The sequence below is a fragment of the Nonomuraea sp. CX421 genome (assembly GCF_059358955.1).
This window is the reverse complement of record NZ_JCADBK010000017.1, coordinates 1-115,343: the sequence shown is the minus strand read 5'-3', so window position 1 is coordinate 115,343 and position 115,343 is coordinate 1. Positions and strand designations below refer to the sequence as shown.

Here is a 115,343-nt window from a genome sequence, read left to right as displayed (position 1 = left end):
GCCTGTCGTCGTCGATGCCAACCTCGGCCTCGGTGGTCACTCGGAGGCCTTGCTCGCCGCCATTCCGTCACTTCACGTGATCGGCATCGACCGCGACCCTTTCGCGGTCGACTTCGCCACGCGCAGGCTCGCTCCCTACGCGAGCCGCACCACCCTGCTCCACGCCTCCTCCGACGAGCTGGCGGGCCTGCTCGCCCGCGAAGGCCACGCCACGGTCGACGGTGTGCTGTTCGACCTGGGCGTCTCCTCGCCCCAGCTGGACGAGGCCGAGCGGGGTTTCGCCTATTCCTATGACGCTCCCCTCGACATGCGGATGGACACCGAGCAGGAGCTCACGGCGGAGAAGGTGGTCAATACCTACTCCGCTGCGGAGCTAACTCGCATCCTCCGCGATTACGGAGAGGAACGGTTCGCACCGCGTGTCGCGGGCCTAATCATCAAGGAAAGGGCCAAGGACGCCATAACGTCGACTAAGCGGCTCGCGGAGATCGTTCGTCAGGCGATTCCCGCCGCTACCCGGCGCACTGGGGGCAACCCCGCCAAGAGGACTTTCCAGGCGCTGCGCATCGAGGTCAACGCGGAGCTCGCCGCCCTGGAGGCGGCACTTCCCGCGGCCCTCGACGCGCTCGCACTCGGTGGGCGAGTCGTCGTGCTCTCCTACCACTCCCTGGAGGACCGGCTGACCAAGCAGGTCCTCACGGCGCGAACCAAGGACACCAGCCCGCCCGGGCTGCCCGTCCCCCTACCGGCACACCAGCCGAGGTTCCGCCTGCTGACGAGGGGAGCCGAGCTCCCGAGCGAAGAGGAGGTGGCCCGCAACCCGCGGGCGGCCTCGGCCCGGCTAAGGGCGGCAGAGAGGATCCGTGTTGACGACCAGGACTGAGCAGGAGACCAGGCGGGGCGCGCCCGCCCGCGGCGCCGTGCCCACGACTGGGCCGAGGACCCGGCGCAGGCCCGGTGTGCCGCAGCAGTCCAAGCCCATCCCGCGGCCACGCCCGGCGGCCGACACGCCCGTGCCCGAGGCGCGCCCGTCCCGGCCCGAGGCCGGCCGGCAGCCCTCGCGGCGGCGCCAGCGCGCCCCGTTCGTGCTGCTGGTCCTCGGCCTGCTCTGTGGCGGCCTGGTGAGCCTGCTGCTGCTCAACACCGTGCTCGCCCAGGACTCGATCACCGCGACCACGCTCCGCGAGGAGATCGCCACCGCGCGACTGCAGAACGAGGAGGTCGCGCAGCGGATCCAGAAGCTCACGCAACCCGGCGCCATCTCCGAAGGGGCCGAGAGGCAGAATCTCAGCCGCGACTGGAAGCACGTCAACCCGCTGCCCGGCGCCACCGACGACGCTGACCGGGTGGGCCAGACACGGTGAGGGAGACAGGCGGCAGGGGTCAGGGTCCCGGCCGCGGCGTCGGCGGCGCCGGCTCTCAGGGAGGGCCCGGCGCCGCTCGCCGTACGCCGGGCGGCCCCGGCCGGACCGGCCGCCAGGGCGGTGGGTCGGCCCGCTCGGAGGGGGCGGGCCGGCCGCCCTCCGATGGCCCGCACGACCCCAGGAAGCAGCCCGACCCTTTCGACCTCCCCTTCGGCAGCAGCCCGGCCGACCGCAACCGGCCGCCCCAGGATCCCGCCGACGACCGGCGTCCCCGGCCCGACGGCCCTCGCAGAGCGGCCCGCGACGGCTCCGACCGCGCCAGGGACCGCACCGCCCAGGGGCGCGACGACCGCCCTCAGGCACGCCCCGACCTCTCTGCGTCCCGCACCCGTGACAGCCGTGCTCAGGCACGCCCGGAAGCCCCCGCCTCCCGCACCCGTGACGGGCGCTCCCGCCCGGACGCCGCCGGCTCCGGGAGCCGGTCGCGTGCCAGGCAGGACACCGACGGCGCGCGGAGCCGTTCCGCCCAGGAGGGCTCAGGCGGAACGCGCGAGCGGGTCCCGGGCCCGGGGCGCATGCCGTGGCGCGGCGACGGCCCGCCACGTCCGCCGCGCCGCCCGCCCGCGCCGCCACGCCCGCCCAGGCCGCCGCTCATCCTGCGGCTGGGCAGCCCGCGCCGGAGGATCAACATCGGCCTGATCGGCATGACGTTCATCCTGTCGATCTTCGCGGGCCGGCTGATCCAGATGCAGGGCCTCGATGCCAAGGTCTACGAGGCGGCCGCGGCCCGCCAGCGGGTGCACGTCGAGGACATCCCGGCCAAGCGTGGCACGATCACCGACGTCAACGGTCATCCCCTGGCCGTCACCCTGGAGGCCAGGGAGATCGCCATCGACCCCACCAAGGTGCCGCCCGCCGCCCGGTCGGCCGTCGCCTCCGTCATCGCGTCCCACCTCGGGAAGCCGGTGCAGGAGATCACCGCCAAGCTGGCCCGCACCGACACCCGCTACCAACTGCTGGCCCGCGATGTCCCCCCGGTCACCGCGGCCGCCCTGCTGAAGGCGCGCGTGCCCACGTTGACCGCGAAGAAGACCTACCGCCGTGACTACCCCGCGGGCGACCTGGCGGGCAGCCTCATCGGCTTCGTCGGCGACGAGGAGAAGGGCCTGGCCGGTCTCGAGGGGGCCAACAACTCCCTGCTGGCCGGCCGTGACGGCAAGCAGCGCGTCGAGACGGGCCGAGACCAGCAGCGCATCCCGATGACCAGCAGCCAGCGCACCGCCCCCGTCGACGGGCGCGACCTGCGGCTGACCATCGACCGCGACATCCAGTGGGCGGCCCAGGAGGCCATCGCCGAGCAGACCAAGGAAGCGGGCGCGAGCAGCGGGACCGTCATCGTCATGGACGTGCGCACCGCCCAGATCATCGCCATGGCCAACTCGCCCGAGCTCGACCTCAACAACTGGCGCGCGGCCTCCTCGATCCAGTACATCAACAAGGCCGTGGCCGACGTGTTCGAGCCCGGCAGCACCAACAAGGTGATCACCGCGGCCGCCGCCCTGGAGGCGGGCAAGGTGCACCCCGACACGGTCTTCCAGGTCAAGGACAACATCAAGTGCGCCGACCGGGTGCTGCACGACGCCCACCCGCACCCGCCGCAGTCGATGACCTTCCGCGAGGCCATGGCCCAGTCCAGCAACGTCGCCACCATCATGGCGGCCCGCGAGGTCGGCAGTGAGCGCCTCCACCGGATGCTCAAGGCGTTCGGCTTCGGCGCGAAGCCGGGCGGCGGAGTGCCGGGCGAGGAGGCGGGCCTGCTGCCCGACTACCGCAAGTGGTCGGGCAGCCAGAGCTGCACGGTCGCCTACGGCCAGGGCGTCTCGGTGACCGCGCTGCAGATGGCCAGCGTCTACCAGACGATCGCCAACGGCGGCGTCAGGATCGAGCCGCGGATCGTCGCCGGCAGCACCGACGCCGCGGGCAGGTTCGTGGCCGCACCGCCCGGAAAGCAGACCAGGGTGGTGAGCGAGAAGACCGCCAAGGAGATCACGGCGATGCTCGAGCTCGCGGTGAGCGCCGAGGGCACCGGTGAGCTGGCGGCGATCCCCGGATACCGGGTGGCGGGCAAGACCGGCACCGCCGACCGCTACGATCAGCAGCTCGGCCGTTACGACGGCTACACGGCCTCCTTCGTGGGCTTCAGCCCGGCGGACGCGCCCCGGCTGGTGGTGCTCTCGGTGCTGCAGAACCCGAAGAACGGCCACTTCGGCGGGCAGCTGGCGGCCCCCGTGTTCAAGGATGTGATGACGTTCGCCATCAAGAGCAAGAAGATTCCTCCGACGGGCTCGGCCGCGCCTTCGGTGCGGACGCGCGCGGGACAGTGACCAGGAAAGGTACGCTGCCGCCGTGCGTCCCCCGTCGTCTATGCGTCCAACGACCAGTCCGCCCCGCCCGCTGACCGGGCTGGCGACCATGCTCGACGCCGATTCCGGTTCGTCGAGATCGCCCCATGCCGCGCTGACCGGTGTCACCATCGACTCCCGCGAGGTCAGGCGCGGAGACCTCTACGTCGCGCTGCGCGGCGGCCAGGTCCACGGCGCCCGCTTCTCCGCGCAGGCCATGGCCGCCGGCGCGGTCGCCGTGCTGACCGACCCCGAGGGGCGCGCCGAGGCCGTCGCGACCGGGCTGCCGGTGCTGGTCGTGCCCGATCCGCGCGCCGTGCTCGGCCAGGTCGCCTCCTGGGTCTACGGCCGGCCGGCACAGGAGATCCAGGTGCTCGGCGTGACCGGCACCAGCGGCAAGTCCACCACCACGTTCCTGATCGAGGCCGGGCTGCGCGCCGCGGGCCATGTCACGGGGCTGGTCGGCGGCGTCGAGATCCACGCGGGCGAGGTCCGCTTCGAGCCCCGGCTGACCACCCCGGAGGCGTCCGATCTGCACGGCCTGTTCGCCCTGATGCGCGAGCGGGGCGTCACCGCCGCCGCCATGGAGGTCTCCAGCCACGCGCTCGCGCTCGGCCGGGTCGACGGCGTCTTCTACGACGTGGCCCTGTTCACCAACCTGTCGCAGGACCACCTCGACTTCCACAAGGACTTCGACGACTACTATGCGGCGAAGGTGAGGCTGTTCCAGCCCGAGCTCTGCCGCACCGGGGTGACCAACCTCGACGACCCGCACGGCCGCGAGCTGCTGGGCCGGGCCAAGGTGCCGATGACCACCTTCTCCGCGCTGGGCGATCCCGGGGCCGCGTGGCGGGCGGTCGACACCCGGCTCGGCGCCGACGGCAGCACCTTCCGGGTGCTCGGTCCCGGCGGCGTCGAGGCCGACGCGCAGATCTCGCTGCCCGGCCCGTTCAACGTCGCCAACGCGCTCGGCGCGATCGTCACGCTGGTCGAGGCGGGAGTGCCGCTGCAGACGGCGGTCCACGGCGTCGGCACCCTCACCGGGGTGCCCGGCCGCATGGAGCGGGTGACGGCCGCCGGTGACGACTTCCAGGCCGTCGTCGACTACTCTCACAAACCGGGAGCGGTCGAGTCGGTGCTGCGCTCGCTGCGCGAGGTGACGGCCGGCACCCTCACGGTCGTCCTCGGCTGCGGCGGCGACCGGGACACCGGCAAGCGCCCGCTCATGGGCGAGGCGGCCGCGCGGCTGGCGGATGTGGCGATTTTCACGAGCGACAACCCTCGCTCCGAGGATCCTCTGGACATCCTGGCCGCGATGATGGAGGGAGCGCTCCGCGTTCCCCGGCACGACCGCGCCCATGTGATCATTGAGCCCGACCGCGCGGACGCGATCAGTCTGGCGATCGGCCGGGCCGGACGCGGCGACGTGATCGTCGTGGCAGGCAAGGGTCACGAGCAGGGCCAGTACGTTTCAGGCGAGGTGATCCCCTTCGACGATCGCGAAGTGGTCGCCGCAGCGATCGACGCACGCAAGGAAAGCAGGAAGCACGCATGATCCCGTTGCCTCTGGCCAGGATCGCCGAGATGACCTCGGGCGCCCTGTCGGGCATGGCCGACCCTCGCGCGGTGGTGCGCGGCCCCGTCGTGATCGACTCGCGTGACGTGCGACCGGGCTCGCTGTTCGTCGCGTTCAAGGGCGCGCGGGTCGACGGCCACGACTACGCGGCCCAGGCGGTCCGGGCGGGCGCCGTCGCGGTGCTGGCCTCCAGGCCGGTCGACGCGCCCGCGGTGATCGTGCACGACACCGCCACCGCGCTCGCCGCGCTCGCCACCGCGCAGGCCGCGTCGCTGCCCGAGGCGACGGTGATCGGGGTGACCGGCTCGGCCGGCAAGACCACCACCAAGGACCTGCTGGCCAGGCTGACCGCGCGGATCGGGCCGACGATCGCGCCGGTCGGCTCGTACAACAACGAGATCGGCCACCCGCTGACGGTGCTGAAGGCCGACCTCGACACCCGCTACATGGTGCTGGAGCTGAGCGCCCGCAACATCGGCCACATCACGGAGCTGACCCGCATCGCGCCGCCCCGCATCGGGGTCGTGCTCAACGTCGGCACCGCCCACCTCGGCGTGTTCGGCGGCAAGGAGGCCATCGCCCAGGCCAAGGGCGAGCTGGTCGAGGCGCTGCCGCAGACCGGTGTCGCGGTGCTCAACGCCGACGACCCGCTGGTGCGCGCGATGGCCTCCCGCACCCGCGCGCGCGTCACGCTGTTCGGGCGCGCTCCTGAGGCGGCCATCCGCGCCGAGGCCGTCACCGTCGACCAGCGCGGGCGCGCCTCCTTCACGCTCCGCACGCCGTCGGGCGCCGCGTCCGTCAACCTCAAGCTGTACGGCGAGCACGCCGTCGAGAACTCACTGGCCGCCGCCGCGGCGGCCTACGAGCTGGGCCTGCCCGTCGCCGTCATCGCCGAGGAGCTGTCGGAGGCCACACCGCGCAGCCGGTGGCGGATGGAGGTCACCGACCGGCCCGACGGCGTCACCGTCATCAACGACGCCTACAACGCCAACCCCGACTCGATGCGGGCCGCGTTCCAGGCGCTCGGCGTGCTCGGGGCGGGCCGTCGCCGGTTCGCCGTCATCGCCGCCCTGCGCGAGCTGGGTGACGACGGCCCCGAGCTCAACGCCGAGCTGGGCCGCCTGGCGGGCGGCGCGGGCCTGTCGGGCCTGATCGTCGCGGGCCCCGACGCGACCCCGGTGCTCGAGGGCGCCTTCGGGGCCGCGCGGGCGGCCCGGTCCAACGGCGGGCCGGTAGCCGAGGGCGAGATGCCGATCGCGCACGTCGAGGACGCGCGGGCGGCGGCGGCCGAGCTCTCGGGCTGGTTGCGCCCGGGCGACGTGGTGCTGATCAAGGGGCCCAGGGCGATGGGCCTGGAGACGACGGCCGAGCTGCTGCTCGGGGGTGCCCCCCAGTGACCAACATCATCATCGCCGGTGCGGTCGGGTTGATCCTGTCGATGCTCGGGACACCTCTGGCCATCCGGCTGTTCTCCCGGCGGGGTTACGGCCAGGAGATCCGCGAGGAGGGCCCGTCGGGCCACTACGACAAGCGCGGCACCCCCACCATGGGCGGCACGGTGATCGTGCTGGCCTCGCTGCTCGCCTACGGCGGCTCCCACCTCGCGACGCTGACGCCGCCGACGGTCTCGGGACTGCTCGTGCTGTTCCTGATGACGGGGCTCGGCGCGGTCGGCTTCCTCGACGACTTCATCAAGATCTACAAGCAGCGCAGTCTCGGCCTGCGCAGCGGCGCCAAGGCGCTCGGCCAGCTCGTCGTCGGCGCGATCTTCGCGGTGCTGGTGACCCGGCAGCCCAATGTCTACGGCATCACCCCGGCCGAGACCCGGCTGTCGTTCCTGCGTGACTTCGGGCCGTCGTCGATCGGCATCGTGGGCTTCACCATCTGGGTGCTCGTGATGATCGTCGGCTTCTCCAACGCGGTCAACCTCACCGACGGTCTCGACGGCCTGGCCAGCGGCGCGACCGGCGTGGTGCTGGCCGCCTACGTGCTGATCGGCAACTGGCAGCTCCGCAACAACTGCATCGACCAGCTCGGCCCCAACTGCTACTGGGTGCGAGATCCGCTCGACCTGGCCGTGGTGGCCGCCGCGGTGCTCGGGGCGCTGATCGGGTTCCTGTGGTGGAACGCGCCTCCGGCCAAGATCTTCATGGGCGACACCGGGTCGCTGGCGCTCGGCGGCGTGCTGGCGGGCCTGGCCATCGCCACCCGCACCCAGCTGCTGCTGATCATTCTCGCCGGGCTCTGCGTGATCATCACCCTGTCGGTGATCATCCAGGTCGGCTTCTTCAAGATGACCGGCAAACGGGTGTTCAGGATGGCGCCGCTGCAGCACCACTTCGAGCTGAAGGGCTGGGCGGAGACCACGATCGTGGTCCGCTTCTGGCTGATCGCCATGCTGTGCGCCGCCCTCGGTCTGGGCCTGTTCTACGTCGAGTGGATGCCCAAGGCATGAGTCTCACCTGCGTCGCCGGGCTCGGCGTCTCCGGCACCGCGGTGGCCAGGGTGCTGGCCGCACGAGGCGAGCCGGTCGTGGTGGTCGAGGCCGAGGAGGGCGAGCGGCAGCGCGTCGCCGCGGCCGAGCTCGCCCGGCGCGGCGTCGAGATCCGCTTCGGCCCGATGGAGCTGCCCGAGGGGGTCGGCCGCCTGGTCACCACCGGTTGGGCCCCGCACCACCCGCTGATCGCGGCCGCCCTGCAGGCGGGCGTCGAGGTGGTGGGCGAGGTCGAGCTGGCCTGGCGGCTGAGGCCCGCCCAAGCGGCTCCCTGGCTGGCGCTCACCGGCACCAACGGCAAGACCACCGTGGTTCGCATGCTCACCTCGATCCTGCTGGCCGCCGGCCGGCAGGCGGCCGCCGTGGGCAACGTGGGCGTGCCCGTCGTCGAGGCCGTGGGCGAGCCGTACGACGTGCTGGCGGTGGAGCTGTCGAGCTTCCAGCTCCACTGGTCGAGCACCCTGGCCCCGCACGCCGCCGCGATCCTGAACGTCGCGCCCGACCACCTCGACTGGCACGGCTCGATGGAGGCCTACGCCGCGGCCAAGGCCCGGATCTTCGAGCGCGCGGGCACCGTGGTCTACAACGCCGACGACCCCGAGGCGGCGCGGCTGGCCGGGCCGCGTCCCGGAGCCGTCGGCTTCACCCTGCTCGTGCCCCGGCCCGGCCAGCTCGGCGTGGTCGAGGACCTGCTGGTCGACCGGGCGTTCGTCGACGACCCGGTCGAGGAGGCCGAGGAGCTCGCCACACTGGGCGACGTGCACCCGTTCGCGCCGCACAACGTGGCCAACGCCCTGGCCGCCGCCGCGCTGGCCCGCACCGTGGGCGTGCCGGCCGCGGCCGTACGCCAGGGGCTGCGCGACTTCGTGCCCGACCCGCACCGCATGTCCCTCGTCGACCGGGTCGGCGAGGTCGACTACGTCGACGACTCCAAGGCCACCAATCCGCACGCCGCTGCCGCCGCCCTGTCGGCCTACCCGTCGATCGTGTGGATCGCGGGCGGCCAGCTCAAGGGCGCCGACGTCGACGAGCTGGTGCGCCGGGCCGCCCCCCGGCTGCGCGGCGCGGTGCTGCTGGGCGTCGACCGCGGCCGGATCGCCGAAGCTCTCGCGCGACACGCCGCGAATATCCCCGTCGTGGACATCTCGGGCCAAGACACTGGGGTGATGAACCACGTCGTCTCCGAAGCCGCCCGGCTGGCCTCGCCGGGTGACACCGTGCTGCTCTCCCCGGCGGGCGCGTCGCTCGACATGTTCGCCAACTACCCGGCGCGGGGGGAGGCCTTCGCGAGAGCCGTACGCGAGCTGAAGGCCGCGACGTGAGCGCGACGACCGAGGAGGCGCCGCGGCGCAGCGCGGTCGAGGGGCCGGCCGGATGGCTGCGAGAGCAGCGCGGCGCGCTGAAGGAGCTGCTGGGCAAGCCGCTGACCACCTACTACCTCATCATCGGGTGCAGCGCGCTGCTGCTGGCGCTCGGGCTGATGATGGTGCTGTCCGCCTCCAGCATCGAGGCGCTGGCGAAGACCGGCAGCCCGTTCTCGTGGTTCATCAAGCAGTCGCTGTCGACGGCCATCGGCGTGCCCATCATGTGGGCGTGCTCCCGGCTGCCGCACCGGTTCTTCCGCTGGGCCGGCTATCCGCTGATGGCGCTGTCGATCATCGCGCTGGTCATGGTGCTGTTCATCGGCTCGTCCGAGCTGGGCGCGCAGCGGTGGATCTATGTGGGGCCGTTCACCATCCAGCCGTCGGAACCCGCCAAGCTCGGGCTCGCGCTGTGGGGCGCCGACCTGCTGGCCCGCCGTGCCCGCCAGGGCCGCATCGAGTGGCGGCAACTGCTGATCCCGCTCATGCCCGGCACCGCGATCCTGGCCGTCATGGTCATGCTCGGCCGCGACCTCGGCACCACCCTGGTGCTGCTCATGATCTTCCTGTCGCTGCTGTGGGTGGTGGGCGCGCCGATCAAGCTGTTCGGCGGCATCATGGCGCTGGCCGTGCTGGCGGCGGTCATCATGATCAGGGTCGAGCCGTACCGGATGGCCCGCATCAGCGCGTTCCTCGACCCCTGGGCCGACGCGCAGGGCGCCGGATACCAGGCCGTACAGGGGCAGATCGCGATGGGCTCAGGTGGTTGGTTCGGGCTCGGCCTGGGCAGCAGCAGGGCCAAGTGGAGCTGGCTGCCGCACGGCGAGAGCGACTTCATCTTCGCCATCCTCGGCGAGGAGCTGGGGCTGATGGGCACGCTGGTCGTGATCACGCTCTTCGGCCTGCTCGGCTACGCCGGGCTGCGGGTCGCCGGCCGGGTCAACGACCCCTTCATCCGGCTCGCCGCCGCCGCCGTCGTGGCCTGGATCGTCGGCCAGGGCATCGTCAACATCGGAGCCGTGCTCGGCGTGCTGCCCATCACGGGCATCCCGTTGCCGCTGGTGTCCTACGGCGGCTCGGCGCTGCTGCCCACGCTGGCCGCGCTGGGCATGCTGCTGTCGTTCGCCAAACGTGAGCCCGGGGCGCGGGAAGCTCTGGCCGCGCGTGGCCCCGGACCGGTCGTACGGGCCCTAAGCTGGCTTGGCCTGGGGGGCATGAACAAAGGCCGAGCGAGACGTTAGAGGGAGTCGACATGAGGGTGGTCCTCGCCGGTGGCGGGACGGCCGGGCACATCGAGCCCGCACTCGCCCTTGCTGACGCGCTGCGCCGGCTTGACCCGGGCATCGGCATCACCTGCGTCGGCACCGAGCGCGGGCTTGAGACGCGGCTCATCCCCCCGAGGGGCTACGACCTGGAGCTGGTGCCCGCGGTGCCGCTGCCCAGGGCGATGACGCCGCGGCTGCTGACCGTGCCGGGGCGGCTGGCGGGCGCGGTCAACGCGGTGGCCGCGATCCTCGACCGGGTGTCGGCCGACGTCCTCGTCGGGTTCGGCGGCTACGTGGCGACTCCCGCCTACCTCGCGGCCAAGCGCCGCGGCCTGCCGATCGTCGTCCACGAGGCCAATCCGCGTCCGGGCCTGGCCAACCGGCTGGGCGCGCGGCTCACCGAGCACGTCTTCACCGGCTTCCCCGACGCCGCGCTGGCGGGGTCGGCCTACATCGGCACCCCGCTGCGGCGTGAGATCGTCACGCTCGACCGGCTGTCCATGGGCGACAAGGCCCGTTCCTGGTTCGGGCTGGAGAACGACCGGCCGACGCTGCTGGTGTTCGGCGGCTCCCAGGGGGCGAGGTCGATCAACGAGGCCGCGCTCGCCGCCGCGCCCGCGCTGCGGGCAGCGGGGGTGCAGGTGCTCCACGTGATCGGTCCCAAGAACACCGTCGAGCACGAGCCGCCGCCCGGCGACCCGCAGTACGTCCTTCTGCCCTACGTCGACCGGATGGACCTCGCCTACGCGGCCGCCGACCTGGCACTGTGCCGCGGCGGTGCGCTCACCTGCGCCGAGCTGACCGCGGTGGGGCTGCCCGCCGCCTACGTGCCGCTGCCGCACGGCAACGGCGAGCAGCGCGTCAACTCCGAGCGCATCGCCGCGGGAGGCGGCGGCCTCATGGTCGACGATGCCAACTTGTCACCCGATTGGATCATTCAGAACGTGCTGCCCATCCTGCGCGACCCCGAACGGGTCGCCGTCATGTCCGAAGCCGCCGCGAAGCTGGGGCGCAAGGACGCCGATGTCATGCTCGCGCGGAAAGTGTTGGAGATAGCCCGATGAGCCTGGTCAAGCTGGTGGATCCCGTCGCCGCGGGCGATCTCGGAAACGTGCACTTCATCGGCATCGGCGGCGCCGGCATGTCAGGCATCGCCCGCATCCTGCTCAAACGCGGCGTGCGGGTGTCCGGCAGCGACTCCCGCAGTTCCGACCAGGTGGTCGAGCTGCGCGAGCTGGGCGCGACCGTGCACATCGGCCACGCGGCCTCGCACATCAAGAACGTCGACACCGTGGTGGTCTCCACCGCGATCCGCGACTCCAACCCTGAGCTGGGTGAGGCGCTCAAGCAGGGGCTGCGGGTCATCCCGCGGGCCGCCGCGCTCGCCTCCGTGATGGCCGGGCGCACCGCCGTCGCCATCGCGGGCACCCACGGCAAGACCACCACCACCTCGATGCTGACCGTGGCGCTGCAGAAGTGCGGGGCCGACCCGTCCTACTGCGTCGGCGGCCAGCTCGTGACCACCGGGCTCGGCGCCGACGAGGGTTCCGGCCAGGTCTTCGTCGCCGAGGCCGACGAGAGCGACGGCTCGTTCCTCATGCTGGCGCCCGACATCGCCGTGGTGACCAACGTGGAGGCCGACCACCTCGACAACTACGGCGACCCGCGGGCGGTGCACGCCGGCTTCGAGCGGTTCGCCGACCGGGTGGGGTCGCTGCTCATCGTCTGCGCCGACGACCCGGGGGCGGTGGAGCTGGCCGAGCACGCGCGGGCCCGGGGCGTACGCGTGCGCACCTACGGCGAGGCGGGCGAGGTCCGGGTGAGCGGCGTGCGGCCCGACGGGTTCGGCACCCTGTTCACCATCGAGGGCCGGGGCGACGTCCGGTTGCCCGTGCCAGGGGCTCACAACGCGCTCAACGCTACCGCGGTGATCGCCGTGGCCGAGGAGCTGGGGCTGCCGTTCGAGGAGATCAGAGACGGGCTGGCGACCTTCACGGGGGCCAAGCGGCGCTTCGAGGCCAAGGGCGAGGCGGGCGGCGTGGCCGTGTTCGACAGCTACGCCCATCACCCGACCGAGCTGGCCGCCGACCTGCGGGCCGCGCGTGACGTGGTGGCCTCCTACTCGGGCACCGGCCGGGTCATCGCGATCTTCCAGCCGCACCTCTACTCCCGCACCAGGTTCTTCGCCGACGAGTTCGGCTCCGCGCTGGGCCTGGCCGACGTGGCCATCGTGCTCGACGTCTACGGCGCCCGCGAGGATCCCGAGCCGGGGGTGTCGGGCGCTCTGGTGGCGGGCCGGGTCCGGTTGCCGGCCGAGCGGGTCGCCTATGCGCCCGACCGCGCCGCGGTGCCCGCGCTGGCGGCCTCCCACGCGCGGGCGGGCGACATCGTGCTGACGATGGGCGCGGGCGACGTGACCGAGCTCGGCCCGCAGATCCTGGCCGAGTTGTCCGCCCGCTGACTTGCCCGGTGCGCGACGTGTTCGCCGTCCTCGGGCGCGCCTCGGGAGCCACGGGGCGGTCGCGGCGTAGGTTCGGGGCCACGGCTACGGATCCAGGGGAGAGATGAAGGCGCGGACCGCGTTCCTGGTGCTGCTCACCGCCGGCGTGGTGGGCAGCGCCGCCTGGCTGGTGTTCTGGTCGCCGGTGCTCGGCGTCCGCTCGATCGAGATCGTGGGAAATCTCACAGTGCCCTCCGACCAGATCGAACGGCAGGCCGGGGTGCCCAAGCTGCACCCGCTGGCCACGGTCGACCTCGACGAGGTGGAGAGCCGCGTGATGACCATCCGGCAGCTGGCCACAGCGAAGATCGACAGGGTCTGGCCCGGCACGCTCAAGATCGAGGTGGTCGAGCGCGAGCCGGTCGCCGCCCTCTACGTCGGAGGCAAGGCCGCGGTCGTCGACGGGCACGGCGTCGTCATCGAGGTCAGAGACATGGCCCCGCCCCTGCTGCCCGTGCTCAAGGTCGAACGGCCGGCCGCCGGCGACCCGGCGACGATGGCGGCGCTCCAGGTCATCCGCGGCCTGCCCGGCTCCCTGGCGGGCAGGGTGCGGCAGGTGCGGGCCACGTCGGCGGAGGACGTGTCGTTCGATCTGTCCGACGGCCGCACCGTCATCTGGGGTGGCTCCGACAGGGGCGAGGACAAGGCGCGCATCCTGACCACCCTGTTGCGGCGCGAGGCGGGCGTCTACGACGTGAGCTCGCCGGACGTGGTGACCCTGAAATGAGGCCGCCCGGCCGACGCGTCGGTGATCCGGCGGCGATGGCGGGGCGTCTATGGGACATGACTCGCATTTCCCCGGCCATCGCGGTCTTCCGGTGTCGCGGCCCGGCGAATCCGGCGCGCGGCGGTCGCCGAGCCTGTCCACGGGGGAGGCCCCGGCGTGAGAGCCTGTAGCGCAGGAGTGCTCGGACCTGGCGTGACGGCAGAGCGAAACGGACAGCCCGCGACACGCCGGACGCGCTTGCGGCGCGGTTAGTTGACCCACCCAGAGCGTAACTCCTACTGTCCGTATCAATCCTCAGGTTGACATAAATCTGAATCTCAACTTGAGGTTGAGAGTTAACGAATGAAAGAACGCGGAGTCGATCCGCACCGAAATGGCAAGTCAACGAGCGGAAAGGCCCCTCGTCGTGGCAGCACCGCAGAACTACCTCGCGGTCATCAAGGTCGTCGGCATCGGCGGCGGCGGAGTCAACGCCGTCAACCGGATGATCGAGGAGGGACTCAAGGGCGTCGAGTTCATCGCGATAAACACCGACGCCCAGGCGCTGCTGATGAGTGACGCCGACGTCAAACTCGACGTGGGCCGCGAGCTCACGCGCGGACTGGGCGCTGGCGCCAACCCCGATGTGGGGCGCAAGGCGGCCGAAGACCACCGTGAGGAGATCGAGGAGGTCCTCAAGGGGGCCGACATGGTCTTCGTCACAGCCGGCGAGGGAGGCGGCACCGGCACCGGTGGCGCGCCCGTCGTCGCCAACATCGCCCGGTCGCTCGGCGCGCTGACGATAGGAGTCGTCACCCGGCCGTTCAGCTTCGAGGGCCGGCGCAGGGCCTCGCAGGCCGAGGCCGGCATCGAGACGCTGCGTGACGAGGTCGACACCCTCATCGTGATCCCCAACGACCGCCTGCTGTCGATCTCCGACCGGCAGGTCAGCGTCCTCGACGCGTTCAAGGCGGCCGACCAGGTGCTGCTGTCGGGTGTGCAGGGCATCACCGACCTGATCACCACGCCCGGCCTGATCAACCTCGACTTCGCTGACGTCAAGTCGGTCATGTCCGGGGCCGGCTCGGCGCTGATGGGCATCGGCCACGCGCGTGGCGACGACCGCTCGGTGGCGGCCGCGGAGATGGCCGTCTCCAGCCCGTTGCTCGAGGCCAGCATCGACGGCGCGCACGGCGTGCTGCTGTCGATCGCCGGCGGCTCCGACCTCGGCCTGTTCGAGATCAACGAGGCGGCCCAGCTCGTCTCGATGGCCGCGGCGCCCGACGCCAACATCATCTTCGGCACGGTCATCGACGACGCCCTGGGCGACGAGGTGCGGGTCACCGTCATCGCCGCGGGCTTCGACGACGTGCCGCCGCCAGTGGAGAAGCCGCTGCCGCGACCGCAGAGCCGTCCGGCGGCGCCGCCCGTGACACCGCCGCGTCCCGCCACGCCCACCGTGAAGGCCGAGCCGGCGCCGCGCCACGACCCGCGTCCCGAGCCCCGCCCGGAGGTCAGGCCCGACCCACGCCCGGAGCCTCGGATCGAGGTGCGGCCCGAGCCGGCGCGCCCCGTCGAGGGCGTTCCCGGCCCCGTCTCGGCGCCCGAGCCGGTCGCCGAGGAGCCGCCCGTCTCGATCCCGCGGCCCACGCCCGAGCCCGCCAATCCGCCCACCCCCATCACCTCCCGCATGTCGGAGCCCGGCAAACGTCGTCCGGTGGTCTTCGAGGAGCAGGAGGAGGAGCTGGACGTGCCCGACTTCCTCAAGTGACCCACCAGGCTCCTCGCCGCTCCGCCCCCCCTCTCAGAGGTACGGCGGAGCGGCGTCGCCGTGTGTGGGGGTCATCGCGTCCCCGGGGCCCATGGGCTCGCCGAGCCGTCCGCGCGGAACAATCATGTGCGGTCCGCGGGCGCGCGGGGCCGTCGTGCCGAACAATGGGGTAGGCCCATACAAAAGGGAGAAACGTGATGAGGCGGGATGAGATCGCGGCCGGACTGGCCGAGGTCGAACAGCGGATCGGGGAGGCGTGCCGGGCGGCGGGACGCGACCGCGGCGAGGTCACGCTGATCGCGGTCACCAAGACGCGCCCCGCCGAGGACGTGCGGATCCTGTGCGAGCTGGGTGTGCGCGACGTCGGCGAGAACCGCGACCAGGAGGCCGCACCCAAGGCGCGCGAGCTCGCCGGGCTGCCGCTGACCTGGCACTTCGTCGGGCAACTGCAGAGCAACAAGGTGCGTTCGGTGGTCGGTTACGCCGACGTGATCCACTCGGTCGACCGGCTCAGGCTGGCCGCGGCCGTCAGCAAGGAGGCGGGCCGCCAGGGGCGCGAGATCGGCTGCCTGGTGCAGGTCTCGCTCGACGACGACCCCGGCAGGGGTGGCGCCATGCCGGGCGACGTGCTCGACCTCGCCGACCAGATCGCCGCCTACGACAACGTCTGGCTGGGCGGGGTCATGGCGGTGGCCCCGCTGGGCGAGGAGCCGGCCAAGGCGTTCGCCCGGCTACAGGATGTGGCCCTCGCCGTACAGGAGCGACACCCGCGTGCCACGATGATTTCGGCGGGCATGAGCGAGGACCTCGCCGAGGCGGTCGGCTACGGCGCGACACACCTGCGGGTCGGTACGGCGTTGCTCGGCCGTCGCAAGCCCTTCGTCAGGTAATGTCCCGTCAAGTGGGCCTTCAGGCCCACCTATCCAGTAGAGGTCGATCAGCGGTGAGCTTCAAGGGGGTACGCCTACCGCCTCGGGCCCGGCGACTGGCCCGAGCGAGTGCGACCATGAGCAGGAGGACGACGTAGCGATGGCCGGCGCGATGCGCAAGATGGCGGTCTACCTCGGTCTCGTGGAGGACGACCGTTACGAGAGGTACGAAAGCTACCCCGACGAGTACGCCTACGACGACGACTCCCCGCGTGTCGGCGAGGACCGGCCCGTCGCGGTCCAGGACCGTGACGACGACGCCGACCCCGGATCCTCCGCGCCCAGGCCCACCACGACCGTCCTGGAGCGCCGCACGACCGATCTGGCCCGCATCACCACGCTGCACCCCCGCACGTACAACGAGGCGAGGACGATCGGCGAGCACTTCCGCGACGGCACGCCGGTGATCATGAACTTGACCGAGATGGTCGACAGCGACGCCAAGCGGCTCGTCGATTTCGCGGCAGGTCTCGTCTTTGGCCTACACGGCAGCATCGAACGTGTTACCAACAAGGTGTTCCTGTTGTCCCCAGCCAATGTCGAGGTGACCGCCGAGGACAAGGCCCGAATCGCGGAGCGCGGGTTCTTCAACCAGAGTTAGAGTCTCTGTATGTCTATCGCACCCAGCCTGGTCTCACCGAGGCCCGGGGGGCACATGAGAAGTGGAGGCGCGGCCAGACCGTGGGGATCGTAAGTCAGATCTTGGTCATCATCCTGGCGCTCTACCTGGTGCTGCTCATCGGCCGGATGATCTTTGAGACGGTCCAGGCGTTCGCCCGCCAATGGCGGCCCTCGGGGGTCGTTCTGGTGCTAGCCGAAGCCACATACACCGCAACAGACCCACCCCTTAAGTTCCTCCGCCGTTTCATTCCTCCGCTCCGGTTGGGTACGGTGGCCTTTGACCTAAGCTTCACAGTGCTCTTCATCGTCGTCCTGATCTTGCTGCAGATCGCGCAGTCGCTGGGCGGGTGAAGGGGGCTGCCGGGGCCCTGGTCAAGATCCAACTCGTGTCCGCGCTGAAGTGATTCGGGTTCTACCGTCCCTCCGGACAGACTCCAAGCGCGCCAAGGAGAGCAAAAGATGCCGCTGACGCCCGCTGATGTGCGGAACAAGCAATTCAGTACGACCCGGCTTCGGCCGGGCTACGACGAGGAAGAGGTCGATGCCTTCCTCGACGAAGTCGAGGCTGAGCTTGACCGCCTGATCCAAGAGAACGAGGAGCTTCGCGCCAAACTGGGCGAGTGCCTGCGTGGGAAGGTCCCGGGTGGCATGAACATGCCCATGGCCTCCGCGCCGGTCCAGGAAGGGCCGAAGCCCGAGATGATGATGCCGCCGCAGCCGGAGCCCATGAAGGCGCCCGAGCCGCAGCAGCAGCCGATGCCCGTGGCCATGAACATGCCGCCCGCCGAGGACAACATGGACACCGCGGCCCGCGTGCTGGCGCTTGCCCAGCAGACCGCCGACCAGGCGATCTCTGACGCCCGTCGTGAGGCCGACGAGACCGTCACCCGTGCCCGCCGTGAGGCCGACGAGATCCTCACCAAGGCCCGCCGTCAGGCCGAGCAGGTCATCGGCGACGCCCGGGCCCGTGCCGAGACGCTCGAGCGCGACGCGCAGGAGCGCCACCGTCAGGCCATGGGCTCCCTCGTCCAGACGCGTGACGAGCTCGAGCGCAAGGTCGAGGAGCTGCGCAGCTTCGAGCGCGAATACCGCAGCCGTCTCAAGCTCTACCTGGAGAACCAGCTCGCCGAGCTCAACGTCTCCGCCGAGGGCAGCGGTGGCTTTCCGGTGATGCCGGGCGGACCCGCGGGTGTGGCTCCGGCCATGTCGCACGCGGTGTCCCCGGGGGGGCAGCCGCCTCTTCCCGGTGGTCCCAACCCGTTCGGTGGCGAGGCTCCGCAGGGCGCTTTCCCCGGCGGCGACGGTCCCCACGGCGACCGCCGGTAAAGTAGCGGGTCAATGGGACCCGTCACTCGAAAGAGCCCTCTGTGATCCTTATCAGCGCTGGTTTGGTGCTCGCGGCGGTCGTGTTACTGATCGCGGGCTTCGTACTGGCCAAGGTCTACCTGATCATGTGGTCCATCGTGGCCAGCGTGCTGTCCGCGCTGTTCCTCGTGATCGGTGTGTTCCTGCGGCGTCATGAGTTGTTCCCCGGTGGTGGACGGGCCGCCGAGCCGGTCAGATCGCCGGCGGGCCTCGCGCCGCCCGGGATTCCGCACACCCAGGCCGGCCCGATGGGGGCGCCGCCGGTCGCGCGTCCGCAGCTGACGCAGCAGACGGTGACCATGCCCGCTCCGGCTCCCCGCCGCTCCGCGGCGAGGGGGATCTCCCCGGACTCGATCGTCCTGGTGATCCCCGGGCGCAAGCGCTACCACGTTCCGGGCTGCCGCCAGCTGGCCGGACGAGATCACGAAGAGCTCACGCACGAAGAGGCGCGCGAGGAGGGGTTCACCCCATGCACCACGTGCCTGCCGGACGCGGCGCTCGGCGGACGACAGTCGCCGCCCGAGGCCGACCCGGCCGTGTCCACCGAGAGCCGGGCTCACGCCGCTGAGCCCGCCCGTTCCGAGGCCGCCCGTTCCGAGTCCGCCGGTTCGGATCCCGTTCGTCCCGGGCCTGTCAACGAGTCGCGTGCCCCTCGCCCCCCGGGCACGGACAGGCAGCCGATGGCCCGGCCGAAGCCCGACGCCCGGGTTTCCACCCCCAGCCCGGAGCCCGCCCCCGCCGCCTCCCACGAGGACCGGTCGGCCGGGTGGTTCGGGCGTCCGTCGGATCCCGCGCAGGGCTCGTCCTCCAGCGGCCCCGCCGAGCGGCCTGCCTCCCGTACGGCCAAGCCCGGCGAGGAAGAATCCGGCCAGACGACTTTCGTGGCCTTCCGCCGGGGGCCTCACGACTCCCGAGCGGAGGTCGCCACATCCTCTTCCCCTGGTGACCGCTCCGCCCCCACAGAGCCTCCTGAGCGTCCGTCAGCCCGATCGGGCCGATCCGAAGGTTCGGAGAAACCCACTCGCGGCTCCGATGCCGAGGCCGACCTGACCGACCAGGGCCCGGAGACCCGGCCCCAGCGGGCGGTGTCCGCCACGGGAGAGCCGATCGAGGCTCCGCCCGCGCGTACGGGAGGGGCCGGGCGCGGTTCCCCGGCGGAGTCCCCACGGTCCCCGTCGTCCGGTGGCTCCGCTGCCGGCGGCCAGGGCAGGCCGCAACGCCCGGGAGCGTCACCGGGGTCCCAGGGAGCCCCAGGGCAGCGTTCCGGAGCCGGTTCGGCGGGAGCGTCCCAGCGGTCCACGTCCTCGCCCGGCCGGGGCGAGCCGGAGGGCGCCGGGTCCGAGCCCGAGCCGGAGGAGACCGCTCGTTTCCCCTCGCGGCCGGTCCGCTTGGAGCCGTCCGGCGAGGCCGCTGGACCACGGTCGGCGAGCGAGCCGCGGGACACGGCGGCGGGCACGTCCGGAGCAGCGAGGGAGTCAGGCGCTACGTCGGGCACGTCGGGTGCGTCATCGACGCGACCGGCCGCGACGGCCGAACGTAAGGGTGGAGCCGGAGGCGAGGACAGGTCGGACACGGCGCCCACCGGTGAAGATGCCGTCGGTAAGGGCGCGGCGTCGCCCGGCACTGCTAAGGGCACGGCCGCCAAGGACGCCGAGCGGGCCAAGGACGCCGAGCGGGCCAAGGACCGTGACCGCGCTAAGGACGCTGAGCGGGCCAAGGATGTCGAGGGTGGCAAGGACGCTGAGGGTGGCGAACGCGCTGGTAACGGGGCCGGCAAGGAGACGCCTGCCAAGGAGCGCGCCGCCACGGTGAAGGTGATCTCCGGGACGCGCCGCTACCACGGCACCGACTGCCCGCTGATCAGGGGCGCCGGTGACAGCGGTGTGGAGACCATGACCCTCGCTCAGGCGGAGACGGCGGGCCTCACCAGTTGTTCGGTCTGCCAGAGCGACCGTGAGACGGCCGGCTGAGCCCGGCGTTCGAGACAGTCGCGAGCGACCACCGCAGGACGTCAGGACGTCAGGATCAGGACGTCAGGACGTGCCTGAAGGGACACGGGGAAACCAATGCCGTCCCAACACCTAGCGATCTGGTGGATTTCGGTGCCGAGGCAGTACAGAACGTAGCGAGTCCGTTTCAGGACGGATGAGGCGGGTTCCGATACGTGCCCAGGCGGGCCAGAACGTAGCGATCCTGTGCCGAGGGGTCCCAGGATGTGCTGCCAGGGTCCCGGCGAGCTTCGAAACGCTGGATGGCCCGGGCGTGCTCCCCGTGGGAGAGCACGCCCGGGCGATAGGCCGTCAGGAGCGGCGGATCTGGAAGGTCAGGCCCAGGTCCGCGTCGGTGTGGGAGGGCAGGCCGGGCTCGGATCCCTCCGTGACCGACGTGGCCAGCACCTCGTCCGCCACCGGGCCGGCACCCGAGCGCAGGGCTTGGGCGAGGTCGGGGCCGGAGGCGGTCCACCACAGGTCGATGCGGTCGGTGATGGACAGGCCGGTGGACTTGCGGGCCTCCTGCACCAGGCGGATGACCTCGCGCAGCAGGCCGGCGCGGCGCAGCTCGTCGGTCAGCTCCAGGTCGAGCGCGACCGTCTCGCCGGTGCCCGTGTCGACCGCGCCGGTCTCTACCGCCCAGCCCGAGCGGGGCTGTTCGGTGACGATCACCTCGTCAGGGCCCAGCGAGACCGGGCCGAGCTCGCCCGCCTCGACGGTCACCGTGGCGCCCGAGCGCAGGGCGCGGGCCAGCGTGGTGGCGTCGGCGGAGGTCACCGCGGCGGCCACCAGCTTGGTTTGGGAGCCGAAGCGCTTGCCGAGCGCACGGAAATTGGGCTTGACCGTGTAGGACACGAGATCGGCGCTGAAGCCGGACATGTCCTCCAGTGCCTGGACGTTCAGCTCGTCGGCGATGAGAGCGCGCAGCTCGGGCGGGAGCGCCGGCCAGCCGTGCGCCCCGACGAGCGCGCGGCCGAGCGGCTGGCGGGTCTTGACCCCGGAGGACGCGCGGGCCGAGCGGCCCAGCTCCACCAGGCGGCGGACGAGCGCCATCTGCTCCGACAGCGCCGGGTCGAGCAGGTCCTCCCGTACGGCCGGCCAGGAGGCCAGGTGCACCGAGGACGGGGCGTCATCGGCCCGCAGCACGTCCCACAGGTAGTCGGTGACGAACGGCGTGATGGGCGCCATCAGCCGGGTGACCGTCTCCAGGCACTCGTACAGGGTCGCGAACGCCTCGCGCGAGCCCTGCCAGAAGCGGCGGCGCGAGCGGCGGACGTACCAGTTGGACAGGTCGTCGAGGAACTCGGCGAGCCTGCGGCCGGCGCGCTGGGTGTCGTACTCGTCGAGCGAGGCCGTGACGTCGGCCACCGTGCGGTGCAGCTCGGCCAGCGCCCACCGGTCGAGCAACGGGCGCTCGGACGCGGGCAGCGCGTCCGCGAGCATCGCGGGCGACCACGACTCGGCGCCTGCGTAGAGGGTGAAGAAGGAGGCGGTGTTCCAGTAGGTCAGCAGGACCTTGCGGACGATCTCCTCCAGCGTGTTGTGGCCCACGCGCCGGGCCGCCCAGGGGGAGCCCGAGCAGGCCATGAACCAGCGCAGCGCGTCGGCGCCGTGCTCGTCCATCAGCGAGATGGGCTCCAGCACGTTGCCGAGGTGCTTGCTCATCTTGCGGCCGTCCTCGGCCAGGATGAGCCCGAGGCAGAGCACGTTCTCGTAGGACGACTGGCCGAAGACCAGGGTGCCGACGGCCATCAGCGAGTAGAACCAGCCACGGGTCTGGTCGGTCGCCTCGCAGATGAACTGCGCCGGGTAGACGCCCTCGGGCTTGCCCCGGGCGCCCCACTGGGCGAAGGGCATGGAGCCGGAGTCGTACCAGGCGTCGATGACGTCGGGCACCCGGCGCGCCTCGGCACCGCAGGTGGGGCAGGGGAGGGTCACGTCGTCGACGTAGGGGCGGTGCGGGTCGAGCGCGGACACGTCGCGGCCGGCCAGGGCGCCCAGCTCGTCCATCGAGCCCACGCACGTCACGTGGGACTCGTCGGCCGAGCACACCCACAGCGGCAGCGGTGTGCCCCAGTAGCGCGAGCGCGACAGCGACCAGTCGACGTTGTTGCGCAGCCACTCGCCGAACCGGCCCCACTTGATCGTCTCGGGGTACCAGTTGGTCGTGGAGTTCTCCGCCAGCAGCTGGTCCTTGACCGCGGTGGTGCGGATGTACCAGGAGGGGAGCGCGTAGTAGAGCAGCGGGGTGTGGCAGCGCCAGCAGTGGGGGTAGCTGTGCTCGAAGTGGCCGCCGCGGAACAGCAGGCCCCGCTCCCGCAGATCGTCGGTGAGCGCCTCGTCGGCGTCCTTGAAGAACTGCCCGCCGACCATCGGCACGTCGTCGAGGAAGCGTCCGTCGGGGCCGATCGGGTTGACCACCGGCATGTCGTACCGCTTGGTCACGGCCAGGTCGTCGGCGCCGAACGCGGGCGCCTGGTGGACCAGGCCGGTGCCGTCCTCGACGGTGACGTAGTCGCCGAGCACCACGTAGTGGGAGCCCGGGATGTCGACCAGGTCGAAGGGGCGGGAGTAGGTGGTGCGCTCCAGCTCGCGGCCGGAGAGGCGGGCGACCTCGGTGACGCCCTCGCCGAGCACCGCCAGCAGCGGCTCGGCCACCACCAGCACCTCACCGCCGGGGGTGCGCGCGGCGACGTAGGTCACGTCGGGGTGCACGGCGACCGCGGTGTTGGACACCAGGGTCCACGGCGTCGTCGTCCAGACCAGCAGCGAGGCGTCCAGCTCGGCCAGCGGGCCGGAGGTCACGGGCATGCGGACGTAGACGGACGGGCTGGACACGGTCTCGTAGCCGCCCGGCTGGCCCAGCTCGTGGTCGGACAGGCCGGTGCCGCAACGCGGGCAGTAGGGGGTGATGCGGAAGTCGCGGAACAGCAGCCCCTTGTCGAAGACGACCTTGAGCGACCACCACACCGACTCGATGTAGGACGGATCCATGGTCCGGTAGGCGGTGGACAGGTCGATCCAGTAGCCCATCCGCTCGGTCATCTGCTCGAACGCGTCGACGTGACGCAGCACCGACTCACGGCACTTGGCGTTGAACTCGGCGATGCCGTAGTCCTCGATGTCCTTCTTGCCGGCGAGGCCGAGCTCCTTCTCCACGCCGACCTCGACCGGCAGGCCGTGGCAGTCCCAGCCGGCCTTGCGCGGCACGCTAAAGCCGCGCATCGACTTGTAGCGGGGGAAGAGGTCCTTGAAGACGCGGGCCTCGACGTGGTGGACACCGGGCAGGCCGTTGGCGGTGGGCGGGCCCTCGTAGAAGACCCAGGCCGGGTTGCCGTCGTTCTGCTCGACGGAACGCTCGAAGATCTTGCCGTCCCGCCACCGGTCGAGGACCTCACGCTCGAGCGCGGGCAGGTCGACCTGCGCGGGAAGAGAGCGGAACGTAGGGGAAGACATCTCGGGCGGGCCTCCACGCGATCACTGGCTACAGGGCTGCGTGAAGGGACGAAGCCGACATGCGGCCCCGCGGTACCACCCTTCTTGGCCTCGGAGAGGCCCTCTTCGTTCGGGCTGCGGCCGGGTCTAGTGAGCTTCGGGGAAGCCGTTCTTCCGGCGGCTCCGGGGTGATGTCCCTCACATGGGGCCCCATCGACGCCTTGCAGCCTTCACACCATAACGCAGGTCGGAGGCAAAGGCTTCCTGGTTTGGCCGGTGACGATCCTGTCTCCGGTACGGAAGTCGTAAACGCCGTCAAAGGTGAGGGAATGGGCGCTGCTGAGGGGGAGTTGAGAGGGCGGGGCGGGATAGTACGGGAGAGGTAAACGACCCGGCGGGTCGTTTGTCGATCCGTTATGGGGGCACCTAAGCTGCCCGCACCATTCACGGCCTTGATCAGCAATGGAGGCAGCCATGGCGGCAGTCACGCAGACCGCTACACCGGCGATGTGGTCGCAAGAGGAGCTGGCCGAGGTACGCGGCGCCCTGAAGACGGAGATCGACGAACTCAACACCGACATCCTCCGGCACGAGTCGGAGATCGCCTCCGGCGATGTGACCCAGGGTGCCGGTGACGACCAGGCGGACGCCGGAGCCAAGACGTACGAGCGGGAACGCGAGATCGCCCTTACCCTGAATGCACGCGACCTGGTCGCGCAGAACGAACGTGCGATCGCCAGGATCGACGCAGGGACCTATGGAGTGTGCGAATCGTGCCACAAGCCGATCGGCAAGGAACGTCTGCAGGCGTTCCCGAGGGCGACGCTGTGCGTGGCCTGCAAGCAGAGGGAGGAACGCCGGTAGGCGGACGGCGCGGACGTCTCGCCGCGGTCCTCGTCGGACTGGCCGTCGTGATCTACGCGGCCGATCTGATCACCAAGACCCTGGTGCTGCGCGCCCTGGAGGGCAAGCCGCCGCTGGTCGTGATCGAGGACGTGCTGCAGTTCAGAGTGATCTTCAATTCCGGTGCCGCCTTCAGCATCGGCACCGGAATGACGATCGTCTTCACCTTCATCGCCGTGGGCGTGGTGGTGGCCATCATCCGCACCGCCCGTAAACTGGGCAGCGTCCCGTGGGCGCTCACGCTGGGCCTGCTGCTCGGCGGGGCGCTCGGCAACCTGACCGACCGGCTCCTGCGCTACCCGTCGGGGATCGGCAGGGACACGCAGTTCCAGGGGCACGTCGTCGACTTCGTCGAGGTGCTGCCCGGCAGATTCCCGGTCATCGACTACTTCCCGGTGTTCAACATCGCCGACTCGGCGATCGTCTGCGGCGGGATCCTGGCCGTGGTCCTGGCCTGGCGGGGCTACCAGATCGACGGCACGAGGGAGGGCAAGAGTGGCCGAGCAGCGTAGCCTGCCCGTGCCCGACGGGCTGGAGGGCGAACGGCTCGACGCCGCGCTCTCGCGCCTGTTCGGGTTCTCCCGCACCCGCGCGGCCGAGCTGATCGTCGCCGGTGAGGTGCTGGTCGACGGCCGGCACCCGGCCAAGTCCGACCGGGTGCACGCGGGCGCCTGGCTCGACGTGACGCTCCCGCCGCCGGTGGTGGCACCGATGCCGATCGCCGAGCCCGTGCCCGGCATGCGCGTGGTGCACGAGGACGACGACATCGTCGTGGTCAACAAGCCCATCGGGGTGGCCGCCCACCCGACCGTCGGCTGGACCGGCCCGACGGTGCTCGGCGGGCTGCTCGGCGCCGGCCACACGATCACCACCAGCGGCGCGGCCGAACGCCAGGGCATCGTGCACCGGCTCGACGCCAACACCACGGGCGCGATGGTGGTGGCCAAGAGCGAGCGTGCCTACTCCCACCTGAAGCGCGCCTTCAAGGAGCGTACGGTCGACAAGCGCTACCACGCGCTGGTCCAGGGGCATCCCGACCCGTTCCGGGGCACCGTGGACGCGCCCATCGACCGGCACCCGTCCGGCGACGGCAGGTTCGCGGTCGTCGCGGGCGGCAAGCCGTCGATCACCCACTACGACACGATCGAGGCGTTCCGGGCGGCGTCGCTGCTCGACATCAAGCTGGAGACCGGCCGCACCCACCAGATCCGGGTGCACATGTCGGCGCTGCGCCACCCGTGCGTGGGTGACCTGATGTACGGCGCCGATCCGACGATCGCGGCCCGGCTGGGCCTCACCCGCCAGTGGCTGCACGCGGTGGCGCTCGGCTTCGAGCATCCCGGCAGCGGCGAGTGGATCTCCTTCGGCACCGACTACCCCGATGACCTGCAGAAGGCGCTCGACATCGTCCGCGCCGAGTCCTGAGCCCGCAGGTCAGCCGTCCTTCTTGTCTTTCTTGTCCTTTTTGGGCTTCTTGGGCTTCTTGCCCTTGCGGCCGTTGTCGGAGGGCTCGACCTGCCCGGGGGTCCGCGAGGCGGGCTTGTCGTCGTCGGACTTCGACGTGGTGGGGGCCGGTTTCCTGGTTGGTTCGCGGCTGGGCCCCCGGGTGGTCTTCTGGCGGGGGCCGGACGACTCCGGCCGGCCCTCCGGCGAGCCGGACGACGGGCCGTTGTTCCGTGCCCGCCGATCTCCCGGAGTGGTGACCGTCCGCTCCGGCGACGCGTCCGTGGGAGCCGGAGTCGGTCCCGAGCTGGAGGGCATCGCGGTGGGGCTGCTGGCCGGCGTCGACGCGGGCGGGCGGGCACCGGAGTCGCGGTGCGACAGCCATGCCATGCCGCCCGTGGTGAGCGCGACGACGATGGCGCCGGCCGCGAGCACCGCGAGCGGCATCCGGCGGTTCGGCCCGGCCGGCCGGGTGGGGACGGGCGGCGGGACGTCCAGGGACGCGGTCGGCTCGGGCGCGGTCCCGGTCATGATCGCGTGTAGTCGGCGCTCGGCCTCGTCCAGCGACAGCCGCTCGGCCGGGTTCTTGCGCAGCAGCCCCAGCACGACGGGCGCGAGCGCGCCCGCCCGGGCCATCGGATCGGGTTCGGAGTGCATGACCGCGCCTAAGGTGGCCAGGGCGTGCGGGCGCTGGAACGGTGAGCGGCCCTCGACCGCGACGTAGAGCGTCACCCCGACCGACCACAGGTCGGAGGCGGCGTGCGCCCGGCCGCCCGCCGCCCGCTCCGGCGCCATGAACGCGGGCGTGCCGACGAGGATGCCGGTCCTGGTGACGGGAGCCTCGTCCTCGGTGGTGGCGATCCCGAAATCGGTGAGCACTGCCCGGCCGGAGTCGGTCAGCAGCACGTTGTCCGGCTTGACGTCCCGGTGCAGCACACCCGCCGCGTGCGCCGCGCGGAGCGCCTCCAGGAGTTGGACGCCGATGGCCGCGGTCTCGGTGGGGGACAGGGGACCCTGGTCGCGCACCAGCTCGCCCAGCGTACGGGAGGGGATCAGCTGCATGACGATCCACGGGTGGCCGTGCTCCTCCAGCACGTCGTAGACGGCGGCCACGCCCGGATGCGCGACGCGTCCCGCCGCCCGGGCCTCGCGGAAGGTCCGGATGGTGAACTCGTCGCGTTCGGGACCGTTCAGCTCGTGGGGCGGGTGGATCTCCTTCAGTGCCACATCCCTGCCGAGCACCTCGTCATGAGCCTGCCACACCGTGCCCATGCCACCTGAGCCGATGGTCTTGACGAGTCGGTAGCGCCCACCGACAAGTCCCGCAGATTCGGACATGCGGCGTGACTACCCGAGAAAGCTCCGGACAAGCGCGGTAATCACGGCGGCCGTGGCAAGAACGACGAGAAAGGGCGCGCGAAGCAGCAGGGCGACCACGGCCCCGCCCAGGCCGGCGGTGCGGGCCGGGTCGAAACGCAGCTCGCCGTTCTCGGAGAACATCTGTACGGCGATGAGCGCGGCCAGCAGCGCCACCGGCACGAGTTCGGCGAAGCGGCTCACCACCGGATGGTCGAGGATCCGCCGGGGCGCCGCGAGCCCGGCCAGCTTGAGCGCGTAGCAGCCCAGGCAGACGGCGGCGATGGCCCACCACAGCGTCATCGCGCCATCACCACGAGCACGGCCGCGGCCGACAGCAGCACGGGGACGCCCGGCGGGAGGAACGGGGTGGCGCCGAGCGCGATCGCCGCTCCGCCGAGTGCCAGCCACCTCAGCTCGGCGCTCGCGGCCAGTCGTGGCCACAGGATCGCCAGGAAGGTGGCCGGGCCGACCACGTCCAGCCCCAGCACGGCCGGGTCGCCGAGGAACGAGGTGCCGAGCGCCCCGCCGAGGGTGGACAGGTTCCAGGTGATGTACAGGCTGGCGAACGTCGTGACGAATCCGGCCCGCGCGGCGGCCGGGGTGGGCTGGGCGAGGGTGACGGCGGCGGTCTCGTCGATCACGCCGTGCGCGGCCAGCAGCCTGCGCGGGCCGCGTACCCGCAGGAGGTCCGCCATGCGCAGGCCGTACAGGGTGTTGCGGCCGCCGAGCAGGAGCGCGCCCGCGGACGCGGCGGCCAGGTTGCCGCCCGCGCCGACCGCCCCGGCCAGCGCGAACTGGGAGGCGCCGGTGAACGTCAGCAGGCTCAGCACGCACGCCTGCGCCACGCTGAGCCCGGCGGTGATGGCCGCCGCGCCGAAGGCCAGCCCCGACAGCCCGACGGCCACGCCCACTCCCAGACCGTCCCGGATCGCGGCGGAACGATCCCCTGTTGTGTCCATATGGCACAGATTATGTGCTGTCCGAATTCGTCGGCGTCCGCCGGTCGACTGCCCGTGGACGTCTGCTACGACGGCCTGAACGTCTGGACGAACGTGTCGAAGTAGCCGCGGTCCCGTTCCCAGCGGGCCTCGGTGGTCTCGAAGTAGAGGGCGAACGGCCGGCCGCCGGCGGTGCGGAAACCCCGGTTGATCACGTGGATCACGGTGCCGTCGCGCTGCCTGGTGAACTCCCAGTCGGCGGCCGGGCGGCCCAGGTAGGTCGTGGAGTCGATGGCGATGCGCCGGTAGGCGATGAACTCGCCCCGGTCGCGGATCGTCTTCTCCAGGCTCTTCCAGTGGCGTGCCGGGTCGGTCCAGGGGCGCTCGGGAACGGTCCACTCGACGATCAGCGTCCCCGGCGAGCCGGGCCGCGTCACGCTGACGCTGTCTCTCACGGGATGCTTCTTCGCCCGCCAGCCGCGGGGGAGAGCGATCGAGAACCGGCCGTCGGTGTCGCGGTAGGCGCGCCAGCCGGCGGGCACCTCTCCGCCGGTCGCGGCCGGCGTGGGCGCCGTGGAGGTCGCCGGGCCGGTGGGGGTCGGCCCGGTGGGGGTCGGCTCAGTCGGGGTCGGCTCAGTGGAGGCGGGCGTGGGGTCGCCGGTGGAGGGGCGCCCGGTCTCGGGGGTGGCGCTCGCGAGGGCGGTGGCGCCGGGGTCCGGCGCGCCCGTCCCGCGGATCGCCAGCACGGCGCCCGTCGCCAGCGCGGCCGTCACGGCCAGGACCGCGGCCACGACGATCGGGCGCGCGCCGCCCCGCCGGGGGCGCGGCCGGACGGGGACCGTGGAGCCCGCCTCGCCGTACGCCCTCCGCAGTGACGCGGCGGCCTCGTCGGCGCCCATCCGGGCCCGGGGGTCGCGGGTGAGCAACCCCATGATCACGGGACGGAGAGCTCCCGCCCGGGTGGGCGGCCTGGGCTCGTCACGCAGCACCGCCGCGACCGTCGCCGCCCACGAGTCGCGTTCGTACGGCGGCACGCCCTCCACGGCGGTGTAGAGCGTCGCGCCGAGCGACCACAGGTCGGACTCGGGCCTCGCGGGCTCGCCGTGGAGGCGTTCGGGCGGCAGGTAGGCGGGCGTGCCGACCAGGCCGCCGGTGCCGGTGAGGCCCGCCTCGGCCTCCAGCGAGGCGATGCCGAAGTCGGTGAGGACCACCCGGCCGTCGTCGGCCAGCAGGACGTTGGCCGGTTTGACGTCGCGGTGCAGCACGCCCATGGCGTGCGCGGCCCGCAGCGCGTCGAGCACCCGGCCGCCGATCAGCGCGGCCTGCCCGACCGTCATCGGGCCGCCCTCGCGGATCACCTCGGCCAGCGACCGCGACCTGACCAGCTGCATCACGATCCACGGCAGGCCGTCCTCCTCCACGACGTCGTGGATGACGACGACCGACGGGTGGTCGAGCCGGCCCGCCGCCCTGGCCTCCCTGATCGTCCTGCGGTTGAGGTCGGCCAGTTGGGCGTCGCCCACACCGGTGTAGCGGACCTCCTTGATCGCCACCGCGCGGTCGAGCAGCTCGTCGTGGGCGCGCCACACGACGCCCATGCCGCCCTCGCCGAGCGGCTCGATCAGCCGGTACCGGCCGCTGATCCGTCTTTCCACCGGAGCCGCCTACTTGGCGGGCTTGAACGTGGCGGCGAACGTGTCGAAGAAGTGCTTGTCCTTCTTCCAGCGGCTGTTCAGGTTGTGCCAGTAGATGGCGTAGCCACGGCCGTTCTCGGTGAGGAAGCCGCGGTTGCGGACCCGGGTCTTGCCGGTGTTGGTGTTCCAGGTGAAGTCCCAGTCGGCGGCGGCCTTCATGTAGTCGACCTTGTGGATGTCGATCAGCTTGTAGCCACCGAACCGGCCCCTGGCGCCCGGCTCCTGCTTCTTCCAGTCCTTGTACGGATCGGAGCCCGGGTCGCTCGCCTCCTCGATCATCAGGAAGGCGTTGGACCCGGCCCCCGGGCCGCGGAAGAACACCTGGGAGCCGTTGCGGTTGTACTCCTTCCAGCCCTTCGGCAGGCCGATGGAGAAGCCCGTCTTGTCCTTGTACATCTTCCAGCCGCTGGGCAGCGCGGCGGTCGTCGCGGTCGCCGTCGGGCTGGAGGAGGGCGTCGAGCTGGCCGTGGGCGTCGTGCTCGCCGACTCGCTGGGCGTGGGCTCCGGCGACGCGGACCCGCTCGGCGAGGGAGAGCCCGCCGGCGGTGGCGAGGACGCGGAGGTGTGGGTCTTGTCGGCGCCGGAGTCGGGGGCGGAGCTCAGGCCGAGATAGCCGCCCACGCCGGCGACCAGGACGACCGCGCAGGCCGCCGCGATGATCGGGCCGAGCCGCCGCCCCTCCGAGCCGCCGGACTCGACGGTGGCGCCGGTGGCCCCAGAGGCTCCCGTGGCTCCGGTGGGACGCCCGGTGGCCGGGGAGAGCCTGGCGCCGGTCTCCGGCGGCGTGGACGGGGTCTGCCCGCCGGGCTGCGCGGCCGGGGGAATCAGGTCGGGATCGGTCGGGGTGTCGTCCTCGGCCGGGCCCCGCTGCGCGGGAACCTGGTGCGCGCCCGCGCCGGCCGCCGGCTGGGCGGGCATCCGCATGGTGGGCGGCGGGCTCGCCTGGGCGATGACCTCGCGCAGCATCCGGCTCGTCTCCTCGTAGGAGGGACGCTGGACCGGCTCCTTGGCCAGCAGGCCGCTGATCACCTCGGCGAGCGGCCCGGCGTGCGGCGCGGGATCGGGCTCGTCGGTCAGCACCGCGTGCATGGTGGCCAGCGCCATCCCCCGCTCGTGCGGCGAGCGGCCCTCCACCGAGGTGTAGAGCGTGGCGCCGAGCGACCACAGGTCGGACTCGCGCCGCGCGGGCAGCCCCTTGAGCCGTTCGGGCGCGATGAACGCCGGCGTGCCCGCCAGCCCCGTCACCGTGAGCTGCGTCTCGGTCTCCAGGGTGGCGATGCCGAAGTCGGTGAGGACCACCCGGCCGTCGTCGGCCAGCAGGACGTTCTCGGGCTTGACGTCCCGGTGTAGCACACCCGACTCGTGCGCCCGGTGCAGCGCGTCGAGCACCGCGAGGCCGATCTCGGCCACCTTCTTCGGAGGCAGCGGCCCGTCCTGCTTGATCACCGCGCCCAGGGAGCGCGACGGGACCAGTTGCATGACGATCCAGGGCCGGTCGTCCTCCTCGATCACGTCGTGCACGACGATCACGTTGGGGTGCTCGAACCTGGCCGCGGCCCTCGCCTCGCGCATCGTACGGCGGTTGAGCAGCTGTACCTCGTCGCCCAGGGCGGCGGCGTAACGGACCTCCTTGACCGCGACCACCCGGTCGAGCAGCTCGTCATGGGCTCGCCAGACGATGCCCATGCCGCCCTTGCCAATGGGCTCCTGCAGCTGGTAACGGCCGGCGATGCGGCGTCCGTCACGCTTGCGATCCGACATCAACGGCCTCAAACCCTCCCTCTAGGCCAAGAAATACTCCCATAGCGAGGGATCAACGGCGACTCGCCGGAGGGACAGTCCGCCATATGAGAAGGGGAGTCCAGCAGGTGGATGACCGGTGTAAGGTTCTGACATGACTTGTCGCCACGCGTTTACCGAGCCGGCTCCAGGAGGGCCGGTCGTCCGCTAGCGACCACCTGGAGTCGGCAACAGGCAGAGACGCCGCGTCTCTGCCTGTTTGGTTTTCTGCCGGCTCCAGCGGGCCGGCCCGAGTGGGGAGCCGAGATGTCATCGACCTTGGAACGGCACGTCGTCACCGTGGGCGGGCTGCGCGTGGGCGCGGGACCGGCCGTCGTGATCGGCGGCCGGGTGAGCCTGCGCGAGCACCGCGGCCCGGCCGCCGAGACGCTGCGCGAGCGGGCCACGCTCGTGGAGCCGTCCGCCGCGGCCGACCTGCCCGTGATCGCGGCGCGGGCCGAGGCCGTGGTGGTGGGGGCGGCGTGGACGCGCGACGTCCCGCTGGTGCGCGCCGCGGCCGGGCTGGGGCTGCCGGTGGTGGTGGAGCGCCGCCCCGCGGCGTCGCTGGAGGAGTGGCTCGGGCTGGCCGACTACTGCGCGGCCGAATGCGGCGACCAGGTGATCCTGTGCGAGAGGGGCCGGCTGGACCTTGGACTGCTCCGGGCCGCCCGGGCGGCGTCCGGCCGCCCGGTGCTCGCCGACGTGTCGGCCGACGTGGGCCTGTCGGCGGCGGCGGTCGCGGCGGGCGCCGACGGGCTGGTCCTGGACCGGTCCCTCACGACCGGCCCACCGGTCTCCGGCCGGGACGCGGCGGCCTCCCGCGCGGGCGAGGAGGAGACGGCGGCCCGTACGGACGAGGAGACGGCGCTGCGCGCGGCGGAGGAGGCCGTGACGCTGGTCGGGGCGCTGCTGCGACCCGAGACGCCCGCGACGCTGCCGGAGTGCAGGGAGGCGATCGACCGGGTGGACGCGGCGCTGGCCACGCTGCTGGAGCGGCGGGCCGTGCTGGCCGGGACCGTGCAGAGGCTCAAGCCGGTCGGCGGCTTCGCGGGCCGCGACCCGGGCCGCGAACGCGACCTCGTGGCCCGGATGGCGTCGCGCGCGCCCGAGCTGGGAGCGGAACGGCTGGCGCCCGTCATGAACGCGGTCATCGAGGCGGGCCTGCACCTGGCCGAGGACCGCGCCCGCCGGTGAGGTGGACCGCGGGCTCCGGGACGCCCCCGGTGAGCCCGGCGATCGGCCCGCGAAGTCACTCGGCGGGGTTCACGGCCGGGTCGGCGACGGAGTCGATCACCGTGGCCGCGCGCCGCCTCCTGAGCGCCAGCCAGCCGAGCGCGATCGCCGCGGCCAGCACCGGCAGCAGGTAGAAGGCCACGCGCTGGTCCTCGTCGGCGAACGGCATCAGCAGCACCACCAGCGCCAGGAAGGCGAGCGTCAGCCAGTTCGTGTAGGGGGCGCCGGGCATCGGGAACGCCGAGCGGTGCCCCGACCGGCGCAGCCGCAGCTGACAGTAGACCAGGGTGCCCCAGGTGGTGATCACGCCCAGCGAGGCGACGGCGGTGGCGATGTTGAACGCCCGTTCGGGCAGGAAGTAGAACAGGACCAGGCCGCCGAGGAACATCGCGGCCGTGAAGACGATGCCGCCGATCGGCACGTGCCGGGAGCTGAGGGTGCCGGTGAAGCGCGGGGCCTCTCCCTTGCGGGCCATCGAGCGCAGAATGCGTCCGGTGGCGTACAGGCCGGAGTTGCAGGAGGAGAGGGCGGCGGTGATCACGATGAGGTTCATCGCGTCGGCGGCCCACGGCACGCCCAGACCGTCGAAGACCGTCACGAACGGTGAGGTGCCGGCCCGGTAGGCGGTCCACGGCAGCACCATGGCCAGCAGCACGACCGAGCCCACGTAGAAGATCGCGATGCGCCACACCACGCCGTTGATCGCCTTCGGCATGACCTCGTGCGGTCTGGCCGTCTCACCCGCGGTGATGCCGACCAGCTCGATCGAGGCGTACGCGAAGACCACGGACTGCAGGCTCATCAGCACGAGCGGGGCGCCGGTGGGGAAGAAGCCGCCGTGCGAGACGAGGTTGCCGGGCGTCGCCTGGCCGACCGAGAACAGCACCAGCGCCAGGCCGACCACCAGGAAGGTGACGATGGCCAGCACCTTGAGCAGCGCGAACCAGAACTCCAGCTCGCCGAAGATCCTGACCGACAGCAGGTTGACCGCCAGCACGAACGTCAGCGCGATCAGCGCGGTGAGCCACCGCGGGAACCCCGGAGCCCAGTAGGAGATGTAGGCGGCGATCGCGACCAGCTCGGCGATGCCGGTGAAGGCCCAGTTGATCCAGTACATCCAGCCGCTGGCGAACGCCGCCCACGGGCCGATGAACTCGCCCGCGTACTCGACGAACGAGCCCGACACCGGCCGGTAGAGCACCAGCTCGCCGAGCGCCCGCATGACGAAGAAGGCGGCCAGCCCGGCGGCGGCGTAGGAGATCATCAGCGCGGGCCCGGTCGCGGCCAGCCGGCCGCCCGCGCCGAGGAACAGGCCGACGCCGATGGCCCCGCCGATGGCGATCATCTGGACCTGACGGTTGCCCAGCGAATGCCGGTATCCCTCATCGCTTTCCGTACGCACAGGGTGTCCCTTTCGTCACTCTCCGTGAAGAGGACGATATCCGGGACACCGGCTCCGGCGGGGTCCGGCACGCCGCCCGTACGGCGGGCGAGATGTCGGTGGCGACCACTAGAGTCGGAGCGCACACCACAACAGACCGGGAGGCGCCGCTCCATGTCGTCCAGCGACTCGTTCGTCCATCTGCACGTGCACACCGAATACTCCATGCTCGACGGGGCCGCACGCCTCAAGCAGATGTTCAAGCAGGTCGGCGACCTGGGCATGCCCGCGATCGCGATCACCGACCACGGCAACATGCACGGCGCCTACGACTTCTACCGGCAGGCGACCGGGGCGGGCGTGAAGCCGATCATCGGCTGCCTGTTGCCCGGACAGGAGATCATCACGGCCGAGGGAGTGAAGGCCGTTGAGGACATCCGGGTGGGTGACCTCGTTCTCACCCATCGTGGCCGTTTCCGTCGCGTGTTGCGCACAATGAGGCGTCCCTACAGCGGGCGCGCATACACCATCGGCCTTGCCGGACGGTACGGTCGCACCCTGACCTTGACCGAAGAGCACCCCGTTCTGGTCAGGACACCCAACGGGCTGGTCGATTGGAAGAAGCCCGGTGACATCTGCTCAGGGCGAAGGACGGCTCACGGGGGAGTCCAAAGCTGGAATTCCTGGGCTTGTCTGCCGCGGCTCACCGAGCAGATGTCCGAGATCGACCTTCTATCCTTCTTGCCGGCGTCCTTCGCCGAAGGCCCGGATGGCGGGCTCGTCCGCTCGTACGACTCTCGGTATCGCGCCGATCAGCGATGGGCGCGAGTGCCCCGCTCGATGCCCCTTGACTATGACTTCGGATACCTCTTGGGCATCTATGCGGCAGAGGGCCACGTGCAGGTGAAGGATGGTGAGCAGACGGGTGGCATCGGGTTCACCCTCAATGCGAACGAAGGAGTCACAGCCGAACGTTTGCGTCGGATCCTCGCCGAGTACGGCGCGGAGGTGCAGACGTACATTCGCGACGGCAAGGGCACGCTGGAGCTCATGACCTGCAGTGTCCCGCTCGCCTATGTGCTCTCCTCCCTGGTGGGGGCGAGTGCGAAGACGAAGCGTGTGCCGGCCTGTGTCCTCACTGGGCCCGCTGACGTGAGAAGTGGATTCCTTGAGGGACTCCTGACTGGCGACGGCAGGAATCCCGGACGGGTGTCCAACCCGAGTGGGCGGCGTGATCTCAAAGTGGCCTCCAGGTCGCTGGCCTGGGGCGTCCGGACCTTGCTCGCCGATCTCGGGCACTGGACCACCGTGTCCACAGGGACCGAGCGGGGCAACTTTCCGCAGGGCGCGGCCGATCGTGAGTACAGCTGGTTCCAGGTGGCTTACCAGCCGGAACGAGCTTATTCCCGGACTCTCGACGACGATGATTACCTTTACCGTCCGATCGCGAGCGTCGAAGCCATCGAACTCGACTGCGAAGTGTTCAATTTCGAGGTCGAGGAGGACAACTCCTATGTCTCCGACTTCATCCTGCACAACTGCGAGGCGTACATCGCTCCCGACTCACGTCGGGTCAAGAAGCCCGTGCTGTGGGGGGAGCCGCACCAGAAGCGTGATGACGTGTCGGCGGGCGGCTACTACACCCACATGACGATCTGGGCGCGCGACAAGACGGGCCTGCACAACCTCATGAAGCTCAGTTCGCGTGCCTACACTGAGGGCTTCGTGCGCAAGTGGCCGCGGATGGACGCCGAGATCCTGGCCGAGCACGCCGAGGGCCTGATGGCGACCACCGGCTGCCCGTCGGGCGAGGTGCAGACCAGGCTCCGGCTCGGCCAGTACGACGAGGCGCTCAAGGCCGCGGCGAAGTTCCAGGACATCTTCGGCAAGGACAACTTCTTCCTGGAGATCATGGACCACGGCCTCGACATCGAGCGCCGGGTCCGCGACGGGCTGACCCGGATCAGCAAGGAGCTGTCCATCCCGCCGCTGGTCACCAACGACTCCCACTACACCTACGAGTCCGACGCGGCCTCGCACGACGCCCTGCTGTGCATCCAGACCGGCAAGCAGCTGTCCGACCCCGACCGGTTCCGCTTCGACGGCAGCGGCTACTACATCAAGACCGCCGAGGAGATGCGCGCGGTCGACGGCTCCGACCTGTGGGCCGAGGGCTGCCGCAACACCCTGCTGGTGGCGGAGAAGGTCGATCCGACCGGGTTCTTCGAGTTCAAGAACCTGATGCCGACCTATCCGATCCCCGACGGCATGACCGAGCAGGAGTTCTTCCGCAAGACGGTCTGGGAGGGCATGGACCGCCGCTGGCCGGAGGGCTACGACGACGAGCACCGCCGGCAGGTCGACTACGAGATCGGCATCATCGAGCAGATGGGCTTCCCGAGCTACTTCCTCGTGGTCGCCGACTTCATCATGTGGGCCAAGGCCAACGGCATCCGCGTCGGGCCGGGCCGAGGGTCGGCCGCGGGCTCGCTGGTGGCCTACGCGATGGGCATCACCGACCTCGACCCGCTGCCGCACGGCCTGATCTTCGAGCGGTTCCTCAACCCCGACCGCGTCTCCATGCCCGACGTCGACATCGACTTCGACGAGCGCAGGCGGGCCGACGTGATCCGCTATGTGACCGAGAAGTGGGGCGCCGACAAGGTCGCCATGATCGCCACGTTCGGCACCATCAAGGCGAAGGCCGCCATCAAGGACGCCGGTCGCGTCCTCGGCTATCCCTACGCGCTCGGCGACAAGGTGTCCAAGGCGTTCCCGCCCGCCGTGATGGGCAAGGACATCCCGCTGGCGGGCATCTTCGACAAGGACCACCCCCGCTACGACGAGGCGGGCGAGCTGCGCAGGCTCTACGAGGAGGACGTCGACGTCAAGGCGACGATGGACCTCGGCAAGGGCCTGGAGGGCCTGATCAGGCAGACCGGCGTGCACGCCGCCGGCGTGATCATGTCGGCCGAGGTGATCACCGACTACATCCCGATCATGCGCCGCGACTCCGACGGCGCGATCATCACGCAGTTCGACTATCCGACCTGCGAGACGCTCGGCCTGCTGAAGATGGACTTCCTGGGCCTGCGCAACCTCACGATCATCGACGACTGCCTCAAGATGATCGAGTCGACCACCGGCGCCTCGATCGACCTGCTCAAGCTGCCGCTCGACGACCGCAAGACCTACGAGCTGCTCGGCCGGGGCGACACGCTGGGCGTGTTCCAGCTCGACGGCGGCGGCATGCGCTCGCTGCTGCGGCTGATGAAGCCCGACAACTTCGAGGACATCTCCGCCGTCGGCGCCCTCTACCGGCCCGGCCCGATGGGGGCCAACTCCCACACCAACTACGCGCTGCGCAAGAACGGCCAGCAGGAGATCACGCCGATCCATCCGGAGTTCAAGGAGTCGCTGAGCGAGATCCTCGACACGACCTACGGCCTGATCGTCTACCAGGAGCAGGTCATGGCCATCGCGCAGAAGGTCGCCGGGTTCTCGCTCGGCAAGGCCGACCTGCTGCGCCGCGCGATGGGCAAGAAGAAGAAGGCCGAGCTGGACAAGCAGTTCGAGTCCTTCGAGGCCGGCATGAAGGCCAACGGCTACTCCCGCGAGGCGATCAAGACGCTGTGGGACATCCTGCTGCCGTTCTCCGACTACGCCTTCAACAAGGCCCACTCCGCCGCCTACGGCCTGGTCTCCTACTGGACCGCCTACCTCAAGGCCAACCACCCGGCCGCCTACATGGCCGCGCTGCTGTCGAGCGTCAAGGACGACAAGGACAAGTCGGCCCTCTACCTCAACGAGTGCCGCCGCATGGGCATCAAGGTGTTCCCGCCCGACGTCAACGACTCCGACTTCGACTTCACGCCGCGCGGCACCGACATCCGCTTCGGACTGTCGGCGGTGCGCAACGTGGGCGGCAACGTCGTCGACGGCGTCATCTCCGCCCGCAGGGAGAAGGGCCGCTTCGCCGACTTCAAGGACTTCCTGCGCAAGGTACCGGCGATCGTCTGCAACAAGCGGGTGATCGAGTCGCTGATCAAGGCCGGCTCCTTCGACTCGCTGGGCCACGTCCGCAAGGGCCTGGTCATGGTGCACGAGCAGGCCGTCGACGCGATCATCGACATCAAGAAGAACGAGGCCATCGGCCAGGACTCCCTGTTCGGCGCGATCGAGGACGGCGAGGACCAGACGTTCGACGTGCAGATCCCGGTGGGCGAGTGGGACAAGAACACCCTGCTGCAGTTCGAGCGGGAGATGCTCGGCCTGTACGTCTCCGACCACCCGCTGTTCGGGGTCGAGCACATCCTGGCCTCGGGGGCCGACTGCTCGATCGCCGCGGTCCAGGACGACAGCCGTCCCGACGGCCAGATCGTCACCGTCGGCGGCATCCTGAGCGGGGTGCAGCGCAAGGTCACCAAGAAGGGCGACACCTGGGTGCTCACCCAGCTGGAGGACCTGGAGGGCGCCATCGAGGTGATGATCTTCCCCTCGTCCTACCAGCTGTGCTCGACGATCCTGGCCGAGGACGCGATCGTCTTCGTCAAGGGCCGCGTCGACAAGCGCGAGGACGTCGCCAAGATCATCGCGATGGAGGTGACCGCGCCCGACCTCACCCAGGAGGCGGGCGGACCACTGCTGGTGAGCCTGCCTCTCAATCGCTGCACGGCGCCGGTCGTCGGCCGCCTCAAGGAGATCCTCAGCACCCATCCGGGCACCTCTGAGGTCCACCTGCAGGTGCACAACGGCCCCAAGACGACCGTCATGCGGGTCGAGGACCGGCTCCGCGTGACGCCGTCACCGGCCCTCATGGGCGACCTGAAGCAGCTCCTCGGCCCCGCCTGCCTGGGCGCCTGACGCCGGCCCCGTCAAGCGGCTCGTCTGCGGCCTGACGGTGGTGGAGTGCGGGTCGCCTCACGACGATCCACCGCCCGGGTGGGCAAACCTCGCCATCGATCGCCCCGGAGCGGGTGAGAGAGGATGGTCAGGTGAGCGAGCTTTGCTACCTGACCGCCGCCGAGATGGCCCGCCTCGTCAGGACCCGGCAGATCAGCGCCGTCGAGCTGCTGGAGGCCCATCTCGACCGGATCGAGCAGGTCAACCCGCGGGTCAACGCCATCGTGACGCTGGTCGCCGAGCGGGCGCTCGACGCGGCCAAGGCGGCCGACGCGCGCGAGCCCGAGGGGGCGCTGCACGGGGTGCCGGTGGCGCACAAGGACCTGGCCAGCACGGCCGGCATCCGCACCACGTACGGGTCGCCGCTCTACGCCGCGAACGTGCCCGACAAGGACGATCTGATCGTCGAACGGCTCAGGCGCGCCGGGGCCGTCACAGTGGGCAAGACCAACACGCCCGAGTTCGGCACCGGGTCGCACACGGTCAACGAGGTGTTCGGGGCCACCCGCAACCCCTACGACCTGTCCCGGTCCGCCGGAGGCAGCAGCGGCGGGGCGGCCGCGGCCCTCGCGGCCGGCATGGTGCCGCTGGCCGACGGCTCCGACATGGGCGGGTCGCTGCGCAATCCGGCGTCGTTCTGCAACGTGGCCGGGCTCCGGCCGACCCCCGGACGGGTGCCCGCGCCGTCCGAGATCGCCGCCTGGTACACCCTGTCCGTGCCGGGGCCGATGGCCAGGACGGTCGAGGACCTGACCCTGATGCTGGAGGCCGTGGCCGGGTTCGACCCGCGGTCCCCCTACTCGATCACCGAGGGCTTCCGCCGCGACCCCGAGCGGGGCGTGGCGGGGCTCCGGGTGGCCTGGAGCCCCGATCTCGGCGGGCTGCCGGTGGATCCCGAGACGGCGGCCGTCACGGCGACCGCGCCGGGCGTGTTCGAGCGGCTGGGCGCCCGGGTCGAGCAGGTCGACCTCGACCTGTCCGACGCCGACGACGCCTTCCGCGTCTACCGCGCCTGGTTCTACGCGCTGTCCTTCGGCGAGCTGGACGGCCTCGGGCCCAACACCGCCTGGAACGTCGAGCGGGGCCGCCACGTCACCGGCGCCGACCTGGCCCGCGCCGAGCGGCTGCGCAGCGGCCTCTACCAGCGGATGGCCGGCTTCTTCGACACCTACGACGTGCTGATCGCGCCGGTCAGCCAGGTGCCGCCGTTCCCGGTCGAGCAGCCGCACGTCAGCGAGATCAACGGGGTCCGGCTGCCCGACTACCTGTCGTGGATGCGCTCCGCCTACTGGATCAGCGTCCTGCACGCGCCCGCCGCCTCGGTGCCGGCCGGGTTCACGCCGTCGGGGCTGCCGGTCGGGGTGCAGATCGTCGGCCGGCCGTTCGCCGACGCCACCGTGCTGCGCGTGGCCCACGCCTTCGAGCAGGCCACCCGCCACGGCGAGCGCCGCCCGCCGCTGTAGCCGATCAGCCGATCCCGTAAGGCTTGCGCAGCGGCGACTCGCGGTAGCCGTTCATGCCCTCCAGCAACCCGAAGACACCGACGGCGCACAGCGGCCAGGCCACCCGCACGCCGGAGGCGGTCAGCCGCAGCGAGCCGGGGACGATCGTGATCCCGGGCTGCGCGGACGCCTCCACGGTGACCACGCCCAGCGTGAACGCCGAGCCCACCTGGAGCGTGATGTAGGCGCCGATCAGCCCGCCCGCGCAGAGCCCCACCAGCACGGCCAGCTCGTGGCCGCGCCGCAGACGCCAGCCCACCGCCCCGCAGACCAGCCCGAGCACGCCGGTGATCACCGCGAACCAGCCGTCGGCGGCGATCAGGGACTGCGTGGACGGGTCGGCCAGCACCTGCCCTCGCTCCGTGATCTGGTAGGGCGCCCGGGGCGACAGCCACGACCAGAGCAGCCCGGCGAGCACGGCCGTCGCGGCGAGAATGAGGACGGTCACCGCGAACGGCCGCACATGCCTCGCCACGCCACTCCCCTTCACCGCCCGCGTCCGGATCAGCTCGATGGTATCTCCCGGTTAGGCTCACTTCGTGATTCAAGAAGAGGTCTGGCTGATCGAACCCTCCGGCCCGCTCATCGGAGACGTCGAAGTACGCGGCTCCAAGAACGCCGTCTCCAAGCACATGGTGGCCGCGATGCTGGGCAGCGGGGAGAGCTGCATCCACAACGTCCCCGAGGTCGGCGAGGTCGGCATCACCGCGGCCATGCTGGAGGCCCTGGGCATCGACGTCGAGATCAGCAGGAACGAGATCCGCATCGCGCAGGGCCCGGAGATCCGGCCGCGCGTGCCCGACGCGTTCACCGGCCTGAACCGCATCCCCATCCTGATGCTGGGCCCGCTGCTGCACCTGGCGGGCGAGGCGTTCGTGCCGCTGGTCGGCGGCGACCCCATCGGCCGGCGGCCGGTGAACTTCCACGTCGAGGCGCTGCGCGCGATGGGCGCCGAGGTGGAGGTCGGCGACACCGGCATCCACGCCAAGGCCAAGCGGCTGAACGGCGCCCGTCTGGAGTTGGCCTATCCGAGCGTGGGCGCCACCGAGACGATCCTGATGTCGGCGGTGCTGGCCGAGGGCAAGACGGTGGTGAAGAACGCCGCGATGGAGCCCGAGGTGGTGGAGCTGGCGCTGTTCCTGCAGCGGATGGGCGCCCGGATCGAGCTGTCGCCCGACCGCCGGATCGTGATCGAGGGCGTCGAACGGCTGCACGGCGCCTCCATCTGGCTGGCCGGCGACCGCATCGAGGCGTTCTCGTACCTGGCCGCGGGCCTGGTCACCGGCGGTGAGGTGCGGGTGCACGGCTGCCCGCAGGACCGGCTGGTCACCGCGATCACCACGCTGGCCAGGATGGGCGCCCAGTTCGCCATCAACGACGAGTACCTGTGCGCCACCGCCCCGCCCGAGGGGTTGCGCGCGGCCGCGGTGCAGACCGACACCCACCCCGGCTTCATGACCGACTGGCAGACGCCGCTCATGGTGCTGTTCACGCAGAGCCAGGGCATGTCGGTGCTGCACGAGACGGTCTTCGAGAACCGCCTGGTGTACGTGCCCGCGCTGCAGAAGATGGGCTGTGAGATCGAGGTGTTCGACCAGTGCCTGGGCGGCCCGGCCTGCCGCTACCACGACACCAACGCCAAGCACTCGGCGGTGGTGCGCGGAGTCTCGCGGCTGAAGGGCGCCGACGTCACGCTGCCCGACATCAGGGCGGGGTTCTCGGCGGTGCTGGCCGCGGCGGTGGCCGACGACGTGTCCACCCTGCGCGGCGTGCACCACATCGAACGCGGCTATCACCGGCCGTTCGAGCAGTTCGCGTCGCTTGGTCTGAACATCCGTCGAGAACAGTAAAGGAGTCGGAAGTGGGCGTTTGCCGGTGATCTGTCGGCCGCAGATCATCTGAGTGAGTGTGCTCAGATCCATCGGCGGGCTCGGCGTGGCGGGGGCCCTCTGCGGCGTGCTCGCGGCGGCGCTGGTGGCACCGGCCGTGAGCGGGGCGGGCCTCGCCGCGAAGAGCGCCGCGAACGTCTTCGTGGACCTGCCGCCGCCGCCGCGCGAGGAACCTCTGGCCCAGGTCACGCGGCTGCTGGACCGCACCGGCAAGACCTTCGCCCAGTTCTACGAGGCCAACCGGACGACGGTACGGCTGTCGCGGGTGGCCCCCGTGATGCGCCAGGCCATCGTGGCCATCGAGGACGCCCGCTTCTACGAGCACGGCGGCCTCGACGTCCGGGGCACCTTCCGGGCGCTGCTCACCAACACCCAGGCCGGCGGCATCAAGCAGGGCGGCTCCTCGCTCACCCAGCAGCTGGTGAAGAACATCCTGGTCGAGAGCGCCCACACGGAGCAGGAACGCGACCGGGCGCGGGCGCCCAGCGTGGGCCGCAAGATCACCGAGCTGCGGCTGGCCCTGGCGCTGGAGAAGAAGTACACCAAGGACGAGCTCCTGGAGAAGTACCTCAACATCGCCTACTTCGGCGCGGGCGCGTACGGCGTCGAGGCCGCGGCCCGGCGGTTCTTCTCCACGTCGGCCGCCGAGCTGACCCTGACGCAGGCGGCCACGCTCGCGGGCGCCGTCCGCATGCCGTACTCCACCGATCCCTCGCTCGGCCCGGCCAGGCAGGCACGGCTGAAGGAGCGGCGGGACATCGTGCTCGACCGGATGGCCGGCCTGGGACAGATCCCCCATCGGCAGGCGGAGATCGCCAAGCGGAGCCGGCTCGCCATCCACCTCCGTCCGGAGCCCGGCGGGTGCGGGCAGAGCCTCTACCCCTACTACTGCCTGTACGTGCAGCGGGAGCTGCTCACCAACCAGGTCTTCGGCAACACGGCGGCCGAGCGGCGGACCAGGATGGCCCGGGGCGGGCTGGTGATCAGGACCGGCCTCGACCCGGTGGCCCAGCGGGCCGCCGAGGAGGCGATCCGCCGCCGGGTCCATCCCGAGGACACCGAGGTGGCCGCCGAGGCCATGATCTCCCCGGACACCGGGCGGATCAGGGCGATGGCGGCCAGCAAGGAGTTCGGCCGCAACCCGGGTGACCGCAAGAACGGCCGCAAGACGACGTTCAACCTGGCGGCGGACGTGGCGCACGGCGGCGGCATGGGGTTCCAGGCCGGGTCCACGTTCAAGGTGTTCACCCTGGCCACCGCCTTGCGGCAGGGCTGGAGGTTCGGCCAGGGGTTCCAGACGCCCGGCTCGCTGGTGCCGTCGCAGGGCTATCGCGACTGCGCCGGGCGGCCCGTCAACGACCCGCGGGCGACCATCTACAACGCCGGCGGCGAGGGCAGCGGCGGCGGCCCGCACAGCCTGTCGACCGGCACCTGGAAGTCGGTGAACATCTTCTACATGATGCTGGAGCGCAAGGTCGGCCTCTGCAACGTGGTCAAGACCGCCAGGGCGCTCGGCATCACCCGGGCCGACGGCAAGCCGCTGCGCGAGGTGCCGACGTTCACGCTGGGGATCAACGAGATGGACCCGGTGACGGTGGCGGCGGCGTTCGCCACGTTCGCGGCCCGCGGCAGGTACTGCCGCCCGCTGGCCATCGTGGAGATCGTCGGCCGCGACGGCGTGCCCACCCGGGTGCCGCCCGCCTGCGAGCAGGTCATGGATCGGCAGGTCGCCGACGCCGTCAACTACGTCCTGTCCGGGGTTTTCACCCAGGGCACCATGCGCGGCCAGAGCATCGGCCGCCCGGTGGCGGGCAAGACCGGCACCAACAACGGCTACACCTCGGCCTGGTTCGCCGGCTACACCCCGGACCTGGCGGCGGCCGTGAGCATGGGCGACATCCGCGGCTCCTACCGGTTCCCGTTGCAGAACGTGGAGATCGGCGGCCAGTACTACGGCTCGGTGCAGGGGGCGTCGCTGCCGGGGCCGATCTGGGTGGACTCCATGCAGGGGGCGTTGCGCGACACTCCGGCGCACGGGTTCCCCGGCCCCGACATGGGCCGGTTCGGCGGTGGCGTCACGCCGGGGCTGAAGGAGGCCGAGGAGGAGGAGAAACGCCGGGAGGCCCTCGGGCACGGGCGTGACCGTTTCCGTGACCGGTTCGGGCCGTGGCTGGGGGAGCGGCGTGGCCACCACGCCCGCTGGCGCCCGTCGCGCCGCTTCCCGCGCTCCTTCGACGGCCGGCCGCCCTGGCGCGGCCCGCGCCACCGCTGACAGTGACCGGAGGAACGGTGACCGGAGGGACGGGGGCCGGGATCAGCGCTTGCCGATGGGGGCGGTGACGGCCCGGGTGAGGGTGACGAGGTTGGCCGGGGCGGTCTCGATCTGCAGCCCGCGCTTGCCGGCCGAGAAGTAGATCGTGTCGAACTCCAGCGCCGAGGAGTCGACCACGGTCGGCAGCGCCTTGCGCTGCCCGAGCGGACTGATGCCGCCGACCACGTAGCCGGTGACCCGCTCCACCTTGGCCGCGTCGGCCATCGCGGCCCGCTTGCCGCCCAGGGCCGCGGCCAGCGCCTTGAGGTCGAGCTTGCCCGCCACCGGCACGACGGCCACCGCGAGCCCGCTCTCCATCTCGGCGACCAGCGTCTTGAAGATCCGCTCGTACGGCACGCCGAGCGCGTCGGCCGCCTCCTCGCCGTAGGCCTGGGCGGCGGCGTCGTGCTCGTAGGGGTGGAGCGTGAACGCCGCCTTGGCCCTGGTCAGCGCCACCGTGGCCGGAGTGCCCCCCTGGGCCTTCGCCTTGCTCACGTCGATCCCTCCGGTGTCCGAGAATGGGCAGTCTATCGAATCTACATTGTAAAGGCCCTGCCCGGCGTGTACCCGAGAGCACGCCGGAACACGTCGATGAACGCGCTGGCCGAGGCCCACCCGCAGCGATGCGCCACGGTCGTCACCGCGACGCCGTCGGCGAGCAGCAGCAGCGCGTGGTGCAGCCGCAGCTGCGTGCGCCACTGCGGGAAGCTCATGCCGAGCTCGGCGCGGCAGAGCCTGGCCAGCGTCCTGGCGCTGGCGCCCGCCGCCGTGCCCAGCTGGGCGAGTGTACGCCCGTCGGCCGGGTCGTCGTGCAGCAGCGCGCAGACGGCGGCCAGCCGCGGGTCGCGCGCCGTGGGCAGGTGGAACGGCTGCTCGGGGGCGCGGCGGAGCTGGTCGAGGAGCACCGCTCGCAGCCGCTCTCGCTCCTCGCCGGAGTCGAGGCCGCCGTCCGTGTAGGCGATGATCAGCTCCCGCAGCAGCGGGCCGACGGCCAGCACGGCGGGCCGGGCCAGGCCGAGCGGGTCGTCGGTGACCGGCATTCCGACCAGGCGCAGGTCGGTGCGGCCGTGGGCGCGGTGCTCGTGCACGGTCCCGGCCGGGATCCAGATCGCCCGGTTGGCCGGGGCGACCCAGGTGCCGGCGCCGGTGGTGACCGACAGCACGCCCCGGCAGGCGTAGCCGATCTGGTGGGTGTCGTGCCGGTGGGCGTCGATGCCCGTGCCCGGCGCGAGGGGGCGCCTGCCCGTAGGAGCCTCCGGCAGATGGCGGATCTCCGGCATAACTTGGCATTTTATCGGAAGCAGGCCAGCCGCTCCCGCGGTGATGATCGGATCGTGAAGGTGAACAGGGTCGCCATGCTCGCCATCGGCCACGGGAGCGTGGACGTCTACCAGGGCGCGGTGCCCGCTCTCGTCCCGTTCCTGGTGATGGAGCGCGGCTACGGCTACGTGGCGGCGTCGGGCGTCGTGCTGGCGGCCACGTCGCTGTCGTCCGTGGTCCAGCCGGTGTTCGGCGTGCTGACCGACAGGTGGCGGATGCCGTGGCTGATCCCGGTCAGCATGACCACCGCCGGGCTGGGGGTCGCGCTCAGCGGCGTCTCCGGCTCGTACGTCCTGACCTGGCTGACCGTGGCCCTGTCGGGGCTGGGGGTGGCGGCGTACCATCCGGAGGCGGCGCGCCTGGCGCGGATCGCCAGCGAGGGCAGCCACGTGCGGATGAGCTGGTTCTCCCTGGGGGGCACGCTCGGTTTCGCGAGCGCGCCCGTCATCGTCACGCCGCTGCTGTCGCTGGGCGGGCTCGGCGCGTCGCCGCTCCTGGTGGTGCCGGCGCTGGCGGGCGCGCTGCTCACGCTGACCGTGATCCGCGCCGTGGCCGGGCGTGAGGCGGCGGTGCGCGCCGCCTCGCCCGTCTCGGGGCGGGACGACTGGGCGTCGTTCGCCCGCCTCACGCTGGTGATCGTCTTCCGGTCCGTGGTGTACGTCGGGCTGAGCGCGTTCATCGCGGTCTACCTGGGGGGCGGCGCGGCGGGCGCGGTGGCCTTGTTCACGCTGTTCGCGGGGGGCGCGCTGGGCACCGTGCTCGGCGGCCGGCTCGCGGCCCGCCGGGGCCGGGTGCGCACGATGCGGCTGGCGTACGCGGCCAGTGTCCCGGCCCTCGCCGGGATCGTGCTCGTGCCCGGTCACGCGGCGTACGTCTTCGTCGCGGCCACCGCGATCTTCCTGTACGCGCCGTTCTCCCTGCATGTGACGCTGGGCCAGGACTATCTGCCGCGCCGGGTGGGCACGGCCGGCGGGGTGACGCTCGGCCTGGCGGTCAGCGCGGGCGGGCTGACCAGCCCGCTGATCGGGGCGCTGGCGGAGGGCACCTCCCTGCGCCTGGCCCTGTCGGCGCTGGTGGTCTTTCCGGCCCTGGCCTGGCTGCTGTCGGGGACCCTGCGTGAGCCGGCCCCCTCGCTCGTCGCGGAGACGCCCTGACGGGGCGGGTCTCACCGCCCAGCGTGGGTCAGGCCACGCCGTGGAACCGGCGCTGCAGCTCGCGCACCTCGTCCGCGAGCCCGGGGACGGGCCCGGCCACCTCGGCGCCCGGCACGATGTCGTTGATCGGCAGGGTGCGGACCGGCGGCGCCGGGACGCCCAGCTCGGCCAGCCAGCCGGCCAGCTGCTCGGAGGAGCTCACGTAGACGATGCGGCCGAGCCCGACCCAGCCGTGCGCGGCGGCGCACATCGGGCAGTGCTCACCCGAGGTGTAAACGGTCGCGGCCGCCCGCTCCCCGGGGGTGAGGTTGGCCGCGGCCCAGCGGGCCAGCGCGAACTCCGGATGCCGGGTCCGGTCGCCGCCGGCCACGTGGTTGTGGTCCTCGGCGAGCACGGCGCCGTCGGCCGCCACCAGCACCGACCCGAACGGCTCGTCACCCGCGTGGAGCGCCTCGGCGGCCAGCTCCACGCAGCGGCGCAGATGCAGCAGGTCGTCGTCGGTCAGCATGGACGCCTCCAGGATGGGATCTTCATCGCCATGCTAGCCCGGGGCCCCGGAGCTGCCGCGACTCGCGCGTCCGGATGATGGACAGAACGGGATACACCCAGTGGACTCCGTAGACTGGTGGGGTGATTTCCCGTATCGACATGCGCGGTTCTCTGCCCGAGGACCTGCGCGACGTGCTGCCCCGCGCCGAGCTCGACGTCGAGGCCGCCCTGGAGAAGGTGCGGCCCATCTGCGAGGACGTGCGCCATCGTGGGGCGGCAGCCGTACGGGAGCTGACCGCCAGGTTCGACGGGGTCGAGATCGAGCGGGCCCGGGTGCCCGAGCAGGCCATCCGCGGGGCGCTCGACGAGCTGGCGCCCGAGGTCAGGGCGGCCCTCGAGGAGGCGATCCGGCGGGCCCGGCTGGTCCACCGCGACCAGCGCCGCGCCGACCACACGACCCAGGTCGTCCCGGGCGGCACCGTCACCGAGCGGTGGGTGCCGGTCGAGCGGGTCGGGCTCTACGTGCCGGGCGGCCGCGCCGTCTACCCCTCCAGCGTGGTCATGAACGTCGTGCCCGCCCAGGAGGCCGGCGTCGAGTCGCTGGCCGTGACGAGCCCGGCGCAGAAGGAGCACGGCGGGCTGCCGCACCCGACGATCCTGGCCGCGTGCGCGCTGCTGGGCGTCGACGAGGTCTACTCCGTCGGCGGCGCCCAGGCGGTGGCCATGTTCGCCTACGGCACCGAGGAGTGTCCGGCGGCCACCATGGTCACGGGCCCCGGCAACATCTGGGTGGCCGCGGCCAAGCGGCTGCTCAAGGGCCGCATCGGCATCGACTCCGAGGCCGGGCCGACCGAGATCGCGATCCTGGCCGACCAGACGGCCGACCCGGTGCACGTGGCGGCCGACCTGATCAGCCAGGCCGAGCACGACGTGATCGCCGCCGCCGTGCTGGTGACCGACAGCGTGGAGCTGGCTGAGGCGGTGGAGAAGGAGCTGCCCGGCCAGGTCGGCGCGACCCGGCACGCCGCCCGCATCACCGAGGCGCTGAGCGGCCGGCAGTCCGGCATCGTGCTGGTCGACGGCATCGACGACGGGATCAAGGTGGTCAACGCCTACGCGGCCGAGCACCTGGAGATCCACACCGCCGGCGCGGCGGAGGTCGCGGGCCGGATCCGCAACGCCGGCGCGATCTTCGTGGGTCCCTACGCCCCGGTGTCGCTCGGCGACTACCTGGCGGGCTCCAACCACGTGCTGCCCACGGGTGGCTGCGCCTGCCACTCCAGCGGCCTGTCGGTGCAGTCGTTCCTGCGCGGCATCCACGTCGTCGACTACACCCGCGAGGCGCTGGCCGGCGCGGCGGCGCACGTGTCGGTGCTGGCCGACGCCGAGGACCTGCCCGCGCACGGCGCCGCGGTCAGGGCGCGCTTCGACTGGCAGGTGCCCTCGTGACCGTGCCGGGAGCGCCCGAACCCGCCGACGCGACGAAGTGGGAGCACATGGAGCTGCACGACCTGCCGATCCGTGACGACCTCAGGGGCCGGACCCCGTACGGCGCGCCCCAGATCGACGTCCCGGTCCGGCTCAACACCAACGAGAATCCCTACCCGCCGTCCAAGGCGCTGGTCGACGACCTGGCCGAGGAGGTGCGGCGCGACGCGGCGGGGCTCAACCGCTATCCCGACAGGGAGGCCGACGCGCTGCGCGCCGAGCTGGCCGGCCACCTCGGCCATGGGCTGGGCGCCGGTCAGGTGTGGGCGGCCAACGGCTCCAACGAGGTGTTGCAGCAGATCCTGCAGGCCTTCGGCGGCTATGGTCGCACCGCGCTGGGGTTCGAGCCGTCCTACTCGATGCACCCGATCATCACCACCGGCACCAGCACCGAGTGGATCAGCGGCGCCCGCGAGGACGACTTCTCGCTCGACCCGGCCAAGGCGGCCGCGGCCGTCGAGGAGCACCGGCCCGACATCGTCTTCCTGACCTCTCCCAACAATCCCACCGGGACGGCCCTGCCACTCGGCACCATCACCAGGGTGCTGGAGGCGGCCAGGGGCATGGTGGTGGTCGACGAGGCCTACTTCGAGTTCGCCCGGGAGGGCACACCGTCCGCGCTCTCGCTGCTGCCGGAGCACCCGAGGCTGATCGTCACCCGGACGATGTCCAAGGCGTTCGCGATGGCGGGCACCAGGGTGGGCTATCTGGCCGCGCATCCGGCCGTGATCGAGGCGCTGCTGCTGGTGCGGCTGCCCTACCACCTGTCGACGCTGACGCAGGCGGCGGCGCGGGTGGCGTTGCGGCACCGCGCCGAGCTGCTCGGCACGGTCGACGAGCTGCGGCGCGAGCGCGACGCCACGGTGTCGTGGCTGCGTGCCAGGGGTTTGACGGTGGCCGACTCCGACGCCAACTTCGTGCTGTTCGGGCGCTTCCCCGAGCGGCGCGCGGTCTGGGAGGGTCTGCTGGCGAGGGGCGTGCTCATCCGTGAGGTCGGGCCGCCCGAATGGCTGCGAGTGTCGATCGGCACCGGCGAGGAGATGGCGGCGTTCCGCGCCGCGATGGAGGGAGTTCTGTGAGTCGCGTAGGCCGCGTCGAGCGCGCAACGAAGGAGACGTCGGTCCTGGTCGAGGTGGGTCTCGACGGCACCGGCCGGGTCGACGTGTCGACGGGGGTCGGTTTCTTCGACCACATGCTGGCGCAGCTGGGCAAGCACGGGCTGTTCGACCTGACCGTCAAGACCGAGGGCGACCTGCACATCGACTCGCACCACACGATCGAGGACACGGCCCTCGCGCTGGGGGCGGCGTTCCGCGAGGCGTTGGGCGACAAGTCGGGCATCAGGAGGTTCGGCAACGCGTCGTGCCCGCTCGACGAGTCGCTCGCCCAGGTGACCGTCGACCTGTCCGGCCGGCCCTACCTCGTGCACACCGAGCCCGAGGGCATGGCGCCGATGATCGGCCCCGAATACGACACGACCATGACGCGCCACATCCTCGAGTCGTTCGTCGCGCAGGCGGCGATCTGCCTGCACGTCAGCGTCCCCTATGGGCGCAACGCGCACCACATCGTCGAGGCCCAGTTCAAGGCGCTGGCCAGGGCGTTGCGCGAGGCGTCCGAGCCCGACCCGCGCGCCACGGGCGTGCCGAGCACGAAGGGAGTCCTATGACCGAGAACGCGATCGCCATCGCGATGGTCTTCATCGGGCTCTTCCTGATCGGCGGCATCTTCTCCCTGGCCAAGCAGGGGCTCAAGATCGGCGCCGTCATCTGCGCGATCGGCGCGGCGATGGCGATCACGGCGGGGGTGATGTGGTGGTGAAGCGGATCGTCGTCCTCGACTACGGATCCGGCAACCTGCGCTCGGCCGAGCGGGCCCTGGCCAGGGCGGGCGGCGACGTGACCGTGACCGCCGACGCCGACGCCGCGATGGAGGCCGACGGGCTGGTCGTGCCGGGCGTCGGCGCGTTCGAGGCGTGCATGACGGGCCTGCGGTCGGTTCGCGGCGAGCGGATCATCGGCCGGCGGCTGGCCGGCGGCCGCCCGGTGCTGGGCATCTGCGTCGGCATGCAGATCCTGTTCGCCCGGGGCGTCGAGCACGGCGTCGAGACCGAGGGCTGCGGCGAGTGGCCGGGCACGGTCGAGCGGCTCGACGCCCCCGTGCTGCCACACATGGGCTGGAACACCGTCAAGGCGCCCGCGGACAGCGTGCTGTTCGCGGGGCTCGACGCCGCGGCGCGGTTCTACTTCGTCCACTCCTACGGCGTGCGCGACTGGGAGCTGCGGCCCGGCGACGGTTTCGACGAGCCGCTGGTGACCTGGGCCGAGCATGGCGTGCCGTTCGTGGCCGCCGTGGAGAACGGCCCGCTCATGGCCACCCAGTTCCACCCCGAGAAGTCAGGCGACGCCGGCGCGGCGTTGCTGCGCAACTGGCTCGGCACCCTGTGAGCCGTTCCCGGCGCGAGCTCCGGTGAGCAAGGAGCGGGCCCGCCGCCGGGCCGAACGTGAGGCCGAGCGGGCGCGCGCGATGCGGCTCAACGAGCAGCGCCAGGCGCGCGCGGCCCGCCGGCGTGCCCGCCTCGCCCGGCTGATCCCGCGCCCGGTGCGGGTGGCCCGCCAGGGGGGCCTGCTCGCCCGCCGCCGCCGGGCTCGCAACGTCGTGGTGCTGCTCGGTTTCCTGCTCGTCCAGACGCTGGTGTGGCTCATCTGGGGGTCGGCTTTCCTGAGCTTCGGTGTTCTCGTCTTCTCCCTGCTTCTGGCACCTGTCCTGGTGACTCTCGCTTTCGACCGGAGGATCTGATGTCGCTCGTATTGCTGCCCGCCATCGACGTGGTGGACGGCCAGGCCGTACGCCTCGTCCAGGGGGAGGCCGGCACCGAGACCGGCTACGGCGCGCCGCTGGCGGCCGCGCTGGCCTGGCAGGAGGCGGGGGCGGAGTGGATCCATCTGGTCGACCTCGACGCGGCCTTCGGCCGTGGTTCCAACCGGGAGCTGATCAGTGAGCTGATCGGCCGGGTCGACGTCAAGGTGGAGCTGTCGGGCGGCATCCGCGACGACGACTCGCTGGCCGCCGCGCTCGCCACCGGCTGCCGCAGGGTGAACATCGGCACGGCGGCGCTGGAGAACCCCGAGTGGTGCCGGAAGGTCATCGCCGAGCACGGCGACAGGATCGCGGTCGGCCTCGACGTGCGCGGCACCACGCTGGCCGCCCGGGGCTGGACCGAGGAGCGCGGCGACCTGTGGGAGGTGCTGGAGCGCCTGGAAGCCGACGGCTGCCCCCGCTACGTGGTCACCGACGTCACCAAGGACGGCACGCTGCGCGGCCCCAATCTCGACCTGCTGCGGCAGGTCTGCGCCCGCACCGGCAAGCCCGTCGTCGCCAGCGGCGGAGTGTCCTCTCTTGATGACCTGCGCGCACTGGCTTCTCTCGTTCCGGACGGAGTGGAGGGAGCCATCGTGGGAAAGGCCCTTTACGCTCAAGCCTTCACGCTGCAGAGCGCGCTGGTCGCGGTGAGTTAAGAGAGGGGGGCGTGATGGGCAACATGAGTATGGAAAGCACCGGTTCCAGGGTCTTCTCGGGTGGCATCTGGGAGGAGAGGTACGGCTACGCCCGCGCCGTGGTCGTGGGTAACCGGGTCATCGTGTCGGGTTGCACCGCCACGGTCGACGGCGAGGTCAGGTTCGTCGGAGACCCCTACGAGCAGAGCGTGACCGCCATGGGCATCGCGCTGGAAGCCGTCGAGCAGGGTGGGCTGACCCGCGAGGACGTGGTCATGGTCCGCTACTACGTGGTGGAGCACTGTCACTTCGACCCGGTCGGCAAGGCCATCGCCGAGGTGTTCGGGCATGTCCGGCCGGCGTGCACCGGCGTACGGGTGGCCGGGCTGGTGGATCCGAGGATGCTGGTCGAGATCGAGATCGAGGCACTGCGCGCATGACCGTGGCGGTAAGAGTGATCCCGTGCCTGGACGTGGACGCGGGACGGGTGGTCAAGGGCGTCAACTTCGCCAACCTGCGCGACGCGGGCGATCCGGTCGAGCTGGCCAGGCGCTACGACGCCGAAGGGGCCGACGAGCTCACCTTCCTCGACATCACCGCGTCGTCGGGTGAGCGCGAGACCATGCTGGACGTGGTGCGCCGGACGGCCGAGCAGGTGTTCATCCCGCTCACGGTGGGTGGCGGCATCCGCTCGGTCGACGACGTCAACCGGCTGCTGCGGGCGGGCGCCGACAAGGTGTCGCTCAACACGGCCGCCATCGCGCGGCCCGAGCTGCTCACCGAGGCGTCGCGGCGCTTCGGCGCGCAGTGCGTGGTGCTGTCGGTCGACGCGCGCCGGGCGCCGGGCACCGAGAGCGGCTTCGAGGTGACCACGCACGGCGGCCGGCGTGGCACCGGCATCGACGCGGTCGAGTGGGCGGCGCGCGGCGAGGAGCTGGGCGTCGGCGAGATCCTGCTCAACTCGATGGACGGTGACGGCACGCTCGACGGCTACGACCTGGAGATGATCCGCGCGGTGCGGGCCGCGGTGCGGGTGCCGGTGATCGCCAGTGGCGGTGCGGGCCGGCTGGAGGACTTCCCGCCGGCGGTCGAGGCGGGCGCCGACGCCGTGCTGGCGGCGTCGGTGTTCCACTTCGGCACTCTGAAGATCGCCGAGGTCAAGGAGACGCTGCGTCACGCGGGTCATCCGGTCCGCTAGGAGCCGGGACCGCCGTCGTTCCCCGTGGGCGGCGGCGGGCCGCCCGCCGCGTCAGAAGACGCGCATGTGGTGGAAGCACTCGTAGGCGGCGTCCTGGGCCGAGAACGCCTCGGCCTCCGACCGCTTGACGGCCAGGTAGGCGGAGCGGCGCAGCGGGCCGAGCGCCTCCATGAGCAGCTCGTCGGCCTCCAGCGCGTCGAGGGCCTCGTCCAGCGAGGTGGGCAGCCGCGGGTAGCGGCCGGGCCGGGTGTCGGGGTCGATGTCGACCGCCTCGCCCGGTTCGAGCTTGCGGCGCAGCCCGTCGAGGCCGGCGTGAATGACGGCGCCCAGCGACAGGTAGGGGTTGGCCGAGGAGTCGGACGGTTTCAGCTCCAGGTTGGGCTCGCCGCTCTCGCCCAGCGGGGAGCAGACGCGGATCGCCGCCTCCCGATTGTCGGGGCCGTGCACGGCGTAGGCGCCGGCCCAGGAGCGGGGCGACAACCGGCGGAAGCCGTTGACGCTGCCGCAGGTGAGCGCGGTGAGGGCGGGCAGGTGGGCGATCAGGCCGCCGATGAAGCACTCGAGCTCGCCGTCGTCGCCGGCGAACACGTTGCGGGTGTCCTTCCACAGCGACAGGTGCAGGTGGGCGCCGTTGCCGGCCTGGTCGGGCAGCGGCTTGGGAGCCAGCGTGGCCCACATCGACATGCGCATCGCCACGCCGCGCACGGTCTCGCGGTAGAGGACGTGGTTGTCGGCGGCCCGCAGCGCGGGCGCGTGCCGTACGGACAGCTCCTGCTGGCCGGCCCCGAGCTCGGGATGGTAGTGCTCGACCCGCAGGCCCTGGGTCTCCAGCGCGTGGATGAGTTTGATCGTGTAGTCGTGGGCCGTGTCGAAGCCGGAGTTGGCGTAGCAGAGGCTGTCGTCGATCGGCAGCAGCCGGTCGGGACCGCCGGACGGGTCGGGCAGGCGGCGGCCGAGGGTGAACTCCGGCTCGAACGCGGCCATCAGCGCGTAGCCCTCGCCCGCCAGCGCGCCGATCGCGTCCTTAAGGAAGGTGCGCGGGCAGGCGTCCCAGGGAGAGCCGTCGATGGCGCGCAGGTCGGACAGCATCGCCGCCGCGCCGGGCGCGTGGGGGAGGGGGACGTAGGTGGAGGGGTCCGGAACGATGCGTACCTCACCCACCGGACCCAGATGCTCGACCTCCTGCAACTGGTCGAGCATGTTCATCGCCATCATGGCCACCGTGTGCCCGATGCCCGTGTCGAGGCGCTCGGCCAGCCGTGACCGGGATGCCGCCTTGCCGCGAATGACACCGCCGTGGTCGGCGTAGAGGAAGCGGATGAGCTCGATGCCTTCGAGCTCCGCTCGCTCCAGGATCCGCCGGACGTTGGGATCAGGCTGGTTGATCTTGGTGGCACTCGGACGATCTCTCATCCTGCCTGCGTAACACGATCCGGCAGCGCGGGGAAGCGTCTAACGCAGACAGAACCGCACCTCAGGTCAGAACATTGGTAAAGAAGACGGCCAACTGATTGGCTCCTTGGACGATCCCGTTGAACACGCCATTGACCGCGCTCGCGGCCTCGGCCGGCCGGGTGAACAGGTAGAAGACCACGAACGCCACGAGAACGTAGGTGATCACCTTCTTGACCTGCATGGGGGCCTCCTGCAGTCCATTCCCAGCCGTATATACCCGGATCTGGGCGATCACTGGCATCTTCTATGAAGATGTTCTTGATCCTAACCGGGGGGCTTCTTCCTTACGTCATGGTAAGGCCAAGTAGCGGACCCGGCAGGGGATTTGCCCGGCGGGGGCCCGGACGGTCAGATGCCGAGCTTGGCGCTCTTCAGCCGGGCGATCGCGCCGGGGTCGCCGCTGAGCTCGACCCGGGTCTGCTCCTGCCGGCCGAAGCAGAACAGCAGCAGCTCCGACGCGGTGCCGGTGACCTCCACCTTGGGGCCGATCCGCGGCCCGCCGAGCGCCACGCCGCCGCCGATCCGGTGCAGCACCACGCCCACGGGCGACCTGCGCAGCATCAGCCTGCCGCCGGCCGAGACCCGCTTCCACAGCATCCGGTCCAGGTCGGGGGACACCTCGCGGGGCTCCCAGCCGGGCTGGGCGCGGCGGACGTCCTCGTGGTGGACGAACAGCTCCAGCGTGTTGACGGCCTCGTCCAGGAACGGCAGCAGGCCGTAGACGCCGCCGGGCCGGCGGACCAGGCCGACCAGCTCGGGGTAGGGATGCCTGGCCTTGAGTGAGTCCTGCACCGAGGCGGTGTGACCGGCCAGCGGCTTGAGCGCGATGCCGGCGGCCGCGTCGGGCCTGCGCTCGCGCAGCACGAGATGGGCGGCCAGATCGTAGGTGGTCCACCCGTCGCAGAGGGTCGGGGCGTCGGGGCCTAGCCGATCGAGCAGATCGCAGAGGGCGGCACGTTCGCCACGAGCGTGAGTCACGACCCCAACCCTACCTTCGGGAATAACACCACGATCAGCCGTGATAGGCAGTGATGTAGAAATCTGCACCTTACGGAAGGAAAAACAGCGAGTGGCGAGCAAGGTCACCTCGGCCGTCATGCGTAAGGGACTCCGCGTCCTCGGCGTGGCCGTCCGCACCGAGAAGGGGGTCTTCACGGCCGCGGTCCTGGCCAGCGCGCTCTACGGCGGCATGACGGTGGCGTCCGCCTGGGCGCTCGGCTGGGCCACCGAGAACGTCGTGCTGCCCGCCTTCGACCGGGGTGACGTCCCTTCGGGCGCGCTCTGGACGGCTGTGCTGCTCATCATGGGCGCCGCGCTGCTCAAGGCGATCGGCGTGGCCGGGCGGCGCATCCTGGCCGGCCTCCTGCAGTACCGCATGCAGGCCCGGTCCCGCCGCGAGGTCACCAAGCAGTACCTGCGGCTGCCCCTCGCCTGGCACCACCGCCACCCCACCGGCCAGCTGTTGTCCAACGCCAGCGCCGACGCCGAGGCCGCCTGGGCGCCCCTCGCGCCGCTGCCGATGGCCGTCGGCGTGATCGTCATGCTGTTCACCGCGGCCGTCGCGATGCTGATCACCGATCCCGTGCTCGCCCTGGTCGGCTTCCTGATCTTCCCGGCCATCGCCGTGCTGAACCTGGTCTACCAGCGCAGGCTCAGCCCCCTCGCGACCCGCGCGCAGCAACTGAGAGCCGAGGTCAGCGAGATCGCGCACGAGAGCTTCGACGGCGCGCTCGTGGTCAAGACCCTCGGCAGGGAGGCGCTGGAGACCGAGCGCTTCCGGCGCCGCGCGCACGAGTTGCGCGACGCCAACATCGCGGTCGGGCGGGTCCGGGGCCTGTTCGACCCGATGCTGGAGGCGCTGCCCACGCTCGGGGTGCTCGCGGTGCTCGCCGTCGGAGCGCTGCGGCTGTCGGGCGGCTCCATCGACTCGGGCGACCTGGTCCAGGTCGCCTACCTGTTCACGCTGCTCGCCTTCCCCATCAGGGCGCTCGGCTGGGTGCTCGCCGAGCTGCCGCGCAGCGTCGTCGGCTGGGAACGGGTGCAGGCCGTGCTGGACGCGAAGGGCTCGATGGAGTACGGCCAAGCGTCGCTGTCGGAGGCCGGGCCCGCCGAGCTCGAGGTGTCGGAGGTGTCCTACTCCTACGGCACGGGCGACGTGCTGCACGACGTCACCTTCGAGGTGCGGTCCGGCCGTACGGTGGCGCTGGTCGGCCCGACCGGATCGGGCAAGTCCACGCTGGTCCAGTTGCTCGCCCGGCTGGTCGACCCGCCGTCGGGCCGGGTGCTGCTCGACGGCGTGGACGTGCGCGAACTGGGCTACGGCCGCGTCGCCGAGGCGGTGGCGCTGGTGCCGCAGCAGACGTTCCTGTTCGACGACACCGTGCGCGGCAACGTCGCGCTCGGCCTGCCCGTCGACGACGAGGAGGTGTGGGCGGCGCTGCGGCTGGCCCAGGCCGACGGGTTCGTCGGCAGGCTCGCCGACGGGCTCGGCACGCGGGTGGGGGAGCGCGGCGCGACGCTGTCCGGCGGCCAGCGCCAGCGGCTCGCCCTGGCCCGCGCCGTCGTCCGGCGCCCCCGCCTGCTCATCCTCGACGACGCCACCTCCAGCGTGGATCCCCAGGTCGAGGCCAAGATCCTGTACGGCCTGCGCGACGCGGCGGAGGCGTCGAGCGTGGTGGTCGTGGCCTACCGGATGGCCACGATCGCGCTGGCCGACGAGGTCGTCTACCTCGACCGGGGCCGGGTCGTCGACCGCGGCTCCCACGACGAGCTGCTGGGGCGCTGCCTCGGCTACCGCAACCTGGTCACCGCCTACGAGCGCGAGGAGGCCGAACGGGCCGCGGTCGAGGCCGAAGAGGAAGAAGGGGTCAGCGCGTGAGCGACGTCCGGAGCATCGGGGCCAGCGCCGAACGGTCGGCCCTGGCCACCGTCCGCCATGGGCTGTCGCTCACGCCGGAGTTCCGCAAGGGGCTCCTCGTCACCCTGGCGCTGGCCGTGGTCGCCACCGTCGGCAAGATCATCGTGCCGATCGCCGTCCAGCAGACGATCGACACCGGGTTCAAGGGCTCGTCGGCCGACATCTCGTACATCACGCGGGCGGTCCTGCTGTGCGCGGCGGCGGTGGTCCTGACGGCGTTCGCCGGCTACCTGATGAACGTCCGCCTCTACAAGGCCACCGAGGCGTCCCTGGCCACGCTGCGGGTGCGCGGCTTCCGCCACGTGCACGACCTGTCGGTGCTCACCCAGAACACCGAACGCCGGGGCGCGCTCGTGTCCCGGGTCACCAACGACATCGACCAGATCAGCACGTTCATGCAGTGGGGCGGGCTGATGATCATCGTGGCGTTCGGCCAGCTGTTCGTGGCCAGCGTGCTGATGTTCGTCTACTCCTGGCAGCTCACCCTGCTCGTGTGGGTGTGCTTCCTGCCGCTCATGGTCGCGCTGCCGAGGTTCCAGCGCTGGCTGTCCAGCGCCTACACGACCGTCCGCGAGCGCACCGGCGACATGCTCGCCGCGGTCAGCGAGTCGGTCGTGGGCGCGGCCGTCATCCGGGCCTACGCCTCCGAGCGGCGCACCGCCGACCGCGTCGACGCGGCCGTGGACGCCAACAAGGCGGCCCAGGTCAAGGCGCAGACCATCGTCGGGTTCGTCTTCCCGCTGACCGAGATCGTGGCCGCCGTCGCCCTGGCCGGCATCGTGCTGCTCGGCGTACGGCTCGGCATGTCCGGCGACATCACGGCGGGAGAGCTCGTCGCCTTCCTCTTCCTCATCACGCTGTTCGTCTCGCCCATGCAGACCGCCACCGAGGTGCTCAACGAGGCCCAGAACGCGGTCGCGGGCTGGCGGCGCGTCCTCGGCGTGCTCGACACGCCGCCCGACGTCGCCGACCCCGGCGCCGACGGGGTCGAACTGCCGCGCGGCCCGATCTCGGTCGCCTTCGAGGACGTGCACTTCGCCTACCCCGGCGGCGTGCCCGTGCTGCGCGAGGTGTCGCTGGAGATCCCGCCGCGCTCGCGCGTCGCGATCGTCGGCGAGACCGGGTCGGGCAAGACCACCTTCGCCAAGCTGCTCACCCGGCTGATGGACCCGGTCTCGGGCCGCGTCACCGTCGACGGCCACGACCTGCGCGCCGTCCGCTTCTCCTCGCTGCGTGAGCGCATCGTGATGGTGCCGCAGGACGGCTTCCTGTTCGACGGCTCGCTGGAGGAGAACATCAGGTACGGCAAGCCCGCCGCCGACCGCGAGGAGATCCTGCTCGCGCTCACCGAGCTCGGCTTGGCCGACTGGCTCGACGGCCTGCCCGCGGGCCTCGACACCCCGGTGGGCCAGCGCGGTGAGTCGCTGTCGGCGGGGGAGCGGCAGCTGGTGGCGCTGGCCCGCGCCTACCTCGCCGACCCCGACCTGCTCCTGCTCGACGAGGCCACCTCGGCCGTCGACCCGGCCACGGAGGTGCGGCTCGCCAGGGCGCTGGAGGGCGTCACCCGAGGCCGCACCGCCGTCTCGATCGCGCACCGGCTCTCCACGGCCGAGAACGCCGACGAGGTCCTGGTGTTCGACGACGGCCGCCTCGTCCAGCGCGGAGCGCACGAGGAGCTGGTGGCGCGGCCCGGCGTCTACGCGGACCTGCACGCCTCCTGGATCTCGGCCGCCCGCTCCTGACGCCAGGCGACCGGCCCCATGCGACCGGCCCCATGCGACCGGCCCCATTCGACCGGCCCCGGGCGGGCCTCAGCCCGGGGCCCGCCCGATCGCGGCCGAGAAGGTCACGCAGGTGCCGCCGGGCGACGACACGATCGTGACGTGATCGCAGAGCATGCGCGTCAGCCACAACCCCCTGCCGCCGGTGTCGAGGCTGGAGGGGGTGCGCGCCGACCCCATCCAGCCCGGCGGCAGCCCCGGGCCGTGGTCGGTGACCTCGCACCAGAGCCGGCCCCGCCGCGCCCACAGCCGCACCCGGCCGCCGCCCCCGCCGTGCAGCACCGCGTTGGTGATGACCTCGTTGACGGCGAGCACGAAATCCTCCAGCCGCCTGCCCCGCAGCCCCTCTCCGGCGGCGCACACGCTGATGTCGCGGCGCAGCACGGTGACACGGCCGCGCGTGAAGGTCACCGCGAGCAGGTCCCTACGCATCGCCGGCCCCGCGCTCCGGCAGGTGGCCGCCCGGATCCGGATCGAGAACGGAACCGGCGACGTCCACTGCGATCCTCCTCCCGGCCGTGGCACAGAAGGTACTCCGCGCGATGCGGTGACGTAACGCGTTCTCGGTGGAACGCACCGTAATGCGGCCTCGCCCGGTGTACCTTTTCGGACGGGGCCCAGGCAGGTCGTCAAGGGAGCAGGACGTGGACGTGCTGGAGATGACCCGGCACCGGCACGGCGAGTCGATCGTCGTCAGCCTCGCGGGTGAGGTCGACGTCGACAACGCCTCCAAGGTGCGCAAGTGTCTCGACGAAGCGGCGGAGTCGCCCGGCTCCCGGCTGGTCGTCGACCTCAGCAACCTGACGTTCATCGACACCACGGGGCTCGGCGTGCTGGTGCGGCTGCTCGCCAGCCTGCGCGAGCGCGACGGCACCATGTCCCTCGTCGCACCTGACGGCCAGGTGCTCAGGCGGCTGCGCAGGACCAACCTGGCGCCGCTCTTCCCGATCTTCGACACGCTCTCCCAGGCGCTCGACTAGCGCCCCGCCTCCCGCCGTCCCCGCCGGCGGCCGGTGCGCGAGGCGGTCGCGACGGCTGGTTGAATGACGTCATGTCCCTTGATCCCAAGGTCGCCGCGTTGCTGAAGCGCAACGGCGACGGGCTGGTGCCCGCGATCGTCCAGCAGTACGACACCGGCGAGGTGCTCATGCTCGCCTGGATGGACGACCAGGCGCTGCACCGCACGCTCACCACGGGCAGGGCGACCTACTGGTCGCGCAGCCGGGGCGAATACTGGGTGAAGGGCGACACGTCCGGGCACGTGCAACACGTCAAGGCGGTCGCCCTCGACTGCGACGGCGACACCGTGCTCCTCAAGGTCGACCAGGTGGGCGCCGCCTGCCACACGGGCGACCGCACCTGCTTCGACGCGACCCCGCTGGAGGTGTCGGCAGCGCCATGAGCAGCCCCGTCCCTCCGGCCCCCGCCGGCGGCGCCGCCGTACCGTCGCGGCGGCGCGAGCTGTGGACGTGGGTCCTGCTGACGGCGCTGGGCTGCGTGCTGGTGCTGTTCGCGGCGAGCCGCGCCTGGGTGAGCGACGTGCGCGTCGTGGGCGCGCAGACGGGCGGCGACGTGGTCACCCCGACCGGGGGAGACCTAGGCCCCGCGCTGACCCCGGTGGCGCTGGCCGGGCTCGCGGGGGTGGTGGCCGCGCTGGCGGCCAAGGGCGCCGGACGTGCCGTGATCGGCGCGCTGATCGCGGTGTGCGGGCTCGGGGCCGGGCTCGGCACCTGGCTGGCGACGGGCTCCGCCACGGCGCTGGGCTGGCTGCGTGAGCACAACATCCTGCACGGCACGGGCTCACTGGAGTGGGACACCGTGGCGCTGTGGCCCGCGGTGTCCGGGGCGGGCGCGGCGCTGATGGTCGCCGGCGGGGTCGTGGCCATCGTGCGCGGCCGCCGCTGGGCGGGCATGTCCGACCGCTACGAGCGGGCCGGCGAACGGCCGCCGGTGGCCGACGACCGTGCCCTCTGGGACGCCCTCGACCGTGGCGACGACCCCACCTGAACCACCTGCTCCGCGCCTTCGTGATCGCGCGCAGTCGCGCTCCGGTCACGAATTCTCGTCGGTCTGAACCTCCGCCTTTCCGGCTCCCGTTTAGTCAATAGGCTGCCGGTGCACAGCGCCACGACCATCTGAGGAGCCAAGGGCATGAGTTACGGGGACCAGGGGGGAAGCGGGGGATACGGCTCACAGCCGCCCGGCGGGGGCTACGGCCAGGGCGGTGACGGCTACGGGCAGCAGTCTCCCGGCTATGGTCAGCAGCCCGGCTACGGCTACGGGCAGCAGCCGTCGGGCCCCTACGGAGAGCAGCCGGGCAGCGGTGGTTACGGCCAGCAGCCCGCGAGTGGCGGCGGGTACGGCCAGCAGCCCCCGAGCGGTGGCTATGGTCAGCAGCCCCCGAGCGGTGGCGGCTACGGTTATGGTCAGCAGCCGTCAGGGCCGTACGGTGAGCAGCCGGGGAGTGGCGGCTACGGCCAGCAGGCCTACGGGCAGGGATACGGGCCCCAGGGCTACAGCCAGCCAGGTTACGGGCAATACGGTCATCCGGCCCCTGCCAGGTCGACCAACGGCCTGGCGGTCACCTCACTGATCCTCGGCATCGTCGGCCTGCTCTTCTGCGGCCTCACCAGCATCCCGGGCGCCATCGTCGGCCACATCGCGCTCAACCGCATCAAGCGGACCGGTGAGGAGGGTCAAGGGATGGCGATGGGCGGCCTGGTGACGTCCTACATTACGATCGTCCTCTGGCTGATCCTCTGGATCTTCTTCGGTGGCATGTGGCTCACCCTCATGGGGCTCAGCACGGCCGCCACGACGACCGGATACTGAGCCGAGAGCGATCAGCCGGAAGGCTGGCGGGGGCGACGGGCCGGGCATGGCCGCAGTCGGGTTACAAATTGTCCGCAAATCGGACGTTATTCCATGTCGATGGTGGTTTGTCGCTAGGCTGCCGCGCGCAACTCGCCAAAGAATGACCAATGAGGAGTCACGAGCATGAGCTACGGAAACCAGGGCGACGGCGGCTACGGCGCCCAGCCGCCCGGCGGTGGCTATGGTCAGCAGCCGCCGAGTGGCGGCGGTTACGGTCAGCAGCCGCCCAGCGGCGGTGGCTACGGTCAGCAGCCCCCGAGCGGTGGCGGTTACGGTCAGCCCCCGAGCGGTGGCGGCTATGGCCAGCAGCCGCCCAGCGGTGGCGGTTACGGTCAGCAGCCTCCGGGCGGCTACGGACAGCCGGGCGGCTACGGCGCCCCGCAGACCCCGCCGGACAACCACCTGGTGGCGGCGATCCTCACGACCCTCTTCTGCTGCCTTCCCTTCGGCATCGTGTCGATCGTCAAGTCGTCGCAGGTCAACTCCAAGTGGCAGGTGGGCGACTACCAGGGCGCCGTGCAGGCCTCCGAGGAGGCCAAGACCTGGTGGAAGCGCGCGCTGATCACCGGCCTGATCGTCAACGTCCTCGTCCTCGTGGGCTACGTCCTGATCATCGTGCTGGCGGCGACGAGCACCCCGAGTTACACCTACTGACGATGGGCATCATTCACTGATGGGCTTCGCGGACCTTGAGCGGCGCGGCACGGACCGGCTTCGGTCCGTGCTCGCGCCGCTCGGCGTCGCCGCCGCGACGGGCGCGGTCTTCGCGGTCGTCGGCGCCATCGACCCCAACGAGCCGGGTCACTACCCGACCTGCCCCTTCCTCTGGGCCACCGGCCTCTACTGCCCTGGCTGCGGCACCCTACGCACCATCCACGCGCTGGCCCATCTCGATCCGGTGGCCGCCATGGGGCTCAACCCGCTCGCCATGGTCATGATCCCGTTCCTGCTGTTCTGGTGGGGCCGCTGGCTCGTCCGCGGGTGGCAGGGCAGACCGCGGCGAACGACCCTCGCCCATCCGGTCTGGCTCTGGGTGTTCCTCGGAGTCGTGCTCGTTTATTGGGTAGTCCGGAATCTTCCCTTTGGGGCGTTCCTGGCGCCATAGCAGGGGCCCTGTGGCTAGGTAACGGCGGTGAGGCCGATACCATCGCAAGACAGGCCGGGAGCGGACGCGACGCGAACTCTCTGCCGCCCCCTACTGTCGACCGGAGGGATCCCAAGCGCGTGAGTGAGCGGACCGAAGGACCCAGTGTCCTCGACGACATCCTCGACGGGGTGCGCGCCGACCTCGCCGCCCGCCGGGAGGACGTGTCGCTTGACGAGCTCAAGCAGCGGGCCGAGCGGGCCCCCGCGCCCAGGGACGCGCTCGCGGCGCTCGGCGGCGACAGGATCTCGGTGATCGCCGAGGTGAAGCGCTCCAGCCCGTCCAAGGGCGCGCTCGCCGCCATCGCCGACCCGGCGGCGCTGGCCGCCGACTACGAGGCCGGCGGCGCCCACGTGATCAGCGTGCTGACCGAGCGGCGCAAGTTCGGCGGCAGCCTCGACGACCTGGCGTCGGTGCGCGCCCGCGTCGACATCCCGATCCTGCGCAAGGACTTCATCCTCACCTCCTACCAGCTGTGGGAGGCCAGGGCCTACGGCGCCGATCTGGCGCTGCTGATGGTCGTCTGCCTGGAGCAGGAGGCGCTGGTCTCGCTGATCGAGCGCGCCGAGTCCATCGGCCTCACCCCGCTGGTCGAGGTCCACACCGACGAGGAGCTCGAGCGGGCCGTGGCGGCGGGCGCCAAGGTCATCGGCGTCAACGCGCGCAACCTGAAGACGCTCCAGGTCGACCGTGACGTCTTCGCCAAGATCGCGCCGAAGATCCCGGATAATGTGATCAAGATCGCGGAGTCGGGCGTGCGGGGGCCGCATGACCTGCTCGCCTACGCCAGGGCCGGCGCGGACGCCGTCCTGGTGGGGGAGAGCCTGGTCACCGGCAAGGACCCACGCAAGGCGGTGGAGGCGCTGGTGACCGCCGGCGCGCACCCGGCGACGCGACCCGACCACGGAGCAGAGGGATAGCAGTGGCAAACGACGGCTCGATCCTCACGGCTGCCGACCTGGCAGGCAACGGCGTTCACGGTGACGACCCCGACGCCCGCGGCAAGTTCGGCGTCTTCGGCGGTCGCTACGTTCCGGAGGCGCTCATCCCGGCGCTCGACGAGGTCGCCGCGGTCTACGCCAAGGCCAAGGCCGACGACGGCTTCCTGCGCGAGTTCGACCACCTGCTGCGCACGTACGCGGGCAGGCCGACCACGCTGACCGACGTGCCGCGCTTCAGCGAGCAGGCCGGCGGCGCGCGCGTCGTCCTCAAGCGTGAGGACCTCACGCACACCGGCGCCCACAAGATCAACAATGTGATCGGGCAGGCGCTGCTGACCAAGCGCCTCGGCAAGAAGCGGGTGATCGCCGAGACCGGTGCCGGCCAGCACGGCGTGGCCACGGCCACGGCGGCCGCCCTGCTCGGCCTCGAGTGCGTCATCTACATGGGCGCCGTCGACTGCGAGCGCCAGGCCCTCAACGTGGCCAGGATGAAGCTGCTCGGCGCCACCGTGGTGCCCGTCCACAACGGCTCCCAGACGCTCAAGGACGCCATCAACGAGGCGTTCCGCGACTGGGTGACCAACGTCGACACCACCCACTACCTGTTCGGCACCGTCGCCGGGCCGCACCCGTTCCCCGAGATTGTCCGCGACTTCGCGCGCATCATCGGCGTCGAGGCCCGCCGCCAGATGCTGGAGCTGACCGGCAGGCTGCCCGACGCGGTCTGCGCCGCCGTCGGCGGCGGCAGCAACGCGATCGGCATCTTCCACGCCTTCCTCGGTGACGAGGATGTCCGGCTGCACGGCTACGAGGCGGCCGGCCACGGGCTGACCAGCGGAGAGCACGCGCTCACCCTCACCGCCGGCTCGATCGGCGTGCTGCACGGCTCGCGCACCTACGTGCTGCAGGACGACGAGGGCCAGACGATCGAGTCCCACTCGATCTCCGCCGGGCTCGACTACCCGGGCGTCGGCCCCGAGCACGCCTGGCTCAAGGACAGCGGCCGCGCCACCTACCACGGGGTCACCGACGACCAGGCCATGGCGGCGTTCTCGCTGCTGGCCAGGACCGAGGGCATCATCCCGGCGATCGAGTCGGCACACGCCCTGGCCGGGGCGCTGGAGCTGGGCCGCGAGCTGGGCCCCGAGGCGACCATCCTGGTCAACCTCTCCGGGCGGGGCGACAAGGACATGGGCACGGCGATGAAGTACTTCAACCTCTGACGGCTCGCCGGCGCGAGCCGCCCCGACCCCGGGCGCTCGCGTCAAGCGCTTTCCCGCCGCACCGGAGCCGAGGCATCCTGGGAGAGGTACGACGGGCTACGGCACCATGGCAAGAACGGCGGCGAAGCGGCCTCGACCACTGAGAACGGACGATCATGACTACTCTTCAGACGGTGTTCGCCAAGGCGAAGGCGGACAACCGGGCCGCGCTCGTCGGCTACCTGCCCGCCGGCTTCCCGTCCAAGGACGGCGCGATCGCGGCCGCAACCGCCCTGGTCGAGGCCGGTTGCGACGTCATCGAGATCGGTCTGCCCTACTCCGACCCGCTGATGGACGGGCCCACCATCCAGGACGCGGTGCACCGCTCGCTGACCAACGGCACCCGCATCGCCGACGTCATGCGCACGGTCGAGGGCGTGGCGGCAACCGGCGCGGCCACGCTCGTCATGACCTACTGGAACCCGATCGACCGCTACGGCGCCGAGCGGTTCGCCCGTGACCTGGCCGCCGCGGGCGGAGTCGGCACGATCACGCCCGACCTGACGCCCGAAGAGTCCACGGAGTGGCTGGAGGCGTCGGCCGGGGCCGGCATCGACACCGTCTTCCTGGTGGCCCCCAGTTCCACCGAGGCGCGCATCCAGGCGGTCGCCGACTGTTGCACCGGCTTCGTCTACGCCGCGTCCCTGATGGGCGTCACGGGCGCCCGGGAGACCGTCAACGTGGCCGCCGAAGACCTGGTCAAGCGCACCCGGGCCCACACCGACCTGCCGGTCTGCGTGGGCCTCGGCGTCGGCACCGGCGCGCAGGCCGCCGAGGTCGCCTCCTACGCCGACGGCGTGATCGTCGGCTCGGCATTCATCCGGCGCATGCTCGACGCGCCCGACGAGGCGGCCGGGCGCGCCTCCATCGGGGAGCTGGCGCGCGAGATGGCCCAAGCGGTCCGCACCCGCGCCTGATCCCTTCCCGACGCCATGGGCGCCGCGGATCTGGTCGCTCCCGGTGCCCCACCGTCGAGGGCGGTCGACTTACTTCCGGGTCAACCTCGGCCGGGTGCCCGGCGTCGTATCCGTTGTGGATCTTGCCAGGTTCCGGAGACTGCGCGTCGCGGCAGCGGCCGTCATCCTGTCGTTCACCCTCGGCGTCTTCGACCAGCTGAGGGCGCCCGCCCTGCCGATGCCGGCCCGGGCCGCCGCCTCGGTCGAGGAGATCGCCGAGCGGCTGCGCGGGCACCTCGACGACGACGTCACCTACGCTCCCTACGTCACCCTCCCCGGCACCCCCCTCCTGCTGTGGTGCTGGCCGGAGAGCATCGAGTCGCGGCTGCCGCCCGAGGGGGTGCCCGCCTACAGCGGTCGACTGGTTCTCCCTACGCTGGACGAGGCGCTGGAGGTACGGTTCTGGATCACCTCCCCCGAGGCGGCGGTCGGCGCGGTGGCGGCGGCCCGCCGTGGCACCGAGGAGTGCGGCCACTCCGACGATCACGTGCTCAGGGATGTGGCCGGGTTCGACCAGTGGGGATGGCGAGGCGTACAGGCCCTGGTGACCACGGATGTGTGGACGGAGGACGGCGACTCGGGCGCCGGGGCGACGGTCGTGGCAGCCCGTGGTGGGCTGCTGGCAGAGGTGACGTGGGTCTGGCCGTTCGAGCCGGACGGCGAGCCGGACCGGCAGGTGCTGCTCCAGGGCGCCGCTGCGGCCGTGTCCGTGCTGGCCGCCGTAGGCGGCGACCCTGCCCGCCCCTTGCCCGCCGCGACGGCGCGCTCGGCTTCGGCCGCGATGGCCGCGGCCCTGCCTCCGCCGTCCGCGTACGGCAAGAACATGATGTCGTGGCCGGGCCCATGGAACGCGCCCGGCTCGCACGAGCTGGTCTGCGGCGACGTCTTCTTCGAGAGCAACGCCTACGACGGCGCGCCCGCCGTCACCCGCCGACTGATCGGTGAGGTCTCGGTCCGCGAGGACGTGCTGGTCCTGCCCGACGAGCACAGCGCCGAACAGGCACGCACCAAGCCGCTGAACTGGAGCGGCTGGTGCCATTCCGAGGACATCGCGCCGGTCTACAGCGTCAGCCCCGGCCTCGAACCCTTCACCAGCGGTCCGTGGACGGGTGAGATCAGGACCTTCGCCGTGGGACGCCCCGAGCCGCCGCGCCGGTCCAACGGCGCCATCCGCGACTCGGTCGCGCACATCGCGGTAGGTGTGCGCCGTGGCACCCACCGTGGTCTATCTTCGCGGGCAGGGATCGGCCGGAACCGACCCGGCCGCCGCCCTGTGCGCCGGTCGCGCCGCCCTCACCCGCACGCTCGACCGCCTGCCCACCAGCGGCTGACACACCGTCGATGCCCTCGGCCTGACTGTGATCTTGGTGACCTCACCCTGGGTGCCCACTGCCTTGACCGACCCGCATTCCCGCAAGTCTGGGCCGACCCGCGTGAGCCTGGGCCGATCCTGAGTGCTGGGCAAGGTTGGTCCGGGTGGCCGTAAGGGCGGTCTGGGTGGGCGCTGGTCTGCGCTGACCTTGGTGGCTGCAGGTCTGCGCTGGCCTGGGCCGCCTCTCTGGGTTGGTCTGGGTGGCCGCGGAGGCGGGTGGGCGTTCCGGCCGACCGCGATTGCCTGGGGTCTGGTGTTTTTCGCCTTCGGCGTTGTTGCGGGCGCGGGGTACTTGGCACGGTCTTAAGTCGGCCGGAACGCCCACCCGCCTCCGCTTCACTGCCCCCGCCGTCCTGTCTGCCCGCCGCAGAACGGGCCGGGGTCCGTCGCCTTCCTTCCCGCCGATGCTGAAGCGCCCGTTTCCGGCTCTTGGCCTGCTCGCCGTAGCTGAAGCCGTCACTTGCCGGCGCAGTGCGGGCCGGGCGCCGTAGTCGTGGTTCGTACGGAGAAGGATCTGCCCTTGGAAGAGTGGGGGACTTTGCAGGTGTTGGAGAATGCGGTGATCAACCCGCGCTGTGCCGGAAAGTTCGGGCTTCAGCTACGGCGATGAGCCACGAAGAAGCGGTACGAGTGCTTCAGCATCGGCGGGTATCCAGGGCGACGGACCTCGGCCCGGACTACGGCGACCAGGTGGGTGGGGCGGACACCCTGGAGCGGAGGCGGGTGGGCGTTCCGGCCGACTTAAGACCGTGCCAAGTACCCCGGCGCCCGACCAAGGCCGGAGGCCGGGATCACCAGACCCCGGGCAATCGCGGTCGGCCGGAACGCCCACCCGCCTCCGCGGCACCGACGGCTCATGGCAGGTGCGCGCGGCGCGATTCGCTGAACGGGTGGGCGCTGGCGGCTGCCCGGAACCGCTGGTAGGCATAGTGACCAGCGGTTTCCGGACATGTGCCCACCCGGTACGGTGGACAGGAGCGAAATACGTCTTAGCCCATGCTTATCCGCAGCGTGATCGGATGGCTCCGGGTACTGTGCGCATCTCGGCGCAGAGACAAGGAGAAGGCCCGTGACCGCGTCGCAACCGTCGCACCATGTGCGAGCAGCGATACCCTGGGTGACGACCGCCGCCCGGCTCGTTCTGGGCGTTGTGCTGATAGCGGCCGGCTGGCTCAAGATCGGCAACCCGTCCGACTCCGTCGTGGCGGTCAAGGCATACCGGTTGCTGCCCGACTCGATCGCCACGACCGTGGGCTACGGCCTGCCGATCCTGGAGGTCGTGGTCGGTGTTCTGCTGGTCGTCGGCCTGCTGACCCGGGTGGCCGGAGTGATCGCCGCGCTGCTCATGCTGGCGTTCGTCTTCGGCATCGCCTGGGCGTGGGCCAATGGCCTGCGGATCGACTGCGGCTGCTTCGGCGGCGGAGGCGAGCTCGCGGCCGGACAGGAGCCGAGCTACCTGCTCGACATCGTCCGCGACTTCGGCCTGGTGCTGCTGGGTGCCTGGACCGTGTGGTTCCCGCCTGGACGCTTCGCGCTCGACTCGCCTCTCGGCCTGGCGGGCGGGGAACGCGTACTCGACCTTGAAGAGGAGACTGCCTGATGGGCAAGGGCGACCGCCAGAAGTCGGCGCGTGACAAGATCAGGGAGCAGCAGGCCGCCGATCGCAAGCGGGAGCAGCGCAAACGTGTCACGACGTACGTGACCGTGGGTGTGATCGCGCTGGCGGCGGTCGGGGCCGGCTGGCTGTACGCCGCCAACAGGTCACAGTCGGAGGAGGCGGGCGGCGCGCTGGCGCCGATCACCGTTCAGCCCGACGGCGGCGTGGTGATGGCCAGGCAGGGTGTCACGAAGCCGGTCATCGACATCTACGAGGACTTCCAGTGTCCGGCCTGCAAGCAGCTGGAGGAGGTGAGCGGGCAGACCTTCAAGAACCTCGCGGCCGAGGGCAAGGCCAAGGTGGTCTACCACCCCATCACGATCTTCAGCCAGGACCCGACGCGGGGCAACTCGATCCGCGCGGGCGCCGCGTCCCGCTGCGTGAGCGACGGCAAGCAGTGGTCCGCCTACCACACCCTTCTGTTCGACAACCAGCCCAGCGAGACCGCCCAGGGCTTCAAGATCGACGATCTGCTCGCGTGGGGCAAGGACGCGGGGGTGACCTCGCCCGACTTCGAGAGCTGCGTCACCAGCCAGAAGTACGCGCAGGCCCAGGCCGCCTACAGTGACAAGATCGGCAAGGAGCAGAAAATCGAGGGCACGCCGACCGTCAAGCTCGACGGCCGGCCACTGGACAACTCCGTCGCCTTCGCGCCACAGCAACTGCGCGATCAGGTCACGGGGGCGGCCAAGTAGCCCCAGCGTCCGCTACCCTCACCTGACATGCCCCTTGCCTCGATTCCCAGCCCTTCCGAGGGGGTCTGGTATCTCGGATTCGTTCCGATCCGGGCCTATGCCCTGTGCATCGTCCTCGGAGTCGTCGTCGCCGTCTGGCTGAGCGAGCGCCGCTGGCGCGCCCGCGGCGGCCAGGCGGGCACGATCATCGACATCGCTGTGCCCGCGGTGATCTTCGGCCTCGTCGGCGGCCGCCTCTACCATGTCATCACCGACTGGCAGACCTACTTCGGCCCGCGCGCGATCAAGGAGCCCTACCAGGCGCTGTTCATCTGGGAGGGCGGGCTGGGCATCTGGGGCGCGATCGCGCTCGGCGGCGTGGGCGTGTGGCTGGCCTGCCGCCGCCGCGGGCTGTCCCTCGGCGCCGTGGCCGACACCGTCGCGCCGGGCATCGCGTTCGCCCAGGCGATCGGGCGCTGGGGCAACTGGTTCAACCAGGAGCTGTACGGTTCGCCGACCACGCTGCCGTGGGGCCTGGAGATCGACCCCGACCACGGCGGCGAGCCCGGCGTGCTCTACCACCCGACCTTCCTGTACGAGTCGATCTGGAACCTGGCGCTCGGCTTCGCGCTGATCTTCGTGGGCAGGCGGTTCGCGCTGCACCATGGGCGGCTGTTCGCCGTCTACGTCGCCGGCTACACCTTCGGCCGCTTCTGGATCGAGGGGCTGCGGATCGACCCGGTCGGCGGAGTCGATCACGCGGTGCACTTCCTGGGGCTGCGGATCAACCAGTGGACCTCGATCGTGCTGTTCGTCGGCGCGCTGGTCTACATCTGGGTCACCCGCCGCAAGGACACCGAGGAGATCGTCGTCACGCCGGGCCGCGACGGCTCAGACCACCAGGCCGATCCCGCCCACCAGGCGGATCAGGCCGACGACGTGGATCAGGCCCACCAGGATGATCAGGATGATCAGGGGGACCACGCGGACCGGGCTGACCACCAGGCTGACCGGGCCGGTCAGGCGGATCAGGCTGATGCGGCCGGTGACTCGGGCGGCTCTTCGTCCGATGGTTCCGGCGACACCCAGGCGTCCGTCGTTTCCGCCGACGCCGATGGTTCCGGGGAGACCGGTGCGAGTGTGCGACAGGCCGTGCCGGAGGAGAAGAACGCGCGATGAGTCAGCGCGCGGAGAGGCACCACCAGCACCGCGACGTGACCGGCGGCTGGCTGCGGCCGTCGGTGTTCGGGGCGATGGACGGCCTGGTGTCCAACTTCGCGCTCATCGCCGGCGTCGCGGGCGGCACCGCCAACACCAAGATCATCGCTCTGGCGGGCGTCGCCGGGCTGGCGGCGGGCGCCTTCTCGATGGCCGGCGGCGAGTTCGTCTCGGTGGCCAGCCAGCGTGAGCTCGCCCTGGCCGAGATCGCCGTCGAGCGGCGCGAGCTCGAACGCAACCCCGAGGACGAGCGGGACGAGCTGGCCCAGGACTTCGTCGACAAGGGCGTCCAGCCGGAGCTCGCCGGGCAGGTGGCCGACCAGATCTCGCGCGACCCGGAGCAGGCCCTGCAGGTCCACACCCGCAACGAGCTGGGCATCGACCCGCACGACCTGCCATCGCCACGGCTGGCCGCCCTCTGGTCGTTCCTGTCGTTCTCCGTCGGCGCGGTGCTGCCGCTGCTGCCCTACCTGTTCGGCGTCACGAGCCTGTGGCTGTCGGCGATCGTCTCCTGCTTGGCCCTGTTCGGCGCGGGCGCGCTGGTGTCGGCGGTGACGGCGCGCTCCTGGTGGTACTCCGGCCTGCGCCAGCTCGTCGTCGGCGCGCTCGCGGCCGCGCTCACCTACGGGCTCGGCAGCCTGATCGGGGCGTCGGGGCTGTGAGCGGGCCGAGACAGGCTCCGCGCACCGGCCCCAGACCGGCCACGCGCAAGCGGCGCCGCACCCCGCGTTCCGACTGGCAGCTGCCGCTGCTCACCGACTGGGGAGTGCCGCCCGAGCGGCAGAAACTCCTGGTTGTCATCACCTCCGTCGTGGGCGTGCTCGCCCTGGCGTCCGGGTTCGTCGCGTTCGTCGTCACGCTCGGCGACTACGCGCCCGAGCGGCGGGCCAGCGCGGCCATGTTCGGCACCGACGTGGTGATCCCCGAGGTCTACCACGGCTGGCCGTCGCCCAAGCTGTTCCAGCCGGTCACCGACCGGGCCAAGGACGGCAAGGCGCTCACCCAGAAGGAGGTGTTCGGGCACAGAACGCTCAACGGCGAGAAGAAGCTCACGCTCAAGCTCGTCGCGCACAAGCTCGACACCGACTGCGCCGCCGCCCTCTGGGGCCGGCAGTTGCTCGACGCGGTGGCCGAGGCCGAGTGCAGCCAGGCGGCGCGCGGCGTCTACACCAGCTCCGATGGCCGCTACGTCGCCCAGTACACCCTGCTCAACCTGCGCGACGGCCAGGCCGCCAACGCGCTCGTCGAGGCGCTGAAGACCGGCTACCGGGGCGGCTGGACCCGCCTGCTCGCCAGTGACCAGGCGTCCTTCCCGCAGGGCGCCCACACCGAGGGCGGCGGCTACGCGCTGGGCCACTACGTCGGGCTGGTCTGGATCGGCCGGGCCGACGGCGCGGAGCCCACGGCCAGGGACGACTTCGTGTCGCTCGCGCTGACCCTGCGGGGCGCGGAGAAGGCGGTCTACCGGCGGGTCGTCGCGATCACGGGGCCGGGGTCGTGACGCGCCGCCACCTCGTCATCCCGCTCGCCGCCACCACCGTGCTCGCGGTGCTGGCCGCGGGCGCCTGGCTGCTCCTGGGCCGCGACCGGCCCCGGCCGGCGGTCTTCCGAGCCGAACCCACCTCGGCCCTCTACGCGGTCATCGACTCACGCCAGGCCGACACCAGGCCGCTGACCCTGGACGAGGTCTTCACGCCCGCCAACCGGACACTGGGGCCGCTCAGCCGGGTCTCGGCCGAGGAGTTCGACGACTGCGGCCAACTCCTGTGGGGAGCCGACGCCGCCGGCTGCACGCAGGCGTTGCGGGCCACCTACACCGGCCCTTCGGGAGCCGGGCAGTTCGTCATCTTCAACCTGCCCGACGGGCGTTCGGCGGACGCCCTGGTGGCCGGGCTCGCCAAGGACGGCTTCGTCCAGCAGGCCGTCTCCTTCGACCCGCGCCACAGCCGGGCGGCGGTGCGCGCGCTGGGCCACTACGTCACGGTCAGCTGGGCCGGGGCCGCCGGGCCGCGGGCCGCGACCGAGCTGGTCGCCAACCTCATCGCCCTCGACCGCCTGGGCCGCGTGGTGCAGTCACGGGTGCTGGCCGCGGGCTGACGCGCGGGCGTCAGGTCGTGCCCGACAGCGCGGCCACCGTGGTGGCGACCTGCGCGCGCAGGCCGGCCAGGCGGTGCAGCGGCGCCTCCAGCGGGGTGAGCGCCTCGCACCAGGGGGCCACCTGGCCGATCAGCGCGCGGGCTTCGTTCTTGGTGAGCGCCCCTCCCTGGGCGCGGGCCACCGCGATGAGGCCCTCGCGCCAGGTGTTGGCCAGCTTGCCGTGGCCGTTGTCGAGGATGCGGCGCAGCACCAGGTCGGCGTCGCCGGTGGGCTGCGGGCGGCGTACGGCGTCGAGGCCGCCGTCGGCGGGCGCGCACGTGTAGACGGCGGACAGCACGTCGGGCAGCGGCGGCGGGTCCGTCACCAGCACGCGCACGTGAGCGGCGCGGGTGGCGAGCAGGAGGCGCGGAAGGGCGGCCTCCAGGCCGGGAGGGACGGCGACGGCCACGCTGGCCGGCGCGGTCGCGTGCGGCTTGGCCAGCCAGGTCGAGAGCCTCGTCCGCGGCTGGGTCAGCTCCTTGGGCCAGTCGCCGACCAGCAACTCGGCGTCGCCGGCCGCCGAGGGCAGGGCGGCCGGGGCCGACTCGACCGACTGGGGCCCCTGGGTGTAGATGGCGGTGGAGAGGCGGTCGAGGCGGGCCGTGACGGCGGGCCGGGTCTTGCCGGTGGGGCAGAGGAGATAGAGGTCGGCGGCGGAGCCGATCGCCTCGGCCCCGAAATAGCGGTTGAAGTCGGGATAGATGGCCTCATAGACCAGGTTGAGGTCCGCGAGCGAGCTCTGCACCTTCAGTGCCAGCGCGGGTGTGCGCTCGCTGGCGCCGTAGGCCAGCGCGACGCGCCCACCCGGCTTGAGGCCTTCGAGCGCGCGGGCCACGAACAGCCCCACCCCCTCCGGTGTGTACGGCGGGTCGGTGATGGCCAGGTCGTGGCCGGTCGCGGACGGCGGCAGGCCCAGCCGCAGGTCGGCCCAGCGGGTGCGGACGCCCAGGTCCTGCTCGTCGAGGTAGGCCAGGATGCGCTCGTCGATGTCGACCACCGTGACGTCGGTCTCGGGGTGGACCAGCTTGACGGCCAGGGAGGTCAGGTCGTGGTCGCCGACGCACAGCAGCCGCGAGCCCGGCAGCCAGAACCGGGCGCCGAGCAGCAGGGCCCGGCGCAGCACCGTCTCGGGCGTCGCCGCGACGTGGTCGAGGACGTGGCGGCCGCGCGGGGCCTTGGCGACCAGGTCCTCGAGGCGCTCCAGCACGTGGCGGTAGTGGGGGACCAGGTGGGCCACCGGGTCCTCGGGAGGCGGTGCCATGGCCAGCAGGTGCTGGTAGCCGGGGGTGTGGGGGAGCGGCACCCGGAACCGGTCGCCGGAGCGCTCCAGCTCCACCTCGCGCAGCAGCTCCTCGATCGTCCGCCTCGACGTCGCCGTCTCGCGCACCAGGTCGGCCAGGGCCCACCACTGGCCGTCGCAGAGGAGCGTCAGCGCGTGCCTGAGCCGCCTGCTGTCCGCTCCGGCCTCGCCGAGCAGGTGTTCGACGCCCTCACGATCCATGGGGCCAACCCTATCGGCAGGAGGTTCGGGGAATTCCGGCCACATATCTCGGCGTTTGGGACATATGGTGCCGAATGTCGGGATGGCGGCAAGGTTCGCAATGTGGACGTGGTGGGCACCATTCCGGCAGGGTGATGTAACCTCTACCCACAACGCGCAGCAGGGCCAACGTCGTCCCCGCCTGTAGAGCAGTTCAAGACAGACGAAGACGACGGGAGGGATTCAATGCCTGCTGCCCACCTCGGGTTCCCCGAGCCTCAGGGCCTCTACCACCCCGCCAACGAGCATGACGCCTGCGGTGTGGCCATGGTCGCCGACGTCGCGGGCCGCCGGGGGCACGGGATCGTGGCGAAGGCCCTGACGGCGCTGCTCAACCTTGATCATCGGGGGGCCAAGGGTAGCGAGCCGGACACCGGAGACGGAGCGGGGATCCTCACCCAGATCCCCGACACGCTGTTGCGCACGAGCGTGGACTTCCCGCTGCCGGAGGCCGGACGCTATGCCGCGGGCATGGCCTTCCTGCCGATCGACGACGAGGCGCGCCGCATCGGCGTCGAGATGATCGAGGAGATCGCCGCCGAAGAGGGGCTGCGGGTGCTGGGCTGGCGCGAGGTGCCGGTCGACCGCGCCCTGCCCGGCCCCAGCGCGCGGGCCGTGATGCCGCACTTCATGCAGCTGTTCGTGGCCGGCCCCGGCGACGAGTCGGGGCTGGAGCTCGACCGGCTGGCGTTCTGCCTGCGCAAGCGGGCCGAGCACGAGGTGGACGTCTACTTCCCCTCGCTGAGCTCCCGGACCATCGTCTACAAGGGGATGCTCACGCCCGAGCAGGTCGAGCCGTTCTTCCCCGACCTGTCCGACGAGCGCTACGAGACCGCGATCGCGCTGGTCCACTCGCGCTTCTCGACCAACACGTTCCCGAGCTGGCCGCTGGCCCACCCCTACCGGTACATCGCGCACAACGGCGAGATCAACACGGTCAAGGGCAACCGCAACTGGATGCGGGCTCGCGAGGCGATGCTGTCGTCGGCGCACATCCCGGGCGATTTGTCACGACTTTTCCCCATCTGCGACCCGGACGCGAGCGACACCGCCTCCTTCGACGAGGTCCTGGAGCTGCTCCACATCGGCGGCCGGAGCCTGCCGCACGCCGTGCTCATGATGATCCCCGAGGCGTGGGAGAACCACACCGAGATGGATCCCGCCCGGCGGGCCTTCTACGAGTTCCACTCCTCGATGATGGAGGCCTGGGACGGCCCCGCCTCCATCACGTTCACCGACGGCACCCTGGCCGGAGCCGTGCTCGACCGCAACGGCCTGCGCCCCGGCCGCTTCTGGGTGACCGCCGACGGCCTGGTCGTGCTGGCCTCCGAGGCCGGCGTGCTCGACTTCGCGCCCGGCGAGGTGGTCCGCAAGGGCCGCCTGCAGCCCGGCCGGATGTTCCTCATCGACACCGCCCGCGGCAAGATCATCGAGGACGACGAGATCAAGGCCGATCTCGCCGCCTCCCAGCCGTACGAGGACTGGCTGCACGCAGGGCTGGTGCGCTTCGAGGAGCTGCCCGCGCGGCAGCGGGAGATCCCCACGCACGAGGCCCTCATCAGGCGCCAGCAGACCTTCGGCTACACCGAGGAGGAGCTGCGCGTCATCCTGTCGCCGATGGCCAGGACCGGCATCGAGCCGATCGGCTCGATGGGCACCGACACGCCCGTCGCCGTGCTGAGCGAGAAGCCGAGGCTGCTGTTCGACTACTTCACGCAGCTGTTCGCGCAGGTCACGAACCCGCCCCTGGACGCCATCCGCGAGGAGCTGGTGACCTCGCTGGCCAGCGTGCTCGGGCCCGAGGGCAACCTGCTCGACCCGGGGCCCACGTCCTGCCGCCAGCTCGTCCTGCCGTACCCGGTGATCGACAACGACGAGCTCGCGAAGATCATCCACATCAACGACGAGCACGACCTGCCCGGATTCCACCCGCACGTGGTCTCCGGCCTCTACCAGGTGTCGGGCGGCGGCGAGGCGATGCTGCACCGCCTGGAGGAGATCCGCGCCGAGGTGTCCCAGGCGATCGCCGACGGCGCGCGGATCATCGTGCTGTCCGACCGGGGCTCCTCCGCAGCGCTCGCGCCCATCCCGTCGCTGCTGCTCACGGGCGCCGTACACCATCACCTGATCCAGGAGAAGACCCGCACCAAGATCGGGCTCGTCATCGAGACCGGCGAGGCGCGCGAGTGCCACCACATGGCGCTGCTCATCGGCTACGGCGCGGGCGCGGTCAACCCCTACCTCGCGATCGAGACCGTCGAGGACCTGGTCGACACCGGCGCCCTGCAGGTCGACAAGCGCAAGGCCGTGCGCAACCTGATCAAGGCGTACGGCAAGGGCGTGATCAAGGTCATGTCGAAGATGGGCGTCTCGACCGTCGCCTCCTACACCGGCGCGCAGATCTTCGAGGCGCTCGGCCTGAGCCAGGAGGTCATCGACTCCTGCTTCACCGGCACCACCTCGCGGCTCGGCGGCGTCGGCTTCGACGTCCTGGCCCGCGAGAGCGCCGAACGGCACCGCCACGCCTACCCGCGGGCGGCCAACGCGCACCGCAAGCTCCAGGTCGGCGGCGAGTACCAGTGGCGGCGCGAGGGCGAGCCGCACCTGTTCAACCCCGAGACCGTCTTCAAGCTGCAGCACGCCACCAGGACCCGCCGCTACGAGATCTTCAAGGAGTACACCGAGCAGGTGGACTCCCAGGCCGAGCGGCTCATGACGTTGCGCGGGCTGTTCAGGTTCAAGCAGGGCAGGACGCCGGTCCCGATCGAGGAGGTCGAGCCGGTCTCCGAGATCGTCAAGCGGTTCTCCACCGGCGCGATGTCGTACGGCTCGATCTCGATGGAGGCGCACGAGACGCTCGCCATCGCGATGAACCGGCTCGGCGGCAAGTCCAACACCGGCGAGGGCGGCGAGGACCCCGAGCGCCTCTACGACGAGAACCGGCGCAGCGCCATCAAGCAGGTGGCCTCCGGACGCTTCGGCGTCACCAGCGAATACCTGGTCAACGCCGCCGACCTGCAGATCAAGATGGCCCAGGGCGCCAAGCCCGGTGAGGGCGGCCAGCTGCCTGGCCACAAGGTCTACCCGTGGATCGCCAAGACCCGGCACTCCACGCCCGGCGTCGGCCTCATCTCGCCGCCGCCGCACCACGACATCTACTCGATCGAGGACCTGGCCCAGCTCATCCACGACCTGAAGAACGCCAACCCCGACGCGCGCGTGCACGTCAAGCTCGTGGCCGAGGTCGGCGTCGGCACGGTCGCGGCGGGCGTGTCCAAGGCGCACGCCGACGTGGTGCTCATCTCCGGGCACGACGGCGGCACCGGCGCCTCGCCGCTCACCTCGCTCAAGCACGCGGGCGCGCCGTGGGAGCTCGGCCTGGCCGAGACGCAGCAGACGCTGCTGCTCAACGGGCTGCGCGACCGCATCGTGGTGCAGGTCGACGGCCAGCTCAAGACCGGTCGCGACGTGGTCATCGCGGCGCTGCTCGGCGCCGAGGAGTACGGCTTCGCCACCGCCCCGCTGGTCGTGTCCGGCTGCGTGATGATGCGCGTCTGCCACCTCGACACCTGCCCGGTGGGCGTCGCCACGCAGAACCCCGAGCTGCGCAAGCGGTTCACCGGCAAGCCCGAGTTCGTGGTCAACTTCTTCGAGTTCATCGCCGAGGAGATCCGCGAATACCTGGCCGAGCTGGGCTTCCGCTCGCTCGACGAGGCGATCGGGCACGTCGAGCTGCTCGACGTGTCCGCTGCCGAGCACCACTGGAAGGCCGGCGGTCTCGACCTGTCGCCGATCCTGCACCAGCCGGAGCTGCCGGCGGGCACGCCGCTGCGCCGCACCGCCGAGCAGGACCACGGCCTGCGGCACGCGCTCGACAACACGCTGATCCAGCTGGCCGAGGGCGCCCTCAACCAGGGCACGCCGGTCACGCTGGAGCTGCCCATCCGCAACGTGAACCGCACGGTCGGCACCATGCTCGGCCACCAGGTCACCAAGCGCCACGGCGGCGCCGGCCTGCCGGACAACACGATCGACATCGGGTTCACCGGCTCGGCCGGCAACTCGTTCGGGGCGTTCATGCCGCGCGGCATCACGCTGCGGCTCACCGGCGACGCGAACGACTACCTGGGCAAGGGCCTGTCGGGCGGGCGCATCACGCTCCGTCCGCACGAGGAGGCCCCGCTGGACGGCCAGATCATCGCCGGCAACGTCGCCCTCTACGGCGCGACGTCCGGAGAGGCGTTCATCCGCGGTGTCGTCGGTGAGCGGTTCTGCGTGCGCAACTCCGGCGCCACGGCCGTCGTCGAGGGCGTCGGCGACCACGGCTGCGAGTACATGACCGGCGGCAAGACCGTCGTGCTCGGCCCGACCGGCCGCAACTTCGCGGCGGGCATGTCCGGTGGCATCGCCTACCTGCTCGACCTCAGGCCCGAACGCGTCAACCGCGAGATGGTCGCCATCGAGGAGCTCACCGAGGAGGACGGCGAGTTCCTGCGCGAGACGGTCGAGAAGCACTTCGCCGAGACCGGCTCGCCGGTGGCCAAGGAGCTCCTGGCCGACTGGCACGCCGCGCTCGGCCGGTTCGGCAAGATCATGCCGACCGACTACCAGCGCGTGCTGCGGGCGGCCGAGGCGGCCCGCCTCGAAGGCCGCGACATCGACGAGGCCGTCATGGCGGCCGCGGTCCAGTCATGACCCGCCGCGACCGGCCGCGCCTCGACGGGCGGCCCGTCCCGGCGGCGACAGGCATCTTCAGCGACAAGGGAGGCGTATCCGATGGCTGACCCCAAGGGTTTTCTCACGCACGACCGGGAGCTGCCCGCACGCCGCCCCGTTGACGTCCGCATCGGCGACTGGCGCGAGGTCTACCAGGACTTCTCGCCGGACAAGCTGACCAGGCAGGCGGCCCGCTGCATGGACTGCGGCATCCCGTTCTGCCACAACGGCTGCCCGCTGGGCAACCTCATCCCCGAGTGGAACGACCTCGTCTACCGCACCGACTGGCGCGAGGCGATCGAGCGGCTGCACGCCACGAACAACTTCCCCGAGTTCACCGGCAGGCTCTGCCCGGCTCCGTGCGAGGCGGCGTGCGTGCTGGGCATCAACTCCGACCCGGTGGCGATCAAGCGGGTCGAGGTGGAGATCATCGACCGCGCGTTCGCCGAAGGCTGGGTCGGGCCGCAGCCGCCCTCCCGCAAGACCGGCAAGCGGGTCGCGGTCGTCGGCTCCGGGCCCGCCGGGCTCGCCGCGGCGCAGCAGCTCACCAGGGCCGGTCACGACGTGGTGGTGTTCGAGCGCGCCGACCGGATCGGCGGTCTGCTGCGCTACGGCATCCCCGAGTTCAAGATGGAGAAGCGGCACATCGACCGCCGGCTCGCCCAGATGCGGGCCGAGGGCACCGAGTTCCGCACCGGGGTCAACGCCGGCGTCGACGTCACGGCCGCCGAGTTGCGCGAGCGGTTCGACGCCGTGGTGCTGGCCGGTGGCGCCACCCGGTGGCGCGACCTGCCGGTGCCCGGACGCGAGCTGGGCGGCATCCACCAGGCGATGGAGTACCTCCCGCTGTCGAACAAGGTGCAGGAGGGCGACCTGCGCGAGTCGCCGATCTCGGCCAAGGGCAAGCACGTGGTCGTGATCGGCGGCGGGGACACCGGCGCCGACTGCATCGGCACGGCCATCCGGCAGGGTGCCGCGTCGGTCACCCAGCTGGAGATCATGCCTCAGCCGCCCGCCTCCCGGCCCGGCAGCCAGCCGTGGCCGACGTTTCCCATCCTGTTCAAGACGGAGAGCGCGCACGAGGAGCTGGAGGACGCCGGCGGCCGGCGGGTGTACGCGGTCTCGACCGTGGAGTTCGTCGGCGACGAGTCCGGCAACGTCCGCTCGCTGCGGCTGGTCGACGTCGAGGGCCCGCAGAACGGCTTCAAGCCGGTTCCCGGCACCGAGCGGGAGATCCCCGCGGAGCTGGTGACGCTCTCCATGGGCTTCCTCGGCCCGGAGAAGGGCCCCCTGCTGGAGGACCTGGCGGAGGCGGCCGGCGACGGCTTCTACGACGCCCGGGGCAACGTCGCGCGCGACAAGACGTACATGTCCAGGGTCGAGGGGGTCTTCACGGCCGGCGACATGGGCCGCGGCCAGTCGCTGATCGTCTGGGCCATCGCCGAGGGCCGCGCCGCCGCCTCCGGCGTCGACCGCTACCTGACCGGCGAGACGGCGCTGCCGTACCCGATCCCGCCGACCGCGCGACCGCTCGTCTGACGAGCCGCCGTGAACGCCCGCCCGGGGTCCCTCCGGGCGGGCGTTCGTCGTCGTACCGGCGACACCGGACGCGGCGTAGGTAAAAGCGCTCTGGAAGGGGCTTTGTCCGCTCTTCACGGCACCTCTAATGATCTACCTCGATGTCAGGAAACTGTCAGCTGTGCCGTAAATTGCAACGTAAGTCTGCCTCTCGGTTGCATCGCCCGATGGGCGCGGGGAAGATGCATTTTCTGCTGATACGCGAAGAATGGGGGAAGAATGCGGCGAGTCGCCTCCTGCCTGGCGGCCGTGGCCACCGCGGTCTCAGTGGCCGCCTGTGGATCCCCCGGCACCCCCGGCAGAGTCACGGCCGACCCGCCCACCACCCCCGAGACGAGCTCGCCGAGCGCGCCCCGGACCGCCTCGCGCGCCGGCCAGTATCTGGTCTTCTACGCCGCCGGCCGGCAGAGCGAGGCGGTCGCGGCCGTCAGGCGCGCCGGCGGTGAGACCACCGGCGGTGACACCAGGCTCGGCTACCTCATGGCACAGGGCGACGGAGACGCCTTCGTGCACGGCCTCGGCTCCGACCAAGCCATCGTCGGCGTCTCGCCGGACCGGCGCGTCGGCTTCGCCGCCGGCCGGCCCGTCGCCGGCACCTTTCCCGACGAGTCGTCGATCACCAGGGCGAACCCGTCCGGCGAACCGCTCGCCCCCCGCCAGTGGGACATGAAGATGATCGGCGCCGACCGGGCGAACACCAAGGTCCCCGGCAACAGGAAGGTGCTCGTCGGCGTCATCGACACCGGCATCGACGGCAAGCACCCCGACATCGCCCCCAACTTCAACCGCGAGCTCAGCCGCAACTTCGTCACCGACAGGCCGAAGGACGAGAACGGCGACACCCTCGACGGCGCCTGCGAGGTCAGCACCTGCAAGGACCCCGTCGACCAGGACGACGACGGCCACGGCACGCACGTGGCCAGCACGATCGCCTCGCCGCTCAACAACATCGGCATCGCCGGCGTCGCCCCCGGCGTGCAACTGGTCAACATCCGGGCCGGGCAGGACTCCGGCTTCTTCTTCCTCAAGCCCAGCCTCGACGCGCTCGCCTACGCCGCCGACATCGGCGTCGACGTGGTGAACATGAGCTACTACGTCGACCCTTGGCTGTTCAACTGCGCCGGCAACAAGTCCGACAGCGAGAAGGAACGCCTCGAACAGCGGGCCATCATCACCGGCATGCAGCGGGCCGTCGACTACGCCCGCGGCAAGGGCGTGACGCTCATCTCCGCGCTCGGCAACGGCGCCACCGACCTCGGCAAACCCGCCGTCGACAAGGACAGCCCCGGCTATCCGCGCGGCTCCGAGCGGATCCGCAAGATCGACAACTCCTGCCTCAACGTGCCCGCCGAGACCAACGGCGTCATCTCCATCACCTCCGTCGGCCCCTCCGGGCGCAAGGCCATCTACAGCGACTACGGCGTCGAGCAGGCCGACCTGGCCGCGCCCGGCGGCGACTCGCTCGATGGCAAGGGCGGCTCGCCCACCCGGTCGATCCTGGCCGCCGCGCCCGAGGCCGTGCTCCGCGCCAGCGGCAAGATCGACCGCTCCGGCAAGCCGAAGACCGCCGACGTCGTCCGCGACTGCTCCGGTGGCACGTGCTCCTACTACCAGTATCTCGACGGCACCTCGATGGCCGCCCCGCACGCGACCGGCGTCGCCGCCCTCCTGATCAGCCGCTTCGGCAAACCCGGCACGGGCGGCGTCACCCTCGCCCCCGCCACCGTCGAGAAGCTCCTCTACCGGACGGCCAAGCGGAAGGCGTGCCCGTCGCCCCGGGCCTACGCCTACGAGGTCTACGGGGAGGTCGACACCCACACCTGTGAAGGCGCTGCGTCCAAGAACGGATTTTACGGCAGGGGCATCGTGGACGCCTGGCAGGCGGCTACCGTCAAACCATGATGTATCGCCTCATCGCGGACGCCGCGATGGTGGTGCACTTCGCGTTCCTCGCCTACCTGGCACTCGGCGGGTTCGTCGCCTGGCGCTGGCGGCGTACGATCTGGGCTCACCTCGCGGTCGTCGGCTGGGGGCTGATCTCGATCGTCACCGGCGTCGACTGCCCCCTCACGTACGTCGAGGACTGGGCCCGCCGCCAGGCCGGGCTGGAAGGGCTGCCGCCCACCGGCTTCATCGACCACTACCTCGAAGGCGTCGTCTACCCGGAGGCGTACACGAACGTCGCCCGTCTGGCGGTCGCCGTTGTCGTGTTGTTCTCCTACGTCGGCTACGTTCTGCGGCGTCAGTGACTGCCAAGTGGTCTGTACCAATTAAGGTAGGACTTGTGACTCGTCGCGCGAAGATCGTCTGCACCCTGGGCCCTGCCACCTCATCACCCGAACGCCTCCGCGAGCTGATCTCCGCGGGCATGGACGTGGCACGGTTCAACCTCAGCCATGGCAACCATGACCTGCACAGAGAGGTGTACGACCGGGTCAGGGAGGTGGCGGCCGACCTCGGCCGGGGCGTAGGCATCCTGGCCGACCTCCAGGGGCCCAAGATCCGCGTCGGCAGGTTCGAGGAAGGCCCCGTACGACTCGGATTCGGCGACGTCTTCGCCATCACCACCGAGGACGTCCCCGGCGACCGCGAGCAGGTCTCCACCACCTACAAGGGCCTGCCGGGCGACGTCCGCCCCGGCGACACCATCCTGGTCGACGACGGCCGCCTCGTGCTCGAGGTCACCCGCGTCGAGGGCGACCGGGTCGTCACCCGCGTCGTCATCGGCGGCATGATCTCCGACAACAAGGGCCTCAACCTGCCCGGCGTCAACGTCAGCGCCCCCGCCCTCACCGACAAGGACGAAGCCGACCTGCGCTGGGCGCTCCGCACCGGCTGCGACATGATCGCCCTGTCGTTCGTCCGCCGCCCCTCCGACGCCGACGTGGTGCGCAACATCATGGAGCAGGAGGCCGTCCGCCTCCCGCTGCTCGCCAAGATCGAGAAGCCGCAGGCCGTCGACCGCCTCCCCGAGATCGTCGAGGCCTTCGACGGCATCATGGTCGCCCGCGGCGACCTCGGCGTCGAGCTGCCCCTGGAGCAGGTGCCGATCGTCCAGCGGCGCATCATCGAGCTCTGCCGCGAGAAGGCCCGCCCGGTCATCGTCGCCACCCAGATGCTCGACTCGATGATGAGCGCCCCCCGGCCCACCCGGGCCGAGGCCTCCGACGTCGCCTACGCCGTCATGGACGGCGCCGACGCCGTCATGCTGTCCGGCGAGACCTCCGTGGGCAACTACCCGATCGAGTCCGTCGCCACCATGGACCGCATCGCCTGCGCCGCCGAGAAGGCCTCGCTGCACGCCACCCATACCCTCGAACGCATGCCCGAGACCACCGGCGGCGCCATCGCCCGCGCCGCCGCCGAGGTCGGCGCCATCGTCGGGGCCAAGGCGCTGGTGGCGTTCACGATGTCCGGCGAGACCGCCCGCCGCCTCGCCCGCTACCGCTCGCCGATCCCGCTGCTCGCGTTCACCTCCGCCGCCCACGTACGCGGCCAGCTCTCCCTGACGTGGGGGGTCGAGACGTTCCAGGTGCCGTTCGTCCACCACACCGACGACATGGTGCGCCAGGTCGAGGCCTCGCTGCTGTCCCTCGGACGGCTGGAGAAGGGCGACAAGGTGGTCATCGTGGCCGGCTCGCCTCCCGGCACCCCCGGCTCCACCAACGCCCTGCGGGTCCACACCATCGGCTCCGCGGTCTCCCACGCCAGCTGAGCCCGCCAGTGAGCCCGGCACACCGGCCCGGCACCAGGCGGGTGCCGGGCCCGACAGGGTCAGTTCTGGTGCAGGGCCTCGTTCAGCTCGATGCCCGTCCCAGCGCGGCGCACCGCCTCGACGGCGCCCGTCTGGGAGTTGCGGCGGAACAACCATCCGCCGGCGCCCGACAGCTCCCCGGCCTTGACCGTGGCGCCGTCCGGCAGGGTCACCTTCGTGCCGGCCGTCACGTACAGGCCGGCCTCCACCACGCAGTCGTCGCCCAGCGAGATGCCCACCCCGGCGTTGGCCCCCAGCAGGCAGCGCTCGCCGATGGAGATGACCTGCTTGCCGCCGCCCGACAACGTGCCCATGATCGAGGCGCCGCCGCCCACGTCGGAGCCGTCGCCGACGACCACGCCCGCCGAGATGCGGCCCTCGACCATGGAGGCGCCGAGGGTGCCGGCGTTGAAGTTCACGAACCCCTCGTGCATCACCGTCGTGCCCGAGGCGAGGTGCGCGCCGAGACGCACCCGGTCGGCGTCGGCCACGCGCACGCCCGACGGCATCACGTAGTCGACCATCCTCGGGAACTTGTCCACCCCGTACACCGTCACCGCGCCCCTGGCGGCGCGCAACCTGAGGCGGGTCCGCTCGAACCCCTCCACCGCGCATGGCCCGTGGTCGGTCCACACCACGTTCGCCAGCAGCCCGAACAGGCCGTCCAGGTTCAGCCCGTGCGGCCGGACCAGACGGGCGGAGAGCAGGTGCAGCCGGAGATAGGCGTCGTGCGCGTCCACCGGCGCCTCGGAGAGCTTGGCGATGCCGGTGCGCACCGCCACCGTTTCGACGCCTCTGGCGGGGTCGGAGCCGATCAGCGAGGCCAGCTCACCGGCCTCGGCGGCGTCGAGCCGCTCGGTGCCGACGACGGGCGGGTCGCCCAGCTCGGGCGCGGGAAACCAGGTGTCGAGCACGGTGCCGTCGGTGGCGATGGTGGCGAGTCCGACGGCGTGCGCGCCGGTCACGGTGGGATCGAAAGCAGTCACAGGCCCCAAAATACCGTCAACGAGGGGTCGCCGCCGGTCAGAGGGCGCCCAGGTCGGCCGACAGCCACCGCTCCGGCCGCATCCTGAACGTCACCAGTGCCCTCGTGTCGGAGCTGTCCACGTAGCCGGGCACCGCGTCCGGAGGCAGGTAGCGGGCCGCGATCTGAGCGAGCTCGTCCAGGGTGGTGGGCGCCGACGCCACGACGGGGCCTTCGACCGCGACGTAGCGGTAGGTAGGGCTGGCCCGCTGCGCCAGCAGCGAGAACCGGCCCGCCTTGAAGATCAGCCGGGCCTTGAGTGACTCGCCGTCGGTCAGGAACCGCACCTCCCCGCCGGGGCTGTAGTCGTACCAGACGGGGACGTTGAGCGGCCCGCGCCCGGAGCCCGCGTCGACGGCCACCGCCGCGATGTGCGACTCGGCCAGGAACGCTTCACGCGCTGCCACGCTCAACGGCATCGGGGCCCACCTCCCAGTGTCTCTCCTCGATACTTCACCGATCTTCTCGGCGGCTACTCCGCGCCATACTGCGCCATAAGCCGCATACCCGGACATCGCTGTCATCTCTTTGCCCGAAAATGTCCGCCCGCCCGCCCGCAGGTCAGTATTTCGGCCCGACGAACTCGTCCAGCCGCTCCACCGCCTCCCCGCGGCGACCGAGATCTCGTTGCGCTTGTTGTAGCGCCAGGCGACGTCGAGCAGGTCGAGCGCCTCGCCGCACAGGCCGAGGATGTCGGCCGACTCGTTCTTGAACAGGTAGCGCGGGTACGCGTACCAGCGCTCACCGCTCGGCAGCACGCGCCGGACGTGGTTGATCCCCCGATAGCCGTCGGAGTGCATCAGCCCCCTGACGAACCGCCCCGGGTGCGCGGAGACGATCTCCCGCTGCCAGTCGGCGAGCCTGATCGCCCGCCGGTGTTTGGCACCTGGCCCGTGTTGCGGGAACAGGCACGGCCAGTGCTTGGCGTAGCTCTTGACCTCGGTGCAGCCGATGCGCTGCCGGCGGCTCACGGATGAGGTGGGCATCACCCGTGCCATCGCGGCCGCGGCCTCGTCGATCAGGCCGGGCCAGGCGTCCCCGCAGAACAGGGAGAGCTGGAACACCTGCTTGCGGCAGCGCACGAGGTGCCCGTCGCCCAGATAGAGGCCGAGAAGGTGGGCGTAGGCGTCGCCGTCGAGGTCGCGGCCATGGCAGCGCGGGCAGCTGTGGCGCCGGGGATTGGGCGTCGCATGGGCGCGCCCGGCGTCGGTCCGCCATCGCCGGACCGTGCTCGCGGAGACGCCGCACAGCGCGGCGACCTGGCGATCGGGCAGGCCCTGAGCCGAGAGTCGAAGGGCGCGATCTACGGTCTCATGAGGATGCATGGGGTGAGCATGCCGATCGTCACCGACAGTTTCGGCTCGATCACAGGTGCCGGAAGCGGGATTCGAACCCGCACGCTCTTTCGAGCAGACGCTTTTGAGACGTCAGTGTCTGCCATTCCACCATTCCGGCTGATCTATCCGGACTTGTCCGGATCTATCCGTCGTGCAGGCCCAAGCGGGAACGGAGCTGCCAGGGGTGCCGACGTGGCTCTAATCTAGCGGACATCTGTACTCTTCTGCTCGTGAGTACGCAGCGACGAGTGGTGATCGCGGAAGACGAGGCCCTGATCCGCCTCGACCTCAAGGAGATGCTCCAGGAGGACGGTTACGTCGTCGTGGGCGAGGCCGGTGACGGTGAGCGGGCGATCCAGCTGGCCGCCGAGCTCAAGCCCGACCTGGTCATCCTCGACGTCAAGATGCCCGTGCTCGACGGCATCTCCGCCGCCGAGCGGATCGTGGCCGACAGGATCGCGCCGTGTCTCATCCTCACCGCGTTCTCCCAGCGTGACCTGGTCGAGCGGGCCAGGGACGCGGGGGCGATGGCCTACCTGGTCAAGCCCTTCACCAAGGCCGACCTGGTGCCGGCGATCGAGATGGCGGTCAGCAGGCACGAGGAGATGGTGGCGCTCTCCAAGGAGGTCTCCACCCTGTCCGAGCGGCTGGAGACCAGGAAGCTGGTCGAGCGGGCCAAGGGGCTGTTGATGACGGGGCACGGCTGGAGTGAGCCGCAGGCGTTCAGGTGGATCCAGAAGGCGTCGATGGACCGCCGGCTGAGCATGCGCGAGGTGGCCCAGATCGTCATCGACGACGCCGGCGAGCGCGGCTGAGCGAGTGCGGCGGCGCCGGGTTCGGGCTGTGCGGTGACCGTTTGGAGCGTTCCGTCGTCCTGTTTGGGACATTACGAATCAGCATAAAAGTCGGACAAAAGCCCCAATCGTTCTCCCGGCCAGGCATGCTGAGCTTGGAAAACGCGGCGCGGGAGATCGTTCCCGTGCCGGAATAAGGGAGTTCATTGATGATCCGCATTGCTCCGTCCGGGCGCGTGCTGGCCGCCGCCGCCGCGGCGTGCCTGGCTCTGACCGCCTGTGGTGGCGGTGGCGACACGGCCTCGCCCGCGACCGAGTCCGCCGCCGCGCCGTCCTCGGCGGCTCCGGCGGCGAAGGGTGACGGCACGCTGACGCTCGGCACGCTGTTGCCGCAGACCGGCTCACTGGCGTTCCTGGGGCCGCCCGAGTTCGCCGGTGTGGACCTGGCGGTCAAGGAGATCAACGAGGCCGGTGGCGTGCTCGGCAAGCCGGTCACGAAGATCCACAGCGACTCGGGTGACACGACGACGAACATCGCGGCCCAGTCCGTGGACAAGCTGCTGACGCAGCAGGCCGACGCCATCATCGGCGCCGCGTCGTCGTCGGTGTCGGAGTCGGTGATCGACAAGATCACGGGCGCCGGCGTGGTGCAGTTCTCGCCCGCCAACACCTCCGACAAGTTCACCACGATCGAGGACGACGGCCTCTACTTCCGTACGGCTCCGCCGGACAAGCTGCAGGGCCGGGTGCTGGGCGACCTCGTCGCGGCCGACGGCAACGACACGATCGCGATCCTGGCGATGCAGGACTCCTACGGCACCGGGCTGGCCGACCAGGTCACCAAGACGGCCGAGGAGGCCGGGGCGCAGGTCGTGGAGCGGGTCGACTACGACCCGAAGGCGGCCGACTTCTCGGCCGACGTGGCCAAGGTCAAGGCCAAGAACCCGAAGGCCGTCGTGCTGATCGGGTTCGAGGAGACCGCCAAGGTGGTGCAGGAGCTGGTCAAGCAGAGCCTCACGACCGACAAGGTCAAGTGGTACATGGTCGACGGCAACATGTCCAACACGGCGTACACCAAGATGCCCAAGGGCACGCTGACGGGCGTCAAGGGCACGATTCCGGGGGCGGCCGCGCCCGAGGCGTTCATCGAGAAGCTCAAGGGAGTCGACGCCGACCTCAACGACTTCACCTACGCCGCGGAGGCGTACGACGCGGCCAACCTGATCGCCCTGGCGGCCGAGGCCGCCAAGAGCGACGCGGGCACCGACATCGCCGCGAAGCTGGCCGAGGTCAGCAAGGGCGGCGAGAAGTGCAACGACTTCCCGTCCTGCGCCGAGCTGATCAAGGCGGGCAAGGACATCGACTACGACGGCGTGAGCGGTCCGGTCGAGTTCAACGAGGCCGGCGACCCGGCCGTGGCCACGATCGGCATCTACGAGTACTCCGAGAAGAACACCTACGCGGCCAAGGCCCTGGAGTACCGCACCGGCAACATCGAGGGTTGAGTCTCAGCCGTCCAGGCCGCACACCTCCAGCGCGAAGTGGATGAGGCGGTCCTGCTGCGGCTTGGGCGGCTGCACGATGATGACGCGTTCCTCGCCTCCGTCGACGGTGGCCCGTACGGGGAACAGGAACGCCTTCTTGGCCTCGGCGAACGCGTGCGGGTCGCAGCGGCCGGGGGTGATCACGACCGGCGTCTCCGTTCGCTGGGCGTTCGCGTCCAGGGTGATGAGGGGGCGCCGTTCGCGTTCGGGGGCGATGATGTAGTGGCTGGTGCCGTCGATCGAGTTGACGGTGACCGTGCCGGTGCCGCGGCGGCTGAGCACGAGGGTGGCCCGCGTCTTCTTGCCGTCCCGTGTCCAGGTGGGGCCGAAGGAGATGTCCGCGGCCTGCTTGATGAGGTGTTCCGAGCATTCGTCGCGCAGCAGCCTGCTGAGCAGCGGGTCGGAGGCTGGTAACGCGAAGACGACCTTGCGTAGCGGTTCGGAGCCGGTGCGGAGGCGGGCCACGACGGTGGCGGGCCGCGAGCCGGCGGGCAGGCCGTCGGGGGGGCAGGCGGCGGCGCCGAACGGGATGGGCAGGTCGGTGCGTTGGGTGCGCTTGATGGTGGCGTCGGCGGGCTCGGGCGGGACTGTGGCGAAATCGGGGGTGACGAGTTGCAGGTCGGAGAAGTAGACGGGGGTGTCCGTGGTGTTGCGGACGGCCACCTGGAGCCTGTGGACGGCCTCGTCGGAGCGCCATTGCCCGAGTGAGACGCTGACGCCTGCGGGGGGCTCCGTGGAGGGCTGGACGGGTTGCTGGGCCGCCGCGCATCCGGAAAGGAGGACGGCGGAGGCGACGAGTGCCGTGGTGCGCTTCACTCAAGGCACATTAGGCACGCATGTGCAGCTCTCGTAAGTTGAGGACTGATTACGACTCCGCATCCAAGTGCCGACAGTTCGTACCGGCATCTGGTTGGAGTACCCAGCAGTTTTGTACGTTTCCGTCATTCGTTCGGGAACGTCGGCGGTGTCGCCGGATCCCGGCCTGGAGATGAAGGAGACGCTTCATGATCCGCATTGCTCCCGTGGGGCGGGCGCTTGCTGTCGTGGCTGCCACCAGCCTCGCTCTGACAGCTTGCGGTGGTGGCAGTGACACCGCCACCCAACCATCCGATTCGGCGGCGCCATCATCGGCGGCTCCCGCGGCCAAGGGTGACGGCACGCTGACCCTCGGCACACTGCTTCCTCAGACCGGTTCGCTGGCCTTCCTCGGCCCGCCCGAGATCGCCGGTGTGGACGTGGCGGTCAAGGAGATCAACGAGGCCGGTGGCGTGCTCGGCAAGCCGGTCGTCAACATTCACACCGACTCGGGTGACACGACGACGAACATCGCGTCGCAGTCCGTGGACAAGCTGCTGGCCCAGAAGGCCGACGCCATCATCGGCGCCGCGTCGTCGTCGGTGTCGGAGTCGGTGATCGACAAGATCACGGGCGCCGGCGTGGTGCAGTTCTCGCCCGCCAACACCTCCGACAAGTTCACCACGATCGAGGACAAGGGCCTCTACTTCCGCACCTCGCCGCCGGACAAGCTGCAGGGCCGGGTGCTCGGTGACCTCGTCGTGGCCGACGGCAACGACACGGTCGGCATCATGGCGATGCAGGACTCCTACGGCACCGGCCTGGCCGACCAGGTCTCCGAGACCGTCACCGCCGGAGGCGGCCAGGTCGTCGAGCGCATCGACTACGACCCCAAGGCCGCCGACTTCTCGGCCGACATCACGAAGCTCAAGGCGAAGAACCCGAAGGGCATCGTGCTGATCGGCTTCGAGGAGACCGCCAAGGTCGTCCAGGAGCTGGTCAAGCAGGGTCTGTCGGCCGACAAGCACAAGTGGTACATGGTCGACGGCAACACCTCCAACACCAACTACGTCAAGATGCCCAAGGGCACCCTGAAGGGCGTCAAGGGCACCATCCCCGGCGCCGCCGCCACGGGAGAGTTCGAGGCCAAGCTCAAGGCCGTCAACCCCAAGCTCGAGGACCTGAGCTACGCGCCCGAGTCCTACGACGCGGCCAACCTGATCGCGCTGGCCGCCGAGGCCGCCAAGAGCGACGCGGGCACCGACATCGCCGCGAAGCTGGCCGAGGTCAGCAAGGGCGGCGAGAAGTGCAACGACTTCAAGTCCTGCGTCGAGCTGATCAAGGCGGGCAAGGACATCGACTACGACGGCGTGAGCGGTCCGGTCGAGTTCAACGAGGCCGGTGACCCGGCCGTCGCCACGATCGGCATCTACGAGTACGGCGACGACAACAAGTACCCGACCAAGGCGCTCGAGTACCGCACCGGCAACATCGCCGGCTAGGAGTTCTCGGCAGCAAGGGCCCGGTCCTCGGACCGGGCCCTTTCGCTATGCGCAGCCCGCCTTGATCTGGTCGGCCGCGGCCCTGTAGTCCTTCAGGAGCGCCACCTGACGCGCGCGTGGCACGTCGGCCCTGGCCAGGCCCGCCGTCGCCTCCTGGACGGTCTGTACGGCCGTGCCGAGGGCGTCAGGCAGGGCGGGGCCGTACTGGAGGGTGATGCCGCGGGCCTCGGCCAGCCGGCCGAGCACGGCGTTCTCGAAGTTCTGGTCGTCCTCCTCGCCGCGTGGGCGCAGCAGGAGGTCGGCGTAGCCGATGGCGGAGACCACCCGCGCGCAGGGATCGTCGGCAGGGTCGCCGCCGGTGCTGTACTGGCCGGTGCGGGCCGGGGACTGCTGGCAGCCGGCCAGCAGGGGGAGCAGGATCGCCAAAGCCGCTAAACGTCTCACGGCGCCCATTAAAACGGCGAAGGAGCCCCGTGAGGAGCCCCTTCGCCGGTGGGATGAGGTTCAGGCCTTGGCCAGGGTGCCGAGGTAGAGCTCGATCACCTTGGGGTCGTTGGCCAGCTGGCGGCCGGTGCCGGTGTAGGCGTTGCGGCCCTGGTCGAGGACGTAGCCGCGGTGGCAGATCTGCAGGCAGCGCCTGGCGTTCTGCTCCACCATGATGACGGTCACGCCGGCCTTGTTGATCTGCTGGGCCTGGATGAACACCAGGTCCTGCAGCTTGGGCGACAGGCCGGCCGAGGGCTCGTCGAGCAGCAGCACGGACGGCTCGGTCATGAGCGCCCTGGCCATCGCCACCATCTGCCGCTCGCCGCCCGACAGGGAGCCGGCGCGTTGCTTGCGCCGTTCCTTGAGGGCGGGGAACAGCTCGGCGACGAACTCGAAGCGTTCCTTGAACTTGCCCGGCACCTGGAAGGCGCCCATCTCGAGGTTCTCCTCGATGGTGAGGCTCGGGAAGACGTTGTTGGTCTGCGGGACGTAGCCGACGCCCCGGGAGACCAGGGAGTGCGCCTTCATGTTCGTGATGTCCTCACCCTTGAGCACGACCGTGCCGCTGCGGATGTTGACCAGCCCGAACATCGCCTTGAGCAGCGTCGACTTGCCGGCGCCGTTGGGGCCGATGATGCCGATGAGCTCGCCTTCGCCGACGTACAGGTCGGAGCCGTTGAGGATGTTGACGCCCGGCAGGTAGCCGGCGATCAGCTCGTCGCAGCGCAGGACGGCGCTCTCGGCGCCGGCCAGGTGCGCGCTGCGGTCGGTGACGGCCGACTTCGACGCGGACGCGGATTCGGGGTCGGCGTTCACTTCTGCGTCTCCTCCTCGATCTCGGCTTCGAGCGCGGCCTCGGCCTCGTGGAGCTGCTCCTCGAGCTCGCTCTCCGACAGGGGGGCGTCGTGGTGGGCGCCGAGGTAGGCGTCGATGACGCGCTCGTCGGACATGATCGTCTCGGGGGGTCCCTCGGCGATCACGTGGCCCTGGGCCATGACGATCACCCAGTCGCTGATGTCGCGCACCATGTCCATGTCGTGCTCGACGAACAGCACGGTCATGCCCTGCTCGCGCAGGTCCTTGACGTGGCCGAGCAGCGACTGGGTCAGCGCCGGGTTGACGCCGGCCATCGGCTCGTCGAGCATGACCAGCTCGGGCTCGACCATGAGCGCGCGGGCCATTTCCAGCAGCTTGCGCTGGCCGCCGGAGAGCGAGCCGGCGAAGTCGCCGCGCTTGGCGTCGAGCTTGAACCTGGTCAGCAGTTCGTCGGCCCGCTCGGTGATCGCGTCCTCCTGGCCCTTCCAGAAGGCGGGCAGGAGGGCGCGCCAGAAGCTCTCGCCCTTCTGGCCCTGCGCGCCCAGGCGCATGTTCTCCAGCACGGTGAGCTTGGACAGCGCCTTGGTGAGCTGGAAGGTGCGGACCATGCCGGCGCGCGCCACCTTGTGGGCGGGCACGCCGTTCATGCTGCGGCCGTTGAACGTCCACTGGCCGGAGTCGGCCGTGTCGAAGCCGGTGAGCTGGTTGAAGAACGTGGTCTTGCCGGCGCCGTTGGGGCCGATCAGGGCGGTGATGGAGCCGCGCTGGACCTCGACGTGCTCGACTTCGACCGCGGTGAGGCCGCCGAAGCGGCGCACCACGTTGTCGACGACCAGGATCGGGTCGGGCTTGGGCACGCCGGGGTCGCGGGCGAGATCCTTGAAGGCGGCCAGCGCCGCGGCCTTGCGTTCGGTGGCGGTTGTCTCAGCGTGCATCGATTGCCATCTCCCTCTTGTCCCCGAAGACGCCCTGTGGCCGGTAGACGAGCAAGAGGATCAGCCCCAGTCCGACCAGCAGGTAGCGGAACGGGCCGACCTGCGTGGAGTCCATGAAGGTGATCAGCCCGGACTCGACCGCGCCGCTGAGCACGCCGTTGACCAGTACGAGCAGCACCCAGAAGATCATCGAGCCGACGACGGGGCCGAACACGCGGGCGGCGCCGCCGAGGATGACGATCGTGTAGGCGAAGAAGGTGGTCTCGGTGCCGAAGATGTCGGGCTGCACCGAGGCGTAGGCCAGCCCGTAGATGAAGCCGCCGAGGCAGCCGATGACGCCGCCGAGGATCAGCGACTGCATCTTGTACGAGAAGACGTTCTTGCCGAGGGCGCGCACGGCGTCCTCGTCCTCGCGGATCGCCTTGAGCACGCGGCCCCAGGGGCTCTTCATGAGCAGGAAGACGATGAGGCAGGACAGGGCCACCAGCGCCCAGCCGACGACCAGCACCCAGAGCACCCGCTCGTTGAAGCTGAGCCAGCCGAAGCCGTACGTCCCGGGAGAGAAGGGGTTCATGGCGTAGAAGCCGTCGGAGAAGCCTCGCCGGCCGTCGGAGCCGCCGAAGACGTCCTTGAACGCCACCGAGCGGAAGACGAGCCTGACGATCTCGGCCGCCGCGATGGTGACGATGGCCAGGTAGTCGGCCCGCAGGCGCAGTGTGGGGATGCCCAGGAGGAGGGCCAGCAGGACGGCCGAGAGCAGGCCGACCCCGATGCCCACCCAGAAGGGCAGTCCGAGCACGGTGACGGTGACGGCCAGGCCGTAGCCGGCGACGGCCAGGAAGGCCGACTGGCCGAAGTTGAGCAGGCCGGTGTAGCCGAAGTGGATGTTGATGCCGATGGCGGCGAGTGCGTACCAGACCGTCTCGACGCCGATGGCCGCCTTGACGGTGGTGGAGATGATCGTGATCCAGTCCATGGTTCCCCCCGTCAGCCGATCCGCTCGCGGCGGCCCAGGATGCCCTGCGGCCGGAAGAGGAGCACGATGATGAGTACGGCCAGCGCGCCCACGCTCTTGAGCTCTGGTGGCACCCACAGTGTCGACAGCTGGATGAACAGGCCGACGATGAGCGAGCCGACGAGCGCGCCGAACGCGGTGCCGAGCCCGCCGAGCGTGACGCCGGCGAAGATGAGCAGCAGGATGTCCTGGCCCATGGTGAACTTCAGGTTCTGCGACAGGCCCAGCATGATGCCGGCCAGCGCGGCGATGGCGCCGCCCATGGTCCAGATGATGCGGATGACCCGGTCGACGTTGATGCCGGAGGAGGAGGCGAGGGCCGGGTTGTCGGCCACGGCGCGGGCCGCCTTGCCGGTGCGGGTGCGCATCAGCGCGAGGCCGACGATGACGAGGACCAACAGCTCGATGCCCATGGCGACGAAGTTCTTCGGCGCGGCGGAGATGGGCCCGATCTGGATGCCCGGCTGGGCGGTGTACTGCAGGTAGGACTGGCTCTCACCGCCGAAGAGGATGAGGAAGAGGTATCTGAGGAAGATCGCCACACCGATCGAGACGATCATCATGGCGATGATGCCGGTGCCCCGTCTGCGCAGCTGGCCCCAGAAGAACCTGTCCTGCGCGTAGCCGAGCCCGCCGGCCAGGATCACCGCGATCAGGGCCGCGGGGATGAGGTGCAGGCCGATGCCCGAGTTGAAGGCGTAGGCGAGCAGGGCGCCCAGGGTGACCAGCTCGCCGTGGGCGAAGTTGGTCAGGCCGGTGGTGCCGTAGATGAGCGAGAGGCCGAGCGCGGCGAGCGCGATGATGAGGCCGAGGTTGAGGCCCTCGAAGGTGAGCTGGGCCGCCTGGTCCCAGAAGGTGCTCTGCCCGGTGGTGTCGTTCTCGCCTCCGGGGCCGGCGCCGCCCTTGGCCTGCAGAGCGAAGAGCACCGCGGCGGGGTTGCCCTCGAAGACCGTCGGGTTGCGGACGTTGTTGCCACCCCGGACCTCGGTGTCCTGGGGAAGAGTGCTGACATCCAGTGTGACCTTGTATTTCCCCGGCTTGTCGACGGGGACCTGCCACGTGCCCTGGGCGTTACTGGTGACCTCCGCGACGGGTTGTCCGCTCTCTGTGGTCACGACGATTTTCACGCCGTTCACTGGCTGGCCTTGGTACGTGAGTGTCCCTCTCAGGCTCTGTTCCGGTGCCGCCGCGTAGGCGGGCGCGGAGAGAAGCAGGAGAACGAGTCCACTCAGGAAGGCCGTGAACGCGATCACGGCTCTGCGCAATGGTGCTCCCTCAGTAGGTCAACGGGGGGTTGCCCCTCCAGCTTGAACACGCGGGCATCGCAGGCACATCTGGATGCTGGCGGGAGCCTATTCCGCGAACGCCCGGTTCAGTATCGTTCGTCACCAATTAGTGACATGCGTGTGTCACTGATGTGAGGTGGCAAGGCGCAGGTCAGGGGCTAAATAACCGGATACGCCTGGTGTGAGATCGGGCGAACATGAACGAATGCCGATCGGAACGCGAAAGAGCCCGAGGGGTGGCCTTTGGGACCATGCAAGGCTTCCCCGGCCTCACACGTTATCTACTCGGCCCCCCCGCGGGCTCTGCTCGGACAACCGTAGCGAGCCGTGGGGTGCGTGTGCAAAGGGCGCACGGAAGTCGCGTGGCGTTCAGCGATCACGCAGCATGCAGGTCAGCCGGGACGTGCAGACGCGTCGTCCCTGCTCGTCGAGGATCTCGATCTCGTAGCTGGCCAGCGTGCGGCCGCCGTGCAGCCGGGTGGCCACGCCGGTCACGTGCCCCGAGGTCGCCGAGCGGTGGTGGGTCGCGTTGATCTCGATGCCCACGGCGACGCGCTCGGGCCCCGCGTGGACCGCGGCCCCCACCGAGCCGAGCGTCTCGGCCAGGGCCACCGAGGCGCCGCCGTGCAGCAGGCCGTACGGCTGGGTGTTGCCCTCGACCGGCATCCGCCCCACCACCCGCTCGGCGCTGATCTCAAGGAACTCCACGCCGATGCGCTCGGCGAGGGTGCCCGCGTGCACGGCGGCGTACGCGGTGAGTTCTGTGGGATCGGTCTGTGTCAAGGGGATGCCTCCAGACGTTCGAGCTCGGGTTTTCTGTCGTAGTCGCAGACTAGGCTGCTGGTGTGCCGAAGAGTGAAGTGACCCCCAGCCGCCCGTGCCTGCTGCTGCTCGACGGGCATTCCCTGGCCTACCGTGCGTTCTACGCGCTCAAGGACGCCAACCTGATGACCACCGACGGTCAGCACACCGAGGCGGTCTACGGGTTCACCTCGATGCTGACCAACATCCTGCGCGACGAGCGGCCCTCGCACGTGGCGGTCGCCTTCGACCGCTCGGAGCCGACGTTCCGGCACGAGGAGTACGCCGACTACAAGGCCAACCGCAGCGAGACGCCCGAGGACTTCCGCGGCCAGATGCAGCTGATCTACGAGCTGCTCGGCACGCTGCGCATCCCGCACCTGTCCAAGCCGGGCTTCGAGGCCGACGACCTGATCGCCACGCTGGCCACGCGCGCCTCCGCCGAGGGCATGGACGTGCTGATCGTCACCGGCGACCGCGACGCGCTGCAACTGGTCGACGAGCACGTCACGGTGCTGATGACGCGCCGCGGCATCAGCGACATGACGCGCTTCACCCCCGAGGCGGTCCAGGAGAAGTACGGCCTGACCCCCCAGCAGTATCCCGACTTCGCCGCGCTGCGCGGCGACCCCAGCGACAACCTGCTGAGCATCCCCGGCGTGGGCGAGAAGACCGCCGCCAAGTGGGTGCGCGAGTTCGGCTCGCTGACCGCGCTGGTCGACCGGGTCGACGAGGTCAAGGGCAAGGTCGGCGACAAGCTGCGCGACCACGTCGCCCAGGTGCTGATGAACCGCCGGCTCACCGAGCTGCTCCGCGACGTCGCGCTCGACGTCGATCTGGCCGACCTCAAGCAGGGCGGCTGGGAGCGCGAGGAGATCAACAAGCTCTTCGACACCCTGCAGATCCGTGGCGAGCTGCGCGAGCGGGTGTTCAAGACGCTCGGCACCGGCGAGCAGGAGCCCGAGCTGGGCTTCGAGGTCGAGACCGTCATCCTCGGGCCCGACCGCGTGGCCGGCTGGCTGGACGCGCTGCCGGCCGGCCGCGCGGGCCTCGCCTTCAAGGGCGCCTACGGCAGCGGCACCGGCCGCATCGACGCCATCGCCATCGCCTCGCCCGACGGCACCGCGGCCCACATCGATCCCGCCAAGCTCACCGAGGCCGACGAGGCGGCGCTGCGCGCCTGGCTCGCCGACGACTCCAGGCTCAAGGCCGTGCACGACGCCAAGGGGCCGATCCTCGCCCTGTGGGCGCAGGGCATGACCCTGCGCGGGTTGTCCTGCGACACCGCGCTGGCCGCCTACCTGGCGATGCCGGGCCAGCGCACGTTCACGCTCGAAGACCTGGCCAGGCGCTATCTCAACCGCGACCTGCGCGCCGAGCAGGAGTCCGACGGGCAGGCCGCGCTGTTCGGCGACGACGACGACGCCCCGGCCAAGGACCTCGCGCTGCGTGCCCACGCCGTGCTGGAGCTGGCCGAGGCGCTGGAGGGCTTCCTGGCCGGCCGCGGCGGCACCCAGTTGCTCACCGACGTGGAGCTGCCGCTGCTGAGCGTGCTGGCCGAGATGGAGCGGGCCGGCATCGCCGTCGACGGCGAATACTTCGCCGCGCTGGAGGCCGAGTTCGGCGCCGCGGTCAAGCACGCGGTGGAGGAGGCGCACCGGGCGGTCGGCGAGCAGTTCAACCTCGGCTCGCCCAAGCAACTGCAGGAGATCCTGTTCGGCAGGCTGGCGCTGCCGAAGACCAAGAAGATCAAGACCGGCTACAGCACCGACGCCGACCAGCTGGCCTGGCTGGCCACGCAGACCGACCACGAGCTCCCGGTGATCATGCTGCGGCATCGCGACCAGACCCGGCTGCGCACCACGGTCGAGGGTCTGATCAAGGAGATCGCCGACGACGGGCGCGTGCACACGACCTTCAACCAGATCATCGCCGCGACGGGCCGGCTGTCGTCGGAGAAGCCCAACCTGCAGAACATCCCGATCCGCACCGCCGAGGGCCGCCGCATCCGGCAGGGCTTCGTGGTCGGCGAGGGCTACGAGACGCTCCTCACCGCCGACTACAGCCAGATCGAGCTGCGCATCATGGCCCACCTGTCGGGCGACGAGTCGCTGATCGAGGCGTTCGAGTCGGGCCACGACTTCCACCGGGCGACCGCGGCCAGGGTGTTCAACCTGCCGCCCGAGCAGATCGACGGCGAGCTGCGCGCCCGCATCAAGGCGATGAACTACGGCCTGGCCTACGGCCTGTCCGACTTCGGGCTGTCCGGCCAGCTCAACATCCCGGTGGCCGAGGCGCGGGCGCTGAAGGAGGAGTACTTCCAGGAGTTCGGCGGGGTCCGCGACTTCCTGCACGACATCGTCCGGCAGGCGCGCACCGACGGCTACACCGAGACCATCATGGGTCGCCGCCGCTACCTGCCCGACCTGACCAGCGACAACCGGCAGCGGCGCGAGATGGCCGAGCGGATGGCGCTCAACGCCCCCATCCAGGGGTCGGCGGCCGACATCATCAAGGTCGCCATGCTCCACGTCCGGCAGGCCATCGGCGAGGCGGGGCTCTCCTCCCGGATACTGCTGCAGGTCCACGACGAGCTGGTGTTCGAGGTGGCACCGGGCGAGCTCGACCCGCTCACGCGGCTCGTGTGCGACCAGATGAACGCCGCCTACCACCTGCGGGTGCCGCTGGAGGTCTCGGTCGGCGTCGGCCGCACGTGGGAGGACGCCGGCCACTGAGGCCGTTCCGGTCGGGCGCGGAGATCGCCGCCGCGCCCGGCTGATCGGGTCTGGACTAGGCTGTAAGGCCGATTCCACCCGAACGGTACGGGAGTTCTGTGCGGTTATCAGCGTCCCCCACGCGCATCATCGGCATGGCCAACATCGTGGTGGTGATTCTCGCGATCATCGGGCTGATGGTGATCCCCTCCTCCGGGCAGGCGCCCGCCCGAGGGCACACCGCGGCCACGGCGCAGCCGCAGCCGTCGGCGTCGCAGCCGTCGCAACCGCCCATCGACGACCGGCCGCCGGGCGTGGTGGCCACCCCCGAGTTCGCCCGCCAGGTCAAGGCCAACGAGGCCGGCCTGGTGCCGGTCCTGATGTACCACCGGATCCTGAAGAAACGCCATGCCTCCATCGACCGCACGCCCGAACAGTTCAAGCGGGAGCTCGAACGGCTCGCCAAGCGCGGCTACGCGCCGATCACCGCCGGCGAGTTCGCCACCGGCGACGTCCGGGTCCCGGCCGGCAAGTTCCCCGTCGTGCTGACCTTCGACGACGGGCACGAGAGCCACTTCGGGCTCGACGCGAGCGGCAATCCCCGTCCTGACACGGCGGTCGGCATGATCCTCGATGTGGCCAGGAGATACCCGTCGTTCCGGCCCGTGGCCACGTTCTGGGTCAACCGCGAGCCGTTCGGGCTGCGCGACGCGGGGCAGCAGGCCGCGGCCGTGCGCTGGCTGACCGACCACGGCTTCGAGGTGGCCAACCACACCTGGTCGCACGCCAACCTGGCCGCCGTGCCGAAGAAGAAGGTCCGCGAGCAGATCGCCCGGCTCGAACGTCTGCTGCACAGGCTGGGGGGCAGGCCGTCCACGACCATGGCCCTGCCGTACGGGATCCTGCCGAGGCCCAAGAAGCTGGCCCGCGCCGGCCGCTGGGACGGCACGGCCTACGACTTCGACGGGGTCTTCCTGGCCGGAGCCGAGCCGTCGGTTTCGCCATACGCGAAAAATTTCGACCGCGGCGCGATCCAGCGGATCCAGAGCAACGGCAAGAAGGGCGAATGCCGCACCTGGTGTTCGCAGTACTGGCTGGAGTGGCTCGACCGCCATCCCGGTAGGCGCTACGTGTCCGACGGCGACCCGGATCGGATCTCCGTGCCACGGCGACTTCGCGGTAATATCGCCCCCAAGCGGCATGGTCAGGTCATCGCCTACTGAATCGGTGCGCATGTGTGGCCTGGATTGACCCCGCGCCCTAGGTCTCATATGCTGATCGCTGCGCTGTGGGCTCGCGCGCGCCTCAGACGGAGCGGGCTCGCGCTCGGTCACGTCGATGTCGTAACTCCTCGGCTTGATGCGGAAGAGGGCCTGCCGCGCGTCCGCCACATCGACATCCTGTCCGCGTTCGGAGCAATTCCACACATGACGTCCAGCACTGAGGCAACCTCGAGCACCCCGCAGGTAGCGGTCAACGACATCGGGTCCGAGGAAGCCTTCCTCGCAGCGATCGACGAGACCATCAAGTACTTCAACGACGGCGACATCGTCGAGGGCACCGTCGTCAAGGTCGATCGAGACGAGGTTCTTCTCGATATCGGCTACAAGACCGAGGGAGTCATTCCCTCGCGTGAGCTGTCGATCAAGCACGATGTCGATCCCGCTGACGTCGTGGAGGTCGGCGAGCACGTCGAAGCCCTGGTTCTCCAGAAGGAGGACAAGGAGGGCCGGCTGATCCTGTCCAAGAAGCGCGCCCAGTACGAGCGCGCCTGGGGCACGATCGAGAAGATCAAGGACGAGGACGGCATCGTCACCGGCACCGTCATCGAGGTCGTCAAGGGTGGTCTCATCCTCGACATCGGCCTCCGTGGCTTCCTCCCGGCGTCCCTGGTCGAGATGCGCCGCGTCCGCGACCTGCAGCCCTACGTCGGCCGCGAGCTCGAGGCGAAGATCATCGAGCTCGACAAGAACCGCAACAACGTGGTCCTGTCGCGCCGCGCCTGGCTTGAGCAGACGCAGTCCGAGGTTCGCCAGACGTTCCTCAACACCCTGCAGAAGGGTCAGGTCCGCAAGGGCGTCGTCTCCTCGATCGTCAACTTCGGCGCGTTCGTGGACCTCGGCGGCGTCGACGGCCTGGTCCACGTGTCCGAGCTGTCCTGGAAGCACATCGACCACCCGTCCGAGGTCGTCGAGGTCGGCCAGGAGGTCACGGTCGAGGTCCTCGACGTCGACATGGAGCGCGAGCGCGTCTCCCTGTCGCTCAAGGCCACCCAGGAAGACCCGTGGCAGCAGTTCGCCCGCACCCACCAGATCGGCCAGGTCGTGCCCGGCCGCGTCACCAAGCTGGTGCCGTTCGGTGCGTTCGTCCGGGTCGAGGAGGGCATCGAGGGTCTGGTCCACATCTCCGAGCTGGCCGAGCGCCACGTGGAGATCCCGGAGCAGGTCGTCCAGGTCGGCGACGAGATCTTCGTCAAGATCATCGACATCGACCTCGACCGCCGTCGCATCAGCCTCTCGCTGAAGCAGGCCAACGAGGGTGTCGGCACCGAGGTCGAGTTCGACCCCACGCTCTACGGCATGGCGGCGACCTACGACGACCAGGGCAACTACATCTACCCGGAGGGCTTCGACCCGGAGACCGGGGAGTGGCTCGAGGGCTTCGACAAGCAGCGTGAGGAGTGGGAGCGGCAGTACGCCGAGGCCCAGACTCGCTTCGAGGCGCACAAGAAGCAGATCGAGGAGGCCCGCAAGGCCGAGGCGGAGGCCGGCGAGGCCGCTCCCTCGACCTACTCCGGCGAGACGCAGCCGCAGTCGAGCGGCGGCTCCTCCTCCTCGTCGTCGGCTCCGGCCAGCGGCGCTCTCGCCTCCGACGAGGCTCTCGCGGCTCTGCGCGAGAAGCTCGCCGGCGGTCAGAGCTAAAGGGAACAAGAAGACAGTCCGGAGAAGCCCCGCACGGGTTCGTGCGGGGCTTCTCCGCGTTCCGGCCGCCGGGGCCGGCAGATGGCCCGTTGGCGGTGGTCGTCCGGGCTGGCGTAGGGTGCTGCGGGTGGACATCGAGCGGGCGCTGACCGCCGACGCGGGCGAGATCCTCACCGTCCAGCGGGCGGCCTACGTGAGCGAGGCGCAGCTCTACGGCGACCCGTTCATCCCGCCGCTGGTGGAGTCCGTCGAGCAGGTCCGCAAGGCCGTCGAGGGCGGGATCGTGCTCAAGGCGGTCGACGCCGGCCGGATCATCGGCGCCGTGCGCGGCCGGCCGTCCGGCACGACCTGCCTGGTGGGCAGGCTGGTCGTCGCGCCCGACCGGCAGGGCCACGGGCTCGGCACGGCGCTGCTCGGCGCGCTGCACGAGCAGATGCCGGCGGCGACCACGTTCGACCTGTTCACCGGACACCTGTCCGCAGGCAACCTGCGGCTCTACCGGCGCCTCGGCTACCGTGAGACCCATCGCGAACGCATGGACGAGCACCTGACGCTCGTCCACCTGCGCAGAGAGCAGATCCCCGCACTGCCGCCCCACGCCCCGCGCGGCTAGGCTGGCCGCGTGCTGATGATTGGTCTCACCGGCGGCATCGGGTCGGGCAAGAGCGAGGTCTCCAGGCGGCTCGCGTCCAAGGGCGCCGTCGTGATCGACGCCGACAGGATCGCCCGCGAGGTGGTCGAGCCCGGCACCCCCGGGCTGGCGAGGGTGGTGGCGGCCTTCGGCGCCGAGGTGCTGCGCCCCGACGGCTCGCTCAACCGGGAGAAGCTCGGCGGCATCGTCTTCGCCGACCCGGACAAGCTCGCCTCGCTCAACGCCATCGTCCATCCGCTGGTGGGGGAGCGGGTCGCCGAGCTGCAGGCGCAGGCCGCCGCCGACGCGATCGTGGTCTACGACGTGCCGCTGCTGGCAGAGAACGGCCTGGCCCCCATGTACGACGTGGTCGTGGTCGTCGACTCCTCCGACGAGACGCGCCTGGCCCGGCTGGCCGAGCACCGCGGCATGGCCGAGCACGACGCCAAGGCCCGCATCGCCGCCCAGGCCGGCCGCGAGGACCGCCTCAAGATCGCCGACATCGTCATCGACAACGACGGCTCGCTGGACGACCTCGACGCCAGGGTCGACGAGGTCTGGGATGACCTGCGAAGCCGCGCCGCCCGAGGCTGACCCGCCCCGTATCACGCCGAGAGGCAGGGGCCCGAGGCTGAGCCCGGCCGCGCCGCCGCTCCTACAAGATCACTCCCGACGGCGCCGAGCGGGCTCACGAGGCGATCAGCAGGGCCTACCGGTCCCGTCGCCGGCCCGAGCCCGGCTGGTTGTCCCGCCCAGGCACGGCAGGAGGCGCTCCGTGAGCGGACGGATTCGTGGCAGCTCGCGATCCCAGGACCCCTTCGGCCGGCTCGTGGCGCGGCTCTCCACGAGACTGGACGCCGAGCAGCTCGCCGCCAGCGTACGGGCGCTCCGGGCGCGGCTCGGGATCGGTGCCCGGGAGAGAGACGATCTCGGATGAGGAGAGCGGGCACCGCGCCGGGGATAGGATCGGCCGGGTTCATCAGCACGTGAGGAGGAGTGTGGCGGACGTGTGCATGACCGACGGGCGGGAGTTGCGCGCCGACTGCGGCAGTTGTTTCGGGCTGTGCTGCGTGGCGCTGCCCTTCGCGGCGTCGGCCGACTTCGCGGTCGGCAAGGACGCCGGGCAGCCGTGCCACAACCTGCGTGACGACTTCCGCTGCGGCATTCACGGCACGCTGCGGCAGCAGGGGTTCGCGGGCTGCACCGTCTACGACTGCTTCGGCGCGGGCCAGAAGGTCTCACAGGTCACCTTCGGCGGCCACGACTGGCGGCGGGCCCCGGACACGGCCCAGCGGATGTTCGAGGTGTTCCCGATCATGCGGCAGCTGCACGAGCTGCTGTGGTACCTCACGCAGGCCTTGGCGCTCCCGCGGGCACGCCCGATCCACGACGAGCTCCGCCTCGCGCTCGATGAGACCGAGCGCCTCACCCTCCGCGACCCCGGCGCCCTCGTGGAGCTGGACGTGGCGGCGCACCGGCAGCAGGTCAACACCCTGTTGCTGCGTACGAGCGAGCTGGTGCGCGGTGAGATCCCGCGGCGCAAGGACCGGCGTGGAGCCGACCTCATCGGCGCCAAGCTCGGCGGCGCCGACCTGAGGGCGGCCAACCTGAGAGGCGCCTACCTCATCGGAGCCGACCTGAGGCGGGCCGACCTGCGGACGGCCGATCTCATCGGAGCCGACCTGCGGGGCGCCGACCTCGGCGGGGCCGACCTCACCGGGGCCATCTTCGTCACCCAGTCGCAGCTCAACGCGGCCAGGGGCGACACGGCCACGAGAGTGCCGGACACCCTCACGCGCCCCGCGCACTGGGCGGCGCCACGCGGGGCCGGTCGCCGCAGGTGATCAGAAGGGTGCCTCCAGCGGCACCTGGCGCACCCCCGGCAGGTGCGGATCCAGCTCGCCCAGCTCGAACCTGGACATCCCGATGACGTGCCAGAACTGTCCCGCCAGCTCGCCCTGCACCTTGTAGCGCCCGTCAGGCGACAGCGCGGCCCAGCCCTCCGGCAGCCCCAGCAGCGTCGCCCGGCGGGTCGAGCCCTCCCAGAGGATCACCACCCCGTCGTCTCCGGCGCTGGCCAGCAGGTCGGACGTGGGGCTGTAGGCCACCGACCACACCCGGCGGGCGTGCCCCGCCAGCGTGTGCAGCAACCGGCCGGTCTCCGAGTCCCACACCCGCACGGTCAGGTCGTCGCCGCCCGTGGCCAGGCGGTCGCCGGCGGCGTTGAACGCCACGCTCCACAACCGTCCGGTGTGCTGGGTGAGCGTGTGCCTGAGCACCGGCTGCCACGGCTGGCCGGGGCGCAGCTCCCACACCATGGCCCGTCCGTCGTTGCTCGCGCTCGCCAGCCGGCGGCCCGACGGGGAGAACACCACCGAGTAGACCCGGTCGGTGTGGCCGTCGAGCGTCGCCACCCGGCCGCCTGACTCGACGTGCCAGATGCGGACCAGCCGGTCGTCGCAGCCCGTCGCCAGGTAGCGGCCGTCGGGGCTGAACGCTATCGAGCGGACCCGGCCGCGGTGGTCGGCCAGGTTGGTCACCAGGCGGCCCGTCGCGCGATACCAGACCCGCACGCTGTCGTCGTCGTTGGCCGTGGCCAGCAGGGCGCCGTCGGGGCTGAACGTCTCGGCCCACACATGCTCGGTCTCGGCGTTGAGCTCACGCTCGTAGTCGCCCGTGGTGGCGTTCCAGAAGTGCACGCCGCCGTCGTTGCTGGAGGTGGCGAGCACCGGCCCGGCAGGGGAGAACACGGCGGAGATGAGCCGGTCGGCCGTTCCGGTGAACTCGCGCAACCGTCGCCCGGTGCGCGGCTCCCACACCCGGACGACGCCGTCGTTGCCGCTGGTCGCCAGCATCGAGCCGTCGGCGCTGAACCGTACCGAGGAGATGCGCCGGCCGTGGCCGCGCAGCACCCGCTGGCACTGCCCGGTCACCGGGTCCCACAGCCGGACCGTGCCGTCGTTGCTGCTGGTGGCCAGTTGGTCACCGTCGGGGCGGAACGCGAACGGCCACACCGAGCTGCGGTGGCCGGTCAGCTCGACCCGCGCCGTGCCGCCCACCTCCTGCAGCCGGACGATGCCGTTGCGGTCGCCGCTGGCGAGCTTGCGGCCGTCGGGGCTGAACGTCACCTGGTAGATCGTCGCGTCGTGGGCGGTGTGTATGCCGCGTGCCCGGCCGGCGACCGGGTCCCAGAGCCGTACGGTGCCGGCCGTGTCGCCGGTCGCCAGCGCGGAGCCGTCGGGGGAGAAGGTCACGCAGTAGATGCCGCCGGTGTGGCCGGTCAGCTCATGGCGCAGCGTCCATGACGTGGTGTCCCACACGCGTACGGTGCCGGCCTCGTCGCCGGTGGCCAGCAGCGCCCCGTCGGGGCTGTGCACGGCGCGGTAGACCGAGCCGCGATGCCCGTCGAGGGTGCCGATCACCGCACCCGAGGTGAGGTCCCAGATCCGCACCATGCCCGCCGAGTCGCCCGTCACCAGCACGGAGGGGCCGAACGAGGCCGTGTAGACGGGCTCCTGGTGACCGGTGAGCTGGTGGACCTGCCGCCCGGTGGCCGTCTCCCACAGGCGGACCACGCCGTCGCCGCCGCCCGCCGCCACCAGATCGGCGCCGGGGCTGAGTCGTACGGGCCAGACGCCGTCGGGATGGCCGGACAGCCGCCGCAGCCGCTCGCCGGTGAGGGAGTGCCACAGCAGCACGGTTCCGTCGCTCGCGCCGGTGGCCAGCAGGTCGCCGGCGAACGACACGGCGTAGACGCGGCCGTGATGCCCCTGGAGGGTGCGCACGGGCGCGCCGCCGACGCAGAGCAGCACGCTGCCGTCCTCGCCGCCGATCGCGATCGTCGACCCGTCGGGGCTGTAGGCGATGGGCTCGGGCAGGCGGCTGGTCTGGAAATGATATCCGTACGGCACGCCGATCCCGGCCGGGGCGAGCTGTGTCTCGACCGGCTGGCCGGGCACCATGGCCGCGCCCGGCAGCGCCGGCAGTGTGCCCATCACGTTGATCAGCGTGGCGCGGTGCCAGCGGGAGCCCTCGGCCGACACGTCGCTCAGGTCGGTCCGGGCCAGCCGGGCTCCGGACAGGTCGGCGCCGCGCAGGTCGGCGCCGGTCAGCCGGGCCCCGTCGAGCCGCGCGCCCACCAGCTTGGCGTCGCGCAGCACGGCACGGGACAGGTTGGTGCCGGCCAGCGTGGCGTCGGTCAGGTCGGCGCCGGTCAGGTCGACCTCCTGCAGGTCGCGCGCCGACAGGTCCTCGCCCTTGAGGTTGGCGCCGCGCAGGTCGGCCCGCGCCGGTGTGCGCAGCCTGGCCGCGATCTTGACGGCGTTGGCGCGGGCCACGTCGTCGCCGGGCGGATCGGCCACCCACTCCCGCAGCGCCCGCATGTCGGCCAGGTCGCACAGGAACTCGACGATCAGCGCCGACAGCGGCCGCCTCGACAGCGTCACCGGGGCGTCGATCGTCGCCGCGATGTGCCGGGCGATCAGCCACTCCATCACCGAGGAGTGGATGAACCCGAACATGCCCTCGTCGGTGCGCACCAGCAGGCTGCCCGAGCCCATCGCGTAGACGGTGTGCGCGGTGGTGAGCTGACCCCCTGCCAGGTCGGACAGCGTCTCGGCGATCTCGGTCAGCTCGTCCACGCCGAGCAGTGACTCGCCGGAGTCCCACAGCCGCAGCGCGAGCGCCGTCACCGCCTGCCACAGCTCCGCGGTGGTCAGCGCCGTCGCCGAGCCGGGCACCTTGGCCCGGCGCTCCTCGAAGGCCAGCCAGGAGCTGAGGATCTCCTCGTAGAGCAGGGCCGGGCTGATCGTGTGGCGGGCGCCGGCCACCGTGCGCAGCCGGTCGGCGTCGAGGTCGGCGATGAAGCTCAGCATGCGCGGGTTCTGCGCCAGGTCGAGCAGGTCCTTGATGCCCTCCATCAGCGACATGCGGGCCGTGGCCTCGTCGCCGTCGTCGAACCGGTTGGCCAGGTAGGAGCGGATCTGGTCGCGGGTGAAGTCCTCGACGCCCAGCACCCGGCGCTGCGGCAGCACCCCCACCATCTCGCCGAGCGAGGTGAGCACCTGGCTGTGCGACTTGAAGTGCTGGGTGCGACTGGCGACCACGATCTTCGCCTTGTCCTCGGCCGCGGCCAGCAGCGTCGTCAGGTGGTCGGCCGCCCGGTCGTAGGTCAGCCGGGTGACCAGCTCGTCGAAGCCGTCGAACAGCAGCACGATCCGGCCCTGCCGCAGCAGGTAGCGGAACGCCTTGAGGTCGATGTACTCCTCGCCGTGGTTGGCCAGGTGGGCGGCCACCAGGGCGTCGACCGAGTGCGCCTTGTCCAGGGCGCGCAGCTCGATCAGGATCGGCGTCAGGTGGGGCAGCTCGGCCGGGATGCGCCTGGCCAGCTCGCGCAGCGCGAACGTCTTGCCGTGGCCGAAGTCGCCGAGCAGCAGCAGGAACCTGCCGTGGTCGGACGCCAGCAGCCGCATCAGCTCGTCGGTAAGCCCGTGCCTGATCTGGTGGCCGGGCCGGTCGAGCTCGCGGTAGCGCTGCGGGACGTACAGGCCGGGCGGGTAGCGGCGGTCGGCGCTGAGCCTCGCGGTCTGCTCGGCCACGTAGCCGGACAGGTCGAGCAGGCCCTGGAACTCGGTGAAGCTCCGCAGCCGCACGCCCCTGCGCATGAGGTCGTCGCGGAGCGGCCGGGCCGGGGGCGGGCCCTGGTAGACGAGCTCGGACGCCAGGTCGGCGGCGTGCGCCCGACGGACGAAGTCTTCGGCGGTGCCGGCGTCGACCTCGCCCACGTGCGCGCCGATCATCGTCTGGCGGACGAAGCCGTCCTCGGGATGGGTGACGACGAGGTGGCCCGCGAACCGGCGGATCCTGGCCCGCTCGTGCCGGGCCTCGCACACCTCGGTGATCCGGTCGAGCAGCAGCTCGACGGGGCTCGGCTCGCGCTCGGCGGGCTCCGGCCGGGGCGCCGGCACGGACGGCGTCTCACCGGTGAACGTGGCCTGCGCGGCTCGCCAGCGGTGGGCGGCGCGTACGGGCTCGCCGTCGGGCAGCCAGATCCGCATCCCGTCGGCGGTGATCTCGACCACCTGGTGGCGCCCGGCCTTCGGCGCGCCGACCACGACCCCGTCCCCGCCCGGAGCGCCGGCCGTCGTTCCCGAGCCGTGGAACGTCAGGTTGAGCCGGTGCGACAGAAGGCGTTCGTAGCCCGGCGCGTCGCGCAGCGCCGCCGGTGGATGGCCCAGCGCGCCGAGCCGCAGCCACGCGCGCTCCTCGTACGGCCGCAGCCGCTCGGCGAACCACGCGGCCTGCGCCTCTCCGAGCAGGGCGAAGGCGTCACGCTCGAGGTGGCTCATGGCCATGGTGGAGTTGAGCCCGGCCACCACCACCTGCAGGTCGGGCACCTCGAACAGGGTCCACGGCTGCCCGCCGTCGAACACCCGGTCGTCCAGCCCCTGGTAGACCTCGCCGAACAGCCCGGCGAAGTGGCGCCACTTGGGCCAGTAGGGCGGCTGCGGGCTGACGTCGTCGGCCTCACAGGTGAGGAAGTAGGCGCTGGCCGCGGCCTTGGTGACGTCGCGCGGCCCCGGCACGATCACCAGGCGGTGCGGCTCCAGCCCGACGAGCAGCCGCAGGTCGGTGACGAACCGGGTGGCCTGGCCGAACTGCCCGAGGCTGCCCGACTCGGTCAGGTCGCCGCTGACGACCATGAGGTCGGGCCGCGGCATGCCCTTGTCGTACATGGCCGTCAGGTCGGCCCAGATGCGCGCCTGCATGTCCTCGGGGGTGAACGGGTCGCCGGGGTCGGGCAGCGCGCGGCCGAACCGGGGCCCGCCGATGTGCAGGACGCTGAGCGACTCGCGGCGCCGGTCGGTCGTGGCCGACGGCGGGAATCTGGGCGCGGTGACCGGGGCGCGGCGCGAGCGGGAGCGCTCGGCGGGAGGCGGCAGGGTCGGCGCGGGCAGCGGCACCCCGGGGGCGGTGCCGGTGGGGAAGGCGGGCGCCGCCTCCGGCTTGGCCCGGCCGGCCAGCGCCTCCCCGACACGCCCCAGCAGCAGCGCCCTGGCCTGCCCGGAGTCGGTCACGCCGAGCAGGTCGACCCAGGTGATGGTGGACAGCAGCCCTTCGAGCCGGACGTCCTCCAGCCTGATCGTGACCAGTTTGTTCGACGGGTTGTCGGGATCGGCGCGCAGCGCGGCCTGCCACTCCAGGCGGCCGTAGCGAGAGGTCAGGTAGTTGCGCGAGAGCACCGCCACGACCAGGTGCGCCTCGCTGACGCCGCGGTCCATGAAGTCGATGAAGTTGGTGCCGGGCACGAAGTCCCAGGCCTGGATCATCGTCTTGTAGCCCGCCGCCTCGAGCTCCCATGCGATCCACGTCGCCCATGCCGTGTCGGCGGGGGAGTAGCTGACGAAGATCTCGGTCGGCCTGCCCTCACGTGCCATCTGCTCAGTATCCCTCGCGGGATCGGCGTTTTGGAGTCGATGTGCGATCATCGTCGAGTGTGGCGGCGTCTTGGCGTGCTCGACTGGATCAGGATCGGGCTGCTCACGCTCGGTCTGATCTTCGTGGCGACCGGGCTGCTTCCTCTGCGAGACGCGATCGAGAGCCTCGACGAGATCGGGCCGCTGCTGGTGTTCCTGGTGGGCGTCATCGTGCTGGCGGAGCTGACCAAGGAGGCTCAGGTCTTCGACGCCGTCGCGGCCAGGATGGCGGTGCTGGGCCGCGGCAACTACGTCGCCCTCTTCCTCCTGTGTACGGCCTTCGCATCGTTTGTCACGATATTTCTTAACCTCGACACGACTGCGGTGTTGCTCACCCCGGTCATGCTGGCCCTCGCGCCCAAGGCCCGCATCGCCGCCCTGCCGCTGGCCATGACCACGATCTGGCTGGCCAACACCGCGAGCCTGCTGCTGCCGGTCTCCAACCTGACCAACCTCCTGGGCATGGAGAAGATCGGCCTGGACGCCCAGGGGTTCGCCGCGCGCATGTGGGCGCCGCAGCTCGTCTCGATCACGGTCACCATGGTCTTCCTGTGGGTGTTCTACTGGCGGCGTGGCGAGCGGCGCGACCTGCGCTACGTCCCGCCCCTGCTGGAGCCGGTCGGCGACCGGGTGCTGTTCACGGCCGCCTCGGCCGCGTGCGCGCTGTTCATCGGCCTGCTGCTGCTCAACGTGCACGTCGCCGTCGCGGCGCCGGCGGCCGCGCTGATCGTGGTGGTGGCGTTCGCGCTGCGCGCCCGCGCCCGGCTCTCCTGGAGCCTGGTCCCCTGGCAACTGCTCGTCTTCGTGACGGGCCTGTTCCTGGTCGTGCCGACCCTCAGCAGGTACGGTCTGGCCGACCTGATGGGCTGGCTGCTCGGCGCCGAGCGTGACCCCTACCGCACGGCCGCCGTCGGAGCCGGGCTGTCCAACCTGATCAACAACCTGCCCGCTTACAAGGCCGTCGAGGAGATCATCCCGCCGGGTGAGCAGGGCCAGTTGCTCGCCCTGCTCACCGGCACGAACGTCGGCCCAGTCGTCACGCCCTGGGCCTCGCTGGCCACGCTGTTGTGGTTCGAGTCGTGCCGCCGCCACGACGTCAGGGTGCCGATACGCCGCTTCGTGCTGACCGGCACCGGCCTGGCGGTCGCCGGGGTGCTGCTCACCACCTGGGCCCTCGTCGCGACGACCTGACCATTCGGCGGATCAGGAGCGCCCGGCGGGTCGGCGGCGCTCAGCGGATCAGCGCGAGCAGGGCCGGCAGCGCGTGCGGGTGGGCCGCGACGAAGCTGCGGTCGTCGGCCGTGCCGTCGATGCCCTCCTCGAACGGCCCGCCGTCCAGGGCGCGGATCTCGACGCCGGCCTCGCGCGCGATGAGCGCCCCGGCGGGCAGGTCGACCGCCTCGGCCCGGTAACCCACCATGCCGTCGATGTCGCCCCGGGCCAGCATCGCCCACGACAGCAGCGGCGCCCACAACTGCAGGACCCGCCGCGCCCCCAGCTCCAGAGCCGTCTTCAGCGCTCGTACGGTCGCGTCGTCCCTGGACACGGTGTAGCCCTGGGTCCACGCCAGCAGCGGCCCGTGCGGTGAGGGACGGTAGGGGGCGGCCAGCCGTACCCCCGAGGCGGTGACGGCGCCGCAGCCCCGGATCGCGGACCAGGTCTGGCCGGTGACCGGGTCGTGCACCACGCCCAGCATGGGCCGGCCGGCCCGGCACAGGGCCAGGCCCACGACGTAGGCGGGCAGGCCGATCGCCACGTTGTTGGTGCCGTCGAGCGGATCGACCAGCCAGGTCCACTCCCCGCCCGACGCGCCCAGCAGGCCGGACTCCTCGGCGATCACCGCGTGCGAGGGGAAGGCCGTCAGGATGCGCTCCAGCAGCAGCTTCTCCGAGGCCAGGTCGAGGTCGGTCACCACGTCGCCGGAGCCGCCCTTGGACCGCACCTGGACGGTGCCGCCGGTGCCGCCGGTGCCGGCCAGGAGCAGGGCGCCCGCGGCCCGCGCGGCGTCCACGGCGACCGCGCGAGCGTGATCCAGATCCATCAGCGTCTCCCGAGGGGACCGTCACCTTGAGGTGACGGGGGCATCGGGAGCGGGAGGGCCGTCAAGGCCCGGGCGTGCGGTGACCCGCCTGGTCTGCGCATCAGAGATCTCCGTTCGTCGCATGTTGGATGGGCGGCGCTGTCATGATGATCGCGTGGCTCGTCAGGTAGGCACTTCTCCCGGTGCGGCGTATGACCTCGGGTACCACGTGGTGTGGTGCCCGAAGTATCGCCGCGGCACCTGCGCTCCCAACTGCCCACACTGTGGTCACGGTCCTGCTTCGTGGCCACGGCCGGCGCGGTGTCGGCCGAGACGGTGCAGCGCTATATCGAGACGCGGTACGAGCGGCCCGAAGGCGGTGGCCGTGCGTAGGTCGTACAAGTTCCTGCTCCGTCCCACGAGCAAGCAGGCCGCCACGCTCGCGGCATGCCTGGAGGACCACCGGCAGATCCACAACGCCGCCCTGGAGCACCGCCGCACCGCCTACGCCAAGGCCGGGGCGAGCATCCGTTACGGCGACCAGTCGGCCGAGTTGAAGCACGTTCGCGGCGACGACCCCGACAGGCAGGGCCGCTGGAGCTTCTCCTCCCAGCAGGCCACCCTGCGCCGCCTCGACAAGGCGTTTCGCGCGTTCTTCGACCGGGTCAAGGCCGGGCGTACCCCGGGATTTCCCCGGTTCAAGGGCCGGGGCCGGTTCGACACGGTCGAGTGGCCCAAGGACGGCGACGGCTGCCGGTGGGACTCTCAGCCCGAGCACCCGGCCGCGACGTTCGTGCGGTTGCAGGGCATCGGGCATGTCCGGGCCAACCAGCACCGGCCGGTCAGGGGCCGGGTGAAGACGATCAGTGTGAAGCGGGAGGGCCGCCGCTGGTACGTGGTGCTGTCGTGTGACGACGTGCCCGCCGAGCCGCTGCCCCCCACGGGCGCGGTGGCCGGGATCGACATGGGCGTCGCCTCGCTTGTCACCACCAGCGACGGCGCACACGTGGCC

At 71.2% G+C, this 115,343-nt stretch carries 97 protein-coding genes, 1 tRNA gene and 1 pseudogene (1 of these 99 running past the window's edge); 71 read left to right on the top strand and 28 right to left on the bottom strand.

Annotation, left to right across the window (positions count from 1 at the left end; all coding sequences use genetic code 11):
* The 17 genes from rsmH to AC5L3X_RS27110 all read left to right on the top strand — a co-directional run.
* Nucleotides 1-883, top strand: the 3' portion of a protein-coding gene (gene rsmH / locus AC5L3X_RS27190; protein ID WP_494860611.1) for a 16S rRNA (cytosine(1402)-N(4))-methyltransferase RsmH. Its footprint begins 50 nt before the window's first position; only the last 883 of its 933 coding nucleotides appear in the window; its start codon lies off the left edge, out of view; its stop codon occupies nucleotides 881-883.
* The gene (locus AC5L3X_RS27185; protein WP_189126653.1) at nucleotides 867-1,364 is read left to right on the top strand and encodes a hypothetical protein; all 498 of its coding nucleotides are present in this window, start codon (nucleotides 867-869) and stop codon (nucleotides 1,362-1,364) included. Before rsmH ends, AC5L3X_RS27185 begins: the two co-directional genes overlap by 17 nt.
* Nucleotides 1,365-2,017: 653 nt before the next feature.
* Nucleotides 2,018-3,748 carry a peptidoglycan D,D-transpeptidase FtsI family protein gene (locus AC5L3X_RS27180; RefSeq protein ID WP_494860653.1) on the top strand — a complete coding sequence of 577 codons (1,731 nt, stop codon included), beginning with the start codon at nucleotides 2,018-2,020 and terminating at the stop codon, nucleotides 3,746-3,748.
* Between the two features lie 40 nt (nucleotides 3,749-3,788).
* Nucleotides 3,789-5,321: a UDP-N-acetylmuramoyl-L-alanyl-D-glutamate--2,6-diaminopimelate ligase gene (locus AC5L3X_RS27175; RefSeq protein WP_189126652.1), complete on the top strand. Its 1,533-nt coding sequence runs from the start codon at nucleotides 3,789-3,791 to the stop codon at nucleotides 5,319-5,321.
* Nucleotides 5,318-6,739, top strand: a complete 1,422-nt coding sequence (locus tag AC5L3X_RS27170) for a UDP-N-acetylmuramoyl-tripeptide--D-alanyl-D-alanine ligase (RefSeq protein WP_494860608.1) — start codon at nucleotides 5,318-5,320, stop codon at nucleotides 6,737-6,739. The genes AC5L3X_RS27175 and AC5L3X_RS27170 overlap by 4 nt, the downstream gene beginning before the upstream one ends.
* Entirely contained in the window at nucleotides 6,736-7,797 is a 1,062-nt protein-coding gene (mraY, locus tag AC5L3X_RS27165; protein ID WP_189126650.1) for a phospho-N-acetylmuramoyl-pentapeptide-transferase, read from the top strand. The genes AC5L3X_RS27170 and mraY overlap by 4 nt, the downstream gene beginning before the upstream one ends.
* The gene (murD, locus tag AC5L3X_RS27160; protein WP_494860606.1) at nucleotides 7,794-9,158 is read left to right on the top strand and encodes a UDP-N-acetylmuramoyl-L-alanine--D-glutamate ligase; all 1,365 of its coding nucleotides are present in this window, start codon (nucleotides 7,794-7,796) and stop codon (nucleotides 9,156-9,158) included. The genes mraY and murD overlap by 4 nt, the downstream gene beginning before the upstream one ends.
* Complete coding sequence (gene ftsW, locus AC5L3X_RS27155) at nucleotides 9,155-10,438, top strand: putative lipid II flippase FtsW (RefSeq protein WP_189126648.1); 1,284 nt, start codon at nucleotides 9,155-9,157, stop codon at nucleotides 10,436-10,438. Before murD ends, ftsW begins: the two co-directional genes overlap by 4 nt.
* A gap of 11 nt (nucleotides 10,439-10,449) precedes the next feature.
* Entirely contained in the window at nucleotides 10,450-11,526 is a 1,077-nt protein-coding gene (gene murG / locus AC5L3X_RS27150; RefSeq protein WP_494860604.1) for an undecaprenyldiphospho-muramoylpentapeptide beta-N-acetylglucosaminyltransferase, read from the top strand.
* Entirely contained in the window at nucleotides 11,523-12,923 is a 1,401-nt protein-coding gene (murC, locus tag AC5L3X_RS27145) for a UDP-N-acetylmuramate--L-alanine ligase (protein WP_189126646.1), read from the top strand. The genes murG and murC overlap by 4 nt, the downstream gene beginning before the upstream one ends.
* 103 nt (nucleotides 12,924-13,026) lie before the next feature.
* Nucleotides 13,027-13,689 (top strand): cell division protein FtsQ/DivIB, encoded by a 663-nt coding sequence (locus AC5L3X_RS27140; RefSeq protein ID WP_189126645.1) that lies wholly within the window; start codon nucleotides 13,027-13,029, stop codon nucleotides 13,687-13,689.
* Between the two features lie 406 nt (nucleotides 13,690-14,095).
* Nucleotides 14,096-15,439 (top strand): cell division protein FtsZ, encoded by a 1,344-nt coding sequence (gene ftsZ, locus AC5L3X_RS27135; RefSeq protein WP_494860603.1) that lies wholly within the window; start codon nucleotides 14,096-14,098, stop codon nucleotides 15,437-15,439.
* 197 nt (nucleotides 15,440-15,636) lie between these two features.
* The gene (locus AC5L3X_RS27130) at nucleotides 15,637-16,329 is read left to right on the top strand and encodes a YggS family pyridoxal phosphate-dependent enzyme (RefSeq protein ID WP_494860602.1); all 693 of its coding nucleotides are present in this window, start codon (nucleotides 15,637-15,639) and stop codon (nucleotides 16,327-16,329) included.
* Between the two features lie 139 nt (nucleotides 16,330-16,468).
* Nucleotides 16,469-16,969: a cell division protein SepF gene (locus AC5L3X_RS27125; RefSeq protein ID WP_189126642.1), complete on the top strand. Its 501-nt coding sequence runs from the start codon at nucleotides 16,469-16,471 to the stop codon at nucleotides 16,967-16,969.
* Nucleotides 16,970-17,049: 80 nt separating this feature from the next.
* Nucleotides 17,050-17,340, top strand: a complete 291-nt coding sequence (locus AC5L3X_RS27120) for a YggT family protein (RefSeq protein WP_189126641.1) — start codon at nucleotides 17,050-17,052, stop codon at nucleotides 17,338-17,340.
* Nucleotides 17,341-17,448: 108 nt separating this feature from the next.
* A complete protein-coding gene (locus AC5L3X_RS27115) occupies nucleotides 17,449-18,315 on the top strand; it encodes a DivIVA domain-containing protein (protein WP_189126640.1) in 867 nt (288 codons plus the stop codon).
* Between the two features lie 41 nt (nucleotides 18,316-18,356).
* Complete coding sequence (locus tag AC5L3X_RS27110; RefSeq protein WP_494860601.1) at nucleotides 18,357-20,324, top strand: hypothetical protein; 1,968 nt, start codon at nucleotides 18,357-18,359, stop codon at nucleotides 20,322-20,324.
* 330 nt (nucleotides 20,325-20,654) lie between these two features.
* Here AC5L3X_RS27110 and ileS read toward each other — a convergent pair whose 3' ends face one another.
* On the bottom strand, nucleotides 20,655-23,801 hold the full coding sequence (gene ileS / locus AC5L3X_RS27105) for an isoleucine--tRNA ligase (protein ID WP_494860600.1): 3,147 nt from the start codon (nucleotides 23,799-23,801) through the stop codon (nucleotides 20,655-20,657).
* Between the two features lie 453 nt (nucleotides 23,802-24,254).
* Here ileS and AC5L3X_RS27100 point away from each other — a divergent pair, with 453 nt between their 5' ends.
* Genes AC5L3X_RS27100 through AC5L3X_RS27090 form a run of 3 tightly spaced genes read left to right on the top strand, consistent with a single transcriptional unit; the run spans nucleotide 24,255 to nucleotide 26,108 of the window.
* The gene (locus AC5L3X_RS27100; protein WP_189126637.1) at nucleotides 24,255-24,644 is read left to right on the top strand and encodes a TraR/DksA family transcriptional regulator; all 390 of its coding nucleotides are present in this window, start codon (nucleotides 24,255-24,257) and stop codon (nucleotides 24,642-24,644) included.
* On the top strand, nucleotides 24,608-25,195 hold the full coding sequence (gene lspA, locus AC5L3X_RS27095) for a signal peptidase II (RefSeq protein ID WP_494860599.1): 588 nt from the start codon (nucleotides 24,608-24,610) through the stop codon (nucleotides 25,193-25,195). Before AC5L3X_RS27100 ends, lspA begins: the two co-directional genes overlap by 37 nt.
* Nucleotides 25,179-26,108, top strand: a complete 930-nt coding sequence (locus AC5L3X_RS27090; protein WP_494860597.1) for an RluA family pseudouridine synthase — start codon at nucleotides 25,179-25,181, stop codon at nucleotides 26,106-26,108. The genes lspA and AC5L3X_RS27090 overlap by 17 nt, the downstream gene beginning before the upstream one ends.
* Nucleotides 26,109-26,117: 9 nt before the next feature.
* On the opposite strand, the gene AC5L3X_RS27085 is transcribed toward AC5L3X_RS27090, so the two are convergent.
* The 5 genes from AC5L3X_RS27085 to AC5L3X_RS27065 form a co-directional block, all read right to left on the bottom strand.
* A complete protein-coding gene (locus AC5L3X_RS27085; protein WP_494860595.1) occupies nucleotides 26,118-27,464 on the bottom strand; it encodes a serine/threonine-protein kinase in 1,347 nt (448 codons plus the stop codon).
* Between the two features lie 9 nt (nucleotides 27,465-27,473).
* Nucleotides 27,474-27,785 carry an AzlD domain-containing protein gene (locus AC5L3X_RS27080; protein WP_189126633.1) on the bottom strand — a complete coding sequence of 104 codons (312 nt, stop codon included), beginning with the start codon at nucleotides 27,783-27,785 and terminating at the stop codon, nucleotides 27,474-27,476.
* Complete coding sequence (locus AC5L3X_RS27075) at nucleotides 27,782-28,444, bottom strand: AzlC family ABC transporter permease (protein ID WP_494860593.1); 663 nt, start codon at nucleotides 28,442-28,444, stop codon at nucleotides 27,782-27,784. The genes AC5L3X_RS27080 and AC5L3X_RS27075 overlap by 4 nt, the downstream gene beginning before the upstream one ends.
* A gap of 65 nt (nucleotides 28,445-28,509) precedes the next feature.
* Complete coding sequence (locus AC5L3X_RS27070; protein WP_494860591.1) at nucleotides 28,510-30,078, bottom strand: serine/threonine-protein kinase; 1,569 nt, start codon at nucleotides 30,076-30,078, stop codon at nucleotides 28,510-28,512.
* Nucleotides 30,079-30,087: 9 nt separating this feature from the next.
* Nucleotides 30,088-31,878: a serine/threonine-protein kinase gene (locus AC5L3X_RS27065; protein WP_494860589.1), complete on the bottom strand. Its 1,791-nt coding sequence runs from the start codon at nucleotides 31,876-31,878 to the stop codon at nucleotides 30,088-30,090.
* Nucleotides 31,879-32,790: 912 nt separating this feature from the next.
* Between AC5L3X_RS27065 and AC5L3X_RS27060 the strand changes: the two genes are divergently transcribed.
* Complete coding sequence (locus tag AC5L3X_RS27060) at nucleotides 32,791-33,090, top strand: chorismate mutase (RefSeq protein ID WP_494860651.1); 300 nt, start codon at nucleotides 32,791-32,793, stop codon at nucleotides 33,088-33,090.
* Nucleotides 33,091-33,145: 55 nt separating this feature from the next.
* Here AC5L3X_RS27060 and AC5L3X_RS27055 read toward each other — a convergent pair whose 3' ends face one another.
* A complete protein-coding gene (locus tag AC5L3X_RS27055) occupies nucleotides 33,146-34,531 on the bottom strand; it encodes an amino acid permease (RefSeq protein WP_494860588.1) in 1,386 nt (461 codons plus the stop codon).
* A gap of 153 nt (nucleotides 34,532-34,684) precedes the next feature.
* Between AC5L3X_RS27055 and dnaE the strand changes: the two genes are divergently transcribed.
* Nucleotides 34,685-39,373 carry a DNA polymerase III subunit alpha gene (gene dnaE / locus AC5L3X_RS27050; RefSeq protein WP_494860586.1) on the top strand — a complete coding sequence of 1,563 codons (4,689 nt, stop codon included), beginning with the start codon at nucleotides 34,685-34,687 and terminating at the stop codon, nucleotides 39,371-39,373.
* 131 nt (nucleotides 39,374-39,504) lie between these two features.
* Nucleotides 39,505-40,875 (top strand): amidase, encoded by a 1,371-nt coding sequence (locus AC5L3X_RS27045; RefSeq protein WP_494860584.1) that lies wholly within the window; start codon nucleotides 39,505-39,507, stop codon nucleotides 40,873-40,875.
* Nucleotides 40,876-40,879: 4 nt separating this feature from the next.
* Here the strand turns inward: AC5L3X_RS27045 and AC5L3X_RS27040 are convergent, their stop codons facing one another.
* Nucleotides 40,880-41,389 carry a hypothetical protein gene (locus AC5L3X_RS27040; protein WP_494860582.1) on the bottom strand — a complete coding sequence of 170 codons (510 nt, stop codon included), beginning with the start codon at nucleotides 41,387-41,389 and terminating at the stop codon, nucleotides 40,880-40,882.
* A 64-nt stretch (nucleotides 41,390-41,453) separates the two neighbouring features.
* Between AC5L3X_RS27040 and murA the strand changes: the two genes are divergently transcribed.
* Both murA and AC5L3X_RS27030 read left to right on the top strand, forming a co-directional pair.
* Complete coding sequence (gene murA, locus AC5L3X_RS27035) at nucleotides 41,454-42,764, top strand: UDP-N-acetylglucosamine 1-carboxyvinyltransferase (RefSeq protein WP_494860580.1); 1,311 nt, start codon at nucleotides 41,454-41,456, stop codon at nucleotides 42,762-42,764.
* 58 nt (nucleotides 42,765-42,822) lie between these two features.
* A complete protein-coding gene (locus AC5L3X_RS27030) occupies nucleotides 42,823-45,075 on the top strand; it encodes a transglycosylase domain-containing protein (RefSeq protein WP_494860578.1) in 2,253 nt (750 codons plus the stop codon).
* Nucleotides 45,076-45,117: 42 nt separating this feature from the next.
* On the opposite strand, the gene ybaK is transcribed toward AC5L3X_RS27030, so the two are convergent.
* Together ybaK and AC5L3X_RS27020 are read right to left on the bottom strand one after the other, a co-directional pair.
* Complete coding sequence (gene ybaK, locus AC5L3X_RS27025; RefSeq protein WP_189126624.1) at nucleotides 45,118-45,609, bottom strand: Cys-tRNA(Pro) deacylase; 492 nt, start codon at nucleotides 45,607-45,609, stop codon at nucleotides 45,118-45,120.
* 41 nt (nucleotides 45,610-45,650) lie between these two features.
* Nucleotides 45,651-46,394, bottom strand: coding sequence for an AraC family transcriptional regulator (locus AC5L3X_RS27020; protein WP_189126623.1), 744 nt, complete (start codon nucleotides 46,392-46,394; stop codon nucleotides 45,651-45,653).
* A 54-nt stretch (nucleotides 46,395-46,448) separates the two neighbouring features.
* Here AC5L3X_RS27020 and AC5L3X_RS27015 point away from each other — a divergent pair, with 54 nt between their 5' ends.
* The gene (locus AC5L3X_RS27015; protein WP_494860575.1) at nucleotides 46,449-47,588 is read left to right on the top strand and encodes an MFS transporter; all 1,140 of its coding nucleotides are present in this window, start codon (nucleotides 46,449-46,451) and stop codon (nucleotides 47,586-47,588) included.
* Nucleotides 47,589-47,616: 28 nt separating this feature from the next.
* Here the strand turns inward: AC5L3X_RS27015 and AC5L3X_RS27010 are convergent, their stop codons facing one another.
* Nucleotides 47,617-48,096, bottom strand: coding sequence for a nucleoside deaminase (locus AC5L3X_RS27010; RefSeq protein WP_494860573.1), 480 nt, complete (start codon nucleotides 48,094-48,096; stop codon nucleotides 47,617-47,619).
* Nucleotides 48,097-48,218: 122 nt separating this feature from the next.
* Here AC5L3X_RS27010 and hisD point away from each other — a divergent pair, with 122 nt between their 5' ends.
* The 9 genes from hisD to hisF are packed head-to-tail and all read left to right on the top strand — an operon-like array spanning nucleotide 48,219 to nucleotide 54,260.
* Nucleotides 48,219-49,526, top strand: a complete 1,308-nt coding sequence (gene hisD, locus AC5L3X_RS27005) for a histidinol dehydrogenase (protein ID WP_494860572.1) — start codon at nucleotides 48,219-48,221, stop codon at nucleotides 49,524-49,526.
* A 47-nt stretch (nucleotides 49,527-49,573) separates the two neighbouring features.
* Complete coding sequence (locus AC5L3X_RS27000; RefSeq protein ID WP_494860649.1) at nucleotides 49,574-50,644, top strand: histidinol-phosphate transaminase; 1,071 nt, start codon at nucleotides 49,574-49,576, stop codon at nucleotides 50,642-50,644.
* The gene (hisB, locus tag AC5L3X_RS26995; protein ID WP_189126620.1) at nucleotides 50,641-51,234 is read left to right on the top strand and encodes an imidazoleglycerol-phosphate dehydratase HisB; all 594 of its coding nucleotides are present in this window, start codon (nucleotides 50,641-50,643) and stop codon (nucleotides 51,232-51,234) included. The genes AC5L3X_RS27000 and hisB overlap by 4 nt, the downstream gene beginning before the upstream one ends.
* Nucleotides 51,231-51,386 carry a CG2302 family histidine operon protein gene (locus AC5L3X_RS26990; protein WP_189126619.1) on the top strand — a complete coding sequence of 52 codons (156 nt, stop codon included), beginning with the start codon at nucleotides 51,231-51,233 and terminating at the stop codon, nucleotides 51,384-51,386. Before hisB ends, AC5L3X_RS26990 begins: the two co-directional genes overlap by 4 nt.
* Nucleotides 51,380-52,012 (top strand): imidazole glycerol phosphate synthase subunit HisH, encoded by a 633-nt coding sequence (gene hisH, locus AC5L3X_RS26985; protein WP_494860569.1) that lies wholly within the window; start codon nucleotides 51,380-51,382, stop codon nucleotides 52,010-52,012. Before AC5L3X_RS26990 ends, hisH begins: the two co-directional genes overlap by 7 nt.
* A gap of 22 nt (nucleotides 52,013-52,034) precedes the next feature.
* Nucleotides 52,035-52,364 (top strand): hypothetical protein, encoded by a 330-nt coding sequence (locus tag AC5L3X_RS26980; protein ID WP_189126617.1) that lies wholly within the window; start codon nucleotides 52,035-52,037, stop codon nucleotides 52,362-52,364.
* A complete protein-coding gene (gene priA, locus AC5L3X_RS26975; protein ID WP_189126616.1) occupies nucleotides 52,364-53,083 on the top strand; it encodes a bifunctional 1-(5-phosphoribosyl)-5-((5-phosphoribosylamino)methylideneamino)imidazole-4-carboxamide isomerase/phosphoribosylanthranilate isomerase PriA in 720 nt (239 codons plus the stop codon). The genes AC5L3X_RS26980 and priA overlap by 1 nt, the downstream gene beginning before the upstream one ends.
* Before the next feature lie 23 nt (nucleotides 53,084-53,106).
* Nucleotides 53,107-53,502: a RidA family protein gene (locus AC5L3X_RS26970; protein ID WP_494860567.1), complete on the top strand. Its 396-nt coding sequence runs from the start codon at nucleotides 53,107-53,109 to the stop codon at nucleotides 53,500-53,502.
* Nucleotides 53,499-54,260, top strand: coding sequence for an imidazole glycerol phosphate synthase subunit HisF (gene hisF, locus AC5L3X_RS26965; RefSeq protein WP_189126614.1), 762 nt, complete (start codon nucleotides 53,499-53,501; stop codon nucleotides 54,258-54,260). Before AC5L3X_RS26970 ends, hisF begins: the two co-directional genes overlap by 4 nt.
* A gap of 51 nt (nucleotides 54,261-54,311) precedes the next feature.
* Here hisF and AC5L3X_RS26960 read toward each other — a convergent pair whose 3' ends face one another.
* The 3 genes from AC5L3X_RS26960 to AC5L3X_RS26950 all read right to left on the bottom strand — a co-directional run bounded on the left by AC5L3X_RS26960 (nucleotide 54,312) and on the right by AC5L3X_RS26950 (nucleotide 56,693).
* On the bottom strand, nucleotides 54,312-55,673 hold the full coding sequence (locus tag AC5L3X_RS26960) for a glutamine synthetase family protein (protein WP_494860565.1): 1,362 nt from the start codon (nucleotides 55,671-55,673) through the stop codon (nucleotides 54,312-54,314).
* 61 nt (nucleotides 55,674-55,734) lie between these two features.
* Entirely contained in the window at nucleotides 55,735-55,896 is a 162-nt protein-coding gene (locus tag AC5L3X_RS26955; RefSeq protein ID WP_189126612.1) for a hypothetical protein, read from the bottom strand.
* Nucleotides 55,897-56,063: 167 nt separating this feature from the next.
* On the bottom strand, nucleotides 56,064-56,693 hold the full coding sequence (locus AC5L3X_RS26950) for a TIGR03085 family metal-binding protein (RefSeq protein ID WP_494860563.1): 630 nt from the start codon (nucleotides 56,691-56,693) through the stop codon (nucleotides 56,064-56,066).
* 118 nt (nucleotides 56,694-56,811) lie between these two features.
* Between AC5L3X_RS26950 and AC5L3X_RS26945 the strand changes: the two genes are divergently transcribed.
* Both AC5L3X_RS26945 and AC5L3X_RS26940 read left to right on the top strand, forming a co-directional pair.
* Nucleotides 56,812-58,593 (top strand): ABC transporter ATP-binding protein, encoded by a 1,782-nt coding sequence (locus AC5L3X_RS26945; RefSeq protein ID WP_189126610.1) that lies wholly within the window; start codon nucleotides 56,812-56,814, stop codon nucleotides 58,591-58,593.
* A complete protein-coding gene (locus AC5L3X_RS26940; protein ID WP_189126609.1) occupies nucleotides 58,590-60,374 on the top strand; it encodes an ABC transporter ATP-binding protein in 1,785 nt (594 codons plus the stop codon). The genes AC5L3X_RS26945 and AC5L3X_RS26940 overlap by 4 nt, the downstream gene beginning before the upstream one ends.
* A 69-nt stretch (nucleotides 60,375-60,443) precedes the next feature.
* Here the strand turns inward: AC5L3X_RS26940 and AC5L3X_RS26935 are convergent, their stop codons facing one another.
* The gene (locus tag AC5L3X_RS26935; protein WP_494860560.1) at nucleotides 60,444-60,845 is read right to left on the bottom strand and encodes an ATP-binding protein; all 402 of its coding nucleotides are present in this window, start codon (nucleotides 60,843-60,845) and stop codon (nucleotides 60,444-60,446) included.
* A 212-nt stretch (nucleotides 60,846-61,057) separates the two neighbouring features.
* Here AC5L3X_RS26935 and AC5L3X_RS26930 point away from each other — a divergent pair, with 212 nt between their 5' ends.
* From AC5L3X_RS26930 to AC5L3X_RS26855, 16 genes are all read left to right on the top strand, one after another.
* Complete coding sequence (locus tag AC5L3X_RS26930) at nucleotides 61,058-61,393, top strand: STAS domain-containing protein (protein WP_189126607.1); 336 nt, start codon at nucleotides 61,058-61,060, stop codon at nucleotides 61,391-61,393.
* A 71-nt stretch (nucleotides 61,394-61,464) separates the two neighbouring features.
* Nucleotides 61,465-61,815: a phosphoribosyl-AMP cyclohydrolase gene (gene hisI / locus AC5L3X_RS26925; RefSeq protein ID WP_494860558.1), complete on the top strand. Its 351-nt coding sequence runs from the start codon at nucleotides 61,465-61,467 to the stop codon at nucleotides 61,813-61,815.
* Nucleotides 61,812-62,420, top strand: a complete 609-nt coding sequence (locus tag AC5L3X_RS26920; RefSeq protein WP_494860556.1) for a Trp biosynthesis-associated membrane protein — start codon at nucleotides 61,812-61,814, stop codon at nucleotides 62,418-62,420. The genes hisI and AC5L3X_RS26920 overlap by 4 nt, the downstream gene beginning before the upstream one ends.
* A gap of 144 nt (nucleotides 62,421-62,564) precedes the next feature.
* A complete protein-coding gene (locus AC5L3X_RS26915) occupies nucleotides 62,565-63,245 on the top strand; it encodes a DUF4190 domain-containing protein (RefSeq protein WP_494860554.1) in 681 nt (226 codons plus the stop codon).
* A 165-nt stretch (nucleotides 63,246-63,410) separates the two neighbouring features.
* On the top strand, nucleotides 63,411-63,941 hold the full coding sequence (locus AC5L3X_RS26910; RefSeq protein WP_494860553.1) for a CD225/dispanin family protein: 531 nt from the start codon (nucleotides 63,411-63,413) through the stop codon (nucleotides 63,939-63,941).
* A 19-nt stretch (nucleotides 63,942-63,960) separates the two neighbouring features.
* Nucleotides 63,961-64,392, top strand: a complete 432-nt coding sequence (locus AC5L3X_RS26905; protein ID WP_494860552.1) for a DUF2752 domain-containing protein — start codon at nucleotides 63,961-63,963, stop codon at nucleotides 64,390-64,392.
* Nucleotides 64,393-64,511: 119 nt separating this feature from the next.
* Nucleotides 64,512-65,351 (top strand): indole-3-glycerol phosphate synthase TrpC, encoded by an 840-nt coding sequence (trpC, locus tag AC5L3X_RS26900; protein ID WP_189126601.1) that lies wholly within the window; start codon nucleotides 64,512-64,514, stop codon nucleotides 65,349-65,351.
* 38 nt (nucleotides 65,352-65,389) lie between these two features.
* Nucleotides 65,390-66,595, top strand: a complete 1,206-nt coding sequence (gene trpB / locus AC5L3X_RS26895) for a tryptophan synthase subunit beta (RefSeq protein WP_494860648.1) — start codon at nucleotides 65,390-65,392, stop codon at nucleotides 66,593-66,595.
* Between the two features lie 155 nt (nucleotides 66,596-66,750).
* Nucleotides 66,751-67,551, top strand: a complete 801-nt coding sequence (trpA, locus tag AC5L3X_RS26890) for a tryptophan synthase subunit alpha (RefSeq protein ID WP_494860551.1) — start codon at nucleotides 66,751-66,753, stop codon at nucleotides 67,549-67,551.
* Nucleotides 67,552-67,666: 115 nt separating this feature from the next.
* Nucleotides 67,667-69,076: a hypothetical protein gene (locus AC5L3X_RS26885; RefSeq protein ID WP_494860549.1), complete on the top strand. Its 1,410-nt coding sequence runs from the start codon at nucleotides 67,667-67,669 to the stop codon at nucleotides 69,074-69,076.
* A gap of 955 nt (nucleotides 69,077-70,031) precedes the next feature.
* Nucleotides 70,032-70,562: a MauE/DoxX family redox-associated membrane protein gene (locus AC5L3X_RS26880; RefSeq protein WP_494860548.1), complete on the top strand. Its 531-nt coding sequence runs from the start codon at nucleotides 70,032-70,034 to the stop codon at nucleotides 70,560-70,562.
* On the top strand, nucleotides 70,562-71,314 hold the full coding sequence (locus AC5L3X_RS26875; RefSeq protein WP_494860547.1) for a DsbA family protein: 753 nt from the start codon (nucleotides 70,562-70,564) through the stop codon (nucleotides 71,312-71,314). The genes AC5L3X_RS26880 and AC5L3X_RS26875 overlap by 1 nt, the downstream gene beginning before the upstream one ends.
* A 27-nt stretch (nucleotides 71,315-71,341) precedes the next feature.
* Nucleotides 71,342-72,472, top strand: coding sequence for a prolipoprotein diacylglyceryl transferase (lgt, locus tag AC5L3X_RS26870; RefSeq protein WP_494860546.1), 1,131 nt, complete (start codon nucleotides 71,342-71,344; stop codon nucleotides 72,470-72,472).
* Nucleotides 72,469-73,173, top strand: a complete 705-nt coding sequence (locus AC5L3X_RS26865; RefSeq protein WP_494860544.1) for a VIT1/CCC1 transporter family protein — start codon at nucleotides 72,469-72,471, stop codon at nucleotides 73,171-73,173. Before lgt ends, AC5L3X_RS26865 begins: the two co-directional genes overlap by 4 nt.
* Nucleotides 73,170-74,012, top strand: coding sequence for a hypothetical protein (locus AC5L3X_RS26860; protein WP_494860543.1), 843 nt, complete (start codon nucleotides 73,170-73,172; stop codon nucleotides 74,010-74,012). Before AC5L3X_RS26865 ends, AC5L3X_RS26860 begins: the two co-directional genes overlap by 4 nt.
* Entirely contained in the window at nucleotides 74,009-74,608 is a 600-nt protein-coding gene (locus AC5L3X_RS26855; RefSeq protein WP_494860541.1) for a hypothetical protein, read from the top strand. Before AC5L3X_RS26860 ends, AC5L3X_RS26855 begins: the two co-directional genes overlap by 4 nt.
* 10 nt (nucleotides 74,609-74,618) lie before the next feature.
* On the opposite strand, the gene AC5L3X_RS26850 is transcribed toward AC5L3X_RS26855, so the two are convergent.
* Complete coding sequence (locus AC5L3X_RS26850) at nucleotides 74,619-76,148, bottom strand: bis-aminopropyl spermidine synthase family protein (protein WP_494860539.1); 1,530 nt, start codon at nucleotides 76,146-76,148, stop codon at nucleotides 74,619-74,621.
* A gap of 225 nt (nucleotides 76,149-76,373) precedes the next feature.
* Between AC5L3X_RS26850 and gltB the strand changes: the two genes are divergently transcribed.
* The 5 genes from gltB (at nucleotide 76,374) to pyk (ending at nucleotide 86,196) form a co-directional block, all read left to right on the top strand.
* Nucleotides 76,374-80,882, top strand: coding sequence for a glutamate synthase large subunit (gltB, locus tag AC5L3X_RS26845; RefSeq protein ID WP_494860538.1), 4,509 nt, complete (start codon nucleotides 76,374-76,376; stop codon nucleotides 80,880-80,882).
* Between the two features lie 81 nt (nucleotides 80,883-80,963).
* Entirely contained in the window at nucleotides 80,964-82,442 is a 1,479-nt protein-coding gene (locus tag AC5L3X_RS26840) for a glutamate synthase subunit beta (RefSeq protein ID WP_494860536.1), read from the top strand.
* A 258-nt stretch (nucleotides 82,443-82,700) separates the two neighbouring features.
* Entirely contained in the window at nucleotides 82,701-84,383 is a 1,683-nt protein-coding gene (locus AC5L3X_RS26835) for a S8 family peptidase (RefSeq protein WP_494860534.1), read from the top strand.
* The gene (locus tag AC5L3X_RS26830) at nucleotides 84,380-84,730 is read left to right on the top strand and encodes a DUF2784 domain-containing protein (protein WP_494860532.1); all 351 of its coding nucleotides are present in this window, start codon (nucleotides 84,380-84,382) and stop codon (nucleotides 84,728-84,730) included. Before AC5L3X_RS26835 ends, AC5L3X_RS26830 begins: the two co-directional genes overlap by 4 nt.
* Nucleotides 84,731-84,765: 35 nt before the next feature.
* A complete protein-coding gene (gene pyk, locus AC5L3X_RS26825) occupies nucleotides 84,766-86,196 on the top strand; it encodes a pyruvate kinase (protein WP_494860530.1) in 1,431 nt (476 codons plus the stop codon).
* 59 nt (nucleotides 86,197-86,255) lie between these two features.
* Here pyk and dapD read toward each other — a convergent pair whose 3' ends face one another.
* The 3 genes from dapD to AC5L3X_RS26810 form a co-directional block, all read right to left on the bottom strand.
* Entirely contained in the window at nucleotides 86,256-87,221 is a 966-nt protein-coding gene (gene dapD / locus AC5L3X_RS26820; protein ID WP_494860528.1) for a 2,3,4,5-tetrahydropyridine-2,6-dicarboxylate N-succinyltransferase, read from the bottom strand.
* A gap of 37 nt (nucleotides 87,222-87,258) precedes the next feature.
* Nucleotides 87,259-88,584, bottom strand: a complete 1,326-nt coding sequence (locus AC5L3X_RS26815) for a helix-turn-helix domain-containing protein (RefSeq protein WP_494860526.1) — start codon at nucleotides 88,582-88,584, stop codon at nucleotides 87,259-87,261.
* Between the two features lie 47 nt (nucleotides 88,585-88,631).
* Nucleotides 88,632-88,714: transfer RNA gene (locus tag AC5L3X_RS26810), tRNA-Leu, on the bottom strand.
* A 112-nt stretch (nucleotides 88,715-88,826) separates the two neighbouring features.
* Here AC5L3X_RS26810 and AC5L3X_RS26805 point away from each other — a divergent pair.
* Both AC5L3X_RS26805 and AC5L3X_RS26800 read left to right on the top strand, forming a co-directional pair.
* Complete coding sequence (locus tag AC5L3X_RS26805; RefSeq protein ID WP_225263720.1) at nucleotides 88,827-89,411, top strand: ANTAR domain-containing response regulator; 585 nt, start codon at nucleotides 88,827-88,829, stop codon at nucleotides 89,409-89,411.
* A gap of 188 nt (nucleotides 89,412-89,599) precedes the next feature.
* Complete coding sequence (locus AC5L3X_RS26800) at nucleotides 89,600-90,895, top strand: ABC transporter substrate-binding protein (protein WP_494860525.1); 1,296 nt, start codon at nucleotides 89,600-89,602, stop codon at nucleotides 90,893-90,895.
* A 3-nt stretch (nucleotides 90,896-90,898) separates the two neighbouring features.
* Here AC5L3X_RS26800 and AC5L3X_RS26795 read toward each other — a convergent pair whose 3' ends face one another.
* Nucleotides 90,899-91,750 carry a putative periplasmic lipoprotein gene (locus AC5L3X_RS26795; RefSeq protein WP_494860524.1) on the bottom strand — a complete coding sequence of 284 codons (852 nt, stop codon included), beginning with the start codon at nucleotides 91,748-91,750 and terminating at the stop codon, nucleotides 90,899-90,901.
* A 188-nt stretch (nucleotides 91,751-91,938) separates the two neighbouring features.
* On the opposite strand from AC5L3X_RS26795, the gene AC5L3X_RS26790 reads away from it, so the two are divergent.
* Entirely contained in the window at nucleotides 91,939-93,231 is a 1,293-nt protein-coding gene (locus tag AC5L3X_RS26790; RefSeq protein WP_225263721.1) for an ABC transporter substrate-binding protein, read from the top strand.
* A 45-nt stretch (nucleotides 93,232-93,276) separates the two neighbouring features.
* Here the strand turns inward: AC5L3X_RS26790 and AC5L3X_RS26785 are convergent, their stop codons facing one another.
* The 6 genes from AC5L3X_RS26785 to AC5L3X_RS26760 all read right to left on the bottom strand — a co-directional run bounded on the left by AC5L3X_RS26785 (nucleotide 93,277) and on the right by AC5L3X_RS26760 (nucleotide 98,552).
* Nucleotides 93,277-93,675, bottom strand: coding sequence for a hypothetical protein (locus tag AC5L3X_RS26785; RefSeq protein WP_494860522.1), 399 nt, complete (start codon nucleotides 93,673-93,675; stop codon nucleotides 93,277-93,279).
* A gap of 60 nt (nucleotides 93,676-93,735) precedes the next feature.
* Entirely contained in the window at nucleotides 93,736-94,533 is a 798-nt protein-coding gene (locus AC5L3X_RS26780; RefSeq protein WP_189126580.1) for an ABC transporter ATP-binding protein, read from the bottom strand.
* On the bottom strand, nucleotides 94,530-95,468 hold the full coding sequence (locus AC5L3X_RS26775; protein WP_189126579.1) for an ABC transporter ATP-binding protein: 939 nt from the start codon (nucleotides 95,466-95,468) through the stop codon (nucleotides 94,530-94,532). Before AC5L3X_RS26775 ends, AC5L3X_RS26780 begins: the two co-directional genes overlap by 4 nt.
* The gene (locus tag AC5L3X_RS26770; RefSeq protein WP_189126578.1) at nucleotides 95,458-96,444 is read right to left on the bottom strand and encodes a branched-chain amino acid ABC transporter permease; all 987 of its coding nucleotides are present in this window, start codon (nucleotides 96,442-96,444) and stop codon (nucleotides 95,458-95,460) included. Before AC5L3X_RS26770 ends, AC5L3X_RS26775 begins: the two co-directional genes overlap by 11 nt.
* 11 nt (nucleotides 96,445-96,455) lie before the next feature.
* Nucleotides 96,456-97,598 carry a branched-chain amino acid ABC transporter permease gene (locus tag AC5L3X_RS26765; protein ID WP_494860521.1) on the bottom strand — a complete coding sequence of 381 codons (1,143 nt, stop codon included), beginning with the start codon at nucleotides 97,596-97,598 and terminating at the stop codon, nucleotides 96,456-96,458.
* 540 nt (nucleotides 97,599-98,138) lie between these two features.
* Complete coding sequence (locus tag AC5L3X_RS26760; RefSeq protein WP_189126576.1) at nucleotides 98,139-98,552, bottom strand: PaaI family thioesterase; 414 nt, start codon at nucleotides 98,550-98,552, stop codon at nucleotides 98,139-98,141.
* Nucleotides 98,553-98,614: 62 nt separating this feature from the next.
* On the opposite strand from AC5L3X_RS26760, the gene polA reads away from it, so the two are divergent.
* From polA to AC5L3X_RS26725, 7 genes are all read left to right on the top strand, one after another.
* Entirely contained in the window at nucleotides 98,615-101,305 is a 2,691-nt protein-coding gene (gene polA, locus AC5L3X_RS26755) for a DNA polymerase I (RefSeq protein WP_189126575.1), read from the top strand.
* 134 nt (nucleotides 101,306-101,439) lie between these two features.
* Nucleotides 101,440-102,507 (top strand): polysaccharide deacetylase family protein, encoded by a 1,068-nt coding sequence (locus AC5L3X_RS26750; RefSeq protein WP_494860520.1) that lies wholly within the window; start codon nucleotides 101,440-101,442, stop codon nucleotides 102,505-102,507.
* 204 nt (nucleotides 102,508-102,711) lie between these two features.
* Nucleotides 102,712-104,205, top strand: a complete 1,494-nt coding sequence (gene rpsA, locus AC5L3X_RS26745; RefSeq protein WP_189126573.1) for a 30S ribosomal protein S1 — start codon at nucleotides 102,712-102,714, stop codon at nucleotides 104,203-104,205.
* 121 nt (nucleotides 104,206-104,326) lie between these two features.
* Nucleotides 104,327-104,818: a GNAT family N-acetyltransferase gene (locus tag AC5L3X_RS26740; protein ID WP_189126692.1), complete on the top strand. Its 492-nt coding sequence runs from the start codon at nucleotides 104,327-104,329 to the stop codon at nucleotides 104,816-104,818.
* Nucleotides 104,819-104,827: 9 nt separating this feature from the next.
* Nucleotides 104,828-105,430 carry a dephospho-CoA kinase gene (gene coaE, locus AC5L3X_RS26735; RefSeq protein ID WP_494860518.1) on the top strand — a complete coding sequence of 201 codons (603 nt, stop codon included), beginning with the start codon at nucleotides 104,828-104,830 and terminating at the stop codon, nucleotides 105,428-105,430.
* Between the two features lie 181 nt (nucleotides 105,431-105,611).
* Nucleotides 105,612-105,773: a hypothetical protein gene (locus AC5L3X_RS26730; RefSeq protein ID WP_494860516.1), complete on the top strand. Its 162-nt coding sequence runs from the start codon at nucleotides 105,612-105,614 to the stop codon at nucleotides 105,771-105,773.
* Between the two features lie 76 nt (nucleotides 105,774-105,849).
* Nucleotides 105,850-106,680, top strand: coding sequence for a pentapeptide repeat-containing protein (locus AC5L3X_RS26725; RefSeq protein ID WP_494860647.1), 831 nt, complete (start codon nucleotides 105,850-105,852; stop codon nucleotides 106,678-106,680).
* Here AC5L3X_RS26725 and AC5L3X_RS26720 read toward each other — a convergent pair whose 3' ends face one another.
* Nucleotides 106,681-112,272, bottom strand: a complete 5,592-nt coding sequence (locus AC5L3X_RS26720) for a WD40 domain-containing protein (protein WP_494860514.1) — start codon at nucleotides 112,270-112,272, stop codon at nucleotides 106,681-106,683.
* 57 nt (nucleotides 112,273-112,329) lie between these two features.
* Here AC5L3X_RS26720 and AC5L3X_RS26715 point away from each other — a divergent pair, with 57 nt between their 5' ends.
* Nucleotides 112,330-113,502, top strand: a complete 1,173-nt coding sequence (locus AC5L3X_RS26715; RefSeq protein WP_494860512.1) for an ArsB/NhaD family transporter — start codon at nucleotides 112,330-112,332, stop codon at nucleotides 113,500-113,502.
* A gap of 40 nt (nucleotides 113,503-113,542) precedes the next feature.
* On the opposite strand, the gene AC5L3X_RS26710 is transcribed toward AC5L3X_RS26715, so the two are convergent.
* Nucleotides 113,543-114,352, bottom strand: a complete 810-nt coding sequence (locus AC5L3X_RS26710) for an inositol monophosphatase family protein (protein WP_494860511.1) — start codon at nucleotides 114,350-114,352, stop codon at nucleotides 113,543-113,545.
* Between the two features lie 154 nt (nucleotides 114,353-114,506).
* Here AC5L3X_RS26710 and AC5L3X_RS26705 point away from each other — a divergent pair.
* A pseudogene (locus tag AC5L3X_RS26705) lies at nucleotides 114,507-114,724 on the top strand (transposase).
* A partial coding sequence (locus AC5L3X_RS26700) for an RNA-guided endonuclease InsQ/TnpB family protein (RefSeq protein ID WP_494860509.1) occupies nucleotides 114,717-115,343 on the top strand: 627 nt, incomplete at its 3' end. The pseudogene AC5L3X_RS26705 and the gene AC5L3X_RS26700, both read left to right, overlap by 8 nt.

What these genes read in the sequence shown, in the direction of transcription:
- AC5L3X_RS27175 (WP_189126652.1), top strand. Translation starts at nt 3,789, where the DNA reads ATGCGTCCAACGACCAGTCCGCCCCGCCCGCTGACCGGGCTGGCGACC.
- AC5L3X_RS27170 (WP_494860608.1), top strand. Translation starts at nt 5,318, where the DNA reads ATGATCCCGTTGCCTCTGGCCAGGATCGCCGAGATGACCTCGGGCGCC.
- murD (WP_494860606.1), top strand. Translation starts at nt 7,794, where the DNA reads ATGAGTCTCACCTGCGTCGCCGGGCTCGGCGTCTCCGGCACCGCGGTG.
- murG (WP_494860604.1), top strand. Translation starts at nt 10,450, where the DNA reads ATGAGGGTGGTCCTCGCCGGTGGCGGGACGGCCGGGCACATCGAGCCC.
- murC (WP_189126646.1), top strand. Translation starts at nt 11,523, where the DNA reads ATGAGCCTGGTCAAGCTGGTGGATCCCGTCGCCGCGGGCGATCTCGGA.
- AC5L3X_RS27140 (WP_189126645.1), top strand. Translation starts at nt 13,027, where the DNA reads ATGAAGGCGCGGACCGCGTTCCTGGTGCTGCTCACCGCCGGCGTGGTG.
- AC5L3X_RS27130 (WP_494860602.1), top strand. Translation starts at nt 15,637, where the DNA reads ATGAGGCGGGATGAGATCGCGGCCGGACTGGCCGAGGTCGAACAGCGG.
- AC5L3X_RS27125 (WP_189126642.1), top strand. Translation starts at nt 16,469, where the DNA reads ATGGCCGGCGCGATGCGCAAGATGGCGGTCTACCTCGGTCTCGTGGAG.
- AC5L3X_RS27115 (WP_189126640.1), top strand. Translation starts at nt 17,449, where the DNA reads ATGCCGCTGACGCCCGCTGATGTGCGGAACAAGCAATTCAGTACGACC.
- ileS (WP_494860600.1), bottom strand. Translation starts at nt 23,801, where the DNA reads ATGTCTTCCCCTACGTTCCGCTCTCTTCCCGCGCAGGTCGACCTGCCC.
- AC5L3X_RS27100 (WP_189126637.1), top strand. Translation starts at nt 24,255, where the DNA reads ATGGCGGCAGTCACGCAGACCGCTACACCGGCGATGTGGTCGCAAGAG.
- AC5L3X_RS27085 (WP_494860595.1), bottom strand. Translation starts at nt 27,464, where the DNA reads ATGTCCGAATCTGCGGGACTTGTCGGTGGGCGCTACCGACTCGTCAAG.
- AC5L3X_RS27080 (WP_189126633.1), bottom strand. Translation starts at nt 27,785, where the DNA reads ATGACGCTGTGGTGGGCCATCGCCGCCGTCTGCCTGGGCTGCTACGCG.
- AC5L3X_RS27075 (WP_494860593.1), bottom strand. Translation starts at nt 28,444, where the DNA reads ATGGACACAACAGGGGATCGTTCCGCCGCGATCCGGGACGGTCTGGGA.
- AC5L3X_RS27065 (WP_494860589.1), bottom strand. Translation starts at nt 31,878, where the DNA reads ATGTCGGATCGCAAGCGTGACGGACGCCGCATCGCCGGCCGTTACCAG.
- dnaE (WP_494860586.1), top strand. Translation starts at nt 34,685, where the DNA reads ATGTCGTCCAGCGACTCGTTCGTCCATCTGCACGTGCACACCGAATAC.
- AC5L3X_RS27020 (WP_189126623.1), bottom strand. Translation starts at nt 46,394, where the DNA reads ATGCCGGAGATCCGCCATCTGCCGGAGGCTCCTACGGGCAGGCGCCCC.
- AC5L3X_RS27010 (WP_494860573.1), bottom strand. Translation starts at nt 48,096, where the DNA reads ATGCTGACCGACGACGACCTGCTGCATCTGCGCCGCTGCGTGGAGCTG.
- AC5L3X_RS27000 (WP_494860649.1), top strand. Translation starts at nt 49,574, where the DNA reads ATGGAGCTGCACGACCTGCCGATCCGTGACGACCTCAGGGGCCGGACC.
- AC5L3X_RS26990 (WP_189126619.1), top strand. Translation starts at nt 51,231, where the DNA reads ATGACCGAGAACGCGATCGCCATCGCGATGGTCTTCATCGGGCTCTTC.
- priA (WP_189126616.1), top strand. Translation starts at nt 52,364, where the DNA reads ATGTCGCTCGTATTGCTGCCCGCCATCGACGTGGTGGACGGCCAGGCC.
- AC5L3X_RS26970 (WP_494860567.1), top strand. Translation starts at nt 53,107, where the DNA reads ATGAGTATGGAAAGCACCGGTTCCAGGGTCTTCTCGGGTGGCATCTGG.
- hisF (WP_189126614.1), top strand. Translation starts at nt 53,499, where the DNA reads ATGACCGTGGCGGTAAGAGTGATCCCGTGCCTGGACGTGGACGCGGGA.
- AC5L3X_RS26960 (WP_494860565.1), bottom strand. Translation starts at nt 55,673, where the DNA reads ATGAGAGATCGTCCGAGTGCCACCAAGATCAACCAGCCTGATCCCAAC.
- AC5L3X_RS26955 (WP_189126612.1), bottom strand. Translation starts at nt 55,896, where the DNA reads ATGCAGGTCAAGAAGGTGATCACCTACGTTCTCGTGGCGTTCGTGGTC.
- AC5L3X_RS26945 (WP_189126610.1), top strand. Translation starts at nt 56,812, where the DNA reads ATGCGTAAGGGACTCCGCGTCCTCGGCGTGGCCGTCCGCACCGAGAAG.
- AC5L3X_RS26935 (WP_494860560.1), bottom strand. Translation starts at nt 60,845, where the DNA reads ATGCGTAGGGACCTGCTCGCGGTGACCTTCACGCGCGGCCGTGTCACC.
- hisI (WP_494860558.1), top strand. Translation starts at nt 61,465, where the DNA reads ATGTCCCTTGATCCCAAGGTCGCCGCGTTGCTGAAGCGCAACGGCGAC.
- AC5L3X_RS26920 (WP_494860556.1), top strand. Translation starts at nt 61,812, where the DNA reads ATGAGCAGCCCCGTCCCTCCGGCCCCCGCCGGCGGCGCCGCCGTACCG.
- AC5L3X_RS26915 (WP_494860554.1), top strand. Translation starts at nt 62,565, where the DNA reads ATGAGTTACGGGGACCAGGGGGGAAGCGGGGGATACGGCTCACAGCCG.
- AC5L3X_RS26910 (WP_494860553.1), top strand. Translation starts at nt 63,411, where the DNA reads ATGAGCTACGGAAACCAGGGCGACGGCGGCTACGGCGCCCAGCCGCCC.
- AC5L3X_RS26905 (WP_494860552.1), top strand. Translation starts at nt 63,961, where the DNA reads ATGGGCTTCGCGGACCTTGAGCGGCGCGGCACGGACCGGCTTCGGTCC.
- trpA (WP_494860551.1), top strand. Translation starts at nt 66,751, where the DNA reads ATGACTACTCTTCAGACGGTGTTCGCCAAGGCGAAGGCGGACAACCGG.
- AC5L3X_RS26875 (WP_494860547.1), top strand. Translation starts at nt 70,562, where the DNA reads ATGGGCAAGGGCGACCGCCAGAAGTCGGCGCGTGACAAGATCAGGGAG.
- lgt (WP_494860546.1), top strand. Translation starts at nt 71,342, where the DNA reads ATGCCCCTTGCCTCGATTCCCAGCCCTTCCGAGGGGGTCTGGTATCTC.
- AC5L3X_RS26865 (WP_494860544.1), top strand. Translation starts at nt 72,469, where the DNA reads ATGAGTCAGCGCGCGGAGAGGCACCACCAGCACCGCGACGTGACCGGC.
- AC5L3X_RS26850 (WP_494860539.1), bottom strand. Translation starts at nt 76,148, where the DNA reads ATGGATCGTGAGGGCGTCGAACACCTGCTCGGCGAGGCCGGAGCGGAC.
- gltB (WP_494860538.1), top strand. Translation starts at nt 76,374, where the DNA reads ATGCCTGCTGCCCACCTCGGGTTCCCCGAGCCTCAGGGCCTCTACCAC.
- AC5L3X_RS26840 (WP_494860536.1), top strand. Translation starts at nt 80,964, where the DNA reads ATGGCTGACCCCAAGGGTTTTCTCACGCACGACCGGGAGCTGCCCGCA.
- AC5L3X_RS26835 (WP_494860534.1), top strand. Translation starts at nt 82,701, where the DNA reads ATGCGGCGAGTCGCCTCCTGCCTGGCGGCCGTGGCCACCGCGGTCTCA.
- AC5L3X_RS26830 (WP_494860532.1), top strand. Translation starts at nt 84,380, where the DNA reads ATGATGTATCGCCTCATCGCGGACGCCGCGATGGTGGTGCACTTCGCG.
- AC5L3X_RS26815 (WP_494860526.1), bottom strand. Translation starts at nt 88,584, where the DNA reads ATGCATCCTCATGAGACCGTAGATCGCGCCCTTCGACTCTCGGCTCAG.
- AC5L3X_RS26800 (WP_494860525.1), top strand. Translation starts at nt 89,600, where the DNA reads ATGATCCGCATTGCTCCGTCCGGGCGCGTGCTGGCCGCCGCCGCCGCG.
- AC5L3X_RS26790 (WP_225263721.1), top strand. Translation starts at nt 91,939, where the DNA reads ATGATCCGCATTGCTCCCGTGGGGCGGGCGCTTGCTGTCGTGGCTGCC.
- AC5L3X_RS26775 (WP_189126579.1), bottom strand. Translation starts at nt 95,468, where the DNA reads ATGCACGCTGAGACAACCGCCACCGAACGCAAGGCCGCGGCGCTGGCC.
- AC5L3X_RS26770 (WP_189126578.1), bottom strand. Translation starts at nt 96,444, where the DNA reads ATGGACTGGATCACGATCATCTCCACCACCGTCAAGGCGGCCATCGGC.
- AC5L3X_RS26750 (WP_494860520.1), top strand. Translation starts at nt 101,440, where the DNA reads ATGGCCAACATCGTGGTGGTGATTCTCGCGATCATCGGGCTGATGGTG.
- rpsA (WP_189126573.1), top strand. Translation starts at nt 102,712, where the DNA reads ATGACGTCCAGCACTGAGGCAACCTCGAGCACCCCGCAGGTAGCGGTC.
- AC5L3X_RS26725 (WP_494860647.1), top strand. Translation starts at nt 105,850, where the DNA reads ATGACCGACGGGCGGGAGTTGCGCGCCGACTGCGGCAGTTGTTTCGGG.
- AC5L3X_RS26720 (WP_494860514.1), bottom strand. Translation starts at nt 112,272, where the DNA reads ATGGCACGTGAGGGCAGGCCGACCGAGATCTTCGTCAGCTACTCCCCC.
- AC5L3X_RS26710 (WP_494860511.1), bottom strand. Translation starts at nt 114,352, where the DNA reads ATGGATCTGGATCACGCTCGCGCGGTCGCCGTGGACGCCGCGCGGGCC.